We start from the raw sequence: 88,067 nt of genomic DNA, 5'->3' as shown, positions 1-88,067 counted from the left end.
TAAAATAAATTAATTAATTTTCTTTATTCTATTTTTAATTCTTGATAACCCTTGTGCCGTGCATCCTAGATAGTTTGCCAAATCTTGATTAGTAATCTTCATTACCCAATCAGTTCTATACTCAAGTAAAAATCGGTAGCGTTCTTCAACCGTGTTTAAAAGTAAAAAAGCTTCCTTTGCCTCTTTAAACAATAACTGTTGCTGAAACAACTTTAATTTAAGCTCTGTTGTTGTCTGCTGCTTGAATAGGCTCAAGGGAACGTGCACTAACATCGCATCTTCAATTACAGCTAGTTGAAAGTGGCTGGGGAAGTCCCTTATCCATTCGGCATACAAAATACATAGCTCACCTGGAAAATAAAACTCCTTATGCCTTATCTCTCCACCCTCGCTGATAGCTGAGGAAACTAGCTTCCCCTTTTCGATAAAATAGCCTATGTCCTGTTTAGCACCTTGTGACAGCACTATTTCACCTCGAGTATGATTCGTCCTAATAAGTTCAGGATGTTCATCAGTGAACGCTAAGAGTTCAGCTTTCATTGTTTCACAGAGCTGACCTAAAGTTTGATAAGGCATGTACAGTCCTCTCACCGAAGTCGATTTAATTACACTCGCGCTGATAATACCAATTTTATAATCTGCTTAAATAGATCAAAAAAGGCTCCATAAGGAGCCTTTTTAACGTGTGGTATTAACTTACCAACCCGCTTTCTCTTTTAGTGCAGAACCGATTTCTGCAAGAGAGCGAACTGTTTTAACACCCGCTGCTTCAAGTGCTGCGAATTTCTCGTCAGCTGTACCTTTACCGCCTGCGATAATTGCACCAGCGTGACCCATACGCTTACCTGGAGGAGCTGTAACACCTGCGATGTAAGAAACAACAGGCTTAGTTACGTTGTGCTTGATGTACTCAGCCGCTTCTTCTTCAGCTGTACCGCCGATCTCACCGATCATTACGATAGCTTCAGTTTGCGGATCGTTTTGGAACATCTCTAGTACGTCGATGAAGTTAGTGCCTGGGATTGGGTCACCACCAATACCAACACAAGTAGATTGACCGAAGCCAGCGTCAGTTGTTTGCTTAACTGCTTCATAAGTCAAAGTACCAGAACGTGACACGATACCTACTTTACCAGGCAAGTGGATATGACCTGGCATGATACCGATCTTAGTTTCACCTGGAGTGATAACACCTGGGCAGTTAGGACCAATCATGCGAACGCCAGTTTCTTCTAGCTTCACTTTAACATCAACCATATCTAGTGTAGGGATGCCTTCAGTGATACATACGATTAGTTCGATACCTGCGCTGATCGCTTCAAGGATAGCGTCTTTACAGAATGCAGCTGGTACGTAGATAACAGATGCAGTTGCACCAGTTGACTCTACCGCTTCACGTACTGTGTTAAATACAGGTAGACCTAGGTGAGTTGTGCCGCCTTTACCAGGAGAAACACCACCAACCATTTGCGTACCATACTGGATAGCTTGCTCAGAGTGGAAAGTACCCTGACCACCAGTGAAACCTTGACAGATTACTTTAGTATCTTTGTTAATTAGTACAGACATTATTTGCCCTCCGCAGCAGCAACTACTTTCTCAGCAGCGTCAGTTAGTGACTCAGCTGCAATGATGTCAAGGCCAGAGTTAGCTAGTACTTCACGACCAGCTTCAGCGTTAGTACCTTCAAGACGTACAACTACTGGTACGTTTACGCCAACTTCTTTAACCGCACCGATAATACCTTCAGCGATCATGTCACAACGTACGATACCACCGAAGATGTTAACTAGTACTGCTTTAACATTATCGTCAGAAAGGATGATCTTGAATGCTTCAGATACACGCTCTTTAGTCGCACCACCACCAACGTCTAAGAAGTTAGCTGGCTTGCCGCCGTGTAGGTTTACGATGTCCATAGTACCCATCGCAAGGCCTGCACCGTTAACCATACAACCAACGTTACCGTCTAGTGCTACATAGTTAAGTTCAAAGCTTGCTGCGTGTGCTTCACGAGCGTCTTCTTGTGAAGGATCGTGGAATTCACGGATCTTAGGCTGGCGGAACAATGCGTTGCCGTCTACACCGATTTTGCCGTCTAGGCAGTGTAGGTTACCAGCGTCTGTGATCACTAGAGGGTTGATTTCTAGTAGAGCAAAGTCGTGGTTGATAAACATTTGCGCTAGACCCATGAAGATCTTAGTGAATTGCTTAACTTGAGTTGGGTTCAAACCTAGTTTGAACGCTAGCTCACGACCTTGGTAAGCTTGAGGACCTACTAGTGGGTCGATCTCAGCTTTATGAATTAGTTCAGGCGTTTCTTCTGCAACTTGTTCAATTTCTACACCACCTTCAGTTGATGCCATGAACACGATTTTACGTGAGCCACGGTCAACAACAGCACCTAGGTATAGTTCATTTGCAATATCAGTGCAGCTTTCTACTAAGATTTTAGCAACAGGCTGACCTTTCTCGTCTGTTTGGTAAGTAACTAGGTTTTTACCTAACCAGTTTTCAGCGAATGCGCGGATTTCGTCTTTGCTGTCTGCAAGTTTAACACCGCCAGCTTTACCACGGCCGCCAGCGTGTACTTGACACTTAACAACCCACTTGTCTCCACCGATTTTACCAGCAGCTTCAACTGCTTCTTGAGGTGTATCACAAGCAAAGCCTTCTGATACAGGTAAACCATATTCGGCAAAAAGTTGTTTTGCCTGATACTCATGCAAATTCATGATGCTTTATCCAATTTTTTATACTAAAAAAGCTGAATATTTATGCAAATAGTCAGCTATCCCAAATTGCGCACATAGTATAGATCCCAAGGCTTCTGATGAAAACCCCACTTAGACCAAAGGCGCAAAAAAAAAGCTGTATGCGAGCATACAGCTTATTCTTTAAACAAATATTAAACGTCTAGTAGTAGACGTGTTGGATCTTCAAGCAACTCTTTAATTGTTACTAGGAAACCAACTGACTCTTTACCATCGATTTGACGGTGGTCATAAGATAGTGCTAGGTACATCATAGGTAAAATTTCAACTTTACCGTTTACTGCCATAGGACGCTCTTGGATTTTGTGCATGCCCAAGATTGAAGACTGTGGCAAGTTGATGATAGGCGTAGATAGTAGTGAACCGAATACACCACCATTGGTAATAGTGAAGTTACCGCCAGTCATATCGTCAACAGTTAGTTTGCCATCACGACCTTTGATAGCCAATTCACGAATATTCTTCTCGATTTCAGCAACAGAAAGCTTATCGCAATCACGTAGTACTGGAGTCACTAGACCACGAGGTGTTGATACCGCGATGCTGATGTCAAAGTAGTTGTGGTAAACGATATCGTCACCGTCGATTGACGCGTTAACTTCAGGGAAACGCTTAAGTGCTTCAGTTACCGCTTTCACGTAGAAAGACATGAAACCTAAACGAATACCGTGACGCTTCTCGAATACCTCTTGGTACTGCTTACGAAGGTCCATGATTGGCTTCATGTTTACTTCGTTGAACGTTGTAAGCATTGCTGTTGAGTTTTTCGCTTCTAATAAGCGGTTAGCGATTGTCTTACGTAGACGAGTCATAGGTACACGTTTCTGAGTGCGCTCACCTACCGGGGCAGCTGGTGCAGAAGCTGCAGCCTTAGACTCTGATTTTGCTGGTGCTTTAAGGAAAGCATCCACATCTTCTTTAGTAATGCGACCGCCTTTACCAGAACCTTTGATCTTAGAAGCATCAAGGCCTTTCTCCGCGATAAGACGACGAACAGATGGTGTTAGTACATCTGAGTTTTCGTCAGAAGCAGCAGCTGGTGCTTCTTCTTTCTTCGCACTTGATGATGCAGCTGGTGCGCCACCGGCAACGATTTTACCAATAACTTGATCACCTAGTACTGTCTCACCTTCAGCGTGGATGTGCTCGCCCATCACACCGTCTTCAGGTGCAACAACTTCAAGAACCACTTTATCTGTTTCAATATCAACTAGATTCTGGTCGCGGCTAACCGCTTCACCTGGTTGAACGTGCCAAGTTGCGATAGTAGCGTCTGCTACTGACTCAGGAAGTACAGGTACTTTAATGTCCACTTCTTTACCTTCTGCTGCTGGCGCCGATTCTGACGCTGCTGGTTTTTCATTTGATTGAGCAGGCGCTGCTGCTTCATCAGCAGCACCTAGTTGTGCAATAACTTGTTCGCCAAGAACGGTTGCGCCTTCCTCTTCAGAAATTGCAACGATAACACCATCTTCTGGCGCTACAACTTCTAAAACGACCTTATCCGTTTCGATGTCAACTAAGTTTTGATCACGAGTCACTTTATCGCCAACGCTTACATGCCATGTAGCAACCGTTGCATCGGCAACAGACTCAGGAAGAACAGGAACCTTAATTTCGGTTGTCATCTCTTATTCCTTATTTCTTAATTGTTAAAGCGTCAGCAATTAACGCGTTTTGTTCTTTAGTATGTGTAGACATGTATCCACATGCTGGTGCAGCTGAAGCCTTACGGCCTGCATAAGTCAGATTTGCGCCAGCTGGGATAGCTTCCCAGAAATGATGCTGTGAACAGTACCAAGCACCTTGGTTTTGTGGTTCTTCTTGACACCAAACAAAATCTTTTACGTGCTGATAGCGAGCCATGATCTCATCCATCTCTTTGTGAGGGAATGGATATAGCTGTTCAACACGAACGATAGCCACGTTGTTAAGCTCTTGCTTACGACGTTCTTGCAGTAGTTCGTAATAAACCTTACCGCTACAGAACACTACACGCTCAACGTTTTCAGGATTGATATCATCAATCTCATCGATCATGTTATTGAATACGCCTTCAGATAGCTCTTCTAGGCTAGAAACAGCTAATGGATGACGTAATAGCGACTTAGGCGTCATTACAATCAGAGGACGACGCAGCGGACGAACCGATTGACGACGCAGCATTGCGTATACTTGCGCTGGTGTTGACGGCACACATACTTGCATATTGTGGTCAGCACAAAGCTGTAAATAACGCTCTAAACGCGAAGAACTGTGCTCTGGACCTTGACCTTCATAGCCGTGAGGAAGTAGTAGTGTTAGACCACACAAACGGCCCCACTTCTGCTCACCTGAACTTAAGAATTGGTCAAATACGACTTGCGCACCGTTAGCGAAGTCACCAAATTGCGCTTCCCATAATACCAATGACGTTGGCTCTGCTGTCGCGTAACCATATTCGAATGCAAGTACCGCTTCTTCTGATAGTACTGAATCGTACACTTCGAACAAGCCTTGACCTTCACGAATGTTTTGCAGCGGAAGATAAGTAGACGCGTCTTTTTGGTTATGAACTACGGCATGACGGTGGAAGAATGTACCACGACCAGAATCCTGACCAGTAAGACGAATATCAGTGCCTTCATCAACCAAGGTCGCGTAAGCCAATGTCTCAGCCATACCCCAATCAAGCATTTTCTCACCTTGCGCCATAAGTTTACGATCATCGTAAATCTTTTTAACGCGTGATTGTGCTTTATGAGCCTCTGGGTAGCTCGCAATCTTTTCGCCAAGCGCTTTGAGTTTATCTAGCGCAACTTTTGGCTCATACGGCGTGTCCCAATCGTGACCAACATACTTAGACCAATCTGATGAGTGTTTGGTTTCTTTTTGAATTTCTTCTACAACACAAACGCCTTTATCAAGACCATTTCGGTAATCATCAGCAATTTGTTTCGCATCGTCTTCAGAAATCACACCTTCGCGTACAAGTTGATCAGCATACAATTGGCGAGGTACTGGGTGCTTTTTGATCTTCTGATACATCAGCGGTTGCGTTGCATTTGGCTCATCCGCTTCGTTGTGGCCGTGACGACGGTAACATACTAAGTCAATCACCACATCACGTTTAAACTTGTTACGGAAATCAAGTGCAACTTGTGTAACAAAAGCAACGGCTTCAGGATCATCTGCGTTCACGTGGAAGATAGGTGCCTGAACCATTTTAGCGATATCAGTACAGTATTCAGTCGAACGAGTGTCTTCGCGTTTTGACGTAGTGAAACCAACTTGGTTATTAACTACGATACGGATCGAACCGCCAACGCCGTATGCACGTGTTTGCGATAAGTTAAACGTTTCTTGAACGACACCTTGACCTGCGATTGCAGAGTCACCGTGAATTGTGATTGGTAATGCTTTAGAACCACTTTGGCAATTCAAACGGTCAAGACGAGCACGTACCGAACCCATTACTACTGGGTTTACGATTTCAAGGTGAGATGGGTTGAATGCCAATGCCATATGAACATTGCCGCCCTTCGTACCGAAGTCAGAAGAGAAACCCATGTGGTATTTAACGTCACCAGAACCTGCGTGCTCACCATATTTACCAGCGAACTCGTCAAATAGTTCTTGTGGGTTTTTACCCAATACATTCACTAGTACATTTAGACGACCACGGTGGGCCATACCAATTACGGCTTCTTGCTGACCGCTTTCACCTGCACGGTGAATAAGCTCTTTCAGCATAGGCACAAGTGAGTCACCGCCTTCTAGAGAGAAACGCTTAGCGCCTGGGAATTTTGCGCCCAAGTACTTTTCTAAGCCGTCTGCAGCAGTTAGACCTTTGTAGATTCTTAGTTTGGTTTCTTTGTCGAATTGTGGCTTCGAGAAGGACGATTCCAAACGCTGTTGTAACCAACGTTTTTCTTCGGTAGAGGTGATGTGCATGTACTCAGCACCGATAGAGCCACAGTATGTCGCTTTAAGCGCAGCGTACAAGTCTTTGAGTTTCATTGTCTCTTTGCCACAAGCAAAAGAGCCAACGTTAAATTCTTTATCTAAGTCTGCATCGGTTAAATCATGAAAAGCAGGGTCAAGATCGCGAACACGTTCTCTATCCCAAATCCCTAACGGATCTAGGTTTGCGTTCTGATGACCTCTGAAACGGAATGCATTAATTAACTGCAGAACTTTAACTTGCTTGGCATCAGCAGAACCCTCTGCGGAAACCACGACTTCTCTGTGTTTGTTTTTAGCAAGCTCCGCAAATTGCGCTCTTACTTCTGAATGTTTAGTGTCAACATCCACTCCATCAACTTTAGGTAGTTGATCAAACACCTCTCGCCACTCTTCTGGCACTGAAGCTGCATCATCTAGATACGCCTCATATAGATCTTCTACGTACGCAACGTTACCGCCGTACAAATGCGAAGATTCTAGCCATGCCTTCATCACACCTTCGTGCATCTATTAGCCCTTTTATCTAGCGCAGAAACTCAAACGAAAACAAGATGGCAAGCTTTTGCTTGCCATCTTAGCTAGTAGTATGTGTTATACCGAACGGTTTAACAACATTGATTTAATTTGTCCAATTGCCTTAGTTGGATTAAGGCCTTTTGGACATACGCTAACACAGTTCATAATACTGTGACAGCGGAATACGCTGAACGCGTCATCAAGACCAGCAAGACGTTCTTCTGTCGCTGTATCACGGCTATCAGCCAAGAAACGATAAGCATGTAGAAGACCCGCAGGACCGATGAACTTGTCTGGGTTCCACCAGAAAGAAGGACAAGACGTTGAACAACATGCACAAAGAATACACTCGTACAGGCCATCTAGCTTTTCACGTTCTTCAATTGACTGAAGACGCTCTTCACCACCAGTTGGTTTGTCGTTGATCAAGAATGGCTTAACCTTCTCGTATTGCGTATAGAACTGGCTCATGTCGATTACCAAGTCACGGATCACCGGAAGACCTGGTAATGGACGAATGACGATCTTGCCTTTACCACCATTCTGCAAAGCAGAAATTGGAGTAATACATGCAAGGCCGTTTTTACCATTCATATTAATACCGTCAGAACCACATACCCCTTCACGGCATGAACGACGGAAAGATAAAGATGGATCTTGCTCTTTTAACTGCATAAGAGCATCTAATACCATCATGTCACGACCTTCCTCTACTTCTAGAGAATAGTCTTGCATGCGTGGTGCCGCATCTTCATCAGGATTATAACGATAAACAGATAATTCTAAAGTTGCCATCGCTTAGCTCCTAGTATGTACGTGCTTTCGGTGGGAATGCTTCACGAGTCTTAGGCGCGTAGTTAACTTCACGCTTACTCATAGACTCAGACTCTGGGTTGTAAATCGAGTGACACAACCAGTTTTCATCATCACGCTCTGGGTAGTCGAAGCGAGAGTGTGCACCACGACTTTCCGTACGGAAGTTCGCAGCAACCGCTGTCGAGTACGCTGTTTCCATCAAGTTATCTAACTCTAGACACTCAATACGTTGCGTGTTGAATTCAGCAGACTTATCGTCAAGACGTGCGTACTGTAGACGCTCACGAATTTCTTTAAGTTCTTTAAGACCTTCAGCCATTGCATCACCTTCACGGAATACCGAGAAGTTAAGCTGCATACAACGTTGTAGATCTTTCTTGATTTGTACAGGATCTTCACCCTGACCTTTCGCAGAAGTTTCCCAACGGTTAGTACGCGCAAGTGCTGCGTCTACGTTATCGTTGCTTGCTTCTTTGGCGATTTCAGCATCTTTCAAGTAAGTACCAAGGAAGTTACCCGCCGCACGACCGAATACGACAAGGTCAAGCAGTGAGTTACCTCCTAGACGGTTTGCACCGTGTACAGATACACACGCAATCTCACCTACTGCAAATAGACCTTCAACGATCTTTTCATTACCTTGACCGTCTACGTTTAGCACTTGACCGTTTACGTTAGTTGGTACACCACCCATCATGTAGTGACAAGTTGGGATTACTGGAATTGGCTCTTCTGCTGGGTCTACGTGTGCGAATGTCTTCGCTAGATCACAAACGCCAGGAAGACGTAAGTTAAGTGTCTCAGCACCTAGGTGGTCAAGCTTCAGCTTGATGTGCGGACCCCAAGGACCATCACAGCCACGACCTTCACGGATCTCAGTCATCATTGAACGTGCAACAACGTCACGTGACGCTAGGTCTTTCGCGTTTGGCGCATAACGCTCCATGAAGCGCTCGCCATCTTTATTTAGAAGGTAACCACCTTCACCACGACAACCTTCCGTTACTAGTACACCCGCACCTGCGATACCTGTCGGGTGGAACTGCCACATTTCCATGTCTTGCATTGAAATGCCAGCGCGTACCGCCATACCAACGCCGTCACCCGTGTTGATGTGCGCGTTCGTTGTTGATGCGAAAATACGACCCGCACCACCAGTTGCAAGGACAACTGCTTTTGATTTGAAATAAGTGATTTCACCTGACTCGATGTCGATTGCGGTGACACCCACTACATCGCCATTGTCATTTTTTACTAGGTCTAGTGCATACCACTCAGAGAAAACGTTTGTTTTGTTTTTAACGTTTTGCTGATATAGGCAGTGTAGCAACGCGTGACCAGTACGGTCCGCTGCGGCTGCTGTACGTGCCGCTTGCTCGCCACCAAAGTTTTTCGACTGACCACCGAAAGGACGCTGATATACGCGACCGTTCTCAAAACGAGAAAAAGGTAGACCCATGTTCTCAAGTTCAGTGATAGCTTCTGGACCTGTTTTACACATGTACTCGATAGCGTCTTGGTCACCAATGTAATCAGAACCTTTAACTGTATCGTACATGTGCCATTCCCAGTTGTCCTCGTGAGAGTTACCTAGCGCAACGGTGATACCGCCTTGTGCTGATACTGTATGAGAACGAGTTGGGAAAACTTTTGAAATAAGAGCACAAGTTTTGCCTGATTCCGAGATAGCAAGTGCCGCGCGCATACCCGCACCGCCTGCACCGACTACAACTGCGTCAAATTCACGTACGTTATATTTCACTTAAACACCCCACAGAACAAACAGACCAATAGCTACGTAAGCTAAAGCCATAAGGTTTAATACAAAGCCAAGAATAGTGCGAGTTGTTGAGTTCTTAACGTAGTCAGTTAGAACCTGCCACAAACCGATGCGTGTATGTACCATGATGCATACTAGTGTGATCATCGTTGCTGCTTTCACAGCTAAGTTTGAGAACAACCCTGACCAAGCTTCATAAGTCAGTTCAGGAGTAATTAGAAGATAGCCTACGATGAATACCGCGTAAGCTAGGATAATTAACGCAGTTGTACGTAGTGACACGTAGTCTTGTACGCCATCACGCTTTAGAGTCGCTTGATTTAAGACCATATCCATACTCCAGCCAAAATTGCTACGATAACCCAAAGTGCTAGTGCAATCTTCGCGCTATTGTTGCCTGATTCTAATTCTTCCCAATGTCCCATATCCTGGATCATGTGACGGATACCACCGATGATGTGGTAAGACAATACAGTTAGGGTGCCCCACGCGATGAATTTCGCGATAAAGCCAGACATCAGTTCTTTTACAAACTCGAAGCCTTCAGGAGAAGAAAGGGATTCAGACCAAGCCCAAATCACAAAGGTCAAAGCGAAGAAGAAAGCGACACCGGTGACACGGTGAAGAATCGACGCTTTAGCCGTTGGCGGCATAGATATAGTCGTAAGATCTAGATTTACAGGTCTTTGCTTTTTCACAGTTACTTGCCCATCTTTGCCCACAAAGGAGCTCATCTACTTGTTTTTATGAAACCCACCTACATATTGCAAATGTAGGTGGCACACTCTAGATAAACCAATTAGGACACCAAAAAGTTCACTCGAGTGTAAAAATTGATGTAAAAATAGGTTTACCCACAGACGATACGGTATAAAACCGTTGACAGTATATAAGGCTATGCGCCCTTTTACAATTCTTGTTTAGATAGAGACGCTTGCGAATTAGCGAATGGTCTAATATTTAATCGTCGTAGAATATTTATTATACATTTATGCATAAATCACAGAAAAATTGACTTTTAACCTAGGTTATAAGTTAGAATGATCTGAATTTGCTTAACATTAGTATCACAACATAACAATCAGAATATTGTTATTAAATAGGAGACAAATAGATGGCAGATAAAAAAGCCACAGTCCATATTGATGGTCACGATCCGATTGAGTTACCAATTTACGAAGGTACAGCTGGACAAGACGTAGTTGACGTTCGTTCTTTAGGTGCTCACGGCCTATTTACGTATGACCCAGGATTTATGTCGACTGCCTCTTGTGACTCGTCTATCACTTACATTGACGGTGCCAAAGGTGTACTGCTTCACCGCGGTTATCCAATTGAGCAACTTGCTGAAAATTCTAACTATATTGAACTTTGCTACCTACTATTAAATGGTGAATTACCAAGCGAAGAACAACTAGCTGAGTTCTCAGATGAGATCACTCGCAACACAATGATGCACGAGAAAATTGCAGCGTTTTTCCAAGGCTTCCGTGTCGATGCACACCCTATGGCAATGCTATGTGGTGTAGTTGGAGCGTTATCTTCGTTCTACCACTCAGATTTGGATATTTCTGATGAAGATCAGCGCATGCGTTGTGCAATCAAATTAGTAGCTAAGCTACCAACAATTGCTGCAATGGCGTACAAGTATAATGTTGGCCAACCGTTCGTATACCCACGTAATGACTTGAGCTACGCAGAAAACTTCCTTCACATGATGTTCTCTGTGCCAGCTGAAGACTATAACGTTAGCCCAGTGCTTGCTAAAGCAATGGATCGTATTTTCATGCTTCACGCAGATCATGAGCAAAACGCGTCAACTTCAACAGTTCGTCTTGCTGGCTCTTCAGGTGCAAACCCTTACGCGTGTATCGCGGCAGGTATTGCATCACTTTGGGGTCCTGCACACGGTGGCGCAAACGAAGCATGTTTGACTATGCTTGAAGAAATCGGCTCTGTTGATCGTATTGACGAGTATGTTGCAAAAGCAAAAGACAAGAACGATCCGTTCCGTCTAATGGGCTTTGGACACCGCGTTTATAAGAACTTTGACCCACGTGCGACAGTAATGCGTCAAACGTGTCACGAAGTGCTTAAAGAGCTAAACATTCAAGATCCACTGCTTGACGTTGCAATGAAACTTGAACAGATCGCCCTAGAAGACCCTTACTTCATCGAGAAGAAACTATACCCGAATGTAGACTTCTATTCTGGTATCATTCTTAAAGCAATCGGTATTCCAACAAGCATGTTTACGGTTATCTTCGCGATGTCTCGTACTGTGGGCTGGATTTCACACTGGAACGAAATGCTTTCTCAACCAGGACACAAAATTGGTCGTCCGCGTCAGCTTTACAAAGGCTACACGTCTCGCGACTACAAAACACAAAACGACAGATAATCTCGTTATTGTGTTTGAAAAGGCCGCTTAATGCGGCCTTTTTTGTTTTAATATCGCCGCGTATTCGTTAGAATCGCGCTGCTCAATTAACTCAGGTACGTTATGACTGACATCCAATCTCTGCGCAACGACTTTCCAATTTTGAACAAACAACTTGATGGACAGCCGCTTTGCTATCTTGACTCTGCTGCAACTGCGCAAAAACCGAACAAAGTCATCGATGTCATAAAAACTTTTTATCAAAATGAGAATTCAAACGTACATAGAGGTTTACACTCGCTTAGTGAAAACGCCACCGTTCGCTACGAAAGTGCCCGAGAAACAATTGCCAATTTTTTAAATGTAGAAACACGAGAAATCGTATGGACCAGCGGCGCAACTGAATCACTCAACTTGTTGGCTCATGGCCTGAGTGCACGCTTCAATTCAGACAGCGTCATTGCTATCAGTCCCTTTGAACATCACGCTAACATAGTGCCTTGGCAAGAAGCTTGTCAACGTACAGGCGCAACTTTATTGGTGTTACCTATGTTAGACGGCGTCCTCGATGAGCAAGGCGCAATTGCGATGTTAAAGCAGCATAAACCTGATGTGTTAGCAATGGGCCATGTTTCAAACGCACTTGGGAATATTCATCCAGTTGAGTCGCTCATTTCGGTTTGCAAGGCCCTAGGTACCATCACGGTTATCGACGGCGCACAGTCTTTACTGCATTTAAGACCTGATCTGAAGGCACTGGATTGCGACTTTTATGTTTTTTCAGCTCATAAAGCGCTTGGACCAACAGGTGTCGGCGGACTTTATGGTAAATACCAGCAACTAAATGCGCTCCCCGTATACAAAACCGGCGGCGAAATGATAAAAGAAGTGAACTTCGAGCATTCCAGCTATAGAGAGGCACCTGGCAAGTTTGAGCCCGGCACTCCCAATATTTCTGGCGTTATCGGATTTGCCGCAGCGATAGATTATGTAAACGAGATTGATCCCAGTGCACTTCAACGATACGAGCAAGCGCTCTACCACTCCCTTTTAGAGAAGCTAAGACAGATTAAAGGCATCACGGTTTATGGCGATACACAAAACAATGTTGGCGTCGTCAGTTTTAACTATAAAAACGAACACCACTACGATCTTGCCACACTACTCAATACATACGGCGTAGCAGTGAGAAGCGGACACCATTGTACTCAGCCGCTAATGAAAATGCTCAAGGTTAATGGGACTGTACGTGCAAGTTTGGCTTTTTATAATAACCAAGGCGATATTGAGCATTTTATTAATGCGTTAAATGCCACAATAGATTTATTAGATTAAACTTATGAATATTGAACATATCACAAAAAAATTATTCGAAAGTCACGGCTGGCAAGCCAAATACCGTGAAATTATGCTGCTAGGAAAACAACTTCCTGAGCTTCCTGATGCACTGAAAGTCGACTCAGCGTTAGTGTCTGGCTGTGATAGTAAAGTGTGGCTCTATGTTGACTTAGATGAAAGTGCGCAGCAACTCGTACTTATTGCCGACTCAGATACGCGTATTGTTAAAGGCTTACTTGCAATCATCATTGCAGCGTACGCAGGTAAAACGCCAGAGCAAGCAAGCCAGTTTAATGCTTATGAACTATTTGAGTCGCTTGGATTAATTGCTCACCTAAGCCCATCTAGAGGTAATGGTATACGTGCGATTGTTGAACAGATCCAAGTGCAGGCGGAGATATTAAAATAAAGTGATATAAAGTGCTCAAACGAGCACACTTATTCACTGCTTTTGCTTTGTTTATCGAGGTACTTACGTATTGCTTTGGACGCAGCAAAAAAACCAAAACTCCCGGTTACCATAGTGGCAGAGCCAAACCCGGTGGCGCAGTCCATATTTTTCCCACCTTCAGCTTGTTGCTTTGCTTTGCACACGGTGCCGTCGGTACTTGGGTAAACTAGTTGCTCTGTGGAATACACGCAATCCACGCCAAATTTACGTTTTGGATTATCACTAAAGTTATATTGTTTTCTGAGAATATAGCGTACTTTTGCCAGCAGCGGATCATGGGTCGTCTTTGCCACATCCCCATACTGGATCTGGCTCGGATCGGTTTGACCACCTGCACCACCTGTAGTGATCACCGGTATTTTATTTCGCTTACAATGCGCGATTAGCGCCGCTTTCTCTTTAACCGCGTCGATACAGTCAATAACATAATCAAAGCCCTGAATGTAGTTTCTAATGTTATCTAACATCAAAAAATCATCGATCAGGGTAACTTCACAATCAGGGTTAATCGCAAGGCAGCGATCTCGCATTGCCTCAATTTTTTGCATCCCGATACTTTCGCTATGAGCATGTAACTGGCGGTTAATGTTGGTTACACAAATATCGTCCATATCGATAAGCGTTATTTTACCTATACCCGTTCTCACTAGCGCTTCTACAGCCCAACTGCCAACGCCACCAATACCAATGACACAAAAGTGTGCTTTACTTAATGCTTCCAACTCGGCGTTACCGTATAACCGACCAATACCGCCAAATCTTAGTTCTCTATTCGAATCCGTCATGTTACCACTCTAATTGACTTGGATTTTGCCAACTTGCAAAGATTTCATGTGCCAATAAATGGCCAAATGCACCATCACCTTCAGGCGCCGCTTGATAGTGTTGATGGTTACCTTGCCACTCAAATTCAAGGCAAAATGCGTGAAGATACGTTCTATCTGCAGGCTCTCCACTATAGGCTAAATCGCCTAAAATTGGCGCACCGATGCTTTTTAGTGCCACCCGAATTTGGTGTGTTTTGCCGCTAAACGGTTTAACGATACAAGCGCGTAGGTTGGTCGCAACAGAGCATGAATAAAATCGAGTTACTGCAGGGTTTAGCTTAGTTTTAACCAGTTTATAGGTGCCTCTACGCGACTTCGCCATATCACCTTTTATCCAGCCTTGCTTTTTCTTCGGTTTAGCACTAACTAACGCCAGGTAAAATTTGTCTATTTTCCGAGCGGAAAACAGGCTCGTCAGCTGCTTTGCAGCCTCGCTAGACTTGGCTAAAAGGATGAGTCCCGATGTGACTTTATCGAGGCGGTGAACTGGAAATAAGGGATAGCCTAGTTGCTCCGTCAGTAAGGCGACAAAACCTGCACCGTCCTCACTATGGAAGCTCGTACCTTGTGGTTTGTATGCAACCACATAGTCTATCTCGTCCGCAATGAGCTTAAACTTTTCCATTCAGTATCTCTTGAACCCGTGCCAAATCTTCGGGAGTATCCACTCCAGCATGCACAGGCTTAGCCGCTTTAGCGACCTTAATTGTGTATCCATGATACAACACACGTAGCTGCTCTAGTGACTCTTGCACCTCTAGCGGTGAAACACTTAGCGATAAATAGGTTTGAATAAAGCCCGCACGATATGCATATATGCCAACATGACGTTTAAAATGGCTCACTGGAATGCTATTTTTGTCGAGCGTTAACATGCTGTCACGCTGAAACGGAATAGACGAGCGAGAGAAATACAGTGCGTTGTCTTGAATATCAGACACCACTTTCACAGCATTCGGATTTAACACCTCTTCTACATCTTCCACATCAACGCACAAAGTCGCCATCGGTGCATCAGAATGATGCAGTAGTGCTGCCACTTGTGCGATGTTATCAGGTTCTAGCAGAGGCTCATCACCTTGTACGTTGACCACCAAGGTTTGTTCGTTCAACCCCAGTTGTTCAACAACTTCGGCGAGTCGCTCAGTACCAGATTGGTGATCTTCACGCGTCATGAGCACGTTATCAGTGAAGCCTTGCGCTGCCTCAAATACCGCACTGTGATCGGTAGCAATATAAACCGCTGCAGCGCCAGATTGCATAGCCTGTTCGTAAACTCGCTGGATCATTGGTTTGCCGCCGATATCAGCAAGTGGTTTACCAGGTAGCCGGCTTGATGCATAACGCGCCGGAATAACGACTACGAATTCCACTGCTCAACCTCATCGCTGCTCAGCTCGCGCGCTTCGTTCTCCAATAGCACAGGAATATCATCTTTAATTGGATACGCAAGCTTCGCTGCAGTGCTGATCAACTCTCTGTTTTCTTTGTCATATCTTAATTTGCCTTTACATACTGGACAGGCAATTATTTCTAGTAATTTGGTATCAAAGGCCATGATGAATCTCTTTCTTTTTAAGTAAATTTAATACCGCTTTTTCAAGCGCTGATGTAGGTTTGGCATCTACTTTGAGGTAATACCAATTATCTTTTGCAAATGTGCGACACTTTACCGCATCTTTCTCTGTCATAAAAATAGCGCCGTTATCGATTTGCGAGAAATCGGACGCTTGATATGGATGATGATCCGCAAAATGTAGACTTTCACTCAGAACAATCCCCCTATCTCGTAGCGTATTTTCAAATCGCGCCGGATTACCGATAGCGCAGACTGAAGCGCCAGCCATTTCAATATTGGATGCTGGACTATCATCTGTAACACGAAAAAAACCAACGGTCTCTAACGTGTAGGAATAACTCTCGCATCCACCATTGTATACGGCAAGATCGACACTCTGGATACGCTTAGGTAATTCTCTAAGGGGCCCTGCCGGCATCCATAAGCCATTACCAAAGCGTCGCACAGCATCAACAATACAGAACTCAATATCTCGTGCCAATTTATAGTGCTGTAGCCCGTCGTCGCTGACGATGATGTTTACATCGCTATTATCCAATAATTTTTCAATACTGGCTTGTCTATCAGCACCAATCATCACTGGGCATTTCAATCGTTTGGCGAGTAAACAAGGTTCATCACCGCCCTCTTCCGTTGAGGTCGCTGCAGTGACCAAAAACGGGGTTGAGCTAGGTTTCGCACCGTAGCCTCGACTGATCACCCCAACCTTAAAACCAAGCTTTTCAAGGAAAGGGACTAACCAAAGCACAAATGGCGTTTTGCCATTACCGCCCACACTGATGTTACCGACAATAATAACCGGAACAGGCGAACGGTACGCAGGGCAAAAGCCGAGTTGATAAAACCCCTTTCTCACCGAGCTAATAAGTCCAAATAACAAGCTTAACGGAAGTAATAATATCGTTAGCAGTCCCGGTTTTTTATACCAACTTTGCTCTATTTTTGATGCCATTTATTGCTCACCAAACTGCATTTTGCAAAGTGCATGATAAACCCCTTCTTGCGCGACCAATTCAGCATGCTTGCCTTGTTCGATGATCTTGCCTTTATCTAGCACATAGATGCAGTCGCAGCGCTCGATTGTCGATAGCCGATGGGCAATTACTATAGTTGTTTTGTCAGCCATTAGCTCTTCTAACGCTTGTTGGATCAAACGCTCAGATTCTGTGTCTAATGCTGATGTTGCTTCATCTAAAATAAGGATAGGTGCATCTTTAACAATAGCACGCGCGATGGCGATACGTTGTCGTTGTCCGCCAGAAAGCATCACGCCATTTTCACCAACAAGGGTATTTAGGCCCTCAGGAAGATCTTTAACAAATTCCCAAACATGGGCTTGTTTTACGACTTTTTCTAACGCTTCTTGCGATAACGGTTGCTTTAGCGAGTACATAATATTATTTGCAATGGTGTCATTAAACAACACCACTTGCTGCGACACGATAGAAAACTGCGCGCGTAGATCCGCAAGCTGGTAGTCATTTATATTCGTGCCATCTAACTCAATACTGCCCGCTTCAATATCATAGTAACGTGGTAACAGATTAGAAATAGTTGATTTTCCTGAGCCACTTCTACCTACCAATGCAATACTCTGCCCAGCTCTGATTTCAAGGTTTAATGACTCAATCACCGGATCGTTTTTAGAAGGATAAGTAAAGGTTAAGTCTTTGACTTGTAGGTTACCTTGAGCACGAGATAAGGACTGAGTGCCAGTGTCCTTTTCTTTTTCAAGATCAATCACCGCAAACACACTTTTCGCCGCAGAGATCCCGCGTTGCAGGTCACTATTTACATTGGCAAGTTGTTTTAAAGGACGCAGCATCATCATCATAGAGGTGATCAAAGTAACAAAGGTGCCCGATGAAATTTTATCCACCATAGAAGGCATCGCGACAATCGCGAGTATCACCGCCATTGCGCCCGCAGCTATAATTTGGATGATAGATACGCTCAGCGCTTTAGTCGCGTCCATTTTTACGCGTTGCTGACGATTATGATTATTAACTTTAGCAAAGTGAGAGATAGTTTTATCTTGACCACCAAAGCCATGGATGACTTTATGACCCGCCATCATTTGCTCAGAGCTTTTCGTCACTTCTCCCATCGCATCTTGAATATTCTTGGAGATTTTCTTAAAACGCTTAGACACCACAGTAACTATCACCGCCACGATTGGTACCACAACTAAGAAAATGAGTGATAGCTGCCAACTTGCATAAAACATCGTGATAAGTAAGAAAAACACAAATGCACCTTCACGGATCAGCACTTGAAGCGCCTTAGTGACGGCTTGCTGTACCTGCTCTGTATCAAAAGTGATTTTTGATATCAATTCGCCATTAGAATGTTGATCATGAAATGAAACTGGTAGATACAACATATGTTCAAATAGTTGCTGTCGCAAAGCACGCACAACCTGAGACCCAACATAAGACAAGCAATATGATGCCATATAGTTAAAGATACCGCGTCCGATAACTAACGCGATAACAACAAAGGGAGCCAATTTTAGTACATCGCGATTGCCTGCAGTGAGGCCCTCATCGATAAACGGATCCATTAACGCAACGAACGAAGCGTCCATCGCAGCGTACCCTATCATGCCAATTACTGAAAATACGGCAGCGAGTTTAAAGTCTTTTACATAGCTAAATAATCTAGCGTAAATCTGCTTGTCGGTTGGTTGCATTGCCAGCCTCTACTTTTCTATATGGCATTATTGTAACTTTCAAATCGTTAAAACTGAATGGATTATCTGAGAAACCAGTAATTTTCCACTTCCCGAGCTCGTTCAACTTTAATTTCTTGAGCATAAATTGAGATCTTTATATGGCCATCTAAGGCGGTATCCAATAGTGTGCTCCCTACTCTTTGGTATCTTTCAATCACTTTCTCATTGGGAATTTTCCAAGGCGAATAAAAGGCACGAGAAAATATCGCAATATCTGGGTCAACCGCTTGAATAAACTGCTCGCTCGAAGAGCTGCCACTGCCATGGTGCGGAACCAGTAATATATCGGCCTTAAGTACTTCTTTTTCTAGATTAAGCAGCTTAGTTTCCGTGGTCTTTTCGATATCTCCTGGTAATAAAAACGTAAAACGCCTATCTGAGATACGAACCACACAAGAATTATTATTGTCATTGTTCGACATTTCTTGAGGCCAGATCACAGATACGTCTAGTCCTTGAAATTGATGTTTTCCGAGCTCACAACTATCAGCAGCACTGGCTGGGTGAAAGCGCTGCAAGGATTTCCCCCCGTCATAGGTAATAAGGTCGTCAACACCACCATTATGGTCACCATCGTTATGGCTAATGATGGTATCTTGTAGCGTAATTCGATTATTCAAAAGATAGGGTTTTATCACAAACTCAAACATCGAAAAATAGCCAAAATACTTGGCCCCCACATCATAGAGCAGCCCTTTGTTGTTACGAGAAACTAACACTGCCGTTCCGTGACCGACATCAAAGACATCGATTTGCCATAGCGGAGAAACCCGAAACTGATATTGAACAAAGAAAAACAATATGGGTAATAAACCAAAATAATTTCTGAACAAAAGCAGCAGCAAAACACTTAAGTAGCTGGTTATGAGAAACACGGACGAAACGCTGGGTATATCTACCCAACTTACTGGAGAGTTTTGCAACAGCTCAAATAGAACCAGTAGTCCATTATCAACTAAATGAAGTGGAAATTGCCAACCAATAGCGTGCAGCGCAGTAACATGAAGCAGGAGTAGCGGAAATACCACAACAGAAATCAACGGGATCACCATGATGTTCGCAACCAATGAAATGATACTCGCACCGGAAAAAAAATACAGATTAAGCGGTAATAAGCAGATAAATAACGCAAACTGCAACTTGATTAAAGCAAGCAGCTTTGCACCTAAACCTCGGCCGACTTTTGTTACTAACGTTACGATAATCGCAACCGCAAAAAAGGAATAATATAAACCAGGGTTGAGTAGTGAAAACGGATCTACCATCAAGACGATTGTCAACGCAACCGTTAGCACCTGAAGTGCTTTAAGTCGCACAGCAAAGAGGTAACATGCAACCCACACCATTGCCATGATCAAAGCTCGAGTCGCCGATACGCTATAGCCACAAAGAACGACATAACTAAAACACAACAGTAACGCAAAAACTAAACACCACTGATGCAAGTTGGCTGCTTGGGAGATTATTACCGGGGTACAATGCAGCACGACTTTTATTAGCAAAAATGCGATGGCAAATACCATCCCGATATGAAGCCCTGAAATCGCTAACAGATGGCTCAAGCCAAGACTTCTAAATTGTGTTTTGTTTTCGAAGTCGACTTTGCTCGTATCGCCAGTTAATAAAATATAATACAACCAAGCATAGCTGAGCCCATTGAGCTTTTTATCTATGAATAAGCGGTAATTATCTCGCCACGTAGTGTCCTTCACTACCGAATTGATTGTTTTGATACTGCCCTTGAAATACATATGCTTTCTAAACGCATGCAATTCAGCGTTAAAAAGTCCGATATTAACTCGGCTACGATAACGCTTAAGTTTTACCGTAAATTCAATGTGGTCACCGACACGCAACATAGGCGTTGATGAATCACGATAAAGCTTTGCATTTACAGTACGCCAACGCGCAAACTGATAGCCATCAACTTGCTCTAGCTGTACCGTTAACGCTTCACCAATCACAGAATTATCAACCTCAATAACTTTACCCGAAGCAGTAACAAGTTGCGATTGCCACATATCTGGTATTTTTAGTTGATAAAAAACAAAGTAATGACTTAGAACAATAGAAATCCCTAAAATAAATCCTGCCAATATAGGACAAAAAAGCTTAGAATAGCGGCCCATGAAGTAGAGGAATATGCTTATTGCGGCTAATCGCCAATTGTCGAGAAGAAATACCGCACTGAAGCAACCCAAAATTATTCCAAAACATATCAGAACCCAAGTAGATGGCAGCTGCAAATGGCGAAAAAAACGATTCAACGCTTTTTACCTGATCATAATAAAATCAAACAACAGAAATCATTAAAAATCTTTGGTAAGTTACTGCATGATGCCAACCTCTGGCATTTAAACCGGCGCTCAGCACGTGGCGCATTCTCGGTGGGGTTATTTTTCGCATTCATCCCTGTTCCTTTTCAAATGGTATTGGCAGCAGCACTTGCGATTCCATTTCGCGTCAACTTGCCTTTGTCTATTGCTCTCGTGTGGATCACCAATCCACTCACGATGCCGCCAATATTTTATTGCTCATACTTAGTCGGTGTATTTGCCCTTGGCCAAGAACAACAGCCATTCCATTTTGAGGCGAGTTGGGAATGGCTTGCACAGAGCCTAACAACGATTGGGCCTGCATTTATCGTCGGCTCTTTGATCTGCGCAACACTTGCCGCCATTCTCGGCTTTTTCGGTATAGATTACCTATGGCGACGTTCAGTAAATAAAGCGTGGCAAAGCCGCGGCCAAGGCTAATACCAGTATAGTTAAGATTTGTACCGGTTGAATTAAATATCGAATTGAATTTGCGAATATTTCTTTCAAACACAAAAAAAGCCCTTGCGGGCTTTTTTATCGTATAAATTGTACTTTAGGCTTTACGACGTCTTCTCAGCGCCACTAGTGGTAACGCGAGTAAACTCAGCCAAGACCAACTTGCAGATTGACGCTCATATGTTTCTGCTTCAGGTGGTCTGCAGCTTTCAGGTTCACCAGAAATTGGCGTAAGTAGAACCGGTAAGCTTACCGACTCATACTCAGTCTCACCTTTGCTGTCCTTCTCAATTTCACCAAGTGTATTGCGTCTTTCAACCGTTTTGGTCGCAATCGCATAGATCTTGTTGTCATCAGTGATCTTCACAGCTTCTGCAATAGTGTATGGGAAAGAATCATTCTTACAAGGAAGAAGTGAGTTTATATTAACGAGTTTTTCTGCACCAATTTCATATAAAAACGCTTCGCGACGACGGTTAGAACCACTCTTTTCTGTAACACCTTGGCCTACAACAAAGCCATTATTGTTAATATCTGTGATTGCTGTCGCCGACCCCTCGAAGTATGCAGGCATTTCTTTGAACTCTGCGGTATTCGCATTAAAATAAAAACCTGTTGAGTCATAATCTCTTGAGCCACCAGTAAAACGTCCAAACACACCAACAATCGTGCCATTGTCGTTCACATCTACCGCTTGACTATATTCGATAAAGCTCTCAACCTCTTTAATGCGCTTAATTTCATTGTTAGTAAAGTACACAGCTTGTTCGTAAGGTAGAAGATCATCGTTACTTTGACGACGTGCACGAGAATAACCAACTGTTAATCCCGTCCCATTAGTTGCCACAGCCATGCTTGAATAGGCTCGTTCATCATCTTCATCTGGTGTAAAACCAAGTCCTAGGTCGGTTGCACTAACTAAGTTAAAATCGTTATCAAACGTCCACTTGTAGGCTCTAGTATGATATGGCGACGTCAATCTTTGAATACACACATCGACTGGCTCATCTACACCATCACAACTGTCTTCTATATTTTCTGTGGCTCTTTGCGATAACGAAGTCGAACTTTGTCCCACAATAATATAGCCGCCATCAGCAGTTTGTTTGATATCAGTGGCAAGAGAAAGGCCGCCGTATTCTGTAAAGGCAGGCTCTAACCTAATTTTCTCTCCAGCTGGTGTAACTAAAATACCTTTATTTCGCCAATCACGTACAAAATAAGTTTCTTCTTCTGTTTCACCCTCAGGAGTAAAAGTTATCTTTTTAAAAGGTGCAGAACCCCAGCCCACTATTGTACCGTCTTCTGCGATGCTTGTAAGATAGTTAGTGACTGAGCGCGTTAGTCCTTCGTAATCAGGAGATTGTTCATCAAATACCACAAACTCTTCTGCAGTATTGTTGTTATATGTCAAAGAAATTGCTCTTTCAATTCTTTGATACTCTTGGCTAACTACTCTACTTGAATTCATAACATAAGACAGTATAAAAGCGTGAGCTTGAGCATTCGTATTAGCTGCATCATTATTTTGAATATCTTCAAGTGTGAAAGTGATTTCTTCTTCGATCAGCTCGTACTGCTTTTTTGTACTGTCGTAATAATTTTTGAGTGCTGAATCATCGAAGTCGATATACGATACATCAATCTTTACACCAAATAAATTGGAAGCGTGACCAATCACGTCTCCTGCTTCGTTGGCATCCGACACGTAGCTATACTTACTATTATCATGTCTTGGTAATTCAGTTAACTGATAGGTGGCAGCGGCCGCCTGTTGTGAAAGGGCTACGGCGACACTCGCGGCTAAAAGTTTAAATTTCATTTTAATCCTTACTGCTGATTCTGTAATGCTTCTAGTTCTTCCCAGCGTTCAAACGCGGCTTCCAGCTTCGACTCTAGCTCAGTCAAATGGTTCAATGCCTTGTGGGTCGTTTCTTGGTCTTGTTTAAAGAAGTCTGGATCGCTGACCAGTGCTTGTTGTTTGTTCACTGCCTCTTCAAGTTCCTCTACTTTACTGGGCAACGACTCTAATTCAAGTTTTAATTTGTAACTCAGCTTATTTGAACGAGCAGGCGCAGCTGCCTTTTTAGTCTCGGCTTGTTGCTGCTTTTCTTGATGAACCTTTTGTGCTTCTTTCTTTTGCTGCTCTCTTCTTTGCTGATACAGCTCAAAATCACTATAGCCGCCAACAATTTCCGTCACTAGGCCTTCGCCTTCGAATGCCCATACACTGCCACAGGTATTATCGATAAACTCTCGGTCGTGGCTAACGACTAGCACCGTGCCTTGGTATTGGTTTAAGATTTCTTCAAGTAACTCAAGCGTCTCAATATCCAAGTCATTGGTCGGCTCGTCCAGCACAATAATATTTGAAGGCTTAAGGAAGAGCTTTGCTAGCAATAAGCGGTTTTTTTCACCGCCTGATAATGCCTTTACAGGCGTTCGAGCTCTCGCAGGCGGAAATAAAAAGTCTTGCAGATAGCCAAGCACATGACGCGAGCGGCCGCCCATCATTACTTCTTGCTTACCTTCTGCGACATTATCCTGCACAGTTGCTTCTTCATCCAACTTTTCACGGTATTGGTCGAAGTACGCAACTTCCAGATTCACGCCTTGTTTTACGCTGCCTGCGTCAGGTTTAATATCACCAAAAAGCATTTTTAACAGCGTAGTTTTACCCGCGCCATTAGGACCGACCAAGCCAATACGGTCGCCACGCATCACCAGCGTTGAAAAGTCCTTCACAATACATTTTTCTTGGAATGCTTTATCTAAATGTTTCGCTTCAAAGACCAGCTTACCGGAACGATCCGCCGTCTCGATGTTGAAGTCTGTCTTACCTTGTTGCTCGATGCGTTGCTTGCGCTCAACACGAAGTGCTTTTAGTGCTCGCACACGACCTTCGTTACGGGTTCTACGGGCCTTGATCCCCTGCCTTATCCAAGTTTCTTCTTCGGCAAGCTTTTTATCAAACAAGGCATTCTGTTGCTCTTCCACTTTTAAATCATGGGCTTTTTGTTCTAGATATTGCGCATAATCTCCAGGGTATGAAACCAACTTGCCACGGTCTAAATCTAAAATTCGAGTCGCCATTGCGCGTATAAAGGCACGGTCGTGAGAGATAAACACGATCCCCCCTTTAAACTCTTTTAGGAATTGCTCAAGCCAGATAACACTTTGCATATCAAGGTGGTTAGTCGGCTCGTCGAGTAACAGTAAGTCTGGGTCGCTCACCAACGCTTTGGCCAGCGCGACTTTGCGTAGCCAGCCACCGGAAAGCTCTTCTAGGCGCATATTCGCATCTAATTGCAACTGGCTTAGCACTTGCTTGATCCTTGACTCAAAGCGCCACGCATCTTCGCTTTCCAATCGCTGAGTCAGGCGCTCAAGCGAGGTCATTAGCTTATCTGACTGGCTGGTTTGTAGTTTTTCACTGACTTCATGAAATTCAATGAGCAGCTCAGCGACATCAGGCAAACCGTTCGCAACATAATCAAAGACCGAGCCATTTGCGCCCTTTGGTGGGTCTTGTTCTAGCCTTGAAACTTTTAATCCACCAACACGGTTGATTTCACCATCATCAAGTTGAACTTGATCATCAAGCACTTTCAGTAACGTTGATTTACCGGCACCGTTTCGGCCCACAATACAAACGCGCTCACCTGATTCAATAACGGCATCAGCTTGGTCAAGTATAGGGTGTGAACCAAAAGCCAGTTGGGCTTTAGCAATTCGAATGAGATCCATATTATTCTATAAATTCTTGTAGTTGTTGTTGGGTAAAAGGCCAGCCAAGTTCCTGACCTGTCTCGCCTTTTTTAATCACTGGAATTCTATATTGATATTCCGTCATCGTTTCTTCACTATCGACGATATCAACGAGTTCAATTTCGGCCTCAGGCAAAAATTGAATTAACATCGCCAATGCTTCTTCACAAAGATGACAACCATCGGTGTGGAATAAGGTACATTTAATCATGACGGATCAACCAGCTATTGTGAATTTGCTTGTTACGTTTAAAGTCCAAAGACAAGGTTTGCGATGAGTATTCTTCAGCAGTTAGGCCAAGTGCCGCAAGTCCCATTTCATCGATTTTAAAACCGCGTTTGTTGTTAGAAAACAGCAGTACACCATTCGGTGCTAATATTTTCTTTACCCAACCAAATAGTTTTAAATGATCTCTTTGCACGTCAAATGCGTCAGACATACGTTTAGAGTTAGAGAATGTTGGTGGGTCTAAGAAAATGAGATCATATTGACCAACGGCTCTTTCAAGCCATTTTAAGCAATCCGCTTGCTCAAATCTGAAACGTGGATTCTTCAAACCATTTAGCTCAAAGTTTTCTTCAGCCCATTTTAGATAGGTCTTTGACATATCTACTGTGGTAACAGACTTAGCACCGCCAACTGCGGCGTGCACCGAAGCACTACCTGTGTATGCAAATAGATTTAACACGCGTTTATCTTTCGAATGTTGCTGAATAAACTTGCGGGCTAAACGGTGGTCAAGGAATAAACCAGTATCTAGATAATCAAATAGGTTAACCTTAAACTTAGCACCGTACTCTTCTACTACCTCAGTGCGGTTTTGCTTGTCTAGAGCCTTATATTGCTCTTGGCCTTTTTGGCGTTTTCTTACTTTTACCGCGATGTTTAGCGGGTCGATATTCAGCTGCTCGGCGGTAAGTGTGATCACATCTTGCAAACGTTTTTGCGCAACGCTATCGTCAATTTCTTTTGGCGCTTTGTATTCAAAGATGACTGCATTGTCGTTATATACATCAACCGCAACATTGTACTCAGGAATATCCGCGTCATAAACACGATACGCGTTGACGTCTTCTTTTTTCAGCCAAGATTTCAAGCCTTGCAGGTTTTTCTTCAAACGGTTGCCAAACGCAGTCGAGCCTTCAAAATTAAGACCGCTGCTCTGTTTATTTTGCTGTACCTGCATTTCATTCATTTCATACAAGTTAAGCAGCACGTCGAGCGGGCCATTTTTGAATTTATAAGACTTTTTACGCGCTAGTTTTAGCACTTTTAACAGGCTTTCTTCACTTGCAAGTAACGCCAAATTCCAGTCTTTATAGTGCTTCTTAAAGGCGATCCCCATATTGCGATAGAGCGTAATAATTTCGGCCATACCACCTAGACGTTCACCATAAGGCAAGTTACTCAGCACAGTGCCGGGACGTTTAGCAGCAAGGCTAAGCTGATTGGCGTCTTCAAACTTAAACTTAATATGTGACTCAACGCCTGCGCGCTTGGCATTACGCTCAGCGATTGACAACACACGTTCATCGATATCACTACCGATCAGCCATAAGCTCTTTTGCTCTGGTTGTACATTTAATTGTGCTTTAAGCTCGGTGAACTTACTTTCACGAAAACTCGGCAGGCGCTTAAAGGCAAAATCTTTATTAAGATTAGTAGGTAAACCAAGCGCCATAGAAGCCGCTTCAATCAATAACGTGCCAGAACCACAGCAGGGGTCAAAAAGCGGCTTATTAGTATCTTCAAGCCAGCCGCTACGTTTAACAAGCGCTGCCGCTAAATGTTCACGAATTGGTGCTTTACCTTGTTTGTCACGATAGCCTCTATCAGATAAGCGAGGTCCCGAGAAATCTATATATAGCGCACAGCCTTGCTTAGATAATTTCGCTATGATGCGAATATCTGGTGTCTGTTTGTCAACATCTGGACGTTGCTCAAACAAGTCGTTGAAGTAGTCAACGATCCCATCCTTAACAACCAGACCAGAGAATTGCGTATTTTTAAGCGCATTATTCGTACCATTAAACTCTACTGCAAAGGTCTGCTTTGGACTAAACCAATCTTGCCATGCCTGAAAACGAACAAACTTGTAGAGAGAATCTTTGTCATTCACTTCTGGTTTGTCATCGATAAGCAACATCACGCGCGTTGCAAATCGTGTCATCATACAGAACTTTTGTACGTCTAGATTAGCGCCTGTGAACTTAACTGAACCAACGGTTTGCTTGTTTATTTCAAAACCAAACTCGGTTAATTCTTCAACCAGTAACTGCTCTACACCAATAGATGTCAATGCGATAAATTGCAATTTGAATACCCTTAAATTTCAACTGGGCGCAGTATAACACACAAGTTATCGTTAGTTATTAGTTGAGCTTGGTTGTATGAGGATAAATTACGATAAAAAATCAAGAATGTTTAGAAAATCTAATCTATCTAGTGTGCTCATCTCCGAACTCATTCGTTGGTAATTTTGTAGTAAGTTATGGAGCTCGCCTTTTTCAAACCACACGCCACCACAGCCAGCGCACTCACTAAAATTAGCCTCAAAAAGCGTATAGCCTTTAAGTGTATGACCATCATCAGGACATAATTGCGAAACTTCACGCTCAACTGGTGTCCGGTTTGCAATAAAGTCGGTATAACTAAAGTGATAAGTATGTTTAATAGACTGGACAAATTTGCGCGGCAGCCAAATCGCACCACATGACTGACATTGATAACCACAATGTCCTTCAGCGTCGGCATAAATTAGTTTTAACGTTTTATCGCAAAGGCAGTGCATTTCGTTCCCTTAAACTGCAAACAACACAAATTAGGTACAGGTTAATACAGGAAATAATTGCTGGTCAATAAAACGATGGGATGAACTTGGCTATGCGCTTTGATGAACTCGGTGTGTTAACACAAGAGGCGCTAACCGGTCGTTTAGTACTTTTATCGCTTGAAATTGTTCAAGCTCTATTCCCTCATCAAGAATAAATTGCTCGTTCAGGCTTAAACAAAGACTTGATTGACCATCATGCTCGATAATTAGAAACTCGCCGCTGCTTAACTTGGAATTTAAACACACAACCGCCTCACTCACAGGTTCACCACCAAAATATGGCTTAAAAAACCAGCTTTTTGCTTGCATCGGTTGTAAGTGAAATTTTGCTGCTGTTGCATTTAAAGCGATTTGGCAGCATCTAGGCTCGTTCCAAACACCAAAACCGCATAGGTAGGAAAATACACTCTGATAAAATTCAGCTTCGCTGAGACTAAAATTGGGATTAACGGTTGAGTCTTCAGTAAGGTGGCGCAAACGAAAAGGCGTGCAAAGCTGAAGCTCGTCACCCAAATCAATTAACAACCTGTTCCTTTCTGTGCAGCGTATCCATTGCCACTCTTTTGAAGCTTGCAAAACTTCTCTCCCACCAACCAATTAGCTCAACTAGTAAGTGGGAGTATAACGCGAAAAACGCAATGATGAAATTTTTTATAATAACGTTTTGTTTTGGATCATTTGGTTATATGACCGATCCTTATAAGGACGAAACGATCTTTTTAACAAGCGCTGGCCCTTCATAAATAAAGCCTGTATACACTTGTACTAAATCAGCACCAGCTGAAAATTTCTCTTTTGCCGATTCCGCACTGTCAATACCACCTACACCGATGATTGGTAGCTTACCGTCGGTAATACGCTTTAACTCGCTGACAACATGCGTCGATTTTTCACGAACAGGTTTACCAGACAAACCACCGGCTTCATTACCGTGCGCTAGGTTTTCTACTGCATCACGGGCTAATGTTGTATTAGTTGCAATAACACCATCGATACGATTATTAACTAACGATTCTGCGATCTGAGTTAACTGAACGCCATCAACATCTGGAGCGATCTTTACCAACATAGGCACCGACTTGTTATGCTTGGCTATTAGATCCATCTGTTCATTTTTTAGGCTTTGCAATAGATCATCTAGCGCTTCGCCATATTGTAGATCTCTCAGACCCGGTGTATTTGGTGAAGAAATATTCACAGTGATGTATGAGGCATGCTCAAAAACTTTTCTCATACAGTGAATGTAGTCATCTTTACCTTGTTCATTCGGTGTATCTTTATTTTTGCCAATGTTGATCCCAAGGATCCCATCGTATTTTGCTGCTTTTACATTGTTGACTAGGTAATCGACGCCCTTGTTATTGAACCCCATGCGATTAATAATCGCATTTGCCTCTGGTAAACGAAAGATCCGAGGCTTGTCGTTGCCCGCTTGTGGTCTCGGCGTGACAGTTCCCACTTCAATGAAACCAAAACCCATTTGCGCAAATGCTTCGATACACTCAGCATTTTTATCAAGACCGGCGGCCAATCCGACTGGATTTTTAAACTCTAAACCTAGAAAGTTAACCGGCTTGTCTTGAACTGATTGAGACCATGCAAGGCTCATTGGCGTATTCGCAAAGCGGCGCAGGTTGCTTAGGGCAAAATCGTGTGCCCACTCCGCATCTTTATTAAACATAAAACGACGCGCAAGATCGTAAAACATGGTAGCTCCTCAGTATTGGTAACGTAATCGACTTAGCTAAAATTACCCGAGCGTAACTTTAGCTAAATGGATTATGCCAATGGCATTAGACAAAAAAATACCCCAGTCAAAGCTGGGGTATTGTAGCGATTTCTAGATTATTTGGAAGTATCGCAGTTGTGGCTTAGTAACATTAGCTCACGAAGTGCAACTGAGAACTTAGCAAAGTCATGACTTTGCGACGTCTTAAACTCAGTTAGCATTTGCTGCCAACGGTGTAGTAAGCCTGCTTGCTTATCCATCCACTGTTCAATCTGTTCATTGATATCATTGTCATCACCAGCAAAGCTGTTTAACACAACCTCTGACAATGAACGTTGTTGCCAATCAAGCTCTTCACGATATGAAGCACGAGCAAGCGCCTGCCAATGGTTTGCAACAGGTTGAGCCGTGATTTGGTCAAGGAACCAATGTAGACCCATGTTTGCACCAAGTGTGAAGTAAGTATTAGACACAACACCGATCTTACGACCTGAGCTATGTGCAACTTCCGCTAAGTCCATGACCGAGAACAAGCTTGAAAGCGATACGATGCGCAGTGCAATCTCAGCTGGTACACCTTGAGATTCAAGGTCGCGTGCTTTATCAACGATCTGCTCGCTTTCATTCGCAACCATGTAGTTGTGTAGATTTGCGCTTAAATCTTTAAATGTTGGCGCAAAGAACGCGATGGTTTGCTCGATGGTTTGAGACTTGTCACGGTGACGCAAGAACCAACGCGTTGCACGGCGAACCGTACGACGTAATTGATATAGCATTTCCGTTTGAACTGCCGCTGGGATCTTATTATCAAGCGCAGAAATCGCTGACCACGTTTCCTTCATTTCAAAGATTGCACTTGCAATTGAGTAGCAAACCGCAATTTCTGCATCCGTTGCACCTGTCTCTTCGTGCATACGAACCATGAAGTTTAGACCCATATCGTTAACGATATTGTTTGCAAGTTTCGTTGCAATGATCTCTTTACGTAGTGGGTGATTATCCATCGCAGCGTTGAAACGCTCGCGCAGCGGTGCTGGGAACGAGTTCACTAACAACTGACGGTAGTATGGATTTTCTGAGATCTCATCAACAACTAATGTCTCTTTTAATACCATCTTAGAGTAAGAAACCAATACAGATAGCTCAGGACGCGTTAGGTCTTTACCTGCCGCCGCACGCTCTGCTAGCTCTTCATCAGTTGGTAAGAATTCGATTGCACGATTTAGCTTGCCGTCTTTTTCGAGTGCATGGATGAAGCGTACTTTCTCTTTCAGCGTTGCTGGACCTTTAGACTTAGTAACCGAAAGCGTGTGCGTTTGACGGTAACAATCTTTCAGTACCAATTCTGATACTTCATCAGTCATTGAATACAGTAATTCGTTACGCTGCTTATTCGTCAATTCACCTTCAGCAACTAGGCCGTTAAGTAGGATCTTGATATTAACTTCATTATCCGAACAAGCAACACCACCTACGTTATCGATAAAGTCAGTGTTGATACGACCGCCGTTTGAAGCAAATTCGATACGACCTAGCTGAGTAGCACCTAAGTTACCACCTTCACCAAAGATCTTCGCACCAAGCTCACCACCGTTGATACGTAGCGCGTCGTTTGCACGGTCGCCTACTTCAGCGTCAGTTTCAGATTTAGACTTGATGTAAGTACCGATACCACCATTCCACAGTAAATCAACTGGCATCTTCAACAATGCTTTGATCAACTCGTTTGGTGTCATGCTCGACTTCTTAGTGCCTATCATCTTCTTCATTTCAGCGCTTAGCGTAATTGCTTTCGCTGCACGAGAGAAAATACCACCGCCCTCAGAAATTAGATCCTTATTATAATCTTCCCAGCTTGAACGTGGCAGATTAAATAGACGCTCACGCTCTACATACGAGCTTGCCGCATCTGGGTTTGGATCGATAAAGATGTGCATGTGGTTGAATGCCGCTTGTAAACGAATGTGCTTAGATAGCAGCATCCCGTTACCAAATACGTCACCACCCATGTCACCGATACCAACCGCTGTGAAATCAGTTGTTTGACAGTCAACGTCCATTTCACGGAAGTGACGCTTAACCGATTCCCAACCGCCTTTAGCAGTAATACCCATCTTCTTGTGGTCGTAACCAACTGAACCACCTGACGCGAAAGCGTCACCAAGCCAGAAGTTATAAGACTCAGCGATACCATTTGCGATATCGGAGAAAGTCGCAGTCCCTTTGTCCGCTGCAACAACTAGGTATGGGTCGTCTTCGTCGTGACGTACAACATCCACTGGTGGCACAATGTCACCATGTACGATGTTATCTGTGATGTCTAGTAGACCACGGATGAAGATCTTGTAACACTCTTGGCCTTCTTTGAAGAACGCTTCACGTTCAGTTGGAAGTTGTTTACAAACAAAGCCGCCTTTAGAACCTACAGGTACGATAACCGTATTCTTAACCTGCTGTGCTTTAACCAGGCCAAGTACTTCTGTACGGAAATCTTCACGACGGTCTGACCAACGTAGACCACCACGAGCCACTTTACCACCACGTAGGTGAACACCTTCTACGCGTGGAGAGTAAACGAAGATTTCAAACGCTGGTAATGGCAATGGCATATCTGGCACTGCGCTTGGCTGGATCTTGAATGACGTGTACGACTTATTCGTGCCATCAGCTTCTTTTTGATAGAAGTTAGTACGCAGCGTTGCATTGATCATATCAACGTACAAACGAATGATACGGTCATCATCTAAGTTCGCTACATTTTCAAGCTCTAAGTAGATAGCATCAACAACCTTCTGAAGCGCCTTTTCAGTGGCAACTTTCTTCGGTGCAAACTTCTTCACGAATAGATCAACGATCATCGCTGCAATGTGCGGGTAACGGTCAAATGTATTCTCGATGTAAGACTGCGAGAACGTCACACCAATTTGGCGCATGTATTTAGCATATGCGCGTAAGATAGATGCTTCACGACCAGTTAGACCACCTAATAACACCAGGCGGTTGAAACCATCGTTTTCTAGACGGTTATTCCACACATTGGTCAATGCCGCACGGAAACGTGCTGATACTTTGTCAAAATCAGTGATCCCTTTGCTGTCGATGAGCATAGAGAAATCCATGATCCAGTTTACTTGACCGTCAGTCGTCTTCACCGCGTATGGTGTTTCACCAATAACACGCAGGCCAAAGTTCTCAAGCATTGGCATCACGTCTGATAAGTGAATAGGCTCTGCTTTATGGAACAAGCTCAAACGAACAAGCTGTGACGTTGCTTCTTCTTGAGGTCTGTAGAATAGCATCTCAAGTTTGTTGTCATCGTTTAGTTGTTCTAGCTTCTCAATGTCTACGACTGCTGCGCTTGGCAACACTTGGTCTTTGTAAGCAGACTGGAAGGCATTCGTGTATTTACGGTTTAACTCGTTACCACGAGACTCACCCGTTCTTTCAAGAAGTGCAGATTGTAGCTTGTCTTCCCAAGTACGAGCGGCTTCTACCAAGTTATTTTCGATTTCTTTCACGTTGTAATCTATGTTGTTGTCATCAACACGCACGATATAATGCGTACGCGCAAGTGTTGATTCAGAGAAAAAGGTGGTGAACTCTACTTTGTCGCTAGACTTAAATGCACGGCCTAGCAGCTGTTGAGTTTCACGGCGTAACGCTGTGTTGTATCGCTCTCTTGGCACATAAACCATGCAAGAGAAGAAACGACCATACACATCCTTACGCACAAATAGGCGACACATGTCACGCTCTTGAGTTTGTAGAACGCCCATCGCCACTTCAAGTAGCTCGCTTTCGCGTGCCTGTACTAACTCATCACGAGGGTAGGTTTCAAGAATATTGAGTACCGCCTTGTATGCATGTGTGCCTTTAGCAAAGTCACATTGCTCCATGATACGGTTAATTTTACTCTTAAGTACCGGAACATCTACCGCACTGTTGTTGTAGAAGCTAGACGAGAACAAACCAATGAAACGGTCTTCACCAATCACATTACCTTCATCATCAAAACGCTTGATACCAACATAGTCAATATATGCTGGTCTATGAACGCGTGAAAGTGAGTTTGTCTTGGTTAAGATCAACAAGTTGTTACTGCGTGCTTCTTTGCGCGCAACTTCAGGCAGTTCAGACAATAAACGGCTGTGATCGTCACCTGAGTTTTTCATTAGTCCGAGACTTGTGCCTTCAACTGGCTTCAGTTCATAGTCACCTTGAACTGGAGTCAAATCATATTGGCGGTAGCCCATAAAGGTAAAGTTGTCGCTAACCAGCCAGTCTAAAAACTCGACGGCTTCAGCAACTTCTTCTTTTGAACAACTATAATGACGGGTCGGCAGCTCTTTACTTACGCTCACCAATTTATCGCGAATTGGTAGCCAATCAGCAACCGCAACAGAAACATCATTTAAGACAGATTCAAGCTCAGCTGTAAAATCAGCGATCACCGAATCATCTGTTTGCCTGTCGATTTCGATAAAGAATACGGTCTTAGTAGACGTAGATTCTTGTTCTGCTTTTAAGTTAGAAACCGCGGTGATTGCACCAGCATCATTTCTTTGTAACTTAAGTGGAGAATGAAGTAATAGGTGAGAGACTATGTTTTTGCGATTCATCGCCATGCGCACTGAATCAACCAAAAACGGCATATCTTTAGCGATTATCTCGACAATCGTATGCGATGATTGCCATCCATCCTTTGCAACCTCAGGATTAAAAACGCGAATGACGGCATCGTCAGACTTGTTTTTATCAAGGGCATTCCAAAGGCTCAATGCTGCGCCGTATAAGTCACTGTCGTTACGATGTGCCAAATCCTCTTTAGACATATTGCTGTACAAGGTTTTGGCAAACGTTTCGACAAGTGACACTTTGTCAGCATGGACTTTTTTATGGATAAGCTTGCAGACGTTATCTAGGATAACAGAAGCTGTGCCTTCATTTTGTGTCATTATGTGTTCCTTAATCTATACCACCTTTGAACGGTAGATTATTTGTACAGCCATTTATTAGCGTGGAGTCAGGTAAATTCTAACCTTTCTGACGCTAATAAACAGCCTTTTTGACGAAAACATTTCAAGCTTTTCAGCTGTTTGCTCATCTATTCACAAAAAATAGATATAAATCGCCAATACCAAATAAAAAGGAGCACAATTATTCACATTATTTTTTCTGGTCAGACCAGATAAGCGTTCCAATTGCCGGTAAAAGCAGCACAGCACCCAGCATATTTACCAAGAACATGAAGGTTAAAAGGATACCCATATCAACCTGGAACTTAAGCGCAGAGAAAATCCATGTGCTTACGCCAATCGCCAATGTGATACCAGTAAACAGTACCGCACTGCCTCGTTCAGCAAGCGCATTTCGATAGGCAACCGACAACGGCATACCTTGCTTAAGCTGTCCCATCATAGAGGATAGAATATAAATGCCGTAATCGACACCTATTCCCACACCCAAAGCAATTACCGGTAGCGTCGATACCGTTAAACCGATTTCAAGCTGCACCATAAGCGCCTGTGCCAGCGTTGATACCACATATAAAGGTAGTACCACTGCGATAGTCGCTCGCACGCTCCTAAAGCTCGCTAGGCACAACAGAATCACCGCACCGTACACGTAGATCATCATAGGAACCTGTGCCTCGGAAACGGATTCATTTGTTGCCGCCATCACACCGATTGGACCTGATGCTAATTTAAAGGCAACATCATCGGTTCCCTCTTCTTCTGAGAACGCTTTGATCTTCGCAATCACATGGTCGATAGATTCGGCCTTATGATCTGCCATAAAGATGATAATAGGCATCACCGAACAATCACCGTTAAGTAGCCCTGAGCTTGTCTCCACTCGAGAGGTAGCTTGAACTAGAGAAGCGGTATTTCTTGGTAACGTCTGCCACTTTAAGTTACCTTCGTTGTACCCAGCATTAACCGCTTGTGCAACGGAGCTTAAAGAAACAGCCGATTGTACACTCGGTAAGTTTTCTACTCTCCATTGGAAACGACTAATACGCTCCATTGTATCGTGCTCAGTACAAGCCGCAGGTGTCGCTTCTACAATGACCTTTAAGATATCAGAAGAAATGGCATAACGATCTGAGATAAGGAAAGTGTCTTGGTTGTATCTGGCATCTTCATGTAGCGCCGGTGCACCAGCATGTAAATCACCAATACGCATTTTTTCAGATTGCCAGTAGCCAAATGCGAATAGTACTGCACTGATAAGTAAAATCACTCTGGCCACTTTTTTGTCTGTGGTTTTCACCAAGGCCTCTCGCATTGCTTCAAACATACCATGGCTGGCGTTTTTACCATCACCAAGTCGCTTAATATTTGCAGACTCAAAAAAGGACGCCATCACAGGAAGCAGTACCAAGTTGGTAAAGATAATAACCGCAACCCCTAAACTGGCAGTAATAGCAAGTTCACGAATAATGCCGATGTCGATTGCCAGTAAGGTTAAGAAACCAACGGTGTCCGAAAGTAGAGCAATGCCACCTGGGATAAGTAATGCTTTAAAGCTCGCTTCAGCAGCCACTTTGCAGCTTACCCCTTCCGCTACTTTTTTACCTATCGCGTTGATCATTTGCACACCGTGACTCACACCAATAGCGAACACTAAGAAAGGCACCAAAATAGACATAGGGTCAACGCCAAAACCCAAAGTACTAAGTAAGCCCATCTGCCAAATCACAGCAATAAATGAGCAAACAATAGGGAGCAGCGTAAGCTTAAAGCTCTTACAAAACATCCAAACCATAATAAAAGTAAAAGCAATTGCTAACGCAAAGAAAAGCACGACACCTTTTGCACCATCAGCAATGTCACCGGCCATTTTCGCAAAGCCAATAATATGTATGCTCACGTTATCAGTGCTCAGTGGCGCTCGGATCTCAGACTCTAGTTTTTGCGCAAAGGCTAAGGTATCAAGCTTTTCTTGAGTTTGCGGATCGGTTTCCATTAACTGGGCGGTTACCATGGCACAAGAATAATCGCTTGCAACCATACGACCCACAACTTTTGCTTTCTCGATGTTCTGCTTTACAACCGCTAGGCCTTGTTCAGTAGGTTGGAAATTAGCGGGAATAATAGGTCCACCGGCAAAGCCGTCCTCTACCACCTCAACGAATCTCGCACTGGGTGCAAAGATTGAATTCACCAGTGGACGATTAACACCAGGGATAAAATAAAGCTGATCATGCACAGCCTTTAGCTGAGTGAAAAATGGCTCATTAAAGATGTCACCATCTTTATCACAAACAGAAATAAGAATACTATTTGCACCACCAAACTGTTTTTCGTGCTTCAAGTACACTTTCATGTATTCATGATTTAATGGAATATTTTTGTTAAATGACGCATCAAGCTGAATTTGTGTGGCTTTGAAACCCAAAAATATCGTCGTCAGTACGAAAAAAGACACGACGGTAATACGGTGCCTAAAGATGGCGTATACCAATTGATTTAAAAACGCTTGCATTAGTTTTTCACCTCTACCTCAGCAATCCCCTGCTCCGTCGCTAGAATTAGCTGATTCTTTTTAACCACGCCTGCTAAAATAGAGTGGCCGTTTTTTAGTTGTTTTGAGGTTAGCTTACCTGCTTTCAACGTGAATATTACACCGCTGTTAGCAAACATATAGGTCACATTATCTTTGTGGGCAATACTATTTATTGTCGCCGTTTTTTGAGTATCAAGCTGCACTACTTGCTGTGCATTGCCAATAAATGCGTTGCCCCTAAGGCCTGCAACAATAAGTTGGTTATCTGATGTTTGATCAACAGCAAAAAATGAACCACGATAAAAAGGCTCAAATTTTTGCCATGTTTTTCCTAAGTCATCACTTTGTGCCACAAGTCCCATTTCACCGGCAAGATACATCATGCCTTCGGCGATTAACAGGCGATTAAAATGGGGAAGAATAAATGCCGTTTCTTGTTCGTATGCCGCGGGGTCTTGCTCTTTTAAATCGGCTAAGTAGTCGACATCATCGGGGTGAACAAATTCACTGATAAAACGTTTTGTCCAAGACTCACCACCATCAGTGGTCTCAAAAAACATGCCATAAGCGCCCACAGCAAAGCCGTGTTGTTGGTCAATAAACTCAATATCAAGACAAGGCTTTTCCAATGTTGGGAGATATTGTTTTAGTGCCCATGTTTTACCACCGTCTGTGGTTTTGATTATGCTAGCGTCGTGGCCACAAGCCCAACCAATATCTTTACCTTTGAATGTTACAGAGGTTAACAGTGATTGAATTGGCACCTCTGCCTGCATCCATTTTTGCCCTTCTTGTTTAATAATTATTGTGCCGTGTTTACCTACCGCAATTAACGCATCACCGTTATCTGTAATATCTGTGAAAAGCGTTTGCTCTGGGTGAGCGACCATCAGGGCTGATTCTGCTGAGATCTGATCACTACTTTCAGCTACTGCTACATGCGCCATAGTTAAAATCGAGGCTGCTACTAACTTCTTCATCATGAGAAAACACTCGAGTTGTGAGAGGAAAGGAGGAAGAAGGCTGAAGCGAGGTTGCTTCAGCCTGATAATATTTGATTAACGGCGACCCTCACGGCGCAAAGCACCCTGAGTAAACTCGTTATCGTTGAAAGACTGACTGAAGTCGTACATGTCTTCTTCGTTATCTAACCCAATCGCAAGGTAGCGACGAGAGTTTAGATCATGATAGACATCCAACGTACTCCAATGTGTCGGCACTTCGTAGTAATTAAGACCATGTGCCATCGCAACGCGATACATCTGGTCACGGTTATCATAGATATCCGTTACGTGGATTTGCCAGCTATCTTCATCAATATAGAACACACGCTTTTTGTAAATATGGCGAGTACCTTCTTTCAGGTTAGCTTCAACTACCCATACGCGGTGCTTTTCATATCGTACATGTTCTGGGTTAATATGACCGGCCATCAAAATATCATCATACTTCAGCTTGTCGCTATGTAGTTTGTAACTGTTGTAAGGGATATACATCTCTTTTTTGCCAACAAGTTTCCAATCATAACGGTTTGGAGAGCCGTTAAACATATCAAAGTCATCTGTTGTACGTAAGCTATCTGACGCAGTTCCTGGTGCATCATATGCAACGTTTGGCGCACGTCTTACACGACGCTGGCCTGCGTTATAGGTCCAAGCCTGACGAGGTGTCAAAATTTGGTCCATAGTTTCATGTACAAGCAATGCAGTTCCAGCAAGACGAGCAGGTTCAGTCACTTGCTGCTTAAACTTAAATAGGATATTTGACTCTTGCAACGCTTCAGGGGTTGCGTCTGTTGCAGAGTACTTAACCAATAGTTGCTCATCGAAACCGATAATGTTGTAAGCCCCTGACTCCGTAGGCATCGCTTGACCGCCGAAACGTGCAATCGACAAGCCACGGAAACGCAATAGGTGGTTCCAGATAGCTTCTAAGCCATCTTTTGGCACCGGAAACGGAATACCGATAGCAGTATTTTTAATGCCGTTACCACCTTCGATCAGTTCTGCTGTAGATGCGTATTTCTTTGTCGCATCATACACAAACTGCGGATAAGACGCGCTGCGTCTAGTTGGGTAGATGTTCATTTTGAACGTTTCTGGATACGTTTCAAATAACGCAATTTGACCAGGACTTAACAATGACTTGTATTTATCTAAATTTGATTTATCAATCGTGAACAATACTTTGTCATCAGCAAATGGATCTGGATGGTGCATGCCCACTTCATAACCAGCTGGAGGCGCAGTGATCCCACCATTCCAAGCAGGAATACTGCCATCAGCATTACCCGCTTTCTCTGCACCGATAGGCGTCAAGTCTTTACCTAAACGTGCAACTTCGTCAGCGCTCATCTTCGCCATAGCGCTACTGGCAGACAGCATTGTAATTATTGTTGCTGCGATAAATGTAGGTTTTCTAAACATATCGAAAGCCCTTAAATTGAATACTTAATGTTGAATGAGATGAAATCACGGTCCGCAAAGGTATTCGTCTTACCACCACCCCAAAACGTGTTATAGCCAAAATCAAATGACCACGAATTTAGGTAGTTAAAGTTTAGATTAATGCCTAGCGATTTACGATCCTCAATGAACAAGAACATAGGATCCGGGGTGATACCGTTAACATCATGTGAGAACACTACGCGTGGAGAAAAATTCACACCACTGAATAGATTGTTATACTCACCCTTAGCAATAAGGCGATAGCCCCATGCAGAAGCCGATGGGAATGGGTTGGTCTCTGGACCGTTTGAAACCGCTTGGTGGATAAGATTGTAATCTCGGCCAGAAAGCCCCTCAATCGTGCCACTTCGGCCAGTACCTGAAACATTCAAACGAAGCTCATCGTACTCTGGCATGTCTTTGATGGTAACAGCACCGACTTCACCAACCACTGCCCAGCTATCTGCGCCTAGCGATGGTCCGAACAAATGCGTTGCAGTAAACTGTGCTTGAATAGTGTCTCGCAAAATATAACCTTGCGCGACTTCACCAGGACCCACATAAGCGATATCGTCACCTTGACTAAGCTGAGATAAACCAGCCAAATCATCACGCAGACCCGCAGCGGCCAACTGCTCAACCATACCTGCGTAAAGTAGTTCAACGTCATCTATCTGCAGTGGTTCATCTTGTCTATATGCCACTTCACCAGCAAATGCGGTTTCACCAATCGCAGTATTAAAACTTAAGCCATACAGTTTGATGTCTTCTGGGTAGGTAATTTGCGCTTGAGTAAAGGCATTTAGGTTAGTGACATTGTCTGCAGTAATTTGATTTTGTGCGATGTAAGCTAAATCCGCCATTATCGCTTGCTGTGTAAAATTAGATGCTTTACCAGAAATCAGAGGTCTACGGCTGTGGTAATTAATGTAATACAAACCAAATTCAGTGTCGTTTAGCTCTGGAGAGAAAATACCCAAGCGTAAACCGTACTGACCACCATCATCAGGTTCGCTCTTACCGTTATTCCCTTTTCCTTTAAGCGCCACTTTAGTCGGATAAGCCATATACATGGACGCTGCAGCGCTGCCAACAGCTTGTGCTGTTGGTACTACGCCTTGAGCAACCAATGCGGCCGTTGCATCAGCATATAAGCTGTTTAACGCATCCGTTAGGTGATACAGATCGATATCAGGGTTTGAGGTAAAACCAAGTTGTACATTTTGCATATAACCATTTTCAGATGCAAAATCATTGGTTGAGAAGTAACTACCCGTTGCTGGCAACCTTGTTTCATGCCATTGATATTGGTAGAAGCCCTCTAGGTTTACATTCTCAGATAACACCACCGACGCCCAAAGCATACCTACAGGGATAAAGGCTTCTTTTACTTCAGAGCCTGGTGCTTTCAAACGGTCAATATCCACTGGGTTGACGTTAATACCGTGGGAAATCAGTGTACTTTCACCCCAGTTAACTACTTGCTGACCTAAACGCACAGAAAGCGGGTTTTTACCATCATTCAGGTCAAAATCCGCCCATACAAACGCATCTAGTAAACGTAAATCAGAACAGACTTGTTTTCTGGTATCATCGTCTTCACATGGGTCAACTTTTTTGCCTGAAACAGGGTTGCTATATGCAAAATCACCATCTTCCATCGCAAAGTCATAGAAATACATGAAACGAGTGAATAAACCATAGTTATCTTTGGTAATCGCTAAATCATGGGTACCTTTTAACAGCTGAGAGAAAGTATCTCCAGAGTCAAAATTTAGGTTACCGGCATCACCATTATTTGAATAGGCACCCTGTTGCGACCAGATTTGTGACGAAGAATAGATCGTATTACCAGTGGTTGCTTTATAACCTGTCCAGTCGAACTGTGGATGATTACTTTTACCGATGAAATCAAAGTTACGATCTTCAACGCGAATGCTTTGACCATAAGAAAAAGTTGAGTCGAAGGTAATTTCGAAATCACCAACCTCAAAACTGGCCGCGTGTACTGACGTGGCGGCAGCTCCCATTACAGCCGCACTAAGACCGAGCATGATTTTGTTTTTCACAAAGAGCGATCTTTTTATCATTATTTCTCCCCCTTTTGGCGGGTCATGTCTAGAGCTTAAGCTCTTAGAGTTATTGTTTTTTGTTGTCTAAACGATAGAAGCGAAACCGCGAAAATACAAATACTGCTCAACTAAATCAACGCTTTTTCGCCTCTAGGGGCGTATTTTACTCTTGGTAAGACGTCCTACCAGATAATTTATAACACGTATTTCAAGCTTATAACAAACTCATTTAACAAAAATAAAATATGTTTTGCAGTTCTACTTCGATTAAGTGACTTTTTCTAACGATAGAAACTTATTGCTATCATCCAAGATGAGACGGAATCTGCCCCTGATCCCAATTGATGAAATAAAGGGGCGAATACGCTCTGCGGGGAAGCGAATACTTTTCCCCCCATCTTCAATCACTTGCACTGAAGTATAGTGCCCGTAGTAGTAACCGAGGCACTTGTCATAGCTCAAATCCATGTAAAAGAAGTACTCTTTCATCTACTGCGCTAGCGCCTTCTCTACCTTCTCATATAAGTCGTCGCTCAAGCCTTCTAAGTTAGCCAAACGACTTAACTGCGCTCGCATCAGCTGTTGACGCGTTTCGTCATAACGCTTCCATGACATGAACGGCGTGATCATACGAGACGCATTTTGTGGATTAATGCTGTTTAGCTCCACTAATAGATCTCCCAATAACGCATAGCCCATACCGTCTGTACGATGGAATTGCGCGGGGTTACTTCTTGCGAAGCTTCCTATCAATGCGCGAACACGGTTGGGATTGCCTTTATCAAAACAAGGATGCGCATAAAGCGTATTTATATTCGATATCACCTCATCATTAGATAAGCTTGCACTTAACGCAAACCATTTATCCATGACTAGGCTATCGTGACGCCATTGGCTATCGAATTGACTGAACAAACTTTCCATCTTTGTGTGCTGCGCGGCGACAGCTGCTTTTAGTGATGCCAACTTAGTGGTCATATTGCTTGAAGAAAATTGATTATCTAGCGCGCTGTCCACACTATCAGAGTCTGTTTTCGCTAAGTAATAAAGTGCTTTATTTTTAAAGGCTCTGATCGCGACATCCTTTGCTTCTAATGAGCCTGAGTCTTGCAAAGACAAATAAGCGTGTTCAAACACCGATTGCAGTGATTGCGCAATTTGCATTTCAAATGCGTCGGAAATTGAAACGAGTTTGTCTACTGGGATAATTTCAAATTGACTGGCTAGCGTGTCAAACGTTGGTAAAGTCAATAACTCAGCCAGTAGCGCAAGGTCTCCTTCTAATGTTTCCACTAATGAGGACAACGCGCCGAGGAGTTTTGGATCCAGTTTGAAATCACCTGACGTAACCGCTCGTTTAACTTCAATCATAAAGATTTGCTGCATTGCTTCCCAGCGAGCGTAATCACTGCGCGCAAAACGCAATATGTGTAGTAACTCATCAATGGAATAGCTGTACTCCATAAGCACAGGTGCTGAAAAATCTTCTAGCAATACAGGAACCGGTTTACTTACAACTTGCTCAAATTCAAACCGCTGTTCAAATTCAGTAATATCTAACGCCCGTTGTATTTCACCGTGCTTTGTTAGCAACGGGATGCTTTCACCTTGCTCATCCAAAAGCTCTAGCTTAAAAGGAATATGCAGTGGCGCTTTTACAGGGTCGCAATCGGCATGGCTTTGGCTCACCGTAATTGCGTATGTTTGTGCCTGTTCGTCATACTCTGTAGCCACTTTTACTCTTGGCGTGCCGAATTGCTCATACCATAGTTTAAATTGCGTTAAATCAACACCAGAAGCATCCATCATTGCATTAACGAAATCATCGCACGTCACAGCTTGTCCATCGTGACGCTCAAAGTAGAGCTTCATCCCTTTTTGGAAGTTTGCTTCCCCCAATAAGGTATGCATCATACGGATCACTTCAGCGCCTTTATTATAAACAGTAACGGTATAGAAGTTGTTCATTTCAATAACTTGCTGTGGCCTTATTGGGTGTGCCATTGGCCCTGCATCTTCCGCAAACTGATGTGTACGCATCGCCATTACTGCGTCAATTCGGTTTAGGCCTCGAGAACCTAGATCACTGCTAAACTCCTGATCTCTAAATACGGTTAGGCCTTCTTTTAAACTAAGCTGAAACCAATCTCGACAAGTAACCCGGTTCCCAGTCCAATTATGGAAGTATTCATGTCCAACTATCGATTCAATGGTGTGAAAGTCTCGGTCTGTCGCAGTCTCTTGGCTTGCCAACACACAGGCACTATTAAAAACATTTAGTCCCTTGTTTTCCATTGCCCCCATATTGAAAAAATCAACCGCAACAATCATGTATATATCGAGATCGTATTCCAAATCAAACCTTGACTCATCCCACTCCATGGCCTTTTTTAGTGACGTCATAGCATGAGGAGCTTTATGTAAATTGCCTTTATCGACAAATAGCGCCAACTTCACGTCTCTACCCGACTTAGTGCTGTAATTGTCTTCTAATACGTCAAAATCGCCGGCAACCAAGGCAAACAAGTAGCTTGGTTTTTTGTGCGGATCGTGCCATTTTGCAAAATGCCTACCGTCACTTAAGCTCCCTTCTTCAACTTTATTGCCATTTGATAATAAGTAACGATACTTTGATTCACCTATGACCGTCACCGTATAAGTCGTCAGTACATCAGGTCTATCCATAAAGTAGGTGATTTTTCTAAAACCTTCCGCTTCACATTGCGTGCAGTAAGCGCCATCAGAGAGGTATAAGCCTTCAAGTGAAGTGTTTGTTTGCGGCGAAATTTTAGTGACAATTTTAAGCTCAAAGGCCTCAGGCAAGTTAGAAAGAATCAATTCAGAGTCAGATTTTTCAAGGCTTTGCCACTCTTCACCATTTACCTGACAAGATGCTAACTCTAAGTCGACACCATCTAATATTAATTGTGTCGCATTGCTCACAGCGACAAACTGACTTACGGCAGTCACTATGGTATTTCTTGGGCTTAACTCAAAGGTCAAGCAAAGCGTATCAACGGTATGGCTTGGTGCAAGGTAATCTTTAAGAAATTTGGCTTGTGGTTTTTGAGTCATATATAGTCCTTACAAAAACGCCCCAAAAAGGGGCGAGTGATAAAACAAATTTGATATCGCCAATGCTAAGGATAGGCGTTTAATTTCTATTTGACCTGTTGGAAAAGGCCTCATCAAGATTGCAAATGTGCTATTCTACGCTTGCCCTGCTTTCTCATTTGGTTCTTCAGCGTTTACCGTTGGTGGCGTAATCTTTAGGATCTTGATACCAAGATACGCGTAGATAACCGCCAGCACAGGATTGATCAAGTTAAAGAATGCGTACATGGCATAATCAAACGGATTGATCAGTAGTACACTTTGCATATATGCGCCACAGGTGTTCCAAGGGATCAGTGGACTGGTGATTGTGCCACCGTCTTCCAGCGTGCGAGAGAGGTTTACACTCTTCAAACCGCGCTTTTTATATTCTTCTTTGAACATACGACCGGGGACAACAATCGCGATGTACTGATCCGCTGCAACTAGATTTGTACCAATACAAGTTGCAATAGTCGAGGCAATTAGTGAGCCCGTGCTTTTTGCAATTTTAAGAATGCTGCGTACGAAGACATCAAGTAAACCAGTTTTTTCCATAATGGCACCAAACATCAATGCCGTCATCACCAGCCAAGTTGTCGTAAGCATTGATGACATGCCACCGCCACTTAGCAAGTCGTCCATTTTTGCATCGCCTGTTTGCAACGCAAAACCATCAAAGAAAGTCGCCCACACCAATTTCACATAGCCCACTAACTCGCCTTGGCTAGCATCAATTTGACTTGCAATAAGATCACCTTGGAACAGTACAGCCCATATCGCCCCCATCACCGCGCCGATTGAAATCGCCGGAAAAGCAGGCATCTTCTTGATAGCAAGCCCAAGCAGCACCAGTAAAGGAACTAGCATTAACAGGTTAATGTTGAAATTAGTTTGAAGTATCGAAACAATTTCATCTATTCGCCCCGCCTCGCTTGACGCTTCAGCATTAAAGCCCATGACAATAAATATAATAAGTGCGATTACAAAGCTAGGTACAGTGGTCCAAAGCATATGCTGAATATGATCAAATAAATCACTACCAGCGACTGCAGGCGCTAAGTTTGTGGTTTCAGACAATGGGCTTAACTTATCACCAAAATAAGCACCTGAAATAACTGCACCCGCTGTCACGACTTGATCTAAGCCAAGCCCCGTCGCCACACCTAGTAGAGCGACACCTATTGTTGCGGCCGTCGTCCATGAGCTACCTATACTCATCGCCACAATCCCACAAATCAAACAACTCGCGGCATAAAACCAACTTGGATTGATAATTTGTAGTCCGTAATAAATCAGTGTTGGGACCGTGCCAGACAGCAGCCAAGTACCTATTAAGGCACCCACCATCAATAAAATAATAATGGCGCCAAGAGAGATAGTTATCCCCTTTATCATCGCTTCTTCAAGCGTCTTCCACGTAAAACCATTTTTTAGGCCGACGAGCGCCGCTGTGAATGTTGCAAAAAGCAAGGCTATTTGGTTTGGACCTGATGATGAACTGTCACCATAGAGGTACACCGCAGCACCAAGCAAAGCGACCAACAAAGTGATCGGAATAAGAGCGTCAATAAATGACGGCTGTTTTTGTTGTTTCAAAAGGAATACTCCTACGCACGACGACCCATGCTTATAATTATTTTATTTGCAGTATACCGTTTTGAGCCGTTTTGAGTAGCTAGGTTGCCAGTGGTCGAGCCACGCACCATTCTCAAAAAGCCTCAAAAGAGTATCAGCTTAGAAAATCTGGCAGATGATAACAAAATTTGTAAAGTAAAAGTAAGTGTAAAAGGCATAATAAAAGGCGCTTGAAGCGCCTTTTATTATTTATTAACTTCGTTTTTGGCTATCCGCCCGTATGAAATTAGGTCCTGCGTGATAAGCGCAGCCTCTTCAAGGTAAGGGTCTAACTCCGAAATAACCTCTGGTGCATCATCCAAATCTTTAACCGGCTCTAAACCGAGACGTTTCAACCTTTCATTAGTGCGTTTCAATACCAGATCATCGCGTTCTTCACGCTCCTTGATACGCTCGGCTTCAACTAATGAAATCGCCTTATCATCTTTGCGCGCTTTGTATTCTTCAATATCTTTATAAATATATTCGAATTCTGGCTCTGCTTTTACTCGCTCATCATGGCGCTTACTCAAGTATTGAATAGTTGGCGACAAGTTATCTAGACTCGCATATTTTGCACGAACAATACTATCCCAAGGCAGTGCATTATCTTCTTGGCTCTCTCCCCACTCCTCAGGATTGATTGCCGACGGTAGCAAGATATCAGGGATCACGCCTTTATGTTGCGTACTGCCACCATCAATACGGTAAAACTTCGCAATAGTGTAAGTTACACTCCCCAAAGGATTTTCGAATAAATCGTAGTTTTTACCGAGGCCACGATGTTGTTGCACGGTGCCTTTACCAAAGGTTTGCTCACCAATCACCACTGCTCGACCATAATCCTGCATCGCGGCAGCAAAAATCTCAGATGCCGACGCACTGTAGCGGTCAACTAAAACGGTCAAAGGTCCATCGTAGAAGGTAATGCCATCTCTATCTTGTTGACTTTCAACACGGTTATAAGCGGTATGGATCTGAACAACTGGACCTTGGTCAAAGAATAAACCGGATAGCTGGGTCGCTTCATAAAGCGAGCCACCACCATTTTGGCGAAGGTCAATGATAACCCCATCTACTTTGGCTTCTTTAAGTTTAGCGATTTCAGTTTTTACATCTTGAGAAAGATTATTGTAAAAACTCGGGATTTCTATCACGCCTATTTTGCTTTGTAGCTCAGAATATTTGGCTTCAAAGACAGAAGACTTAACTGCGCGGTCTTCCAATTTTACTTTGTCACGAACAATTTCAACGACTTTGGGCGTACCGTGACTATCAGTACCTTTAAGGTATTGAAGTCGAACCTTGGTTCCCTTAGGGCCTTTGATGAGATCGACCACATCATCTAAACGCCAGCCGATAACATCTACAAATTCTTTATCATCTTGTGCTACGCCGATGATTTTGTCGTCCGGCTTAAGCTTTTCGGTTTTGTCCGCAGGGCCGCCTGGAACTAAACTTCGGATCACAGTGTAATCTTCATCGTAACTTAATACCGCACCAATACCTTCCAGCTCTAAGTCCATATCCATTTTGAACTGTTCAGCTCGGCGTGGCGAGAGATAGGAAGTGTGCGCTTCAATACTACGTGCGAACGCATTCATGATTACTTGAAATGCATCTTCACTGTTCGTTTGGACTAGGCGTTTTTGCGCGTTTTTGTAGCGCTTGGTAAGGACTTCTTTGGTCTCTTCCCAATTTTTGCCGGTCAATTTTAAGCGCAGCGCATCAGATTTAACGCGCTGGCGCCAATATTCGTCAAGTTCGCTTGTCGCGGTTGCATAACTTTGCTCTTCTCTATCAAAAATGAACTCATCTTTTTTGTCAAAGTTCATTTCTTTGTCGAGTAAGCCAATGGCAAAATCATAGCGCTCAAAGCGACGCTTCATGCTTAGATTAAACATATCATAAGCAAAACCCAGCTTTCCTGAGATCAACGCATCATCAAATTGTTTACGATATTGTTGAAAACTATCGATATCCGACTGTAGAAGCAAAGACTTATTAAAGTCGATGGCTTCTACGTACCTATCGAAAATTTTATCCGATAAGCTGTCATCAAAGCTGAAGCGTTTGTAGTGTTGTCGAGTAAATAGGTTAGTCACTCGTTTACTAGCCGTTGTGTGTTGCGCTTCAGGTTTAAGAACCGGCAAGTCCTTAATAGTGACTGTGCTTGTTGAGGCTAAAGTAACACTCGATACGAACGCGGCGACTAGGGAAATGAGTGGTAACTTTTTACTCATATACAACTCCTTACTGGATATATAGGCTATCTGCTTTAGTTTTAACTTGCATTCCTGTTACAAGCTCTACGTGCACTTCATCATTTTTGACTTCAGTGATAGTAGCGTTAACAAGCGCTTGACCAAGTTTAACTTTAACTTTGTTATTAACCTTGACCTGTTCAGCCGGTAAAGGTTCAACTTTACCACTGCGCTTTGGTTTAACTTCAGCAGGTTTATTACTCATTTTAGGGCGTTTTTGGTCTTGACGATCCCTAGAGTGAGGTTTCTTTTTGTAAGATTTTGTTTCGCCATCGCGATTGTTTGGACGCTGTGGCTTTTTACGCTTAGCCATTTTTGCACGGCTCTCGGCCAATGCTTTTTCTGCGTGTTCAACGTGTTCTTGTTCAACCTTTTCTGCTTGATTGCCGTCTAGGTCTACACGAAACTCGTTCTTAGTGACTGCCTCGAGATAGCGCCAATTTGAAGTGTATTTACGAAGTGCTTGACGTACTTGAGTTTTACTGACTTTGTCAGAACCCTCAATACGCTCAGCGATATCTTTGAAAATACCTACCTTTAATGGCTTAATCCCTTCCTTTTGCTTGAAGCAGTTAGGAAATTCTGAAAATAAGAAGTCTAATACTTCATTTGTGTCTTTTAGCTTGTTTGTGGTTTCCATTTTTAAACCTATTAATTACATCTGCTCATCGAGCGACGAGTTTATATAGTGTGTAACCCAGTCAATTAGCTCTTCTATATCTGCTTCAAGAAGCGCTAAATCACCACGAAGATGTTCCCAAATACCTTCTATGAGCCTATCTATTGTGTCACAGTCTAAATCTTCGGGAAGCAAATCCCATGCGTGATGAATAAGTTCATTTAAGCGTTCTGCAACAACTTCTTCTTCGCCTTCCCAATCACCAACATCGGCGTAGGAAAACAAATAATCTTGTACCTGAAGCATATCTTTCATTAAAGCGTTTCCTCAAACGCTTTAACTAACGCTTCTAATCCGATCTTATCCTGCTCGTCAAATCTTGCCAGACTAGGACTGTCAATGTCTAGCACGGCAATCACTTTATTATCTTTAAAAACAGGGATCACAATTTCTGAATTTGATGCTGCATCGCAAGCAATGTGGCCAGCAAACGCATGAACATCCTCAACCAATTGCGTTTCACAAGTTGCAGCGGCTGTACCACACACCCCTTTACCAACAGGAATTCGAATGCAGGCAGGGTTGCCTTGGAATGGCCCAAGAACCAACTCTTCAGCGCTATCCATAAGATAAAAGCCTGCCCAGTTGATATCTTCAAGAGTTGTAAATAAAAGCGCACTCAAGTTTGCCATATTGGCAATCACATTGTGTTCACCACTGATTAGCCCTTGAGCTTGTTTAACTAAAGTCTGATAAAAGTCTTGCTTTTGCATTACCATCAAATTCACGAATTGAACGACAAAAGCTAAAGGTACTCTTTCGGAGAAATAATTAAAACCTTTTCGACTGAAAAAGTATTAATTATCTGTAAAACTGACACTGCTCGGTTAATTATCACTCAGTTTTACGATGACCTGCCCGTAAACCAAACAAGAATAGCCCCGCGGCGAGCATTGACATTAAGGCGTTAACAATAAAACCGACACCCGATTGTGCAGCGAAAAGATAGCTAAATGCAGCACCACCAAGTAAGCCTAGTGTTAACAAACCACCATATTGCACCTTGTTGTACCTAAACATAAGGATATATCCGGGAACAACGAATAGACACATTGCAAGACCAACGATGTATGCGTTAGAAATTGCGCTGAGTAGTAAGTTAAAGAACATCTCACTGCGACCGAGTGTAAAGCTGTAGTAAATCCCAAGCACACCGCCCACAATTAACGGTGATAATAAAGAGAACCCAACCCCTTTGCCAACTTGTTTCATATTCAACACTCTCTACACTTATTATTCATTCAACACTATTGAGTATTGTGCAAGCAGTGCCTCGGCACTAGCCGACTTTGGTCTAATAGGTATTTTTATCGAGAGTATATCGGTGAAATCGCAAGATGGGAGATTTCTGATATCAGAAACAAAAAAGCCCTCAAATATGAGGGCTTTAAATGTGGCGGAGAGATAGGGATTTGAACCCTAGATACGCTATTAACGTATGCCGGTTTTCAAGACCGGTGCTTTCAACCACTCAGCCATCTCTCCAAAACCTATAATCCACGCTTTTAAGCATGAATCTAAAATAAGTGGCGGAGAGATAGGGATTTGAACCCTAGATACGCTATTAACGTATGCCGGTTTTCAAGACCGGTGCTTTCAACCACTCAGCCATCTCTCCGCAGCGGGGCGAATAATAGAGAATCCCCATGCGCTTGTGAAGCTTTTTTTTCAATTATTTGATCGTTTGCGTAAAATTTGGCTCAATCGTCTAAGAACCAGCCAAAATTATGCGTGTTTTTGATATTTCAGCGAACTTTTGAAAATATTCAAAGTCTTACGTATTGAGTAACAATTACCGTAGAGACCCAATTAACGACAGATATTGATCCAGAAATCATTGCCCCAACATATAACAATTGATACTCTTATCTCAGTTATTTTTGGGATCAGCATGTTTTATTAAGGAGCTTGAATCATGGCATTCAATCATTCATACAACACTGCAAAACCTGTCATGTCGACAATGGAAACAAACAAAGTGTTGAAAAACACTTACTTCCTATTGGCAATGACATTAGCGTTCAGTGCAGTAACAGCAGCAATTTCAATGACAATGGCATTACCAGCGTTTACCGGTATTGTTTGTTCATTAGTTGCATTTGGTTTGCTATTTGTTATCGGTAAAAAAGCAAACTCATCTTCTGCTATCGGTCTTGTATTCTTATTTACTGGTATTTTAGGTTTCGGCCTTGGGCCTATGCTTAATCACTATGCTGCACTACCAAATGGTGGCATGTTGATAGCACAAGCACTTGGCACAACAGCGTTAATTTTCTTCGGCTTATCAGCTTATGCACTAACGACGAAAAAAGACTTCTCATTTATGGGTGGCTTTTTAACGGTTGGTTTAATCGTGGTTATTATCTCAAGCCTAGTAAACTTGTTTATTGGATCTAGCATCGCGTTTATGGCAATTAACGCGGCAGTCGTGTTATTAATGTCTGGCTTTATCCTTTATGATACAAGCCGCATCATCAACGGCGGCGAGACAAACTATGTGCTTGCAACTGTGAGCTTGTATTTAAGTATTTATAACTTATTTACCAGTATCCTTGCCCTTTTAGGCGCGTCGGATGACTAACTCAGAATTTCTGATAAAATAAGCCCCATTACGGGGCTTTTTTTATGAGTAAAATTTGAGTCAAATAGCCATATCAGTTCACTTTGGCGTAGCTGCACAGTCAAAGTTAACTTTACTAGAACGGTATGTCGATGCCGCTATTAAAAGTGACCATCAAATCGCGTGCATCTTTCTATATCAAGATGGTGTCTATCACGCCAGTCAAAAGATCGTACACGCTTCCGACGAATTGCAAGTCAACGCGATTTGGCAACGCATCAAAGATAAAGGGATCCCCCTGTTGCTGTGTGTCACCGCTGCGGAAAAGCGCGGCGTTAGCATCGAAGACGTTAGCCCTTTCACCGTTGCAGGCCTTGCGGAGTTTGCCATGATCTCGAGTAAGTCTGATAAGTGGATGCAGTTTAAATGAGTAAAAACGTGTTAATTATTTCGCAAACCAGTCCATTTGACCAAAATAGTCTGAAAGAAGCGCTCGATGTCGCACTAATCTATGCAGCGATTGATCAACAAGTAAGTTGGCTTTTTACCGGTTCTGCTGTGCTATCGCTCCAAAAAACCCTCAATGCTCCACTACTGGGTTTAAAGGACATGTTTAAACAATTAAAAACTCTGGAAATTTATGATGTCGAGCGGGTTTATGCCTGTCAGTCAGCAATGGATGAGTTTAACATATCGGCACACTCCCTTGCAGTTGATACTAAAGTTAAAAATCAACATGAAATCCTTGCGTTAATCAAACAACATGACTTTGTGGTGACACTATGAGTACGCTACATATTATTTCTAGTATTGAAGCATGCGATCAGCTGCAGTTTGTATCCCATCACGACACTATTTTATTATGTAATGATGGCTGCTTTGGTCAAACACGTATCTCAGCTGGGGATGCAAATGTAGTGATGCTGCAAACCTGCGCAAGTGCCAGAGGCATTGCGCCAGAAGCCGGAGTAAAGCTTATTTCTGACAAAGATTGGGTTGAGCTGACCATTACTATGAACAATTCAATTACTTGGTAATCATCATGCTAGAATTTAACAACCAAACTATCGAGACAGATAAACAAGGCTATTTGCTAGATCATACTCAATGGACTAAAGATTTAGCACCACTTCTAGCCGCGGAAGAAAACATTGAGCTTTCAGAAGCACATTGGGAAGTCATTGAGTTTGTGAGAAATTTTTATCTCGAATACAACACCAGCCCTGCTATCCGCATGCTGGTAAAGGCAATGGCTAAAGCACTAGGCGAAGATAAAGGTAATAGCATCTACTTATATAAGTTATTTCCAAAAGGCCCAGCCAAACAAGCAACAAAAATAGCAGGATTGCCAAAACCTGCCAAGTGTATTTAACCTGAACTTCGGATAATTAATGCCTTTCTAGCAGCCAGTTTTAGCGCTAACTGCGTTGAATTCACTTCCAATAGCCTGCTATTGGTGCGTAAATTCGTCTTGCCTACTAGGATGTAGGTACCTGGGCGGTAGCAGGACGCGAGAGCGAAGTTATCCCTAAAACTCTCTGGCTAGATAAGGAAATAATTTAATTAATTTTAAGAACAATTAGTTAGCTCATTCCTTACCCAAATCTCAGGTTATTTAGGACGGGACAACCGAATTAAAAAAGGCCTCAAATGAGGCCCTAATTTAAAAACATTACTTCGTATACGCTCTTGGCATATCAGAATCTGTCGTATATCTGTCTCTTAGTTTATCGTGGCGTGATTCAGTAGACACTTCCTCACCATTGATCCAGATTTTATCGATTGTGGTGCTGAATTCGAAAGGATCTGCACTCCACATTACGATATCTGCACGTTTACCAGCTTCAATCACACCGCCATCAATGCCCAGTGCTTTCGCAGGGTTGGCGGTAACCGCCTTAAGTGCACCTTCATGACTCATGCCATTTGCTACAGCAATACCCGCATCAAAGCGTAGCTGGTAGACGTTATGACTACCGTCACCACCAATTGACAGGATGACATTGACACCCGCTTTTTCAAGCTTACCTGCGTTATCTAGACTTGCATGCATTGAGTCAAAGCTAGCTGGTAGGTTTGATACCGCACTCAAAATAACAGGTACTTTCGCCTCAGCTAATTGCTCAGCGACCACTACCGCATCATCTGCACCCTGAATAATCAGATCTAAACCAAACTTTTCTTTTAGCTTAATCGCTTCAAGAATATCCGACGCTCTTGAAAGCGTCGCAATCACAGGCATATCACCCGCAAGCACTTGAGTTAACACTTGTTCTTCTGAACTCGGTTTTCCCTCGTCTTTTTTGTCTTTCTTAGCAAGCTTTTCTTGCTGTGCTTCAAGCTTTTTAACAACGTTATCTAACGCTTTTGCACGAGACCCTTTGCTTTTGGCACCCAGGTGAATAATTAAAGCTGTTTGCTTGTCGGTCACACTGTTAAATTCACCAGATAAGTCAACAACAAAACCAAGCCCTGCAAACTCACTTTTACCACCCCAAGGTGCGACAAAGTTTTGCGTTACACCGCCTTTTCTTGCATAGGCAATTAAGCTACTACGTGGATTAAATGCGGTGCTTGCGTCAAAGTCTACGCCGGCATCGTCATCACCAGCATCACGAGAAGCAGCAACAGCACCAACTTCAACTAAACCAAGTTGGTTCATTGAGCCGATAAAGCCTGGAGTGACAACCTTACCGCTGGCGTCAATCGTTACATCAGCAGTGACGTTATCTGGGTTAATCGCTTTTATTTTACCGTTCTCGATAACTAAGGTCGCGCCTTCAAGCACGCCAGCATCTGTCGCGGTATGGATCGTTGCATTAGTAATTGCAGTAACATTGGCAAAAGCAACAGAGTGAGCTAGCAATGCGCTAGTGATCATGGTTAATTTCATGGCTTTCATCTCATCAACTCCTTACTTTTGACCTAACATAAAATCACTAACCGCTTGATATTTTTCATCGTGACGATCATAGACTTTTCCACCATCTACAAAGACCTGCTCTGCACGAGAGTAAACGCTGAACGGGTTGGTGTTCCAAATTACTACATCGGCTTGTTTGCCTTGCTCTAGCGATCCAGTTTTATCTTGAATGCCTAACGACTTAGCAGCGTTCGAGGTGATCCACTTAATTGCATGCTGCTCGTTAATGTTAAAGCCAGACTGGTTAGCCGTGTTCATCACTTTTGCGGCTTCATGATTCAAGCGTTGGATTGTGGTATCTGAATCCGAGTGAACAATTGCACATGAGTTTTTCACTGCATCAACAATTGCAACGTTTTCCTGAACCATATCATAGGCTTCCATCTTAAAGCCCCACCAATCTGGCCAAAGCGCAGCACAGTTACCGTTTTCACCTAATAGATCTGCAATCTTGTATGCTTCAATTCCGTGGTGGAACGTACCTGCGTGATAACCAAACTCTTTAGACAAGTCGATCATCATTGCCATTTCTTCCGCTTTGTAACAATGGTTATGGATCAAGATTTCACCATCTAGCACACCACGAAGCGTATCGAACTTGATATCACGTTTTGGGGCATCCGGATTCAATCCAGCAGCATACTCGGCTTCGTACTGTTCCCACGCGCGCTTATATTCACCAGCTTCAATCCAAGCTTCACGGTATCCTGCCATGTTACCCATACGAGTATAAGGGGCGACACCTTTGGAGCCATATACACGCTTTGGATTCTCACCACATGCCATTTTTAACCCATATGGCGCTTCTGGGAATTTCATTGCTTGCATTGTTGGTGCCGGTACATTCTTTAAGGTAACACCACGACCACCAAATAGGTTTGCAGAGCCAGGTAAGATTTGTAGCGTGGTGATCCCACCTTCTCTAGCTCGGTTAAAGCCCGGATCTTGCGGCCATACAGAATGCTCTACCCATACCTGAGAAGTATTAGGGTTAATCATTTCATTGCCATCGCTGTGCGATTCTACACTTGGGCTGGGGTAAGCCCCTAAATGAGAATGTACATCGATAATGCCAGGTGTTACCCATTTACCTTCAGCATCAATGGTAATATCTGCCGTGACAGATAGGTCTTTACCAACTTGCTTGATTTTACCATCAACAATAAATACATCACCTTGTTCTATCTTTTCACCCGTTCCGGTAAGAACGGTAGCATTAGTGATTAGGGTTGATTGAGAAGGTACAGGCTTGTAAGTACTTGGGTACGGGTTTTTCTCTATGGTAACTTTTTCTTTTTGTGGGCCGTTATCCTGACAGCCCATCAAAGCTGCGGCAATGCCAGCTACGACTATGGAGGGAGCAAATTTATACATTTTTGTCATCTCTATTGTTTTTTTGTGACTTTAACTCATGCCATCGCACTTTACGCAATTATGAGTTTTAGTGACAAGTAATTACGACGAACGTCCGGACATTATAACGCATGTTGTCATCAGTGAGTAATTTAGAAAAGCCTTAGTTGCTATAACTGAATGTAAATTAGCGTCAATATTGACACGTTTTGACACATCAAGTGACACAAGTAACAAAGAGGAAGTAAATCTAAAAATGAAGTGTTAAATTATCGATAATGGTATTTTATCGTGAAAAAAGTTTTTGCTATTTGTATCTTTAGAAACAAAATAATTTATTACTTTACAGATAGATAGAAAGCCTGCACACATTTGACATACTCTATTACATTCGGAATTACTTGATTTACAGCATTCTGCGGCAACTTTAGTAATACTAAGAACGTGTCCTAGAGATAGCCAAGGAGCTAACCATGAAACTGTTCAATTTAGTATGTGCAACCTCGCTTCTGATCGCAGGTACCGCATCTGCGGCAGACTTTGTTGCTGCGGATAATAGTAAAGCGACTAAAGTTTGTATGTCGGTAGTCAAAGACAATAAGATTCACTTGTTCCACACCATTAAAGAGCACCACCTAAAAAGACGTGTTGTAGAAGAAAAACTACACTGTAATGATATGCCAGTCGGCAAATTTGCAGCAACCTACGGATTTAATAAGGCTGCGGACTTCCTTGGTGTAGACAGTAATGTAGAAACCAGTATTAAAGACATCGCTAAACTTGATAAAAAGACCATTTTTGTCTCAGGGTCTAAGTAGTCATGTCGACATGTTTGTAAACAAAAAGGCAAGGCGTAGCAATCCCTGACTGCGCCTTTTTCTCAGCTTAGCTACACAACTGTAGCCAATAACCCAAATAGGCCCCCAAAGACGCCTCCCCACACAACTAACCAACCCAAGTGAGTCTTAATCATGTTTTGTACAATCTCCTTTACCATTTTCGGCGTTAGTTCATTGAGTCGATCATCCACCGCTTTTTCAATGGTTTGATGTAAATCATCACCGAGTAGACCGTTACTGAGCGACTCACTAATTGCAGCATCAAACTCAGGCTGTTCACCGAGCTCAACTATTGCTAATCGCATTTTCTCAATAAATGGCTCCCGCAGCGGTTGTACAGCTTCAGTCCCACCAAACATCTGCAGCATCGCACCAAATTGCGACGCTTCAATGACACTTAACAAACGGTCAAACGCTGGATTTAAATCGACTTTATTGGCTATTGGCGCCAAGTCAAACTTTGGATGCTCCTTGCCGAGAAATTTTTCTAGTTTTTCTCTACTAAAGAACTCGCTCAATATGAGCTCTCGAATCGACGCTTTAAACGATTCGAACTTAAGCGTAATAATCCCTGAACCATAGAGGAAAGGCACTTTCTCAAATAACATATGTACCGCTAACCAATTCGTCAGTGCACCAGATAATGCAAACAATCCAACCGAAAACATCACGTCGTTTTCTAGTGCGAAGCCAGTACCTGTTAGCAGTACCGCGAGTAAATTGGTGATGATATTTTTATTCAATGTACTTCCCTTGGATAAAATGACAGACGCGATATTTTATTTTTTTTAGAAAAAGGCCTCAAGTATTTGTGATCTTGAGAATTTCAACCATATTTTAGAGTAAGTGAATATGTTGGATCTAACTTATGTGGAACAAAGTCAACCAACAAATCTCAGAATCTCTCCATGACGCTTTTGAGTTTACTTCAAAACAAACCTTAAAAAGTTATGGGTCTAAAAAACTTTATAAGATTGCAGACGATACCCATCAATTTTTGGTCAAAGTAGCTCCTATTCAGGCTTTAGAGCGATTTGAATGTGAAGCATCTAATCGTGAAAAGCTCATTCGCGACTCTGATTTCCTCGTGGCTGATACAATTACCCTAGGTACGAGTGTTGAGTTCTGCTTTATTGTGCTGGAATGGTTAGAACTTGATCATCGCAATGAAAACTGGCTTGAGTGCGGCCAAAGCCTTGCTAAAATGCACCAACGTCATGAACAGGAAATGTACGGCCTAGAAGAAGATAATTATATTCATGAGCTGCCGCAACCAAATCAATGGCACAAAAAATGGGAAGTTTTTTTTGCTGAGGAAAGAATTGGTTGGCAACTGCAACTGCTTGCTGAAAAAGGGATTATCCTCACTGATATTGACACATTTGTGGAGCAGCTTAAGCCACTCCTTCCGCACCAAGTTCAACCGTCTCTGGTTCACGGTAATTTTTGGCATGGTAACATTGGCTTTAGCCATCAAAAACCCGTGCTATTTTCCCCAGCTTGCTATTATGGTGATAGAGAAGTTGATATTGCGATGGCTTCGTTATTCGCTCCGCTACCAGATGACTTCTATCGTGGTTACGAGTCTATCTATCCACTCGCAGAAAATGCACCTGAGCGATTAGACATTTATCGCTTATATCCTCTTTTAGTGCAAGCAAACTTGTTTGCTGGCAAGTACATACGGGACGCGGCTGAACAAGTGCAAGCCCTGCTCAAATAACTGCCATATTTTCGTCACAATGCGCTATAGTTAAAGGGTATTTAGTTTGGCCAATTCAGGTGGAGGGCCAATGAAAAACCTATATCAACAACGTATTGAATGTCCTCATTGTGGACATCATATTTTTGTCAATCTCGATACAAGTGAAGGCGATCAGGACTATTACGAAGACTGTGCTGCTTGTTGCAATCCAATACACCTAAATATGCACTTAGACCAACTGCACAATAAGCTTGAGCTTAGGGTTGATAGCGACGACGAACAAGTATTTTAACCAAAGCAGAACTACTATGGATAAAGGGCAGCTCATTTGCGAGCTGCTTATAATGTTGGCGCAACCTCAGCCTGTACTTTTTGTATCTCAAGATAGACGTAAAGGGGATTACTCGGGCAAAGTACTAGCTGTGCTTCAATAAAGTTTGCTTCTTCATGTAGTTTTCCACGGTATTAATAATCGTGTAGGTTTGTTGGTCAACCTCTATATTTACAGTATCTCCCACACACATCGTACCTAAATTCGTAAGTGCCAGCGTTTCAGGTATTAGGTGTAACCAAAATCCGCTATGATCAAGCTCCCCCACTGTCAGACTCGCACCGTTTACCGCGATAAAGCCTTTGTACATAACATACTTATGCCACGCTTCTGGCAAGGCTATATGCATCCTACAGTTGCCTTCGTTGCGATGTATTTCACTGATCTTCGCGCTTGTTTGAATATGGCCTGAAATTATATGACCGCCGAGTTCTGTACCAAATGTCATCGAGCGCTCAAAGTTAACTTGCGACCCTCTTTGTACTTCACCTAGATTAGTGAGTCTCAATGTTTCATCAATCACATCAAAGCAAACTTGCCCTACCACATCATTTTCTGGCTGTTCGAAGTGCACCACCGTTAGGCAGCATCCATTAATTGCAATGCTCGCACCCAAGGTCAGCTTATCGAGGTATTCAGCACCAACAGAAATAACTAATTTTAAAATATTATCGACCTGCTTCGCCGACACCACCGTCGCTTTTGTTTGAACAATTCCTGTAAACATATCTACCCTCTTAATTTATCCTTGAGATTGTAGCGAAATCGCACTAAGAGATGTACTTAATTTGTATAGAATATCCAACTAGATAAAAATAGTTGCGACTGCTAGCCGCAAAATTTTGCTAAAAACAAAGCACTAAAATAAACTAACGCTTTTACGCCTTAAGTAGTATCTCACCATGAATTTTTCAACTTGGGAAGCCAGACGCTTGCTTCAACTTGCGATCCCCGTTTTTCTCGCTCAAGTTACGTTAGTCTTAATGACCGTCGTTGATACGATGATGGCAGGTCAAGTCAGTGCTGAGGACTTAGCTGCTCTTTCTATTGCTACGGGTGTTTGGAACCCTTTGATTTTTAGTTTACAAGGGATCTTACTTGCACTTACGAGTATTGTTGCGCATTGCCATGGTGCTAATGACACTGCAGGGATCAAACGATTTTTCCAGCAAAGCTTGTATCTTGCTTTAGCGCTTTTTACCGTTGGTTTGGTTTTAGCGAACTTTACTTCTATGGTTTTTTCAAATATCGGGGCAAGTGAGAATGTTCAGACCCTCGCTCAAGGCTATATTGATTTTGTAAAATGGGGTCTATTGGGCTTTTTGATCTTTACGGTATACCGCAATGTCACCGAAGGGGTTGGCCAAACAAAGCCTGCTTTTTACATCAGTATTGTTGGTCTTTGTATCAATGTCGTTGCTAACTATATTTTCATCTATGGTAAATTTGGCGTGCCAGCGCTTGGTAGTGCGGGCTGTGGCCTAGCTACATCTATCGTACTTTGGTCAATGGCAATTGCACAGTGGGTGTATAGCTTGAAGAGTAAACACATAGATGGAAAGGCCCTCATCAGCGGTTTTACCAAGCCAAGTCTATCTATGATGAAATATGTTGCTGCACTTGGCTTTCCAATTGCATTGGCAACCTTCTTTGAAGTTACGCTATTTGCTTGTATTCCTTTATTTATTGCAGATCTAGGTCCTATTTCCGTATCTGGTCACCAAATTGCTGCCAGCGTCACTACTATGCTGTTTATGATGCCATTGAGTTTGTCGATGGCTATTGCAATACGGATCGGCAACCTAACTGGACAAGGAGCCTTAGACCAACTTAAACTTTCAGTGAATACCGCGTTTCTTTTGGCCACCTTAATTGCACTATTTGTAGCACTCATTACGTATATAGGAAGAGATCAGATTGTTTGGCTCTATACAAACAATACTGAAGTAGCCGCTCTTGCAACCAGCATTATGGTGCTGGCTTGTTTATATCAATTACCCGATGCATTACAAGTCTCAGCAAATGGTGTGTTAAGGGGGCTCAAATATACTAAACCAATATCTTGGGTTACCTTTGTATCATATTGGCTAATTGGGTTTTCATTAGGCTATGTATTAGCAAAGACCGATTTAATAACGCCTGCAATGGGTCCTCAAGGCTTTTGGATTGGTATTATTATTGGCTTGAGTACGGCGGCAGTATTATTGGTGACATGCGTAAACAAACGGGTGAAATTTGAGATTAATCAAGCGAATAGCTAGTACGCTATTACTTTTTACTTTGGCCGGCTGCAGCAAGCAGCCGAGCGATATTGCTGTTGAATATCAACAACGTTTGGCGAGCGCCACTGACATAGAGGTGGTACTCCCAGCACTACTTTACAATCCGGAGGTTCAAAAAGTGCCATTGCCGACAAGTGAGCTAACTATCTCTATGTTAGACATCGCGACCGCTGGACACTGCAAAGTCACAAATCTCATCGCTGCGCACAATAATCAATTAGGGAAAGTAAGTTACCCAAGCGAGCGCTTGAAATACACCATCTTATTTATTCAGCAAGCGCCTCACTGCATCGAACACCCAAAAACGAGCGATGAGCTGAAACAAACATTAACTCAAGCCGCACAGGAAAAGAAGCAGCAGCTTTCACGTTACTTTCTTCATATGATGACATTTGAAAGAGAATTGGCAAGTTTGAGTTTGTTAATCGCTGAAGAAGTACCACTAGAGCTGCCAGCAGCCCACAGCAACATGCTAGAGGCAGTTAACGAGCTCACAGAGCTGGCAATAAACATGGATACGCCAGAAAATCTCAACCCAGTCACACTCACACCCGCTTTAAAGGTGCTTTCTCAGCGATTTATCTCAACTTTAGTGACGAGCGTTCGTAAACAGACTCAACTGAATAATGCGACTACAAGCCAATTACAAAAACTTAGGCTAAGAGATGACATTTGCAAAAGTGGCGAAAATAAAAAGCAGGCACAGATCATAAACAATATCTTCAACAAATATTATTTATCCGTTCTTCAGCCTTATCAGGCGATGCTCTCTCTTTCTATGGAAGAGTTGATCACAGCCTGGCAACCTATCCACCTATTGTATCAAAATAATAACCTTGCCGATCCGCTCACGCTTCAACAACACTTGGATAACCTTAAAGATTCTGCGAAAGCACACGTAAAATGGTGGCAAAAATTTTACGAGCTGTGTGAAATCCCTCCAGTATGAACAAAAAAAAGGCAAACAATCAAAAAATTACTGAAAGCCGCTTGATCCGTTAGCTGAGTCACTATATATTACAACGCGTTGACAGGCACAGACCTGAAAACAATTAATAAGAAAATGTTATTGTACGACCGTAGCTCAGTTGGTTAGAGCACTACCTTGACATGGTAGGGGTCGGTGGTTCGAATCCACTCGGTCGTACCAAATCTTATAATACAACCGTAGCTCAGTTGGTTAGAGCACTACCTTGACATGGTAGGGGTCGGTGGTTCGAATCCACTCGGTTGTACCAACCTTAGATCTAATTCAAATAAAGAAAAAGCACTACCTACTCTCTATAACCCGCGCCAAGAGTCGATAATTCGGATCCACTCAGTTGTACCACTCCACAATATTTACTATCTAGTTAAATCCAAAAAGAAAAAGCATTACCTACTCTCTATAACCCGCGCCAAGGGTCGATAATTCGGATCCACTCGGTTGTACCACTCCCAATATTTACTATCTAGTTAAATCCAAGAAGAAAAAGCACTACCTACTCTCTATAACCCGCGCCAAAAGTCGATAATTCGGATCCACTCAGTTGTAACTCTTCAAAAGCTGTCTATAGCTAGAAGTAACGCCCCTCGCTATTACTTATCAGCCAAGAAAAAAGTTGAGAATTCAAATGTTAGAGCTTTTAATGGGGTCTACTGCAAACTTCTTTGTCATTCCTTGACTCGCTGGAGATACAAGGCGGTAACCCAGTTTTTCATAAAAAGCAGGCTCGTCGGCAATCATTGAAACATATGAGCCCGGCAAAACATTTGATGCTAAGTAACCATCAATATATTCCATTACTGTACGCCCTAATCCCTGCCCTTGATAAAGCGGATTGACGGCAACATCGACAATTTCAAAATTGCAACCTCCGTCTCCAACCACCCGGCCCATTGCCACAAGTTGTTCGTTATGTCGAATTGCAACCCCATATAATGAGTTAGGTAGTCCCCTTGTGGCTGCTTCTAGAGATTTTGCAGATAATCCAGCGGCTATTCGCAAATCACAATATTCCTCTGGGCAAGGTACTTTCTCTTCAATTTTGAACGTCAAAATAATCACTCCTCTAATCACTAAGAGTGATAGCATAACAACTGTATAAATAAACAGTCAACTAACTCTAACTATCACCTTCCCGAGATTCTGGTTGTGTTCGAGAATATCGTGGGCTTGCTCAATTTCATCCCAATATAACTCCTTATATATTGATATCTTCATCGTCTGATCCGACAGGTCCGAGCCAAACTCATTCAGAAAATCTTTCACTAATCCCCTTTTATAGCTCAAGGAGCGATTTCTTAACGTACTTCCATGCAAGTTAAATCTTTTCGCGAGTAACTTGGCAAAGTCTAGCTCTGTATATCTTCCGCCTAGCATTGCGAGCATCACACAGTGACAATCCATTGCTGCAACTCTTAGGTTCGCTCTGAGGTATTCACCGCCAACTGGATCAAGAATGACATTTGCTTTCAAACCAAGTTTTTTCATTTCTTCAGCAAAATCACAGTCTAAATAATTAATCGTGTGATCTGCACCCAGACACTTTGCGTACTCGGCCTTTTCCTTGCTACTTTGGGTAGTAATGACCGTTGCACCAAGCCTTTTTGCAATCCTTATGGCAGCACTGCCAACACCCGAAGCTCCACCATGGCATAGTAAAATCCCATTAGAATTTAGCTGCCCTGTTCGTACAATCGCATCATAGGCCGTAAGATATACTTCAGCTAAGCCTGCCGCATAGCTCAACGACAAGCCTTCGGTTAACGGCATGAGTAATTCACTTTGTGCAACCACGTACTCAGCATAGCCACCGCCAGAGGTTAAACAGAACACTTGATCACCAAGTAAATGTTCAAGCTCAGGAGACGCTACTTGAACTATCGTTCCAGACACTTCCAGACCCAAAATCTCACTATCGCCTTCTGGCGCAGGATATTTCCCCTGTTTTTGCAAAATGTCTGCTCTATTAACCCCAAATGCATGCACTTTGATTAGCACTTGCTTTGCACTCAATGCTGGTGTTTCGGTATATTGGATTTGAAGCTGAGAAGATGCGTGACTGATATAACGCATCTTCTTTGGGATCACTGAACTTTTTTCCATACTTCCTTCTCGACAAACTTACCATCTTCATACAGTTCATGATGCCATAAATTACCATCAATCTTGTAGCTGAATGACATCGTTCGACCGAGTAAAGTAGTAACATTTCCATATTCATAGGTTTCGATAAATCTATCTCCCTCTATTTTGTAACTCCCCCCACCAGCGTATTTAAACTTTCCTTCGCTTTGCGTAATGTAGCTGTGGTGAGCCTCAGTAATTAACTTTATCGACGTCAAGCTCGGCGCTTTCGCTGATACAATGCCATCTGTGGTGGCATATTTTCCCTCAACAAACTCCCAAGTACCTAAAAGTGGGTTTGCCAAAGCAACAGGACTCAATAACAATAAACTAAGTGCGGTGACTTTCATCTTATTTCCTTTTAACGTTGTTTTATTCAGTTTTACATAATCATCCAACGAGGTCAGTTGAGATAATCTCAATATCAAGAATGAAATGATGCGTTCTCAGGTCTATTTACGAAGTAACCCTTGTAGAGAAAATAATGAAATTATTAATGCTAATACTGTCGTTCAATTTAATTGTCGCTACACAGGCAACCGAAATTGAAATCGAATATAAGGGCTGGATAAGTAGCAGTGATAGACAACATGTAGAAACTTGGCTAAAGCGCGGTGTTGAAACAACAGAGTCTTCCTTGGGAGCACTGCAACAGCAAACACTTCCATTTATTATTGAACCGAGCTTATTCGCATCTGAGCCAGTGCCATGGGGCACGGTTCAGCGTGGCAAACCCGATGCTATTCTACTCCAAATCAAACGATTTACCTCAAGCCGAGTGCTGATTAAAGATTGGACCTTGTACCATGAAATTGCTCACCTTTATCATCCTTTGCTTGACCACTCAGATTTCTGGCTTGCAGAAGGACTTGCTACCTATTTACAAAATGTCATTATGCTAGAGAACGATATTTTTAATGTTGGAGAGTTTCGTACAAGATTAATCTCAGGGCTCAGCCGAGGCGCAAAAAATACACTAATGAATAAAGGGGCACTTAAAAGAGTGAGCGAACATATGTGGTCATTAAACGCGCAGCAAAGAGTCTATTGGAGTGGGGTTGCATTCTTTATAGAAGCAGAAATTGCACTACAGGATATGGACAATAAGAATACTATCAGAACGCTTATTTCCTCATTTCAGCAGTGCTGTAAAGGCAGTGTAATATCGGGAGACAGAAACAGTGGACGTTTATTTATTGCAAGCCTAGATAAACTATCCAAAACTACCATATTTTCCAATCTATATGCTAACTATAAGCAGCGGAAGGATTTCCCTAACTTAAGTAAGACTCAAATCTATAGTCTGCAGCCATTAAGATAAAGTGTTTTATAGCATCCTTGAACGACCACTCTATCCGCTATAAATATTTATAAGGCGTAGAAAACTAAGCTTGTTTGGTTTGCTGCTTTTCTGACTCAATAGCGGCTGTCATTGCGCCAAGTAATTCAGTTAGCTGCACTTCCACACACTCGAGTTGTTTATTCTTCAGCTTAACATCCAACTCGTTTGCGATTTTATGAATATCAATACAATCAAACATCGCAGCAGTGCCTTTAATCGCGTGAACTGTTTTTGCTAACGCATCGTAATCCTGATACTTAGCTTGATTCTTGATCTGAATGATTTGCTCATGCAGCCCAGAAATATACTGTTGCTTTAACTGATAAAACTCGGCTTCAGGCAGATCAACTTCCTCATCGACTTGGATATCCAAATAATAGGCTATTTTTTGACTGAATACGACTCTATCGATAGGTTTTGCGAGATGATCACTAAATCCAAGTTTTAAATAACGCTCAATTTCATGCTGCATGGTGTTGGCAGTTAATGCAATCACAGGTGTGCTACAGCCAGTGGCCTGAATAAAGCTAAACGCCTGCTCACCATCCATTACCGGCATTTGAATATCCATTAATATCAAATCGAAATCACCATCTAGTACCGCCTGTACCGCTAGCTGACCATTTTCAACCGCCGTCACAGATAAGCCCATACGCTCTAAAATACGCTTAATAAGCTTACTATTGTCTGTGTTATCTTCAGCTAATAACACTTCACCTTTAAGCTCTTGATTTATTTCATCAGGTATTGTGCCTTGTTCACGAACATCGCCAATTTGAGCGAGACTTTGCACCCACTTTGTTTTCTCGGTGGTATATAGGCCAACAGTAAGAGTAAAGGCAGTACCTGAACCTACCTCACTTTCTACCGAAATATCACCATCTAACTTCCTCGCTAAGCTTTTGGAAATATTTAGTCCAAGCCCTGTCCCACCATATTTCCTTGATGTGGAAGAGTCGGCTTGATAAAACGCACTGAATAATTCTTTTTGCTCATCCGCTGTCATTCCTATCCCGGTATCTCGTACCGTGATCATAAGGCGCTCGTTTTGACACGCCACATCAATCGAGATTTTACCAACCGTCGTGAACTTCATTGCGTTAGATGTGAGATTTAGTAATATCTGCCGCAATCGAGTGGGATCAATAACCACAAAATCAGGCAGTGGAAAGTGATAATTCAATGCAAACTCAAGCCCTTTATCTCTAATTTGCTTACCCAATAACGAATCGACATGCGCAATTGCTTGAAAAAGGTTTGACTCCACCAACTCAACTTCTAGTTTATTAGCCTCAATTTTAGACATATCCAAAATGTCATTAATTAGTCCAAGTACATGGCGCGAGTTTTGTAAAATAACGGAGATTGCGTGATTTCGCTCATGCGGCTTAATATCTCCGAGCATAATGCCATCGGCATAACCAATAATTGACGTCATTGGTGTTCTTATTTCATGGCTCATGTTCGCCAAAAATCGACTTTTTGCCTCACTAGCATCTCTAAGCTCTGAGGCCACCTGCTCTAACTCATAAGTACGTTTTAACACCTTTGCTTCAAGGTTTTTGTTTAGTTCTATATTTTCTTCACTGGTAATTCTAAATTTGTCCGCAACCGCGAAAGCCAACAGTAATGCATCAAGCGCAGTACCTATTAAACCGTAAAGATATAAGTTACTCGACGATTCTGGCAGCAAACTTAAGTTAGTTAAATTGCCCACCATATTGGGGATCGCCATTGCGATATATGCCATCACAAAATAGCGAGCTGGCTTAAAGCCCTCAACCCAGCGCTTAATACCGACAAATAGTCCGAAACAGAGCGCTAATCCCGTTACCAATGTTGCCCAAATAAAGCCAAAACCTGGGAAAAGAATACAAAACGGTAGTCCAAGGGCAGCTATCACTCCGAGCCAGATAGAAATCGACACATAGTTTGGATGAACATCCTTGAGTTTTAAAAGATGGATATAAAATAACGCGTTGGTTAATGGCGCAAGCGTAAAACCTAACCAATGTAAGTTTGCAGAGTAAAACCCGAATAGCTCGTCGGGAATATGAAAGAAATGGCTCCACGCAAATACCCACACGCAAGTAAATAATGCGTAATAAAAATGAGTGATATCTTTAGAGCCGATGTAGATTAATAAGTTATAAAGCCCAAGAACAATGCCTACACCAAAACAAAGCGTCATGATAAGGTTTTCATAGACCACCTCCTGCTGAAAGTCTCTCAGAGGCTCAATGGTCAACTTTACAGGGGTGTAAAAGAAATCACTCTCGAAGAGCGTAACGATATAATAATCTTGGTTTGGTTCTAACGTGACTTGGTTACCATAATGAAATGCAAATTCATTTTCGACCTTGCCCCCTGAAAAAACTCGCAAGACCGTCTCTGGTGTATATATCCTCGACTCAATTTTGCTCAATACCGTATTGTATGGATAGAGCACAAATTCATTCAACGGCGTCTCATTTCTGACTTTAGTCACCAAGAAATAACGACCAGAAAACAGCGCTCTCTTCTTTAGTGGCTCATGAATAGATTCCCATGCACTCAACTCATCCCAGCTTTGAGGAAACCTTGTACTGGAACTTGCCTCATAAGCCTTTCCAACGTGATGTAAATTTTGATATTGCCAAGGCTGCGTCAATTTCAACACAGTCTGATCTGCATAGGCGAAACTAGAAAACAGAATTATGCTGAAAATGATCAGTAATAAACGCATTCTAGCCAGTTACCCTAGTAAAGTTACCTGTGGTTCGGTATTTTATCTGCAAGTTTTCTACCCCCAAGTCAGGTGACTTATCTCTATATAGTGCTCAAACAAAATCAAAAGCGATATGTTACATCCATGCCTATCCTTCTTCCCTCACCTTTAAAGTCTTCCAACATTCCCAAAAAGCTACTTAGGTCAAACTTAAGATGGCTATACTCTTTATCTAAAAGATTTTTACCCCAAATACCTAACTGCCAGTCTCTATACTCCACCTGTAGATTGGCATTCCAAAGCATATAACTGGGCTGCTTAGCATAGGGAGATTCGTTTTGGTCAAAGTAATATTCGCTTTGATAATCAAATGCTATTCTACTTTTTATACTAACTTCATCCCAATTAAATGCATAATTTATTTGTCCAGAGATATTCCATTCGGATGTAAACGGTAAGCGATTGTCGGTCAATACCACGCCAACTGGATCAATAAATTCCTCAAAGTTAGCTTCAGGTATATACCCTATATCCAAGCTTATCTGAGTTTGCTCCGATAGATACCAAGTGTTTTCTATTTCAGCACCATAGATTTTTGACTTACCTACGTTTTCAAGTAACTGATAAGGCGGTGCTCCAGGTACTTCTGAAGCCTGATTCATAAATACCTGTTGGTCTTTATAATCATAGTAAAAAGCGGCCAAATTTGTACGAAGTTTAAGCTCATTAAATAACAGCTTTGCTCCTATTTCATGAGCGATTAGTTCTTCGGGGCCATAACTTGCCTGTATCGCGGCATCCTTCGAAATAAGGAAGCCACCGTTATAGCCGCCGCTTTTTGCACCATTAGATAAACTATAATAAACACTTTTATCTGGTTTAACTTTATGGATAATTGACAACTTTCCAGACAAATTACTATCGGACTCTTTTCCCTCAATGTCGTAGGCAGGGACTAAAATGCCAGCGAGGTTATCTCCAAACGGTACATTTAGGTATGAGAAAGAGTCATAATTTACCTTTTCATCGCTGTACCTTACTCCTACAAGTACATCTGTATGTTCACTGATTTCATATTCATATTGGCCAAACAAAGCCATTGATTTTACTTTGATATCATTGTCATAGAAAAAGGTTGCCGCACTAGCACCATTAGGGGTTCCCCTAAAATCACGTAATAAGTCATTGAAATTATCTTGGTAAATACGCTCTTCTAGTTGAAATAAGCCTACCGTCAGAAAGCCGGTTTCCATACTTTGCTCAAACCTAAGCTCATTCACCAGCTTTTCATTTTTAAGCCCTAACTCACCTTCACATAATGAAAATGGACTTCCATCACAATTAAACCCATGTATCCTATCTAAGCGATTGAAAGCCCCAAGATAAATAAGTTGAGACCGGTCATCCAGTGCATACGCGACCTCTGTTGTAACACCTTTGCTTATACTGTGATGTTTTTGATAATTATTGACCCGCACAGCCCAAAAATCGTCGCTGCCAATATTAAAGCCAAGCGCATCAACGCAGTTGCTAGTGCCCGCTTGCGCTGGAGAACATAATGAACCATCCAAAGGGTTTGAGAATAATCCGATATTCCCGACCGGCTGAACCAGTCCATTCCAATGACCATAATCTAATTTCACAAAAACACTGAACTTATCAAACTCGCCAAAATAAATTAGTCGAACATCATTTTGTTCCATATACGCCTCAGGAGCGTCAGGCTGTAAGTTATACGTTGTGTACTCATAGTTATTGTGGCTTGTGGCAAGTCGCACCGCGCTATTTTGATCTAGGCTATAGTTGAGCATCGTACGTGCTCTTGTTAAAGAATCCGAACCGACCCCCACACTGACAGAAGCAAAATTACCATCTGTTGGGCGCGCCGTGCGCACTAAAATTGCCCCCCCAGTGGTATTTCTACCAAAAAGTGTACCTTGTGGACCTTTCAATACTTCTACTTGCTCAACATCAAACAAGTTAATGATTTGATTATTCGCAGACCCAACAGATATACCATCTAAATACACCCCAACCGGAGAAGTGTTGGCCGTATTGTAATCGACAAGTCCGACACCTCGAATGCTGACCGCTGGAGGCGTGCCCTCAGCTGCATTTTGACTGATTTTTACATTCGCAACTAAACTACCCAGTTCGGTCGTATCTTTCAGTGCCGCGTCAGTGATGACTTGTCCGGATATGGGTTTAACAGCGATAGCAACATCATTGATAGATTGCTTTCTTTTTTGAGCGTATACCTCAATGACTTCGATTTCTTCTTCGACTTGTGCTGACGTTTCCATCGAAACTACTGAGAGTAATGTTAGTGTTATCGTATTTAACAGCACATTTGGATGTGGCATAGTTTGAATCCCGAGCTATATCATGCAATTGCACTATCAGTATAGCTGAATTAAAAAGACCCCCAAACAAATGAACCCGATTACCTTTTTAAGGTTCAAGTTATCGTTCATAACGCATACAAATTATACCCAGATGGGATTTAAGCCCTGCAAATTGCAAGGCTTGAAATGTAGTTGGGCTACTCCGTCAGTATGACTAACTACTCAAACGTTAAACGGCTCAAACCCTGATTCTCCACTAATGCTTTGAGGATATCCGGTGATAGCTCTACTCGTTTGCATGCCAGCCATCACAGCAGCTTCAACACAACCTGCATTGACACCGGTTTTAATCCAATCTCCGGTAATGTAGAGGTTTTCAAAGATGCTGCCGTCCGTAGGCAGTCGAAATTGACTGCTATCAACAACACTTAACACATAACGCTCACTGGGGTCGACATTCACCCTCCAATACTGAGTATTGAACCTAACTTCGCCTTCCTTATTATCAACATCAAACAATACGTTCCAATCGAAGTCGTCACCATGATAAGCCTCTGGCCACAGTGGCTGCATCTGTAATCTAAGCTTTTGCAATGCGTTTTCTTTTACCTGAGCTTTCATGCGTTCAGGAAACTCATGATCGCTCGGAGGTGGATAATCTACGCAGGTAAAAGCACTACAAAAGTAGGCAATGTTCTTAGGCTGAGTATTTGGCCAATCTTCAACCTCAAGTAAATTAGACATCGCAGCCCAAGTATCAAAGGGTTGAGAAAATGCGCTTAATATTGGTGGCTCATTACTGCCAGAAGGGTTGTGAAAACCCAGTTCATTGTCAGTTTTAGTGAGCCACAACTGTAAAGCTTGAGTCGCAACAGTTTTGACCTTTTCGGCTTGCAACTTTAAGTTGTTATCTTTAGCCAATAATTGCTGACAAAGTGGCTCAAGACCTGCCACTGAGATCCCAAAAATCACTAAATCAAAATCAGTACCTTTATTTAGTGTTTTTCTCGGTAACCTCTGTCCAAATGCTTGTTGGTAAACCGTCTCCCAATTAGACCAGTAAGACTCTAGGTTAATCTCATGTTCTTTAAGTAGTGCCGCTTGCTGCGGGTCAATTTGCTGCCACAGTGGAAAGCTTGGCCAGCACGGCAAGTCTTTGACTAATTCCAGAGGCTCGTAACATTGCGATTCCTTTAGTTTAACCTGTTGAATTAATTGAATACTATCAACATAATGACCATCATCATCCTGTGCACAATGTAACGATTCAACCTGATGAAAAAACGCAAACTTAACGCCTCGATGTTTAAGCAGCTCATAGATAGGAGAGAAAATAATATCTCCCATCCCCGCTTGCATTTTCCACATCACGCCACCGCGATAACACAGCATAATCCGAAGCATAGCCAAAGCCGAAACTCCCGCTTCGACATTCGGCTTTTTAAAATCACCGTCCTCATAGCCAAAAACGAGGTCATAAAAGCCGCGGACAGGCGCAGACTCCACAGACAGCGATTCATTTGCGCCATTGCGCTTGAGCCACTGTTTAAAATCGTATCGATCAAGATAACCAAACCCTCGTGAATAGACTTTGTCACGGAGCATGCCTATGGTCATCGCAACACCTAAATCTATACATATATACAGACGTCTAATGACAGGGTTGTCATCAATTAAGTCGTTTACTTCAGACTGCAACCAACGCCTAATTTTTCGAACCATATACCAAACAACTAAGTGATCTTTCTTATTCTCTAAACGATGATCAGCTTCACGCACCGTCAAAAAATTACTGAGTTGCGTTATTAACAGCTTTGGTGTGGATACAACCTCTTGAACATGGTTTTCTGCGTCATCAAATAAGGTCTTGGCTTTATCTTCTACGCTATCAAAAAAGCTTTTAACTTCCTGTCCCAAGTGAGCAAGCAGCGCTTTATCTCTTTCTTTTTTAGTTTTGAATTGTGTGGATTTGTGCGTTTTCTCAACTTCACACTCCAAATCATCAACCCACTTGTGTAGCCAAGCCGCAAGTAATTTTAAAATCTGCCAAAAATGTAAATCGAGAGTGCCATTTGCTGGATTACCTGGGATCTCAGGGAAATCTACTGACCAAGTTTGCCATTGCTGGTCGATATATTCTTGCAACACCACCAAACTATGCGGTTTTAGTGCTTGTTGCCAAGTGTGAATGGGGATATCACTTGAGCGCTCAAGCTTATTATAAACTGTCTCAATTGCCCTAAAAGAATTGACATAGGCACCAAACCAAACGTGAAGACCATGCTCCTCTATACGCTCGCCGTATTCAGCATTACGACCACTCGCCCCTTTGCCCCCCAAACGCCAACCTTGCTGATAAACGGTAATATCGTAGCGCTCTTGCCAATCTTCTTGTTCAGTCATGTATACCGCAGCTGTCATCGCCGAAACGCCGCCGCCAAGTATTGCTACTTTTTGTTTACTCATAAGCCTTCCTTTTTCAAACGTGTTGACGAGCAACACCTAAAGCCACATAGGAAGACAACTAAACATGCAAATATCGCTTTAGTAAAAATCGTGTTTCTTTATGCCACAAATACACTAACGATGGAGATTAGCCATACTCTGAGCACTGGAAACAATTTCTTCCACACCTGCCTGATCGAAGTCCATTTTCACAAAGTAAGGTAGTTTGACCTCGCTTTTGCCTAATGGAATGCCAAACATTTTATCGAGTGGAAACGCATCTATTCGTTGTAGATTCAGGCTTAAGTCATCTTTGATAAAACCAATTTTGTGGATTTTCTTCACCTCAGAAGGGGAATGTACCACTGCCGAATATACAGACTTCTCGGCATAGCCATCTGGGAACTGCTTAAATAATATTTGATCCATTTGTGGGTGGGTAAAACCCGATAAGAACTGCTTAAGAAATTGGCTATCGACGTTTAAATCAGACACTGAATCTTTGAAAAGCTCAGCAATTTCTTCACCCACTTCCAACACTTCTTTTAGCCATGACTCCCCGTCATCCTCAGGTTCAATGGATAACAATTCATGCCATGCCATTTTGACGTTGGGATCAAATTCCTTAAAGGTCTCCAGAGAGAGGGAAAAGCTCAGTGGGTCGCCAAAGTTATCAGGCATTTCGTAGCGACATAAATATTTGTTGTAGCCCCATATTTCTCGACCATTTATCAGCGCGTTAATGTTGTTGACAGAGATAAACGCAGGATACCAATACAGATGCTCTGCTTTTAACGTTTCGAGATTGACTTGCAGAATTGGTAACCAGACAATGACATCGGTTTCTTGCATATATCCATAATTACTAAATGGCGGCACTTTTGATGCGATATTTTCAATATCCGTAAAGGTCAATAAGCACCAATCCGTTAAAGCCCTGAATACAAATTCACTACTAGAAACCGAATTCAGCGTTTTATCAACATAGGCTTGGATTGTTGATTTCTTTCCTTTGACAAAGAAGCCATACATTTGTGCATTTAGCATTCTACATGGAGGTTTGGCGATCGGATTACTATAAAAATGTTGATAATCAGGCAACTCGGGATACATCTTTCACTCCTTAAAGTATGATAAGTTAGTGTTTAGTGTAGTTCGCTCAAGCCGCTTTTGCGTATGTTGTTACGAAAACTCCGCCTCTCGTTGCACAACCTCGATATAGTTGCGTGCCTCTCGCTGGCAAAAATACTGATAATGCGAGTATGCGTACTCATCATAGTTACCCGAGAGCTTGTTCATAAAACCGTGTAAATATCGCGTTCGGATACAATCCAGCCCTTTTTTATCTTTTAACTGTTCTATAACGGGCTCAACGTCAAAATGAGATTCAACTTGAGCAAAGAAGATAGACACATCGCAACTAGGCTTAATATTTAGATGGTTACGTATCTGGCTGGGATAAAATGCGATAAGCTGCTCAACAGAGTGAGATGCACCTTGTTCAGACAATGCAATCCACGCTGCAGCTCCGCCAGCACTAAAGCCAATAATAAGTTTTGGTTTGTATTCAGAAATCGCTGCTGATACTTTGTCAGCATATAAACGATGACCACACTGCGCCAAAAACAGCTCATAACAATCCGACTCAGAGACACTGTTTGGTTCTTCTATAAATGGTGAAAGCACCTGCACGCCACTTCCAAGTGATTTAGCAAAACGATCAATATGATCCGTATAACCGAAAATATCGGTAACGATTAATATAGCCATCGGTTTTCCTTATTAATAATTTATAGTTATTGGCTTGTATGACTTTCCTTGCCATACGGCCTTATCTACTTATATTGGATTAACGCGCTGCAATCAAACTCTATATTCAATCGCTTGACAAAGCTTTAACTAGCACGTTTTTACCCAAAACTAAAACCTCTTTTAAAGCTAGCATACCGCCAACCTCTGTAAACATTAAATACAAATTAAATAAACATTAATTTAATCATCAATATCGCAAACAATGCTAAGCTTATTGTAAGTTCAGCAAGAGTGACCCAATTTGATCAAAATCATCTTACTCCTCTTCATTGCCTTTCAATCCAGTTTCGTATTTGCAAAACAAATAACTTGGATTGCGATAGACTTCGCGCCTTATTATATCCTTTCTGATGATTTGGAGGGACAAGGACGGGACGAGTTATTGATAAAACTCATCCAACAACAGATGCCCGACTACACCTTCAATTATAAAGTGTTCCCTGCATCGAGGGCGATACATGAGCTCTCTAATTTCAACAACCAATATTGTATGATCTCCCTCTATAAAACACCCGAGCGGCAAAGACATATCGCTTTTAGTGATGAGTATTCCACCATTGGATTGTCAACCTCTGCCGCACTAAGGAAAGATGTCGCACAGTCGCTTGGCATTACCAACAGCGCAATTGATTTGGAAAAGCTCGTAACTGAGCACGGGCTAACCGTAGGTGTGGCGGCAAACCGGTCGTTTGGTCATGAAATTGATGCGTTATTGGCGAGTTTGCCTACCAAGCAAGTGCTTGTAAGACCAGGAAGAGATACATTAGAGAGTTTGACTATCATGCTGCTCAAAAAAAGAGTCGACGTGATACTCGGATACCCAAGCGAACACCACTACCACAAATTGCATGTTGATAAGCAAGATGAATTGACACAAGTCAGATTGAGTATCGCCTCGCAAATAACTGCTGGATATGCAGGCTGTAATAACAATGCGATTGGTAAGGAACAGATCGCTGCAATTAGCGAAGCGTTAAAACAAGCCCATAAAAACGAGCAGTTTAGACTGGCTATGTCTCGTTGGTTACCAGAGCAATTTCAGCCACAGCTAGCTAGTATTTTTAAAAACTAACTTTCTGAAACTGATATTGCGTTTTAAAAGTGGACTCCACCTAGAATATAAAGCGCAGCACCACGTATGTAGAAACACGTGGTGCTAGTAGAGATTACTTACGAATACCTTCCAAGTGCAAACCGATGGTAACGTGCGTTGATGCCGGACCTAGATCATAATCAATGTCATAATCAGCAAGTTTTAACTGGGTTTCGCCTTCAAAGCCAACTCGGTATCCACCCCAAGGATCTTTACCTTCGCCCACTTTTTGAATATCAAACTCGATATTTTTTGTTACCCCATTGAGTGTAAAGCTTCCTTTTACCTTCGCATTTGTATCATCGCTAAAAGTAATCGAGTTACTCTTAAAAGTCGCCTTAGGATTTGCTTTAACGTTTAAGAAATCATTACCGCGCAAATGCTTATCACGCTCTGCATGGTTCGAATCAACAGAAGCAGTATCGATCACTACATTGATTTTTGATGCATTTGGATTTTTTGCATCATAGCTGAAGTCGCCTTCGAAGCTATTAAATCGACCATGCAACCAGCTGTATCCTAAATGTTTAATTTTAAAGTTTACAAAGGCATGTGCACCTTTAGTATCAATTACATAATCCGCGGCATTTACTCCGGCCGATAAGGTCATAGCCGCCATGCTTAATGCAATGATTGTTTTTTTCATGTTTTAATCCTCAACTTTTGTGGCGTTTGGTACCTTGAGCATGCGAACTAAGGTACGATCTCTATTAATAAAGTGGTGTTTTAGCGCTCCCACAATGTGTAGCGCTACTAATCCAATGAGCCCCCAAGCAATGTAAAAATGCACAGTGCCTGCAATATCACTTTGTTCTTCAAACAGCTCTCCAATACCCGGAACAGAAAACCAGTTAAATACCTCGATTGCTCTGCCATCCGAGGTAGAGATTAAGTAACCTGTGACAAACAGCCCAAACAAGCCAAGATACAAAACGATGTGAACGACATGCGCTATTATGTTTTGCAATTTATCCACGGGAGTTGCTTCGCTTTCGGGTCTCACTTTAGGGTTAGTGAACTTCCAAATCAGCCTAAGTACTATCAAAGCTGCTAGCAGTATCCCGATGCTTTTGTGAATGTGTAAGCCGTCACGGTAGAAAGGATCGTAATAACTGAGTTCAACCATGTACAACCCAAGACCAAACATGCCAAATACCACAAGCGCACTGAGCCAATGAAAGATGATGGCTAACAAACCATAGTTTTGTGATGTATTTTTAAACATAATATTCAGCTAATAAAACTCATTCTCAATAAGAGTAAGCTTATACGCTAAAAGTTCAGAGAGAAAGCCATAAATTTAGCGTCAGATTGTGCATATATGCACACAAAAAAGGCGCTTCATAATACAAGCGCCTTGAGTCGGGGGGAGTGTAAACTAATTTTTATAGAAGTAGCTGTCCTTGGTGATGCTAATCTTGGCATCTTGCTGCGACTCTATCGTGAATTGGATTGGAGTCCGTTTACCTTTTAGCTCATAGCCATCAGCGGTGACCGTTACAGGGATTAATGCCATGTCACCACCAGCAATATGCGTTGTCATTGGGGCTGTTAATTTCGCATCTGGTAGCCCCTTTAAGCTCACGGTGTAAGTTAAATCATACTGTGTTTTGTTTATGACACTTAAGGTGTATGGGTTCTCGACTAATCCCTCATAATTAACACGATAAAGCGCATTACGGTCGCGAATGACAGAAGCTTCTATTGGTGTACGATTAAATGCCCAAATCACCATAGTGACTACTATCAATACAGTGATAGCACCATAACCCACTATTTTTAACCTAAATGGATTCGACTTTTTACCCGCTTGTTGATGCTCACTTTGATACTTAATCAAATCTGGCTGATACCCGAATTTATTCATCGTTTCGTTACACGCATCGATACATAAACCACAGTTAATGCATTCGTATTGCAAGCCATTACGAATATCAATACCAGCAGGGCAAACTTCAACACATAAATTACAGTCTACACAGTCGCCGAGTCCCAGCTGTTTTGGGTCTTCTTTGCGTTTACGACGACCCCTATTTTCACCTCGTTCACTATCATAGGTGACGACTAACGTATCTTTGTCAAACATAACCGATTGGAAACGAGAATATGGACACGCCACAGTACACATTTTTTCTCGTAGAAAGCCTGCGTTTCCATAGGTACAAAGTGCGAACAAAAATACCCAGAAGGAAGTAAGGCCTGTCCACTCAAGCGTAAACATGTCTAGATACAGCTCTTTTGCAGGTATAAAATAGGCCATAAATGAAGTGGCAGTAAACACCGAAATTATCAACCAAATAGCGTGTTTGGCCGTTTTCTTAGCGACTTTTTTGCTATCCCAGTTTGATTTATCCAACTTTATTCTTTGGTTGCGAGTCCCCTCCACTCGGTGCTCAACCCAAGTGAACATCAGCATCCAAATTGTTTGTGGGCAAGTATAACCACACCACACGCGACCCAGCCAAGTCGTGACAAAGAATAAAGCAAAGGCACCCACCATAAAAATCCAGGCTAGAATCATAAAGTCTTGAGGGAGAAAGGTGGCACCAAATATCCTAAATTGCTGCTTACCAAAATCAAGCAAGATGGCCTGCTGCTCGTTGTACGGGATCCAAGGAATGAGAACGAAAGTTAACATTAAAAACCAGCCAAGGTTTCTTCTTATTTTTTGGAAAAAACCTTTTTGCTCTCTGACGTAAATAGGCCCTTCTTGTTTATAGGGCTTAATGATCATGTCTTCTTCTTTGATATCAAACTTCATGTTATTTGCTACATTGGTAATACACGAGTTTGATATTGCAACTTTCAGACCAATCTGAAAGTTTATAACGCATTGATTTTTATTGTATTTGTTTTTATGATATTTTCAACATCGCGAAATATCACGGATAGGCGCGAAATATCACGAAAGTTTAGCAATTTTTAGTTTTTTCATTTTCGACCTTAGCGTACTTTCGGGTAGCCCTAACTTATCAGCCGCCCCGTTGCTGCCAGCAATCTTCCAGTTACTTATTTCTAGCACTCTTAATATGTGCTCAGCTTCCGCTTGCGCTAAAGTCAGCTCACCATCTTCAGATTTATGCTGTTCAGTAGCGTTAAGTGCTTGAGATAAATCAAGTAAACGACCTTTAGATAATATCGCTTCGCGCTCCAACACGTTTTGGAGTTCTCGAATATTGCCTGGCCAATCATAACGCTGTAACGCATGAATAGCCTTTTTTGAGATCCCGCGTAGTTGCTTACCCAGCTTTTTGTTGAGCTGCACGATGAGATTGTTGGCCAATACAGGTATATCCTCTATACGCTCTCGTAGTGCAGGCACTCGAATAGGAAAAACGTTTAAACGATAATATAAATCCATTCTAAACCCTCCCTCCTCGACCATTTTCCATAAATCTCTGTTGGTCGCCGCAACTATCCGTATATCTACTTGGATCGACTTACTTCCCCCTACACGTTCAAACTCTCGCTCTTGTAATACACGTAATAACTTGCTTTGCGCTTCTAGCGGTAGCTCGCCAATTTCATCTAAAAATATGGTTCCTTTATCCGCCAACTCAAAACGTCCTTTACGTCTTTCATTCGCTCCAGTAAATGCACCTTTCTCATGTCCAAACAATTCAGATTCGATCAAAGTTGGTGAAAAAGCAGCGCAATTTACTTTAACGAAAGGTTGCGATGAACGCTCACTAAGGCGGTGCAGATTTCTGGCAACAAGCTCTTTACCCGTGCCATTTTCCCCTAAAACCAATACCGTACTGTCGGTCTGGCTAACCAGCTCTAGCTGCGCTAACATGGCCTGAAATATTGCGCTACTGCCCACCAAACCCGAGTCTTGCCAATTTTCATTTAATGTTTCTAGCAGGTAGGCATTTTCATCTTTAAGTTGCTCAGTAAGTACTTGAACTTTATTCAGCGCCTCTCTTAGGGCATTTTCAGTTTTGTGCTGTTGCGACACATCGCGAAATATCGCGACTGCACCGATAATTTGCTGATCTTTGAAAATTGGCGTAGAGGTATATTCCACAGGAAAACAGCTCCCATCTTTCCGCCAGAACACCTCATTGGTTACCTGTCGTGTTTTACCATCAAACATTGTTTTGTAGATGTTACATTCATCAGCAGGATACTCACTCCCATCTGCATGACTATGATGATGGTACTGATGTATTTTTTTCCCCAAAAGCTCATCACTTTGCCACCCAGTCATACGCTCTGCGGCCGGGTTTACAAAAACAGCGTTACCAGAAAGATCAAAACCATAGATCCCCTCTCCAACCGCATTCAATAATAATTTAGGGTCCGCCAAAAAGTGTTTGATAATAGACATAGCAATCCTCGCGATATTTCGCGAAGATTATATAACCATAGCCTTTTACTGTCAGCCATGAGTTTTACTTAATAATCAGCATCGTCACAACAACTATGCATTTTTCACTCACGAAAGTGTAAAATGAGGTAAAGCTTTCAAATTGAGTAACTGCGTGGACAAATCAACTTATATTCCCAGCGCGTTTCTAGACGACATAAAAACCTACTTACCAGACCACCTTAGCATCGAAGACTTTATAGATAAGTGCCAGTCTCCTTTACGCCGAGCAGTCAGAGTCAATACCCTAAAAATGTCTATCACGGAATTCTTAGCCTACTGCGAAAAAAGTGATTGGCAGGCAGAACCGATCCCGTGGTGTGAAGAAGGGTTTTGGATAGCAAGAAGTGAACAAGAGGAAGCTAATCTTGCTATCGGCAACACAGATATTCATTTAAGTGGCTGCATCTATGTCCAAGAAGCAAGTTCCATGTTGCCGCCAACAGCATTGAAATCGACTATCCGCAGTGATGATATTAATTTGGATATGGCGTCAGCACCGGGGTCGAAAACTTCGCAACTCGCAGCTTATATGGATGGACGTGGCGTACTAATCGCTAATGAGCTATCGTCATCTCGACTCAAAGCGCTTGCAGCAAATATGAAACGTATGGGCATACGAAATGTTGCGTTGTCTCACTTTGACGGCTGTATCTTTGGCGATTATATGCATGAATGTTTTGATAACATCTTGCTTGATGCGCCATGCTCTGGAGAAGGCACTGTTAGAAAGGACCCAAACGCCCTTAAAAACTGGTCAATTGAGTCTAATGTTGAAATTGCACAAGTGCAGAAGCAACTGATAGACAGCGCATTTCAAGCCTTAAAGCCAGGTGGCACCTTAGTGTATTCAACTTGCACATTAACACCCTTGGAGAATCAGCAAGTATGCCAACACCTCATTGATAATTATCCTCAAGCAGTAGCAGTCGAAAACCTGTCGACCTTATTTGAGGGTGCTGAAAAAGCAACAACGTCCGAAGGATACTTGCATGTGTGGCCTCAGCTATATGATAGCGAAGGGTTTTTCATTGCTCGATTTAAGAAGTTACACTCTGTTGCCGTTAAAAATCCAAAGCAGAAAAAAGGCGCTTTCCCTTTTGAGGAACTAGACAAGAAAACCACTCAACTATTGTTATCCGTACTAAAAAAACAGTTTGGTATTACCCAACTTGACGGTAAGTTGATGCAGCGCGATAAAGAGGTGTGGTTATTTCCTGACAACTTTGAAGCAATCCAAGATAAGATCAAATATTCTCGCATAGGGATTTTAATCGGTACTACCCATAAAAACGGGGTAAGATTAGAGCATGAGTTTGCCACTACTTTCGGTCACTTAGCGTCTAAAAACACTTTAGCACTAACAAAAGAGCAAGCAAAAGATTACTTTAATGGCAAAGATATACGCCTAGATGAAGTTACCAAACTAACGGGAGAGGTGATCCTCACGCTATGTGGCAGTGCCATCGGGTTAGGAAAATGGCAAAAGAATAAAGTTAAAAACAGTTTGCCTCGGGATTTAATTAAAGACGGCCTGTTGATAACTTGGGTATAACCTGAATATACCCTTTTGATATTTTTAAGACCAATTATGAATATAAAGAACAACTCTTTGTTTTATATAAACTTAATAAATCATTCATTTATTTGTAAAAAGAATGAAAGGTTAACTAAACTTAACAGTACTTTCTACTTCTCCCTACAGTCTTAGAAGGTGTTTTTAGTTAGCGCACGGCTCAATCTTGAGCCTTTCCCTAGGCCCAGAACTTAGCAGGTAAGTATCTGGGCGTTTTTTTATCAGTTAACCAGAGGCTAGTTAGGTCAACATTTCGAGTTCTGTGATGATCTGCATCGCCGCTTCATTACTCTCACCGCACACATCTTCCATGGCCTTAAATTGCAAACACACCTGTGGGCGCTCTGGCTGGTTAAACAGTTTACACAGATTATTTTCATCTAGTTGAATACACCGCTCCCCCGCAGGTTTACCATTTGGCATACCGGGAATGGGTGTTGAAATACTTGGTGCTATACAACAAGCGCCACAACCAAGCCTACAATCCATTCTGTTTCTCGCAATTTTGACAATAAGTGGTGCATTTTATCGAAAAATCGACTACACGTAAAAGCATCAATCGCTTTTAAGAATGTAACGATAAATTTAGGTACGCAAAGCTTTGTTACATATTCAGTCTGGATTTAAACACCTCGACATAACTATTCGCGTATTCTTAAGCTTATCGATGACCTAGAGCCGTTAATCTGGGTCATTAAAAATCATTCAACAGGAAGGATTTTAACGTGGCTAGTAAAAAACAAATAATTCTACCAATTGCCGTTCTTGCGGCGGGAATTGCAGCGGCTGTTGCCATGTCTGCAATGAAACAACCTCCAGAAGAGAAGAAAGAAGAAATAGTACATCCTCTCGTACAGGTTCAACCTATTCATATTGACCAAGTTAGGCTTGACGTATCGTCATACGGTATCGTGATGCCAAAATACAGTACTGATCTTGTTGCTCAGGTCAGTGGTCAAGTCATTTCATTGTCAGACAAGTTTGTCAAAGGTGGCTTTGTCAAAGAAGGTGACGTACTTGCTCGCATCGACCCGAATGACTATGAAGCGTCGCTGATTGAAGCCGAAGCGGCTTTAGCACAAGCCAGCTCAGCGCTAGAAATAGAACAAGCTCAGGTACAAGTAGCAAAAGCAGAATGGCAAAGAATTAAAGCAAATGCTAACGAAAAAATACCTTCTGAACTCTATTTGAGAAAACCTCAGCTCGCTGAAAAGTTAGCAAGCTTTAAAGCTGCGCAGGCTGCAGTGAAAAGAGCGAACCGAAATTTAGAGCGTACTTATATCAAAGCGCCTTACGATGCGATTATAGAATCTCGTAGCGTAAGCCTTGGTAGTGTAGTCAATCCCGGTAATGGCTTTGGTAAACTCAATGCGACATCTGTTGCGGAAGTACGCCTCCCTGTTGCCGATAATGAATTGAAATACTTACCGCAACAAGGTGTTGGCACCGATGTCGTGATCACAGCAGAAGTCGCTGGTCAACCGATGAGTTGGAAAGGTGAAATAGTCCGCAGTGAAGGCGTTATCGATAACAAAAGTCGTATGACCTACCTTGTTGCTCAAGTCGAACAGCCTTATCACAACAACGTAAAACCACTACGTTTTGGCGCTTATATCAATGCTGATATTCAAGGTTTGTTAGTGCAAAATGCCACTATGCTTCCTCATCACTTAGTGAAAGAAGGTCGTGTTGCAACATTGGATGATGATAACAAGCTGAGCTACAAAAAGGTCAATATTATTAGAGAGTACAATGGCATGGTCGTCGTTGATAACGGCGTTGAGTCAGGCCAACAGATCATTACTTCAGCGCTGGACTACCCTTCTGAAGGGATGCAACTACGTACAGACGATACTCCTTCGCAAAGTGCTAACACCCAATTGGCGCTCAAAGAGGAGTAAGGTTTATGCAGAGTCAAAGCACAGAAAAAGGCTTAATTGCTTGGTTTGCACGTAACCCAGTCGCAGCAAACTTATTGATGATATTTATTATTGTGGGCGGCTTGCTTACCGCGTTTTCGATCCGCAAGCAAATGTTTCCACAATACGATAGTAACTGGATAAGTGTTCAAGCAGTGTACCCGGGCGCGGCACCTCAAGAGGTCGAGGAAGGGATCACGATTAAGATCGAGGAATCCATGGAAGGTCTCGAAGGGATCAAACGCTTGATCACCTACTCTAATCGCGGTTACTCGCAAACTTGGATAGAAGTAGACGAGCAGTACAACACCAAAGAAGTACTCGACGAAGTCAAGATGCAAGTGGACTCCGTCTCAACTTTCCCATCTGGAATGGAACGCCCTATTGTACGTCACGACAAGGCAACCCAAGAAGTGATGTGGTTGTCGCTCAATGGCGACTTGAGTCCCCATGATCTTAAAGAGCTTGGTAATCGCATTCATGAAGAAATGCTGTCGTTATCTGGCGTTAACCTTGTACGCTTTGATGGTGGCCTGAACTATGAAATCTCTATTGAGATAAGCCCGGATAAAATGCGCGAATACGGCCTAAGTTTTAGGGCAATTTCGGATGCGGTAAAGAGCTTCTCAGCGAACATGTCTGCTGGCCAAATTCGCTCCGAAAATGGCTATATTTCAATGCGAGTTGAAAACCAAGCCTATCGCGGTGACGAGTTTAGAAAACTCCCCTTACTAACACTACCAGACGGCGCACAGGTTAGCTTAGGCGATGTCGCCACCATTAACGATGGCTTTGAAGAAGGACTGCAATACTCTAAATACAATGGTAAGAACTCACTGGTGTATGAAGTTAGCGCGTCAAAAGACCAAGACATCACCAAAGTTGCAGGTATCATTAAGAACTATCTTGAGGCCAAGAAAGGCTCACTACCACAAGGCGTAGAACTTGAACCTTTTATTGACTTGACCTATTACCTCAATGGCCGCCTTAACATGATGCTAGAAAATATGGCGTTAGGTGGCGTATTAGTTATGTTTATGCTCGCCCTATTTTTACGTGTGCGTTTAGCATTTTGGGTAATGATGGGGTTGCCAGTTAGCTTCTTAGGTGCATTTTTAATGATGCCAATGGGCTATTTAGACGTAACGATTAACTTAGCCTCACTGTTTGCCTTTATTTTGGTGCTGGGGATTGTCGTTGATGACGCCATAGTCGTCGGTGAATCCGCCCATGCGGAAATAGAAAAACATGGTCATAGCCTCGATAATGTCGTTCGTGGTGTAAAACGTGTTGCTATCCCAGCCACTTTTGGTGTGCTTACTACTGTTGCTGCTTTCTTGCCGCAAACATTAGCAACTGGCCCAACGGCAGCATTTTCTAAAGCAATTGGTGGCGTAATAATTCTTTGCTTACTATTCTCTTTGGTTGAATCTAAGCTGGTTTTACCTGCGCATTTAGCAGCGATGAAAGACAAACCAAGCAACCCTAAAAATCCGTTCCACCGCCTCAGGAAAAAAATGGATAGCGGCCTTCAATCTTTCATTGAAAACACGTACCGCCCATTCATTGTACGCTGTATTCACTACCGTTATACCGTTATCGTTGGCTTTTTAACCATTTTAATTGTCAGCGCGGGGATGTTTGCTGGTGGCTTAGTGAAGTTTGTTGCTAACCCAAAAATCCCCCATGACTTTCCACGTATCTCGATTGATATGAACTTGTCTTCGTCAGAAAACGCGACGCTTGAGTCAATTCAAAAAGTCGAGCAAATGGTACTAAATGTCGACAAAGAAATTGAGGCTGAGTATGGCAAGAAAATGATCCGTGATTACATGGTGAATATGAACGGCCGCACTAGCGCAAATATCATGGTGATCTTGGTTGAACCAGATGCGCGCCCAATCGATACCTTTGCACTCAGCGCCCGCTGGCGTGATGCAATGCCTGCACTACCAGGTGTTAAATCGCTAAACATTCAAGATAGCATCATGAATGGTGGTCGTGATGACGGAGATATTAGCTTTAGATTAGAAGGTAAACACAAAGAAGAGCTCCGCGAAGTCGCACAGAAACTAAAAGACAAGCTAGCAACTATTGAAGGTGTTGGTGATATCAACGACTCTATGCAATCAGCAACCGATGAAGTGCAGCTTGAGCTTAAACCATTAGCGTACAGCCTTGGACTGACGTTGGCAGATGTTGCATCCCAAGTAAACTTCAGTTATTACGGCCTTGAAGCACAGCGTATTTTACGTGATGGTGAAGAGATCAAAGTAATGATCCGTTACCCTAAAGAACACCGTGATGCCATTAGTGACATTCAGGATGTGCGTATCTTAACGCCTCAAGGCGCAGAAGTGCCGTTGGTAGAAGTGGCTGATGTGAAATTGGTTGATGGTGTTAACCGAATTCGCCGCGAAAATGCCAAACGCACTATTAATGTTTGGGCATCAGTTGATACAGAAATCGCACAACCATTTGAGATAGCAAAACAGGTTCGTGACGAATACCTTCCTAGTCTATTAAAGAACTATCCTGGCGTTCAAAGTGCAGTAGCGGGTCGCGTACAAGAAGAAATGGACAGTGTTGCGGAGCAAATTCGTGACTTTGCCCTGTCATTAATGATTATCTTCGCACTACTGGCAATTCCACTACGTTCTTATTCTCAGCCTGTCATCATTATGTCTGTGATCCCATTTGGTGTGGTTGGCGCGGTATTCGGTCATATGATATTAGGAATGACAATGAGTAGTTTGTCTTTCTTCGGTATTATTGCGGTGGCTGGGGTTGTGGTGAACGACTCTTTGGTTATGGTTGATTTTGTCAATAAAGCACGCGAAGAAGGCATAGATTTAAAAGCCGCAGCCGTCGAGGCGGGATGTAAACGCTTTAGAGCAATCTTGCTCACTTCGTTGACCACCTTTATCGGACTTGTACCAATCATTATGGAAACGAGCCTACAAGCTAAAATTGTTATTCCAATGGCAGTATCGCTTGCATTTGGTGTGTTGTTTGCCACGGTGATCACCCTTGTACTTATCCCTTGTCAATATGTGGCACTTGAAGATGTTAAACGCGTTGGTCGCAAATGGTTTAAAGGGAGAGACTCGGCTGATAGCCAACAAACAACACCGGAGCTAAATTCTAATACTCACTAAGTAACAAATTACTAGCCCACAAAAAAGCTCGGAAATTTCCGAGCTTTTTTATTTTTTAATACAGATGTTACTGACTGTAATGCGCAAAAAAGCGCTTTACTCTATCCATTGCAGGCTGTAAATCATCTTTATGTGGTAAAAACACTAATCTAAAATGATCCGCACTAGGCCAGTTAAAAGCGCGTCCGTGGACAAGTAGAATTTTTTCTTCTTTGAGCAAGTCCAGCACCATGCGCTCATCATTCTTAATATTAAACCGCTTCACGTCCACTT

73 protein-coding genes and 4 tRNA genes (1 of these 77 only partly in view) are annotated in these 88,067 nt (G+C 42.6%); 21 read left to right on the top strand and 56 right to left on the bottom strand.

Annotation, left to right across the window (positions count from 1 at the left end; all coding sequences use genetic code 11):
- Positions 1-9: 9 nt before the first annotated feature.
- The 9 genes from A587_RS0118050 to sdhC form a co-directional block, all read right to left on the bottom strand.
- Positions 10-576, bottom strand: coding sequence for a Crp/Fnr family transcriptional regulator (locus A587_RS0118050; RefSeq protein ID WP_017218710.1), 567 nt, complete (start codon positions 574-576; stop codon positions 10-12).
- Between the two features lie 120 nt (positions 577-696).
- Complete coding sequence (gene sucD, locus A587_RS0118045) at positions 697-1,569, bottom strand: succinate--CoA ligase subunit alpha (RefSeq protein WP_010371451.1); 873 nt, start codon at positions 1,567-1,569, stop codon at positions 697-699.
- Positions 1,569-2,735, bottom strand: coding sequence for an ADP-forming succinate--CoA ligase subunit beta (gene sucC / locus A587_RS0118040; RefSeq protein WP_010371452.1), 1,167 nt, complete (start codon positions 2,733-2,735; stop codon positions 1,569-1,571). Before sucC ends, sucD begins: the two co-directional genes overlap by 1 nt.
- 173 nt (positions 2,736-2,908) lie before the next feature.
- Positions 2,909-4,402: a 2-oxoglutarate dehydrogenase complex dihydrolipoyllysine-residue succinyltransferase gene (gene odhB, locus A587_RS0118035; protein WP_010371456.1), complete on the bottom strand. Its 1,494-nt coding sequence runs from the start codon at positions 4,400-4,402 to the stop codon at positions 2,909-2,911.
- 10 nt (positions 4,403-4,412) lie between these two features.
- The gene (gene sucA, locus A587_RS0118030) at positions 4,413-7,226 is read right to left on the bottom strand and encodes a 2-oxoglutarate dehydrogenase E1 component (RefSeq protein ID WP_010371459.1); all 2,814 of its coding nucleotides are present in this window, start codon (positions 7,224-7,226) and stop codon (positions 4,413-4,415) included.
- An 84-nt stretch (positions 7,227-7,310) separates the two neighbouring features.
- Positions 7,311-8,030 carry a succinate dehydrogenase iron-sulfur subunit gene (locus A587_RS0118025; protein ID WP_010371461.1) on the bottom strand — a complete coding sequence of 240 codons (720 nt, stop codon included), beginning with the start codon at positions 8,028-8,030 and terminating at the stop codon, positions 7,311-7,313.
- 10 nt (positions 8,031-8,040) lie between these two features.
- Positions 8,041-9,813 (bottom strand): succinate dehydrogenase flavoprotein subunit, encoded by a 1,773-nt coding sequence (gene sdhA, locus A587_RS0118020; protein WP_010371464.1) that lies wholly within the window; start codon positions 9,811-9,813, stop codon positions 8,041-8,043.
- Complete coding sequence (gene sdhD, locus A587_RS0118015) at positions 9,814-10,161, bottom strand: succinate dehydrogenase, hydrophobic membrane anchor protein (protein ID WP_010371467.1); 348 nt, start codon at positions 10,159-10,161, stop codon at positions 9,814-9,816. It lies immediately after the preceding gene.
- Positions 10,152-10,529 carry a succinate dehydrogenase, cytochrome b556 subunit gene (gene sdhC, locus A587_RS0118010; protein ID WP_125252744.1) on the bottom strand — a complete coding sequence of 126 codons (378 nt, stop codon included), beginning with the start codon at positions 10,527-10,529 and terminating at the stop codon, positions 10,152-10,154. The genes sdhD and sdhC overlap by 10 nt, the downstream gene beginning before the upstream one ends.
- Positions 10,530-10,945: 416 nt before the next feature.
- Here sdhC and A587_RS0118005 point away from each other — a divergent pair, with 416 nt between their 5' ends.
- The 3 genes from A587_RS0118005 (at position 10,946) to A587_RS0117995 (ending at position 13,958) form a co-directional block, all read left to right on the top strand.
- Positions 10,946-12,232, top strand: a complete 1,287-nt coding sequence (locus A587_RS0118005; protein WP_010371472.1) for a citrate synthase — start codon at positions 10,946-10,948, stop codon at positions 12,230-12,232.
- A 102-nt stretch (positions 12,233-12,334) separates the two neighbouring features.
- Entirely contained in the window at positions 12,335-13,546 is a 1,212-nt protein-coding gene (locus tag A587_RS0118000; protein ID WP_017218709.1) for an aminotransferase class V-fold PLP-dependent enzyme, read from the top strand.
- Positions 13,547-13,550: 4 nt separating this feature from the next.
- Positions 13,551-13,958, top strand: coding sequence for a SufE family protein (locus A587_RS0117995; RefSeq protein ID WP_017218708.1), 408 nt, complete (start codon positions 13,551-13,553; stop codon positions 13,956-13,958).
- A 29-nt stretch (positions 13,959-13,987) separates the two neighbouring features.
- Here A587_RS0117995 and tcdA read toward each other — a convergent pair whose 3' ends face one another.
- The 7 genes from tcdA to A587_RS0117960 form a co-directional block, all read right to left on the bottom strand.
- Entirely contained in the window at positions 13,988-14,785 is a 798-nt protein-coding gene (tcdA, locus tag A587_RS0117990) for a tRNA cyclic N6-threonylcarbamoyladenosine(37) synthase TcdA (RefSeq protein WP_017218707.1), read from the bottom strand.
- 1 nt (position 14,786) lies between these two features.
- The gene (locus A587_RS0117985; RefSeq protein ID WP_017218706.1) at positions 14,787-15,452 is read right to left on the bottom strand and encodes a TIGR01621 family pseudouridine synthase; all 666 of its coding nucleotides are present in this window, start codon (positions 15,450-15,452) and stop codon (positions 14,787-14,789) included.
- Entirely contained in the window at positions 15,439-16,200 is a 762-nt protein-coding gene (kdsB, locus tag A587_RS0117980) for a 3-deoxy-manno-octulosonate cytidylyltransferase (protein WP_017218705.1), read from the bottom strand. Before kdsB ends, A587_RS0117985 begins: the two co-directional genes overlap by 14 nt.
- Entirely contained in the window at positions 16,188-16,385 is a 198-nt protein-coding gene (locus A587_RS0117975; protein ID WP_017218704.1) for a Trm112 family protein, read from the bottom strand. Before A587_RS0117975 ends, kdsB begins: the two co-directional genes overlap by 13 nt.
- The gene (lpxK, locus tag A587_RS0117970; protein WP_017218703.1) at positions 16,375-17,358 is read right to left on the bottom strand and encodes a tetraacyldisaccharide 4'-kinase; all 984 of its coding nucleotides are present in this window, start codon (positions 17,356-17,358) and stop codon (positions 16,375-16,377) included. The genes A587_RS0117975 and lpxK overlap by 11 nt, the downstream gene beginning before the upstream one ends.
- Positions 17,359-19,098: a lipid A export permease/ATP-binding protein MsbA gene (msbA, locus tag A587_RS0117965; RefSeq protein ID WP_017218702.1), complete on the bottom strand. Its 1,740-nt coding sequence runs from the start codon at positions 19,096-19,098 to the stop codon at positions 17,359-17,361. It abuts the gene before it with no gap.
- Between the two features lie 62 nt (positions 19,099-19,160).
- Positions 19,161-21,386 (bottom strand): DNA internalization-related competence protein ComEC/Rec2, encoded by a 2,226-nt coding sequence (locus A587_RS0117960; RefSeq protein ID WP_269744847.1) that lies wholly within the window; start codon positions 21,384-21,386, stop codon positions 19,161-19,163.
- Between A587_RS0117960 and A587_RS0117955 the strand changes: the two genes are divergently transcribed.
- A complete protein-coding gene (locus A587_RS0117955; protein WP_017218700.1) occupies positions 21,387-21,896 on the top strand; it encodes a DUF2062 domain-containing protein in 510 nt (169 codons plus the stop codon).
- Between the two features lie 115 nt (positions 21,897-22,011).
- Here the strand turns inward: A587_RS0117955 and A587_RS0117950 are convergent, their stop codons facing one another.
- The 22 genes from A587_RS0117950 to A587_RS0117840 form a co-directional block, all read right to left on the bottom strand.
- On the bottom strand, positions 22,012-23,736 hold the full coding sequence (locus A587_RS0117950; protein ID WP_017218699.1) for a DUF3466 family protein: 1,725 nt from the start codon (positions 23,734-23,736) through the stop codon (positions 22,012-22,014).
- An 8-nt stretch (positions 23,737-23,744) separates the two neighbouring features.
- Entirely contained in the window at positions 23,745-25,661 is a 1,917-nt protein-coding gene (gene uup / locus A587_RS0117945; protein WP_010371512.1) for an ATP-binding cassette ATPase Uup, read from the bottom strand.
- A 1-nt stretch (position 25,662) separates the two neighbouring features.
- Positions 25,663-25,893 (bottom strand): glutaredoxin family protein, encoded by a 231-nt coding sequence (locus tag A587_RS0117940; RefSeq protein ID WP_010371514.1) that lies wholly within the window; start codon positions 25,891-25,893, stop codon positions 25,663-25,665.
- Positions 25,886-27,997: a bifunctional 23S rRNA (guanine(2069)-N(7))-methyltransferase RlmK/23S rRNA (guanine(2445)-N(2))-methyltransferase RlmL gene (gene rlmKL / locus A587_RS0117935; RefSeq protein ID WP_017218698.1), complete on the bottom strand. Its 2,112-nt coding sequence runs from the start codon at positions 27,995-27,997 to the stop codon at positions 25,886-25,888. Before rlmKL ends, A587_RS0117940 begins: the two co-directional genes overlap by 8 nt.
- Before the next feature lie 87 nt (positions 27,998-28,084).
- Positions 28,085-28,474, bottom strand: a complete 390-nt coding sequence (locus tag A587_RS0117930) for a zf-TFIIB domain-containing protein (RefSeq protein ID WP_017218697.1) — start codon at positions 28,472-28,474, stop codon at positions 28,085-28,087.
- A 90-nt stretch (positions 28,475-28,564) separates the two neighbouring features.
- Positions 28,565-29,092 (bottom strand): cell division protein ZapC domain-containing protein, encoded by a 528-nt coding sequence (locus tag A587_RS0117925; RefSeq protein WP_083838456.1) that lies wholly within the window; start codon positions 29,090-29,092, stop codon positions 28,565-28,567.
- Positions 29,093-29,213: 121 nt separating this feature from the next.
- Positions 29,214-30,224: a quinone-dependent dihydroorotate dehydrogenase gene (gene pyrD / locus A587_RS0117920; RefSeq protein ID WP_017218695.1), complete on the bottom strand. Its 1,011-nt coding sequence runs from the start codon at positions 30,222-30,224 to the stop codon at positions 29,214-29,216.
- 137 nt (positions 30,225-30,361) lie between these two features.
- Positions 30,362-35,200, bottom strand: a complete 4,839-nt coding sequence (locus A587_RS0117915) for an NAD-glutamate dehydrogenase (RefSeq protein WP_017218694.1) — start codon at positions 35,198-35,200, stop codon at positions 30,362-30,364.
- 211 nt (positions 35,201-35,411) lie between these two features.
- Positions 35,412-37,733, bottom strand: a complete 2,322-nt coding sequence (locus tag A587_RS0117910; RefSeq protein WP_017218693.1) for an efflux RND transporter permease subunit — start codon at positions 37,731-37,733, stop codon at positions 35,412-35,414.
- Positions 37,733-38,734, bottom strand: a complete 1,002-nt coding sequence (locus A587_RS0117905) for a WD40/YVTN/BNR-like repeat-containing protein (RefSeq protein ID WP_026001047.1) — start codon at positions 38,732-38,734, stop codon at positions 37,733-37,735. The genes A587_RS0117910 and A587_RS0117905 overlap by 1 nt, the downstream gene beginning before the upstream one ends.
- Positions 38,735-38,812: 78 nt before the next feature.
- Positions 38,813-40,180: a DUF1329 domain-containing protein gene (locus A587_RS0117900; protein WP_017218691.1), complete on the bottom strand. Its 1,368-nt coding sequence runs from the start codon at positions 40,178-40,180 to the stop codon at positions 38,813-38,815.
- An 11-nt stretch (positions 40,181-40,191) separates the two neighbouring features.
- Positions 40,192-42,291 (bottom strand): DUF1302 domain-containing protein, encoded by a 2,100-nt coding sequence (locus A587_RS0117895; RefSeq protein ID WP_017218690.1) that lies wholly within the window; start codon positions 42,289-42,291, stop codon positions 40,192-40,194.
- Between the two features lie 249 nt (positions 42,292-42,540).
- The gene (locus A587_RS0117890) at positions 42,541-42,762 is read right to left on the bottom strand and encodes a DUF2835 domain-containing protein (protein ID WP_010604628.1); all 222 of its coding nucleotides are present in this window, start codon (positions 42,760-42,762) and stop codon (positions 42,541-42,543) included.
- Entirely contained in the window at positions 42,763-45,348 is a 2,586-nt protein-coding gene (gene pepN, locus A587_RS0117885) for an aminopeptidase N (RefSeq protein WP_017218689.1), read from the bottom strand.
- Between the two features lie 135 nt (positions 45,349-45,483).
- Positions 45,484-46,965 carry a Na+/H+ antiporter NhaC gene (gene nhaC / locus A587_RS0117880; RefSeq protein WP_010371552.1) on the bottom strand — a complete coding sequence of 494 codons (1,482 nt, stop codon included), beginning with the start codon at positions 46,963-46,965 and terminating at the stop codon, positions 45,484-45,486.
- A 224-nt stretch (positions 46,966-47,189) separates the two neighbouring features.
- Positions 47,190-49,226 (bottom strand): carboxy terminal-processing peptidase, encoded by a 2,037-nt coding sequence (gene prc, locus A587_RS0117870; protein ID WP_010371555.1) that lies wholly within the window; start codon positions 49,224-49,226, stop codon positions 47,190-47,192.
- 10 nt (positions 49,227-49,236) lie between these two features.
- Positions 49,237-49,887 carry an RNA chaperone ProQ gene (gene proQ / locus A587_RS0117865; RefSeq protein ID WP_010604625.1) on the bottom strand — a complete coding sequence of 217 codons (651 nt, stop codon included), beginning with the start codon at positions 49,885-49,887 and terminating at the stop codon, positions 49,237-49,239.
- A gap of 15 nt (positions 49,888-49,902) precedes the next feature.
- Entirely contained in the window at positions 49,903-50,181 is a 279-nt protein-coding gene (locus A587_RS0117860; protein ID WP_010371557.1) for a hypothetical protein, read from the bottom strand.
- Entirely contained in the window at positions 50,181-50,639 is a 459-nt protein-coding gene (locus tag A587_RS0117855) for a GAF domain-containing protein (RefSeq protein WP_010371559.1), read from the bottom strand. Before A587_RS0117855 ends, A587_RS0117860 begins: the two co-directional genes overlap by 1 nt.
- A 121-nt stretch (positions 50,640-50,760) precedes the next feature.
- Positions 50,761-51,138, bottom strand: coding sequence for a hypothetical protein (locus A587_RS0117850; protein WP_017218686.1), 378 nt, complete (start codon positions 51,136-51,138; stop codon positions 50,761-50,763).
- Between the two features lie 182 nt (positions 51,139-51,320).
- A tRNA-Ser gene (locus A587_RS0117845) sits at positions 51,321-51,411 on the bottom strand.
- A 42-nt stretch (positions 51,412-51,453) separates the two neighbouring features.
- Positions 51,454-51,544: transfer RNA gene (locus A587_RS0117840), tRNA-Ser, on the bottom strand.
- Between the two features lie 297 nt (positions 51,545-51,841).
- Here A587_RS0117840 and A587_RS0117835 point away from each other — a divergent pair.
- The 5 genes from A587_RS0117835 to A587_RS0117815 are packed head-to-tail and all read left to right on the top strand — an operon-like array spanning position 51,842 to position 53,858.
- Positions 51,842-52,507, top strand: coding sequence for a Bax inhibitor-1/YccA family protein (locus tag A587_RS0117835; protein WP_010604622.1), 666 nt, complete (start codon positions 51,842-51,844; stop codon positions 52,505-52,507).
- Positions 52,508-52,562: 55 nt separating this feature from the next.
- Positions 52,563-52,916, top strand: coding sequence for a sulfurtransferase complex subunit TusD (tusD, locus tag A587_RS0117830; RefSeq protein WP_017218685.1), 354 nt, complete (start codon positions 52,563-52,565; stop codon positions 52,914-52,916).
- A complete protein-coding gene (locus tag A587_RS0117825) occupies positions 52,913-53,272 on the top strand; it encodes a DsrE family protein (protein WP_017218684.1) in 360 nt (119 codons plus the stop codon). Before tusD ends, A587_RS0117825 begins: the two co-directional genes overlap by 4 nt.
- The gene (locus A587_RS0117820) at positions 53,269-53,523 is read left to right on the top strand and encodes a DsrH/TusB family sulfur metabolism protein (protein WP_017218683.1); all 255 of its coding nucleotides are present in this window, start codon (positions 53,269-53,271) and stop codon (positions 53,521-53,523) included. The genes A587_RS0117825 and A587_RS0117820 overlap by 4 nt, the downstream gene beginning before the upstream one ends.
- A gap of 5 nt (positions 53,524-53,528) precedes the next feature.
- Entirely contained in the window at positions 53,529-53,858 is a 330-nt protein-coding gene (locus A587_RS0117815) for a TusE/DsrC/DsvC family sulfur relay protein (protein ID WP_017218682.1), read from the top strand.
- A gap of 300 nt (positions 53,859-54,158) precedes the next feature.
- On the opposite strand, the gene A587_RS0117810 is transcribed toward A587_RS0117815, so the two are convergent.
- Positions 54,159-55,388, bottom strand: a complete 1,230-nt coding sequence (locus A587_RS0117810; RefSeq protein WP_017218681.1) for an amidohydrolase family protein — start codon at positions 55,386-55,388, stop codon at positions 54,159-54,161.
- A 12-nt stretch (positions 55,389-55,400) separates the two neighbouring features.
- Positions 55,401-56,783 (bottom strand): amidohydrolase, encoded by a 1,383-nt coding sequence (locus A587_RS0117805; protein ID WP_010371579.1) that lies wholly within the window; start codon positions 56,781-56,783, stop codon positions 55,401-55,403.
- A 452-nt stretch (positions 56,784-57,235) separates the two neighbouring features.
- Here A587_RS0117805 and A587_RS0117800 point away from each other — a divergent pair, with 452 nt between their 5' ends.
- Positions 57,236-57,580 (top strand): DUF3718 domain-containing protein, encoded by a 345-nt coding sequence (locus A587_RS0117800; protein ID WP_017218680.1) that lies wholly within the window; start codon positions 57,236-57,238, stop codon positions 57,578-57,580.
- 71 nt (positions 57,581-57,651) lie between these two features.
- Here A587_RS0117800 and A587_RS0117795 read toward each other — a convergent pair whose 3' ends face one another.
- The gene (locus tag A587_RS0117795) at positions 57,652-58,344 is read right to left on the bottom strand and encodes a hypothetical protein (RefSeq protein ID WP_017218679.1); all 693 of its coding nucleotides are present in this window, start codon (positions 58,342-58,344) and stop codon (positions 57,652-57,654) included.
- Between the two features lie 125 nt (positions 58,345-58,469).
- Between A587_RS0117795 and A587_RS0117790 the strand changes: the two genes are divergently transcribed.
- Positions 58,470-59,324 (top strand): fructosamine kinase family protein, encoded by an 855-nt coding sequence (locus tag A587_RS0117790; protein ID WP_017218678.1) that lies wholly within the window; start codon positions 58,470-58,472, stop codon positions 59,322-59,324.
- A gap of 70 nt (positions 59,325-59,394) precedes the next feature.
- On the top strand, positions 59,395-59,598 hold the full coding sequence (locus A587_RS0117785) for a CPXCG motif-containing cysteine-rich protein (RefSeq protein ID WP_010604612.1): 204 nt from the start codon (positions 59,395-59,397) through the stop codon (positions 59,596-59,598).
- A gap of 124 nt (positions 59,599-59,722) precedes the next feature.
- Here the strand turns inward: A587_RS0117785 and A587_RS0117775 are convergent, their stop codons facing one another.
- Positions 59,723-60,364, bottom strand: coding sequence for a riboflavin synthase (locus A587_RS0117775; RefSeq protein WP_017218676.1), 642 nt, complete (start codon positions 60,362-60,364; stop codon positions 59,723-59,725).
- A 175-nt stretch (positions 60,365-60,539) separates the two neighbouring features.
- Between A587_RS0117775 and A587_RS0117770 the strand changes: the two genes are divergently transcribed.
- The 4 genes from A587_RS0117770 to A587_RS0117755 all read left to right on the top strand — a co-directional run bounded on the left by A587_RS0117770 (position 60,540) and on the right by A587_RS0117755 (position 63,157).
- Entirely contained in the window at positions 60,540-61,898 is a 1,359-nt protein-coding gene (locus tag A587_RS0117770; RefSeq protein WP_017218675.1) for an MATE family efflux transporter, read from the top strand.
- Positions 61,873-62,868, top strand: a complete 996-nt coding sequence (locus A587_RS0117765; RefSeq protein ID WP_017218674.1) for a DUF3080 family protein — start codon at positions 61,873-61,875, stop codon at positions 62,866-62,868. Before A587_RS0117770 ends, A587_RS0117765 begins: the two co-directional genes overlap by 26 nt.
- 124 nt (positions 62,869-62,992) lie before the next feature.
- Positions 62,993-63,069 (top strand) — tRNA-Val (locus A587_RS0117760).
- An 11-nt stretch (positions 63,070-63,080) separates the two neighbouring features.
- Positions 63,081-63,157, top strand: a tRNA-Val gene (locus A587_RS0117755).
- Between the two features lie 371 nt (positions 63,158-63,528).
- On the opposite strand, the gene A587_RS0117750 is transcribed toward A587_RS0117755, so the two are convergent.
- The 3 genes from A587_RS0117750 to A587_RS0117740 are packed head-to-tail and all read right to left on the bottom strand — an operon-like array spanning position 63,529 to position 65,378.
- Positions 63,529-63,957, bottom strand: a complete 429-nt coding sequence (locus A587_RS0117750) for a GNAT family N-acetyltransferase (RefSeq protein ID WP_026001046.1) — start codon at positions 63,955-63,957, stop codon at positions 63,529-63,531.
- Between the two features lie 57 nt (positions 63,958-64,014).
- On the bottom strand, positions 64,015-65,007 hold the full coding sequence (locus A587_RS0117745; protein WP_017218672.1) for an NAD(P)H-quinone oxidoreductase: 993 nt from the start codon (positions 65,005-65,007) through the stop codon (positions 64,015-64,017).
- A complete protein-coding gene (locus A587_RS0117740) occupies positions 64,989-65,378 on the bottom strand; it encodes a hypothetical protein (RefSeq protein ID WP_010371595.1) in 390 nt (129 codons plus the stop codon). The genes A587_RS0117745 and A587_RS0117740 overlap by 19 nt, the downstream gene beginning before the upstream one ends.
- Positions 65,379-65,512: 134 nt before the next feature.
- Here A587_RS0117740 and A587_RS0117735 point away from each other — a divergent pair, with 134 nt between their 5' ends.
- On the top strand, positions 65,513-66,349 hold the full coding sequence (locus A587_RS0117735; protein ID WP_017218671.1) for a hypothetical protein: 837 nt from the start codon (positions 65,513-65,515) through the stop codon (positions 66,347-66,349).
- Between the two features lie 64 nt (positions 66,350-66,413).
- Here A587_RS0117735 and A587_RS0117730 read toward each other — a convergent pair whose 3' ends face one another.
- From A587_RS0117730 to A587_RS0117710, 5 genes are all read right to left on the bottom strand, one after another.
- Positions 66,414-69,095, bottom strand: coding sequence for an ATP-binding protein (locus A587_RS0117730; protein ID WP_017218670.1), 2,682 nt, complete (start codon positions 69,093-69,095; stop codon positions 66,414-66,416).
- A 104-nt stretch (positions 69,096-69,199) separates the two neighbouring features.
- Positions 69,200-71,440 carry a TonB-dependent receptor gene (locus tag A587_RS0117725; protein WP_017218669.1) on the bottom strand — a complete coding sequence of 747 codons (2,241 nt, stop codon included), beginning with the start codon at positions 71,438-71,440 and terminating at the stop codon, positions 69,200-69,202.
- A gap of 204 nt (positions 71,441-71,644) precedes the next feature.
- Entirely contained in the window at positions 71,645-73,888 is a 2,244-nt protein-coding gene (locus A587_RS0117720) for an NAD(P)-binding protein (protein ID WP_017218668.1), read from the bottom strand.
- 114 nt (positions 73,889-74,002) lie between these two features.
- A complete protein-coding gene (locus A587_RS0117715) occupies positions 74,003-74,980 on the bottom strand; it encodes a hypothetical protein (protein WP_017218667.1) in 978 nt (325 codons plus the stop codon).
- A gap of 69 nt (positions 74,981-75,049) precedes the next feature.
- Entirely contained in the window at positions 75,050-75,637 is a 588-nt protein-coding gene (locus A587_RS0117710; RefSeq protein WP_017218666.1) for a dienelactone hydrolase family protein, read from the bottom strand.
- 283 nt (positions 75,638-75,920) lie between these two features.
- Here A587_RS0117710 and A587_RS0117705 point away from each other — a divergent pair, with 283 nt between their 5' ends.
- Positions 75,921-76,751 (top strand): TIGR02285 family protein, encoded by an 831-nt coding sequence (locus tag A587_RS0117705; RefSeq protein WP_017218665.1) that lies wholly within the window; start codon positions 75,921-75,923, stop codon positions 76,749-76,751.
- Between the two features lie 94 nt (positions 76,752-76,845).
- Here the strand turns inward: A587_RS0117705 and A587_RS0117700 are convergent, their stop codons facing one another.
- From A587_RS0117700 to A587_RS0117685, 4 genes are all read right to left on the bottom strand, one after another.
- Positions 76,846-77,418 (bottom strand): YceI family protein, encoded by a 573-nt coding sequence (locus A587_RS0117700; protein WP_017218664.1) that lies wholly within the window; start codon positions 77,416-77,418, stop codon positions 76,846-76,848.
- A gap of 3 nt (positions 77,419-77,421) precedes the next feature.
- On the bottom strand, positions 77,422-77,997 hold the full coding sequence (locus tag A587_RS0117695; protein WP_017218663.1) for a cytochrome b: 576 nt from the start codon (positions 77,995-77,997) through the stop codon (positions 77,422-77,424).
- A 153-nt stretch (positions 77,998-78,150) separates the two neighbouring features.
- The gene (gene ccoG, locus A587_RS0117690; protein WP_017218662.1) at positions 78,151-79,533 is read right to left on the bottom strand and encodes a cytochrome c oxidase accessory protein CcoG; all 1,383 of its coding nucleotides are present in this window, start codon (positions 79,531-79,533) and stop codon (positions 78,151-78,153) included.
- A 141-nt stretch (positions 79,534-79,674) separates the two neighbouring features.
- Entirely contained in the window at positions 79,675-81,102 is a 1,428-nt protein-coding gene (locus tag A587_RS0117685) for a sigma-54 interaction domain-containing protein (protein ID WP_017218661.1), read from the bottom strand.
- A gap of 154 nt (positions 81,103-81,256) precedes the next feature.
- Between A587_RS0117685 and rsmF the strand changes: the two genes are divergently transcribed.
- Positions 81,257-82,696: a 16S rRNA (cytosine(1407)-C(5))-methyltransferase RsmF gene (gene rsmF / locus A587_RS0117680; protein ID WP_026001043.1), complete on the top strand. Its 1,440-nt coding sequence runs from the start codon at positions 81,257-81,259 to the stop codon at positions 82,694-82,696.
- Positions 82,697-82,957: 261 nt separating this feature from the next.
- On the opposite strand, the gene A587_RS0117675 is transcribed toward rsmF, so the two are convergent.
- Positions 82,958-83,206, bottom strand: a complete 249-nt coding sequence (locus A587_RS0117675; RefSeq protein ID WP_026001042.1) for a YkgJ family cysteine cluster protein — start codon at positions 83,204-83,206, stop codon at positions 82,958-82,960.
- A gap of 236 nt (positions 83,207-83,442) precedes the next feature.
- On the opposite strand from A587_RS0117675, the gene A587_RS0117670 reads away from it, so the two are divergent.
- Complete coding sequence (locus A587_RS0117670) at positions 83,443-84,618, top strand: efflux RND transporter periplasmic adaptor subunit (protein WP_017218658.1); 1,176 nt, start codon at positions 83,443-83,445, stop codon at positions 84,616-84,618.
- A gap of 5 nt (positions 84,619-84,623) precedes the next feature.
- Positions 84,624-87,794, top strand: coding sequence for an efflux RND transporter permease subunit (locus tag A587_RS0117665; protein WP_017218657.1), 3,171 nt, complete (start codon positions 84,624-84,626; stop codon positions 87,792-87,794).
- A gap of 67 nt (positions 87,795-87,861) precedes the next feature.
- Here the strand turns inward: A587_RS0117665 and A587_RS0117660 are convergent, their stop codons facing one another.
- Positions 87,862-88,067, bottom strand: the 3' portion of a protein-coding gene (locus A587_RS0117660; RefSeq protein WP_017218656.1) for a pyridoxal phosphate-dependent aminotransferase. The gene runs 1,009 nt beyond the window's last position; 206 of the gene's 1,215 nt are visible here — the last part of the coding sequence; the start codon falls outside the window, past its right edge; it ends in the stop codon at positions 87,862-87,864.

The organism is Pseudoalteromonas sp. NJ631 (assembly GCF_000276645.1).
GTDB lineage: Bacteria > Pseudomonadota > Gammaproteobacteria > Enterobacterales > Alteromonadaceae > Pseudoalteromonas > Pseudoalteromonas piscicida.
Note: the sequence above shows the minus strand (reverse complement) of the source record. Positions and strands in the feature narration are given on the sequence as shown.

Excerpts from the sequence above, each read along its gene's own strand:
- A587_RS0117975 (WP_017218704.1), bottom strand. The coding sequence starts at position 16,385 with ATGGCCTTTGATACCAAATTACTAGAAATAATTGCCTGTCCAGTATGT.
- A587_RS0117775 (WP_017218676.1), bottom strand. The coding sequence starts at position 60,364 with ATGTTTACAGGAATTGTTCAAACAAAAGCGACGGTGGTGTCGGCGAAG.
- A587_RS0118050 (WP_017218710.1), bottom strand. The coding sequence starts at position 576 with ATGCCTTATCAAACTTTAGGTCAGCTCTGTGAAACAATGAAAGCTGAA.
- A587_RS0117825 (WP_017218684.1), top strand. The coding sequence starts at position 52,913 with ATGAGTAAAAACGTGTTAATTATTTCGCAAACCAGTCCATTTGACCAA.
- A587_RS0117725 (WP_017218669.1), bottom strand. The coding sequence starts at position 71,440 with ATGCCACATCCAAATGTGCTGTTAAATACGATAACACTAACATTACTC.
- A587_RS0117695 (WP_017218663.1), bottom strand. The coding sequence starts at position 77,997 with ATGTTTAAAAATACATCACAAAACTATGGTTTGTTAGCCATCATCTTT.
- A587_RS0118005 (WP_010371472.1), top strand. The coding sequence starts at position 10,946 with ATGGCAGATAAAAAAGCCACAGTCCATATTGATGGTCACGATCCGATT.
- A587_RS0117790 (WP_017218678.1), top strand. The coding sequence starts at position 58,470 with ATGTGGAACAAAGTCAACCAACAAATCTCAGAATCTCTCCATGACGCT.
- A587_RS0117900 (WP_017218691.1), bottom strand. The coding sequence starts at position 40,180 with ATGTTTAGAAAACCTACATTTATCGCAGCAACAATAATTACAATGCTG.
- A587_RS0117930 (WP_017218697.1), bottom strand. The coding sequence starts at position 28,474 with ATGCACTGCCTTTGCGATAAAACGTTAAAACTAATTTATGCCGACGCT.
- A587_RS0117770 (WP_017218675.1), top strand. The coding sequence starts at position 60,540 with ATGAATTTTTCAACTTGGGAAGCCAGACGCTTGCTTCAACTTGCGATC.
- A587_RS0117715 (WP_017218667.1), bottom strand. The coding sequence starts at position 74,980 with ATGTATCCCGAGTTGCCTGATTATCAACATTTTTATAGTAATCCGATC.
- A587_RS0117940 (WP_010371514.1), bottom strand. The coding sequence starts at position 25,893 with ATGATTAAATGTACCTTATTCCACACCGATGGTTGTCATCTTTGTGAA.
- A587_RS0117855 (WP_010371559.1), bottom strand. The coding sequence starts at position 50,639 with ATGCAAAAGCAAGACTTTTATCAGACTTTAGTTAAACAAGCTCAAGGG.
- lpxK (WP_017218703.1), bottom strand. The coding sequence starts at position 17,358 with ATGGCATCAAAAATAGAGCAAAGTTGGTATAAAAAACCGGGACTGCTA.
- proQ (WP_010604625.1), bottom strand. The coding sequence starts at position 49,887 with ATGGAAACCACAAACAAGCTAAAAGACACAAATGAAGTATTAGACTTC.
- sucD (WP_010371451.1), bottom strand. The coding sequence starts at position 1,569 with ATGTCTGTACTAATTAACAAAGATACTAAAGTAATCTGTCAAGGTTTC.
- A587_RS0117785 (WP_010604612.1), top strand. The coding sequence starts at position 59,395 with ATGAAAAACCTATATCAACAACGTATTGAATGTCCTCATTGTGGACAT.
- A587_RS0117805 (WP_010371579.1), bottom strand. The coding sequence starts at position 56,783 with ATGTATAAATTTGCTCCCTCCATAGTCGTAGCTGGCATTGCCGCAGCT.
- msbA (WP_017218702.1), bottom strand. The coding sequence starts at position 19,098 with ATGCAACCAACCGACAAGCAGATTTACGCTAGATTATTTAGCTATGTA.
- A587_RS0117910 (WP_017218693.1), bottom strand. The coding sequence starts at position 37,733 with ATGCAAGCGTTTTTAAATCAATTGGTATACGCCATCTTTAGGCACCGT.
- A587_RS0117675 (WP_026001042.1), bottom strand. The coding sequence starts at position 83,206 with ATGGATTGTAGGCTTGGTTGTGGCGCTTGTTGTATAGCACCAAGTATT.
- A587_RS0117815 (WP_017218682.1), top strand. The coding sequence starts at position 53,529 with ATGCTAGAATTTAACAACCAAACTATCGAGACAGATAAACAAGGCTAT.
- A587_RS0117895 (WP_017218690.1), bottom strand. The coding sequence starts at position 42,291 with ATGATAAAAAGATCGCTCTTTGTGAAAAACAAAATCATGCTCGGTCTT.
- A587_RS0117735 (WP_017218671.1), top strand. The coding sequence starts at position 65,513 with ATGAAATTATTAATGCTAATACTGTCGTTCAATTTAATTGTCGCTACA.
- A587_RS0117995 (WP_017218708.1), top strand. The coding sequence starts at position 13,551 with ATGAATATTGAACATATCACAAAAAAATTATTCGAAAGTCACGGCTGG.
- A587_RS0117915 (WP_017218694.1), bottom strand. The coding sequence starts at position 35,200 with ATGACACAAAATGAAGGCACAGCTTCTGTTATCCTAGATAACGTCTGC.
- A587_RS0117700 (WP_017218664.1), bottom strand. The coding sequence starts at position 77,418 with ATGAAAAAAACAATCATTGCATTAAGCATGGCGGCTATGACCTTATCG.
- A587_RS0117905 (WP_026001047.1), bottom strand. The coding sequence starts at position 38,734 with ATGAAGAAGTTAGTAGCAGCCTCGATTTTAACTATGGCGCATGTAGCA.
- A587_RS0117835 (WP_010604622.1), top strand. The coding sequence starts at position 51,842 with ATGGCATTCAATCATTCATACAACACTGCAAAACCTGTCATGTCGACA.
- A587_RS0117985 (WP_017218706.1), bottom strand. The coding sequence starts at position 15,452 with ATGGAAAAGTTTAAGCTCATTGCGGACGAGATAGACTATGTGGTTGCA.
- sucC (WP_010371452.1), bottom strand. The coding sequence starts at position 2,735 with ATGAATTTGCATGAGTATCAGGCAAAACAACTTTTTGCCGAATATGGT.
- A587_RS0117850 (WP_017218686.1), bottom strand. The coding sequence starts at position 51,138 with ATGAAACAAGTTGGCAAAGGGGTTGGGTTCTCTTTATTATCACCGTTA.
- A587_RS0117800 (WP_017218680.1), top strand. The coding sequence starts at position 57,236 with ATGAAACTGTTCAATTTAGTATGTGCAACCTCGCTTCTGATCGCAGGT.
- A587_RS0117810 (WP_017218681.1), bottom strand. The coding sequence starts at position 55,388 with ATGAAAGCCATGAAATTAACCATGATCACTAGCGCATTGCTAGCTCAC.
- A587_RS0117950 (WP_017218699.1), bottom strand. The coding sequence starts at position 23,736 with ATGAAATTTAAACTTTTAGCCGCGAGTGTCGCCGTAGCCCTTTCACAA.
- A587_RS0118000 (WP_017218709.1), top strand. The coding sequence starts at position 12,335 with ATGACTGACATCCAATCTCTGCGCAACGACTTTCCAATTTTGAACAAA.
- pepN (WP_017218689.1), bottom strand. The coding sequence starts at position 45,348 with ATGACTCAAAAACCACAAGCCAAATTTCTTAAAGATTACCTTGCACCA.
- A587_RS0117730 (WP_017218670.1), bottom strand. The coding sequence starts at position 69,095 with ATGCGTTTATTACTGATCATTTTCAGCATAATTCTGTTTTCTAGTTTC.
- prc (WP_010371555.1), bottom strand. The coding sequence starts at position 49,226 with ATGAGTAAAAAGTTACCACTCATTTCCCTAGTCGCCGCGTTCGTATCG.
- A587_RS0117710 (WP_017218666.1), bottom strand. The coding sequence starts at position 75,637 with ATGGCTATATTAATCGTTACCGATATTTTCGGTTATACGGATCATATT.
- A587_RS0117820 (WP_017218683.1), top strand. The coding sequence starts at position 53,269 with ATGAGTACGCTACATATTATTTCTAGTATTGAAGCATGCGATCAGCTG.
- A587_RS0117740 (WP_010371595.1), bottom strand. The coding sequence starts at position 65,378 with ATGAAAGTCACCGCACTTAGTTTATTGTTATTGAGTCCTGTTGCTTTG.
- A587_RS0118025 (WP_010371461.1), bottom strand. The coding sequence starts at position 8,030 with ATGGCAACTTTAGAATTATCTGTTTATCGTTATAATCCTGATGAAGAT.
- uup (WP_010371512.1), bottom strand. The coding sequence starts at position 25,661 with ATGGATCTCATTCGAATTGCTAAAGCCCAACTGGCTTTTGGTTCACAC.
- A587_RS0117860 (WP_010371557.1), bottom strand. The coding sequence starts at position 50,181 with ATGAAAGATATGCTTCAGGTACAAGATTATTTGTTTTCCTACGCCGAT.
- pyrD (WP_017218695.1), bottom strand. The coding sequence starts at position 30,224 with ATGTTTTACGATCTTGCGCGTCGTTTTATGTTTAATAAAGATGCGGAG.
- odhB (WP_010371456.1), bottom strand. The coding sequence starts at position 4,402 with ATGACAACCGAAATTAAGGTTCCTGTTCTTCCTGAGTCTGTTGCCGAT.
- A587_RS0117665 (WP_017218657.1), top strand. The coding sequence starts at position 84,624 with ATGCAGAGTCAAAGCACAGAAAAAGGCTTAATTGCTTGGTTTGCACGT.
- ccoG (WP_017218662.1), bottom strand. The coding sequence starts at position 79,533 with ATGAAGTTTGATATCAAAGAAGAAGACATGATCATTAAGCCCTATAAA.
- A587_RS0117955 (WP_017218700.1), top strand. The coding sequence starts at position 21,387 with ATGGCGAAAAAAACGATTCAACGCTTTTTACCTGATCATAATAAAATC.
- A587_RS0117720 (WP_017218668.1), bottom strand. The coding sequence starts at position 73,888 with ATGAGTAAACAAAAAGTAGCAATACTTGGCGGCGGCGTTTCGGCGATG.
- A587_RS0117890 (WP_010604628.1), bottom strand. The coding sequence starts at position 42,762 with ATGAAAGAGTACTTCTTTTACATGGATTTGAGCTATGACAAGTGCCTC.
- tcdA (WP_017218707.1), bottom strand. The coding sequence starts at position 14,785 with ATGACGGATTCGAATAGAGAACTAAGATTTGGCGGTATTGGTCGGTTA.
- sdhD (WP_010371467.1), bottom strand. The coding sequence starts at position 10,161 with ATGGTCTTAAATCAAGCGACTCTAAAGCGTGATGGCGTACAAGACTAC.
- sucA (WP_010371459.1), bottom strand. The coding sequence starts at position 7,226 with ATGCACGAAGGTGTGATGAAGGCATGGCTAGAATCTTCGCATTTGTAC.
- A587_RS0117745 (WP_017218672.1), bottom strand. The coding sequence starts at position 65,007 with ATGGAAAAAAGTTCAGTGATCCCAAAGAAGATGCGTTATATCAGTCAC.
- A587_RS0117685 (WP_017218661.1), bottom strand. The coding sequence starts at position 81,102 with ATGTCTATTATCAAACACTTTTTGGCGGACCCTAAATTATTATTGAAT.